Source organism: Acetivibrio mesophilus, assembly GCF_004102745.1.
Classification (GTDB): Bacteria; Bacillota; Clostridia; order Acetivibrionales; family Acetivibrionaceae; genus Hungateiclostridium; species Hungateiclostridium mesophilum.
This window is the reverse complement of record NZ_RLII01000008.1, coordinates 1-115,343: the sequence shown is the minus strand read 5'-3', so window position 1 is coordinate 115,343 and position 115,343 is coordinate 1. Positions and strand designations below refer to the sequence as shown.

77 protein-coding genes, 2 tRNA genes and 1 riboswitch (1 of these 80 running past the window's edge) are annotated in these 115,343 nt (G+C 39.4%); of the genes, 5 read left to right on the top strand and 74 right to left on the bottom strand.

The genetic code is table 11. The annotated features are described in order from the left end of the window. The 9 genes from EFD62_RS08615 to mtaB all read right to left on the bottom strand — a co-directional run. Nucleotides 1–503 carry the 5' end (the start) of an Rne/Rng family ribonuclease gene (locus EFD62_RS08615; protein WP_128705982.1) on the bottom strand. The gene continues 991 nt to the left of window position 1, outside the view, so the window shows 503 of its 1,494 coding nt (coding positions 1–503); its start codon is at nt 501–503; its stop codon lies beyond the left edge, outside the window. 9 nt (nt 504–512) lie between these two features. Next, complete coding sequence (locus tag EFD62_RS08610) at nt 513–1,337, bottom strand: TIGR03936 family radical SAM-associated protein (RefSeq protein ID WP_069194311.1); 825 nt, start codon at nt 1,335–1,337, stop codon at nt 513–515. Beyond that, nucleotides 1,327–3,168: a TIGR03960 family B12-binding radical SAM protein gene (locus EFD62_RS08605; protein WP_069194312.1), complete on the bottom strand. Its 1,842-nt coding sequence runs from the start codon at nt 3,166–3,168 to the stop codon at nt 1,327–1,329. The genes EFD62_RS08610 and EFD62_RS08605 overlap by 11 nt, the downstream gene beginning before the upstream one ends. A gap of 270 nt (nt 3,169–3,438) precedes the next feature. Continuing rightward, entirely contained in the window at nt 3,439–4,509 is a 1,071-nt protein-coding gene (locus EFD62_RS08600) for a DUF3048 domain-containing protein (protein ID WP_069194313.1), read from the bottom strand. Nucleotides 4,510–4,677: 168 nt separating this feature from the next. Beyond that, on the bottom strand, nt 4,678–4,968 hold the full coding sequence (locus tag EFD62_RS08595; protein ID WP_069194314.1) for a DUF1292 domain-containing protein: 291 nt from the start codon (nt 4,966–4,968) through the stop codon (nt 4,678–4,680). Between the two features lie 182 nt (nt 4,969–5,150). Continuing rightward, nucleotides 5,151–5,573: a Holliday junction resolvase RuvX gene (gene ruvX / locus EFD62_RS08590; RefSeq protein ID WP_069194315.1), complete on the bottom strand. Its 423-nt coding sequence runs from the start codon at nt 5,571–5,573 to the stop codon at nt 5,151–5,153. 60 nt (nt 5,574–5,633) lie between these two features. Next, nucleotides 5,634–6,581 (bottom strand): aldo/keto reductase, encoded by a 948-nt coding sequence (locus EFD62_RS08585; RefSeq protein ID WP_069194316.1) that lies wholly within the window; start codon nt 6,579–6,581, stop codon nt 5,634–5,636. A 129-nt stretch (nt 6,582–6,710) separates the two neighbouring features. Next, nucleotides 6,711–6,980 (bottom strand): IreB family regulatory phosphoprotein, encoded by a 270-nt coding sequence (locus EFD62_RS08580; protein WP_069194317.1) that lies wholly within the window; start codon nt 6,978–6,980, stop codon nt 6,711–6,713. Between the two features lie 210 nt (nt 6,981–7,190). After that, a complete protein-coding gene (gene mtaB, locus EFD62_RS08575) occupies nt 7,191–8,495 on the bottom strand; it encodes a tRNA (N(6)-L-threonylcarbamoyladenosine(37)-C(2))-methylthiotransferase MtaB (RefSeq protein ID WP_069194318.1) in 1,305 nt (434 codons plus the stop codon). Nucleotides 8,496–8,654: 159 nt separating this feature from the next. Between mtaB and EFD62_RS08570 the strand changes: the two genes are divergently transcribed. Continuing rightward, a complete protein-coding gene (locus EFD62_RS08570; RefSeq protein WP_069194319.1) occupies nt 8,655–8,882 on the top strand; it encodes an HPr family phosphocarrier protein in 228 nt (75 codons plus the stop codon). 77 nt (nt 8,883–8,959) lie between these two features. On the opposite strand, the gene EFD62_RS08565 is transcribed toward EFD62_RS08570, so the two are convergent. The 52 genes from EFD62_RS08565 to EFD62_RS08310 all read right to left on the bottom strand — a co-directional run bounded on the left by EFD62_RS08565 (nt 8,960) and on the right by EFD62_RS08310 (nt 99,921). Next, nucleotides 8,960–9,403, bottom strand: a complete 444-nt coding sequence (locus EFD62_RS08565; RefSeq protein WP_069194320.1) for a DUF523 domain-containing protein — start codon at nt 9,401–9,403, stop codon at nt 8,960–8,962. A 15-nt stretch (nt 9,404–9,418) separates the two neighbouring features. Then, nucleotides 9,419–11,716: a ribonuclease R gene (gene rnr / locus EFD62_RS08560; RefSeq protein ID WP_407921089.1), complete on the bottom strand. Its 2,298-nt coding sequence runs from the start codon at nt 11,714–11,716 to the stop codon at nt 9,419–9,421. 217 nt (nt 11,717–11,933) lie between these two features. Then, nucleotides 11,934–12,485 carry an HDIG domain-containing metalloprotein gene (locus tag EFD62_RS08555; RefSeq protein ID WP_069194321.1) on the bottom strand — a complete coding sequence of 184 codons (552 nt, stop codon included), beginning with the start codon at nt 12,483–12,485 and terminating at the stop codon, nt 11,934–11,936. Nucleotides 12,486–12,809: 324 nt separating this feature from the next. Continuing rightward, a complete protein-coding gene (gene secG, locus EFD62_RS08550) occupies nt 12,810–13,049 on the bottom strand; it encodes a preprotein translocase subunit SecG (protein WP_069194322.1) in 240 nt (79 codons plus the stop codon). Nucleotides 13,050–13,225: 176 nt separating this feature from the next. Continuing rightward, the gene (gene eno, locus EFD62_RS08545; protein WP_128705981.1) at nt 13,226–14,527 is read right to left on the bottom strand and encodes a phosphopyruvate hydratase; all 1,302 of its coding nucleotides are present in this window, start codon (nt 14,525–14,527) and stop codon (nt 13,226–13,228) included. Between the two features lie 179 nt (nt 14,528–14,706). Next, nucleotides 14,707–16,329, bottom strand: a complete 1,623-nt coding sequence (locus tag EFD62_RS08540) for a bifunctional diguanylate cyclase/phosphohydrolase (RefSeq protein WP_069194324.1) — start codon at nt 16,327–16,329, stop codon at nt 14,707–14,709. Between the two features lie 274 nt (nt 16,330–16,603). Next, complete coding sequence (gene gpmI, locus EFD62_RS08535) at nt 16,604–18,139, bottom strand: 2,3-bisphosphoglycerate-independent phosphoglycerate mutase (RefSeq protein WP_069194325.1); 1,536 nt, start codon at nt 18,137–18,139, stop codon at nt 16,604–16,606. 165 nt (nt 18,140–18,304) lie between these two features. Then, nucleotides 18,305–19,060, bottom strand: a complete 756-nt coding sequence (tpiA, locus tag EFD62_RS08530) for a triose-phosphate isomerase (RefSeq protein ID WP_069194326.1) — start codon at nt 19,058–19,060, stop codon at nt 18,305–18,307. Nucleotides 19,061–19,074: 14 nt separating this feature from the next. After that, nucleotides 19,075–20,268, bottom strand: a complete 1,194-nt coding sequence (locus EFD62_RS08525; protein ID WP_128705980.1) for a phosphoglycerate kinase — start codon at nt 20,266–20,268, stop codon at nt 19,075–19,077. 265 nt (nt 20,269–20,533) lie between these two features. Continuing rightward, complete coding sequence (gene gap, locus EFD62_RS08520) at nt 20,534–21,544, bottom strand: type I glyceraldehyde-3-phosphate dehydrogenase (RefSeq protein WP_069194328.1); 1,011 nt, start codon at nt 21,542–21,544, stop codon at nt 20,534–20,536. A 262-nt stretch (nt 21,545–21,806) separates the two neighbouring features. Then, nucleotides 21,807–22,532 carry a 4'-phosphopantetheinyl transferase family protein gene (locus tag EFD62_RS08515; RefSeq protein WP_128705979.1) on the bottom strand — a complete coding sequence of 242 codons (726 nt, stop codon included), beginning with the start codon at nt 22,530–22,532 and terminating at the stop codon, nt 21,807–21,809. Next, nucleotides 22,529–30,742: a type I polyketide synthase gene (locus EFD62_RS08510; RefSeq protein ID WP_128705978.1), complete on the bottom strand. Its 8,214-nt coding sequence runs from the start codon at nt 30,740–30,742 to the stop codon at nt 22,529–22,531. The genes EFD62_RS08515 and EFD62_RS08510 overlap by 4 nt, the downstream gene beginning before the upstream one ends. A gap of 46 nt (nt 30,743–30,788) precedes the next feature. Beyond that, nucleotides 30,789–31,763 (bottom strand): alpha/beta hydrolase, encoded by a 975-nt coding sequence (locus tag EFD62_RS08505; protein WP_128705977.1) that lies wholly within the window; start codon nt 31,761–31,763, stop codon nt 30,789–30,791. Nucleotides 31,764–31,784: 21 nt separating this feature from the next. After that, the gene (locus EFD62_RS08500; protein WP_069194331.1) at nt 31,785–33,269 is read right to left on the bottom strand and encodes a class I adenylate-forming enzyme family protein; all 1,485 of its coding nucleotides are present in this window, start codon (nt 33,267–33,269) and stop codon (nt 31,785–31,787) included. A gap of 209 nt (nt 33,270–33,478) precedes the next feature. After that, entirely contained in the window at nt 33,479–34,516 is a 1,038-nt protein-coding gene (locus EFD62_RS08495) for a ketoacyl-ACP synthase III (RefSeq protein ID WP_069194332.1), read from the bottom strand. A gap of 93 nt (nt 34,517–34,609) precedes the next feature. Beyond that, nucleotides 34,610–34,855: an acyl carrier protein gene (locus tag EFD62_RS08490; RefSeq protein ID WP_069194333.1), complete on the bottom strand. Its 246-nt coding sequence runs from the start codon at nt 34,853–34,855 to the stop codon at nt 34,610–34,612. Between the two features lie 114 nt (nt 34,856–34,969). Continuing rightward, the gene (locus tag EFD62_RS08485; protein WP_128705976.1) at nt 34,970–36,007 is read right to left on the bottom strand and encodes a 3-oxoacyl-ACP synthase III family protein; all 1,038 of its coding nucleotides are present in this window, start codon (nt 36,005–36,007) and stop codon (nt 34,970–34,972) included. A 253-nt stretch (nt 36,008–36,260) separates the two neighbouring features. Further along, a complete protein-coding gene (locus EFD62_RS08480; RefSeq protein WP_128705975.1) occupies nt 36,261–37,778 on the bottom strand; it encodes a bifunctional diguanylate cyclase/phosphohydrolase in 1,518 nt (505 codons plus the stop codon). Between the two features lie 243 nt (nt 37,779–38,021). Then, nucleotides 38,022–38,516 carry a tRNA (uridine(34)/cytosine(34)/5-carboxymethylaminomethyluridine(34)-2'-O)-methyltransferase TrmL gene (gene trmL, locus EFD62_RS08475; protein WP_069194336.1) on the bottom strand — a complete coding sequence of 165 codons (495 nt, stop codon included), beginning with the start codon at nt 38,514–38,516 and terminating at the stop codon, nt 38,022–38,024. A gap of 225 nt (nt 38,517–38,741) precedes the next feature. Continuing rightward, nucleotides 38,742–39,206 (bottom strand): chemotaxis protein CheX, encoded by a 465-nt coding sequence (locus EFD62_RS08470; protein WP_069194337.1) that lies wholly within the window; start codon nt 39,204–39,206, stop codon nt 38,742–38,744. A gap of 349 nt (nt 39,207–39,555) precedes the next feature. Further along, entirely contained in the window at nt 39,556–40,119 is a 564-nt protein-coding gene (locus tag EFD62_RS08465) for a stage V sporulation protein AE (protein ID WP_128705974.1), read from the bottom strand. A 76-nt stretch (nt 40,120–40,195) separates the two neighbouring features. Further along, nucleotides 40,196–40,552 (bottom strand): stage V sporulation protein AE, encoded by a 357-nt coding sequence (gene spoVAE / locus EFD62_RS08460; protein WP_162302507.1) that lies wholly within the window; start codon nt 40,550–40,552, stop codon nt 40,196–40,198. A 56-nt stretch (nt 40,553–40,608) separates the two neighbouring features. After that, nucleotides 40,609–41,631, bottom strand: a complete 1,023-nt coding sequence (spoVAD, locus tag EFD62_RS08455; protein WP_069194340.1) for a stage V sporulation protein AD — start codon at nt 41,629–41,631, stop codon at nt 40,609–40,611. A 47-nt stretch (nt 41,632–41,678) separates the two neighbouring features. Then, nucleotides 41,679–42,122: a stage V sporulation protein AC gene (gene spoVAC, locus EFD62_RS08450; RefSeq protein WP_069194341.1), complete on the bottom strand. Its 444-nt coding sequence runs from the start codon at nt 42,120–42,122 to the stop codon at nt 41,679–41,681. Between the two features lie 19 nt (nt 42,123–42,141). Beyond that, on the bottom strand, nt 42,142–42,327 hold the full coding sequence (locus EFD62_RS08445; protein ID WP_069194342.1) for a hypothetical protein: 186 nt from the start codon (nt 42,325–42,327) through the stop codon (nt 42,142–42,144). A 155-nt stretch (nt 42,328–42,482) separates the two neighbouring features. Further along, nucleotides 42,483–43,223: an RNA polymerase sporulation sigma factor SigF gene (sigF, locus tag EFD62_RS08440; protein WP_069196299.1), complete on the bottom strand. Its 741-nt coding sequence runs from the start codon at nt 43,221–43,223 to the stop codon at nt 42,483–42,485. Nucleotides 43,224–43,307: 84 nt separating this feature from the next. Further along, on the bottom strand, nt 43,308–43,757 hold the full coding sequence (gene spoIIAB, locus EFD62_RS08435) for an anti-sigma F factor (protein WP_069194343.1): 450 nt from the start codon (nt 43,755–43,757) through the stop codon (nt 43,308–43,310). A 13-nt stretch (nt 43,758–43,770) separates the two neighbouring features. Further along, complete coding sequence (spoIIAA, locus tag EFD62_RS08430; protein WP_069194344.1) at nt 43,771–44,106, bottom strand: anti-sigma F factor antagonist; 336 nt, start codon at nt 44,104–44,106, stop codon at nt 43,771–43,773. Between the two features lie 193 nt (nt 44,107–44,299). After that, the gene (locus EFD62_RS08425) at nt 44,300–44,566 is read right to left on the bottom strand and encodes an HPr family phosphocarrier protein (RefSeq protein WP_069194345.1); all 267 of its coding nucleotides are present in this window, start codon (nt 44,564–44,566) and stop codon (nt 44,300–44,302) included. Nucleotides 44,567–44,568: 2 nt separating this feature from the next. Continuing rightward, on the bottom strand, nt 44,569–45,513 hold the full coding sequence (gene whiA / locus EFD62_RS08420) for a DNA-binding protein WhiA (RefSeq protein ID WP_128705972.1): 945 nt from the start codon (nt 45,511–45,513) through the stop codon (nt 44,569–44,571). A gap of 96 nt (nt 45,514–45,609) precedes the next feature. Next, nucleotides 45,610–47,577, bottom strand: a complete 1,968-nt coding sequence (locus EFD62_RS08415; protein ID WP_128705971.1) for an amylo-alpha-1,6-glucosidase — start codon at nt 47,575–47,577, stop codon at nt 45,610–45,612. Nucleotides 47,578–47,605: 28 nt separating this feature from the next. Next, nucleotides 47,606–48,925 (bottom strand): gluconeogenesis factor YvcK family protein, encoded by a 1,320-nt coding sequence (locus tag EFD62_RS08410; protein WP_069194348.1) that lies wholly within the window; start codon nt 48,923–48,925, stop codon nt 47,606–47,608. Next, a complete protein-coding gene (gene rapZ, locus EFD62_RS08405; protein WP_128705970.1) occupies nt 48,922–49,797 on the bottom strand; it encodes an RNase adapter RapZ in 876 nt (291 codons plus the stop codon). Before rapZ ends, EFD62_RS08410 begins: the two co-directional genes overlap by 4 nt. 40 nt (nt 49,798–49,837) lie before the next feature. Then, entirely contained in the window at nt 49,838–50,734 is an 897-nt protein-coding gene (murB, locus tag EFD62_RS08400) for a UDP-N-acetylmuramate dehydrogenase (RefSeq protein WP_407921088.1), read from the bottom strand. A gap of 132 nt (nt 50,735–50,866) precedes the next feature. Beyond that, nucleotides 50,867–51,592 carry a phosphatase gene (locus tag EFD62_RS08395; protein ID WP_069194351.1) on the bottom strand — a complete coding sequence of 242 codons (726 nt, stop codon included), beginning with the start codon at nt 51,590–51,592 and terminating at the stop codon, nt 50,867–50,869. A gap of 40 nt (nt 51,593–51,632) precedes the next feature. Beyond that, nucleotides 51,633–52,568 (bottom strand): HPr(Ser) kinase/phosphatase, encoded by a 936-nt coding sequence (gene hprK, locus EFD62_RS08390; protein WP_069194352.1) that lies wholly within the window; start codon nt 52,566–52,568, stop codon nt 51,633–51,635. A 209-nt stretch (nt 52,569–52,777) separates the two neighbouring features. Beyond that, entirely contained in the window at nt 52,778–53,422 is a 645-nt protein-coding gene (locus EFD62_RS08385) for a dockerin type I repeat-containing protein (RefSeq protein ID WP_128705969.1), read from the bottom strand. A gap of 445 nt (nt 53,423–53,867) precedes the next feature. Further along, on the bottom strand, nt 53,868–54,212 hold the full coding sequence (locus EFD62_RS08380; protein WP_069194354.1) for a dockerin type I domain-containing protein: 345 nt from the start codon (nt 54,210–54,212) through the stop codon (nt 53,868–53,870). Nucleotides 54,213–54,368: 156 nt separating this feature from the next. Then, on the bottom strand, nt 54,369–55,892 hold the full coding sequence (locus EFD62_RS08375) for a copper amine oxidase N-terminal domain-containing protein (RefSeq protein ID WP_128705968.1): 1,524 nt from the start codon (nt 55,890–55,892) through the stop codon (nt 54,369–54,371). Between the two features lie 36 nt (nt 55,893–55,928). Beyond that, on the bottom strand, nt 55,929–57,074 hold the full coding sequence (locus EFD62_RS08370; protein WP_128705967.1) for a hypothetical protein: 1,146 nt from the start codon (nt 57,072–57,074) through the stop codon (nt 55,929–55,931). 198 nt (nt 57,075–57,272) lie between these two features. Continuing rightward, nucleotides 57,273–60,083, bottom strand: a complete 2,811-nt coding sequence (locus tag EFD62_RS08365) for a copper amine oxidase N-terminal domain-containing protein (RefSeq protein ID WP_128705966.1) — start codon at nt 60,081–60,083, stop codon at nt 57,273–57,275. Between the two features lie 203 nt (nt 60,084–60,286). Continuing rightward, nucleotides 60,287–62,122, bottom strand: a complete 1,836-nt coding sequence (locus EFD62_RS08360; RefSeq protein ID WP_128705965.1) for a B12-binding domain-containing radical SAM protein — start codon at nt 62,120–62,122, stop codon at nt 60,287–60,289. After that, on the bottom strand, nt 62,112–67,958 hold the full coding sequence (locus tag EFD62_RS08355) for a non-ribosomal peptide synthetase (RefSeq protein ID WP_128705964.1): 5,847 nt from the start codon (nt 67,956–67,958) through the stop codon (nt 62,112–62,114). The genes EFD62_RS08360 and EFD62_RS08355 overlap by 11 nt, the downstream gene beginning before the upstream one ends. A gap of 51 nt (nt 67,959–68,009) precedes the next feature. Beyond that, nucleotides 68,010–75,908 carry a non-ribosomal peptide synthetase gene (locus EFD62_RS08350; RefSeq protein WP_069194360.1) on the bottom strand — a complete coding sequence of 2,633 codons (7,899 nt, stop codon included), beginning with the start codon at nt 75,906–75,908 and terminating at the stop codon, nt 68,010–68,012. A gap of 84 nt (nt 75,909–75,992) precedes the next feature. Beyond that, a complete protein-coding gene (locus EFD62_RS08345) occupies nt 75,993–79,661 on the bottom strand; it encodes a condensation domain-containing protein (protein WP_069194361.1) in 3,669 nt (1,222 codons plus the stop codon). Nucleotides 79,662–79,743: 82 nt separating this feature from the next. After that, nucleotides 79,744–80,568 carry a CPBP family intramembrane glutamic endopeptidase gene (locus EFD62_RS08340; RefSeq protein WP_069194362.1) on the bottom strand — a complete coding sequence of 275 codons (825 nt, stop codon included), beginning with the start codon at nt 80,566–80,568 and terminating at the stop codon, nt 79,744–79,746. Between the two features lie 22 nt (nt 80,569–80,590). Further along, on the bottom strand, nt 80,591–81,412 hold the full coding sequence (locus tag EFD62_RS08335; RefSeq protein WP_128705963.1) for a CPBP family intramembrane glutamic endopeptidase: 822 nt from the start codon (nt 81,410–81,412) through the stop codon (nt 80,591–80,593). 57 nt (nt 81,413–81,469) lie between these two features. Beyond that, on the bottom strand, nt 81,470–91,672 hold the full coding sequence (locus EFD62_RS08330; RefSeq protein WP_128705962.1) for a non-ribosomal peptide synthetase: 10,203 nt from the start codon (nt 91,670–91,672) through the stop codon (nt 81,470–81,472). Between the two features lie 19 nt (nt 91,673–91,691). Continuing rightward, nucleotides 91,692–98,252, bottom strand: coding sequence for a non-ribosomal peptide synthetase (locus tag EFD62_RS08325; protein ID WP_128705961.1), 6,561 nt, complete (start codon nt 98,250–98,252; stop codon nt 91,692–91,694). Nucleotides 98,253–98,298: 46 nt separating this feature from the next. Beyond that, entirely contained in the window at nt 98,299–99,432 is a 1,134-nt protein-coding gene (locus EFD62_RS08320) for a 2-deoxy-scyllo-inosose synthase (protein ID WP_069194366.1), read from the bottom strand. Nucleotides 99,433–99,662: 230 nt separating this feature from the next. Continuing rightward, a tRNA-Gly gene (locus tag EFD62_RS08315) sits at nt 99,663–99,736 on the bottom strand. Nucleotides 99,737–99,846: 110 nt separating this feature from the next. Continuing rightward, a tRNA-Gly gene (locus tag EFD62_RS08310) sits at nt 99,847–99,921 on the bottom strand. 370 nt (nt 99,922–100,291) lie between these two features. On the opposite strand from EFD62_RS08310, the gene EFD62_RS08305 reads away from it, so the two are divergent. Next, entirely contained in the window at nt 100,292–100,909 is a 618-nt protein-coding gene (locus tag EFD62_RS08305; RefSeq protein WP_069194367.1) for a PilZ domain-containing protein, read from the top strand. 54 nt (nt 100,910–100,963) lie between these two features. On the opposite strand, the gene ribH is transcribed toward EFD62_RS08305, so the two are convergent. From ribH to EFD62_RS08280, 5 genes are all read right to left on the bottom strand, one after another. Then, complete coding sequence (ribH, locus tag EFD62_RS08300; protein WP_069194368.1) at nt 100,964–101,431, bottom strand: 6,7-dimethyl-8-ribityllumazine synthase; 468 nt, start codon at nt 101,429–101,431, stop codon at nt 100,964–100,966. Then, nucleotides 101,421–102,662, bottom strand: coding sequence for a bifunctional 3,4-dihydroxy-2-butanone-4-phosphate synthase/GTP cyclohydrolase II (locus EFD62_RS08295; RefSeq protein WP_069194369.1), 1,242 nt, complete (start codon nt 102,660–102,662; stop codon nt 101,421–101,423). The genes ribH and EFD62_RS08295 overlap by 11 nt, the downstream gene beginning before the upstream one ends. 39 nt (nt 102,663–102,701) lie before the next feature. Continuing rightward, entirely contained in the window at nt 102,702–103,358 is a 657-nt protein-coding gene (gene ribE / locus EFD62_RS08290; RefSeq protein WP_069194370.1) for a riboflavin synthase, read from the bottom strand. 19 nt (nt 103,359–103,377) lie between these two features. Further along, entirely contained in the window at nt 103,378–104,454 is a 1,077-nt protein-coding gene (ribD, locus tag EFD62_RS08285) for a bifunctional diaminohydroxyphosphoribosylaminopyrimidine deaminase/5-amino-6-(5-phosphoribosylamino)uracil reductase RibD (RefSeq protein ID WP_235832601.1), read from the bottom strand. Nucleotides 104,455–104,625: 171 nt separating this feature from the next. Next, a riboswitch (FMN riboswitch) is annotated at nt 104,626–104,777 on the bottom strand. A 108-nt stretch (nt 104,778–104,885) separates the two neighbouring features. Beyond that, entirely contained in the window at nt 104,886–105,281 is a 396-nt protein-coding gene (locus EFD62_RS08280; protein WP_069194371.1) for a secondary thiamine-phosphate synthase enzyme YjbQ, read from the bottom strand. Nucleotides 105,282–105,512: 231 nt separating this feature from the next. Here EFD62_RS08280 and trmB point away from each other — a divergent pair, with 231 nt between their 5' ends. Further along, on the top strand, nt 105,513–106,169 hold the full coding sequence (gene trmB, locus EFD62_RS08275; protein ID WP_069194372.1) for a tRNA (guanosine(46)-N7)-methyltransferase TrmB: 657 nt from the start codon (nt 105,513–105,515) through the stop codon (nt 106,167–106,169). Nucleotides 106,170–106,227: 58 nt separating this feature from the next. On the opposite strand, the gene EFD62_RS08270 is transcribed toward trmB, so the two are convergent. Genes EFD62_RS08270 through EFD62_RS08260 form a run of 3 tightly spaced genes read right to left on the bottom strand, consistent with a single transcriptional unit; the run spans nt 106,228 to nt 109,860 of the window. Then, the gene (locus tag EFD62_RS08270) at nt 106,228–107,397 is read right to left on the bottom strand and encodes an iron-containing alcohol dehydrogenase (RefSeq protein ID WP_069194373.1); all 1,170 of its coding nucleotides are present in this window, start codon (nt 107,395–107,397) and stop codon (nt 106,228–106,230) included. Nucleotides 107,398–107,415: 18 nt separating this feature from the next. Then, nucleotides 107,416–108,183, bottom strand: a complete 768-nt coding sequence (locus EFD62_RS08265) for a hypothetical protein (protein ID WP_069194374.1) — start codon at nt 108,181–108,183, stop codon at nt 107,416–107,418. 57 nt (nt 108,184–108,240) lie between these two features. Further along, the gene (locus EFD62_RS08260; protein WP_069194375.1) at nt 108,241–109,860 is read right to left on the bottom strand and encodes a phosphate ABC transporter substrate-binding/OmpA family protein; all 1,620 of its coding nucleotides are present in this window, start codon (nt 109,858–109,860) and stop codon (nt 108,241–108,243) included. 232 nt (nt 109,861–110,092) lie between these two features. Between EFD62_RS08260 and metF the strand changes: the two genes are divergently transcribed. Then, entirely contained in the window at nt 110,093–110,962 is an 870-nt protein-coding gene (metF, locus tag EFD62_RS08255) for a methylenetetrahydrofolate reductase [NAD(P)H] (RefSeq protein ID WP_069194376.1), read from the top strand. Nucleotides 110,963–111,015: 53 nt separating this feature from the next. Here metF and EFD62_RS08250 read toward each other — a convergent pair whose 3' ends face one another. After that, nucleotides 111,016–111,825 carry a site-2 protease family protein gene (locus EFD62_RS08250; RefSeq protein ID WP_069194377.1) on the bottom strand — a complete coding sequence of 270 codons (810 nt, stop codon included), beginning with the start codon at nt 111,823–111,825 and terminating at the stop codon, nt 111,016–111,018. A gap of 169 nt (nt 111,826–111,994) precedes the next feature. Beyond that, nucleotides 111,995–112,900, bottom strand: a complete 906-nt coding sequence (locus EFD62_RS08245) for a M23 family metallopeptidase (protein ID WP_069194378.1) — start codon at nt 112,898–112,900, stop codon at nt 111,995–111,997. Between the two features lie 244 nt (nt 112,901–113,144). On the opposite strand from EFD62_RS08245, the gene EFD62_RS08240 reads away from it, so the two are divergent. Then, nucleotides 113,145–113,408 carry a YkuS family protein gene (locus tag EFD62_RS08240; protein WP_128705960.1) on the top strand — a complete coding sequence of 88 codons (264 nt, stop codon included), beginning with the start codon at nt 113,145–113,147 and terminating at the stop codon, nt 113,406–113,408. Between the two features lie 56 nt (nt 113,409–113,464). Here the strand turns inward: EFD62_RS08240 and EFD62_RS08235 are convergent, their stop codons facing one another. The 3 genes from EFD62_RS08235 to minD are packed head-to-tail and all read right to left on the bottom strand — an operon-like array spanning nt 113,465 to nt 114,977. Then, nucleotides 113,465–113,860 (bottom strand): methylglyoxal synthase, encoded by a 396-nt coding sequence (locus tag EFD62_RS08235; protein ID WP_069194380.1) that lies wholly within the window; start codon nt 113,858–113,860, stop codon nt 113,465–113,467. 18 nt (nt 113,861–113,878) lie between these two features. Next, nucleotides 113,879–114,163: a cell division topological specificity factor MinE gene (gene minE, locus EFD62_RS08230; RefSeq protein WP_069194381.1), complete on the bottom strand. Its 285-nt coding sequence runs from the start codon at nt 114,161–114,163 to the stop codon at nt 113,879–113,881. Nucleotides 114,164–114,176: 13 nt separating this feature from the next. Further along, nucleotides 114,177–114,977, bottom strand: a complete 801-nt coding sequence (gene minD, locus EFD62_RS08225) for a septum site-determining protein MinD (RefSeq protein WP_069194382.1) — start codon at nt 114,975–114,977, stop codon at nt 114,177–114,179. Nucleotides 114,978–115,343: the final 366 nt, after the last annotated feature.

Below are 115,343 nucleotides of genomic sequence, written 5' to 3'. Positions count from 1 at the left end.
ATATTCTTGGGCTTAATTTTTTCTGCAATCTTCTTAAGCTTCGAACGTTCCTCCTCCTGCTCTATCCTTCTGGAAATACCGACGTAATCAGCATTAGGAAGAAGCACCATCTGCCTTCCCGGCAGCGTTATGTGGGTAGTAACCCTAGGTCCTTTTGTTCCTATGGGTTCCTTGGTCACCTGTACCGTTATTTCTTGACCGGGTCTTAATATCTCTTCAATACTATGGCTTTTAACCTCGTTATAAACCTCTTCGTCATCTTCAGAAAATTCTTTCTGCGATATGGCATCTCCGACATACAAAAAAGCATTCTTTTCATATCCAATATCTATAAATGCCGCCTGCATGCCAGGTAGAACGCTTTCTACTCGTCCTCTATAAATATTGCCCACAAGACGTTCCGAATCGTTTCTCTCTATAAATATCTCAACCAGCTCTTTGTCTTCTAAAAGAGCCACTCTTCTTTCATTAAGCCCCACATCAACAACAATTTCACTAACCATTCTACCACCTCATATAGATAATAATACATGACCGTCCAGAGGATTCATCAATTTTTCTCTGGTTCCAATGAAAAGACCGGAACGATGTATTTTCAATATGTCAAAATCAATGCCTGCATATCTTCCAAAGGCCATAATAGCAAACTCCGGTTTTAAATTTGCCACACTTCCTGCAGCAAGTAGCATTGTAAAGCACAAAATTGCCGATGGATTATTTTGCTTGAATTGATTATCCTCAGCCTTTAGCATATCAACGTATCTTAGAATCCAGGGGTTTGTATACCCGAAAGCAGCTTCTGTATTTTCGGCAACCTCTGAATTTCCTGCACTGTTTACATCAATACTATAAATCATTGGACGTATATCTATCTTCTTTAACTTCCCCTTAGATGCTTTTTCAATAAATATCTGCTCTTCTTTTAGAAATCCCACAAGTTTGCTTTTCAAATCTTCTACTCCAACTTTGCCCTCAGTCAAAACCAATACTTCGTATGATGCGCCTGCCACTGAAGCCATGATGTTGGAAGTCATCTTATTCTCACAAGCACCGACAATTTCTATACCGACGGGAAGGTTTTGGTTCAGTCTCTGTGTGAACTCACTGGGATTAACATCGCTTTCAAGCTCAAAATCAGCATATTCCGATTCGCTGGTAACTCCCACCGAAAGCGGAAGCCCAAACACCATATCCGGATGAGGGTTAAACCCCTGAGAATATGCTATAGGAATTTTTGAACGCCTTAGAGCTCTTTCAAACATCTTCATCAAATCCAGATGCGAAATGTACTTTACTTCCTCACCCCGGACAAACTTTACCCTGATGCTACTCAACACAAATCCCTCCCTCAAAGACAGTGGCCCCACAGCCAGAACAGTTCACTCTGCAGTTTGAGGTAACTTCTTCTTTTAAAGCCTTTTCATGTTCTCTTTGCAAGAATTTCTTCGAGACTCCGATATCAATATGATCCCAAGGCAAAATTTCATCATATGACCTTTTTCTGCCAGCATAGAATAAAGGATCAATTCCGCATTCACGGAAAGACTCCATCCAACTGTCAAATTTGAAATGCTCACCCCAACTGTCAAATTTACATCCCTTTTCAAAAGCCTTCAATAGTACCTTTCCCAACTTCCGGTCTCCCCGGGCAAAAATTGCTTCAAGAAAGCTAAGCTGTGGGTCATGCCAATTGTACTTAATATTCTTGCTTTTTATTCTGCCTTTTAGGAAGAACTGTTTTTCTCTCAAAACCTCCATGCTGTCCTGAGGCTCCCACTGAAAGGGGGTAAAGGGTTTTGGAACAAAGGATGATGTGCTTATGGTAACATTAAGCCCTTTGCCTCTTTTTTCCTTTGGTGTACTCATATATGCCTCAACAACTTTATGTCCAAGTTCTGCAATACCTGCAATATCATCCAAGGTTTCCGTCGGAAGACCCAGCATAAAGTAAAGCTTTACTCCGTTCCAACCGCCTCCAAAAGCTGTAGAAACCGATTTTATAAGATCTTCTTCCGTTACCCCTTTATTTATAACATTACGAAGCCTCTGAGTTCCCGCTTCAGGTGCAAAAGTAAGGCCGCTTTTTCGAACCTTCTGTGCCTTTTCCATAAGTTCAAGGGAAAAGGAATCCACTCGAAGGGAGGGAAGAGAAAGGTTCACCTTTTTTGGCTCCATCTCACTAATCAACCCATCGGTGAGCTCTTTTAACGACGTATAGTCGCTTGTGCTTAGAGAAGTAAGCGACATTTCCTCATAGCCCGTACTCTCCTGAAGCTTTCTGGATATCTCCAAAAGCCTGTCCGCCGTTCTTTCTCTCACGGGCCTATAAATAAAACCTGCCTGACAGAACCTACACCCCCTGGTGCAGCCTCGGAACAACTCAACCATTATCCTGTCATGGACAATTCCCGTAAAAGGAACAACTATTTTTTCCGGAAAATAAACCTTGTCCAGATCCTTTATAATCCTTTTTCTTATTTTCTTCGGATACTCGTCCTTTTTTGGCGAAAAAGAGCTTATAGTACCATCATCGTTGTATTTTACCTCATAGAATTGAGGAATATATATTCCCTCTATTGATGATATGGAACGCAAAAATTCTTCTCTTGGCAAGTTTTGCTTCTTCCATTGGACATACACATCCATAACTTCATTAATTATTTCCTCGCCTTCGCCCATCATGAAAAAATCCACAAAATCTGCCAAAGGCTCCGGATTATATGCACAAGGACCACCGGCACAAACAAAAGGATGCTCCTTTGTCCTCTCGCTGCTCAACACAGGTATTCCCGCAAGATCAAGCATGTTTATTATATTTGTATAACTCATCTCATACTGAAGAGTAAAACCTACAAAATCAAACTCAGTTAATGGATCTCGGGTCTCAAGGGCAAAAAGAGGTATATTATGCTCCCTCATTTTTGCTTCCATGTCAACCCATGGAGCAAAAACCCTTTCACAGTAAGTATCACTCCTCTCGTTGAGAAGGTGATACAATATTTTCATGCCCAGATGAGACATTCCGACTTCATAGACATCCGGAAAACAGAAAGCAAACCTAATATCAATTTCATTTAAATCCTTTATAACGCTATTCCATTCATTCCCAGTATACCTTGATGGTTTCTCTACATTTTGTAATATTCTATCACTAACTCTAATACCCAACTTAACCTCCATAAAAATCAAATGAATAGGCATATAATATTAATCATATATTTGATATATACTACTGTTAAACTAAAAACAGTTTTTTTGGTCTAACTATTATACCTTATTCAGAATTTTTGAACACTATAATGCTAAAATGCTATTACTTACATATGTTCTATATATAATAATAACCAATATGCTCTTTTTTATCAACATCAACCTATATCGGTAGGATGCCATGTCCGGCACAATTTCTTCTGTTGATGGCTTTTTATGCACCTATGCTTATTCTATTTCAAAATTACCCGATACAGGGAATATCTGGACCCATGTCTGACCGGGATTTAAAACTATTTCTTTTCCTTCACTATCGAGATATTTCGTTTTCTCCGGTCTAGACGATTTTGACCATGTAATATCAATACACTTTCCATTTGTAATATAATAACCTTCTCCGCTTCCTACTGTATTAACCTCTTGCCTTCCAGCCTGGTCGCCCTTTATATCATAATTTTTAACCTTCTGGATAATAATATTTTTTGCAGTAAGCTGTTCTTCAGTCTGCCTTTCAATGTGGGGCTTGCCATTTCTGAACCTTAGGTATAGTTTTTTCTCAGCATCATATTCATAATAGGATTTATACTCAGCAGAATATACAAGGTTGATTTTTTCTGCCTTTTTACCATTTATCAACTCCTGATCTTTTTCATGATACTTAAAGACCATATCTTTTTCTGTATTGGTTCTATAGTTGACTTTTTTCACATACTCTTCCAGTTTCTCCATCGATGTATAGGTATCCTGCCAGTTTGACTTGTCCTGTGTAATATCCCAGAAAACACCGTGGGCACCGTTTATGTTATTTATTCCAAACTTCGGTATGTCCGCCATTGCCATGGGGCTCCATCCAATATGCACATAAATTGCATCATGCTCCATTGCATAGTCAAGGAAATAGTGACGTGAGCTTCTGACAGGCCCAATAAGCTCCGTCTTCAGTCCCCAGAATACAGGCATATATCTCGTTATGCCTCCCTCAACAACTGCTTCATAAATAACCTGCGCCTGGCTCATTCCACCTTGCGGAAGACAAATCGAACCCTGGTTATCAATCATTACAGCATAGGGCCTAACGCCTTTTTCAGGAAAAACAAAATTCACTTTTTCTTCATCATTGTTTGGATCAGGACTTGCCTGCTCCATATAGTCGAAGTTGGTATTGTCTTCTGTAGGCACTGGACTTGCATCCGCGTCATTTCCTGTACTGCTGCTTCGGTTACAAGAAGCCGGAAACACCATAAGGGCTAATATTCCTAATAACATTACTCCCTTTTTAAAAGAAATATTGCTAAACATTTTATTCCCCCATTATCTTTAGTAGATTTGCAACATTAATATTTCTACATAAAAAAGTAAAATCCTCTTTACATTTATCAGAAAAATACAATTTATGTTATCATTTTTGTATAAGGAAAACCCCGAATCTGGGTTTCTCACCACCAGACCCGGGGATGTATTTTTGCATTACTCCTCATCAAACTCGAATTCTTCTTCCATTCTCATCTTAAACTCTTCAAAGACAGCATCCAATTCCTCGTCATCCTCAACAGTCACAAAGCTATCTTCTCCATCAGCGCTCTGATCAATCCTTAGGATAACCACTTCCTCCATGTCTTTTTCCTCTTCGCTCTGTTCAATCGGCAAGAGAACTACGTATTCGTTTCCGTTATAATCAATTGTATCCAGATGTTCAAACTCGTTTTCCTCACCATTCTCATCAACCAGTACCACAAGATCGTCTCTTTCTTCTGTCATAAAATATTCCTCCTATTTTCCATTATTAAGTATAGATTATATCACAACCCTCGATAAATTCCAGTGCATATAACTATTATTTTCACTTTATCAATATTTATATATGTTGCAAAAAAGATTTTGCACAAGTAAATACAGTTAAAGCATCTGCATTTGCAAGCTAGAACCTGTTTTTCAACATATCAAGCCTTACCTTGGCTGTCGAGATATCCCTGCAGAATATATACTGCAGCAATCTGATCCACAACCAGCTTCTTTTTTGACTTCTTTACTCCCATTTCATGCATAGTTCTGTTCGCAGCAACTGTAGTCAGCCTTTCATCCCACTTTATAACTTCAATATCCTTTACTCTTTGGGTCAACAACTCAACAAACTCTATTGTCTTCTCTCCCCTAACACCAACGGTACCATCCATGTTTTTTGGAAAACCTATGATGACCGTTTTTATCTCATAATCTTCAATTAATTCAGATATTCTTTTAATCGGAACTTCAACATCTGTTTTCCAGCTTATGGTCTCAAGTGCTTGAGCTGTCCATCCCAACGGGTCGCTAATGGCAATCCCAATTCTGCTGTCGCCGTAATCAATTCCCATTATCCTCATAGATACCTCCGACACTCTTATGATAATTCTTTTGGTTCAGAGCTTTTATTATCTTCAAAACTATGATACCTTGATAGCAAATACAGGACAAACCGATGCGCAGTAACTGCATAATACACATTTTTCTTCCAAGACCCTTGCTTTTCCGTCAACTAGTCTTAGAGCCTCCTGTTTGCATCTTTCTACGCATTTTCCGCAACCTTCACACCACCAGTCAATATGAAGCTGTCTTTTTCTACTCTCGAGATTTTTCTTGACATCTTGAGGCACCTCTTTGCACTCAAATACGCATACATTCATAATTACTTCTTCTATTGACTGCATACCGAGAGCTATGGAATGTATATACGGAATGTTGAGCACAAAATCCATAGAATCCTCATAGGATTTAATCAGATTGCCTCCTCCCAAAGGCTTCATACCGTATATTCCTTTCCCTGCATCATAGGCCTTTTTGACAGCTTTCAGCATATCTTCTATTGTTCCGTCTCCTATACCAATGCCACTCTTGTTTATTATAGGATGAATTATATCAATCTCCGGCATCTCGGCACAGGCATCCACGACTTCTACATTATGGGTTGATGCTCCAACCGCTTTTATTATTCCCTTTTCTTTCATCGAAATATAATATTCCAGAGCTTCTCTATGACCCCGTAATGTAAGTCTGCTCTCCTGCTCATGAAGCAAGAAAATGTCTATCACATCAATATCCAATTCTTTCCTTGCTTTCTCCAGACTTTCCTTTGCCCCTTCGGCAGAATAAGCATAAGACTTCGTCGCGATTACAATATTCTTATTTGTTTTTTTTAATGCTTGTCTGATATGAGGATAAGTACCATAAAGCTCTGCCGTATCAATAAAATTGACACCAAGCTCAAAAGCCTTTAAAATTATTTCGGCTCCACGCTCTGGAGGAAGATTTGCTTGAAGAGGTCCAATTATAAGTCCGCCAAAACATAGCTTTGAAACTTCCAAATCTGTATTACCCAATTTACAATATTCCAATTATTACACCAGCCTAACAACTTCATTATTTATTAATCGACATATTTCAAATAGAGCATTTTTCAGATAAAGAACAAAGCTTTACAAGTGACTTTAAGTGTCAAAATACTATAAAAAACTCCGTATTTATCATACGGAGCCTTTATTAATAGATTCTTCCAGATAACATCTTAGTATTTCCTCTAAAAGCTCGTCCCTTTCCAATTTTCTGATAGAACTTCTGGCATCCAGATGATTAGTTATGTAGGTCGGATCCCCCGAAAGAATATAACCTACAATCTGGTTAATGGGATTGTAACCCTTCTCTTTTAAAGCCTGATATACAGATAAAAGCAATTCCCTGGCTTCATTAACCTTTTCTTTTTCAACACTAAACATCATAGTTTCATTGTTTGCCATAACTAATCACTCTCCTGTCCAAGTAAGGACTAATGGTAAATGGTACCAAATCACTGTCATAACACCACGCATATATATATATAGTAATACAATAGGATAAATTATGCAATATTTTTGAGGACAATTGACGCCAATTCTGCTTATCTGATTATGTTGTATCTTTTATTCTCGCAGTTTCCTTAAAGTTTTAAAAACTTGTATGCAATAATGTCACCTTACTATCTCCCCGATGATAAAATCATTTTCAGTCTCTTTTAGCTGCACATCAAGAATTTCTCCTTCTATATCCTTATTTCCTCTGCATTCAACCCGTATATAATTTGGTGTCAATCCTTCCATAAAACCTTCTTTTCCCTTTACTTCCTGCTCAAACAACACCGGCAAAGTCTTGCCTATGAAACCTCTGTTGTATTTTAATGTCATATTGGAAGCAAGCTCAATCAACTTGCGGCTTCTTTCTTCTTTTTTTTGCGGCGAAACCTGATTGGGATAAGACGCAGCCGGTGTACCTTTTCTACGGGAATACTTGAATACATGCATATTCGAGAAGAAAACTTCTTCAAGAAATCTGTATGTTTCGTTGAATTCTTCATCGGTTTCTCCAGGAAAACCGACCATAACATCAGTTGTAATAGCGACATCCTTCAAATTATCTCTCAGAAGCCTTACAGACCTAAGATATTCTTTAGTGGTATACTTTCGGTTCATCCGCTTTAAAGTGCTGTCACATCCGCTTTGAAGTGAAATATGGAACTGAGGGCACAACTTCTCCATTCCCTTTATCGCTTCAACAAATTCTTCCGTTACCGTTGTAGGCTCAATTGAACCAAGTCTGATTCTTTCTATCCCTTCAACTTCGTGGACCTTTTTCATAATTTCAACCAAAGAAGTGGTCTTTATATCTTTTCCATAAGAGGCAACATGTATTCCAGTAAGTACTATTTCTTTATATCCGCTTTGGGCAAGCCCTGCCACTTCCTTTAGAATGTTTTCCTCCGAACGGCTTCTTACGGGTCCCCTTGCATAAGGAATTATACAATATGTGCAAAACTGATTGCATCCCTCCTGTATCTTAATAAAAGCCCGGGTACGTTCTTTGTATACATCAACACCCAATTCCTCAAATTCCCTGGTTTTCATTATATCTTCAACATAATTCCGTCGGCCGCCAAAAGACTCCAGCTCCTCAAGATACTCTATAATTCTGCTTCTATCCCGAGTCCCAACAACCATATTTACCCCTTCAATTTCGCTCACTTCCTGTGGAGCGGTCTGAGCATAACATCCAACTACAATCACTATGGAATCCTCATTATTTCTTTTGGCTCTTCTTATCATTTGTCGGGACTTTCGGTCACTCAAATTTGTAACAGTACATGTATTTATCACATAAACATCGGCTTCTTGTTCAAAGTCAACTATCCTATAGCCTGCTTTTTCAAACATCTCGGATATTGCCTCCGTCTCATATTGGTTTACTTTGCAGCCTAATGTGTAGAATGCAACCCTTTTCATTGTTTCTTTAATACTCCTCTACTTTATTTTGATATGAAAAAAATAGTTATAAAATACTAAGTAAATTTTAGCAATATCACGATTGACTTGCAACTGCAAACAGGTTAATATATAAGCAGAAGCAAATAATACCTAAAGAAATATAAAGGGGGAAATTGTATGAAATCATTCAATATTTCACTTAAGTCCATCACTGATGTTAAGGATTTTGTTAATATAGTTAATAAATATGATTTTGATATTGATTTAACATCGGGTCGCTATGTAGTCGATGCAAAATCTATTATGGGTATCTTCAGTCTTGACTTAAGTAAACCTATCAGGGTAGATGTTCACGCTGACGAATGCGAAAGCTTCTGCGATGAAATCAAAAACTTTATTATTTAGCTTGTAATGAGGAGGTAAAAGCATTTTACCTCCTCATAATGTTATTCTACATTTCCTGCTTATCGATTCTTTACTTTTTATATATCTTCCTCCGTCAAAATGGAAACTCCGTTTCTTTTTAGAATCTCTGAAGTCACACCGTTGCCCTTTTTTGTTTTACCTGAAAATGTACCATCGTAAATGCTGCAAACTCCGCAGGACGGACTTCTAGCCTTTAATATTGCTTTCTCAATACCCATGGCTTGAGCAATCTTTAGTACCTCCCGGGCGCCCTTAATAAAATACTCGGTAACGTCTTCCCCATTTTTGGTCATCACTCGTCCCTTGGCATCCAAAACATCCGCACCGTCACCGCCTACTATCTCCGCAGGAATTCTCGGCGTAGGGCATCCACCCAATTGCTCAGGACATATCGGTATCAAGGTGTCTTCTGAAAGGAGATTTAAGACCTTATTATTCAGATTATTTTTTCCGTTATATTTACAATCCACTCCAAGAAGGCATGCACTCACAAGTAGAATATCAAATCTCTCCCTTTATACTTTTATTTTTTTGTCTTTTTTCTTTTTACCCTGTACGTGTAGGAATATTGCCTCATCCATTACTTTCCTCTTCCGTTTTCTCTTCGGTTTATTCTCTTCATCCAAATCCGCCTCTTGAGTCTCTTCATCGCTTTCTGTACTACTATTGTCAACAATTCCAAATTCAATCTTGCGTGTGGATATGTCAGCTTTAATCAGCATAACATTTATGACATCACCAATTCGGTAAACCTTTCTGCTTCTTTCTCCTATCAGGCTATAGTTCTTGTCATTATACACATAATAGTCATCTTCCATGCTACTCATTCTTACCAGGCCTTCGATAGTGTTTTCCAACTCAACAAACATACCAAAGGAGGTTACGTTTGATATTATTCCTTCAAATACCTGTCCTTCATGCTTCTTCATGAATTCAACCTTCTTTAGATCTTCCGTATCTCTCTCCGCCTCTTCAGCAGCCCTTTCCCTGTCAGAACAAAGCTTTGCAACCTCAGGGAGCCTGTTGATTAGCAAATCTTCTCTTGACGGATTCATACTGCCCTTTAAGTATTCCTTCATAATTCGGTGAATAATAAGGTCAGGATACCTTCTAATAGGTGAGGTAAAGTGACAGTAATACTTCGCAGCAAGCCCAAAATGCCCGCTGTTTATATGGCTGTATCTGGCCTTTTGCAAAGATCTCAGCATAACTGTGCTTATTATGGTCTCTTCCCTAGTGCCTCTGGCCTTTTCTAATACGTCCTGTAATGCCCTAGGATGAATTTTATTTATGCCCTTTAGCGTGTATCCCATATTGTGTACAAACTCGCTGAAAGCCTCAATTTTTTCCGTATCCGGGTCTTCATGAATTCTATAAACAAAAGGTGTATTGGTCCAGAAAAAGTGTTCTGCAACCGTCTCATTGCATATCAGCATGAATTCTTCAATAATATTATTTGCAATAGTCATTTCATACTTTTTAACCTCAACCGGCACACCTTTCTCGTCAAGTATTATTTTGGCCTCATCAAAGTCAAAATCAATGGCTCCTCTGTCCATCCTCTTTTTTCTAAGCATAAGCGCCAATTCTTTCATTGTCTGGAAAGTATCACAGAGGTATTTGTAGCGCTCAATAAGTTTTTCGTCATATTCCTCAAGAATCTTGTAAACGTCGGTATAAGTCATTCTCTCATTAACGTTTATTACACTCTCAAATATGTCATGGTCTACAACTCTGCCGTGTCTATCAATTTCCATCATAACAGTGAAAGCAAGCCTATCTACTTTAGGGTTAAGACTGCATATACCGTTCGAAAGCTCTCTCGGAAGCATAGGTATAACCCTGTCTACCAGATAAACACTGGTTCCTCTTTTCAGAGCTTCAACATCCAAAGGAGAGTTTTCGGTGACATAATAGCTTACGTCAGCAATATGAACTCCCAGACGATAATTTCCGTTAGGTAGCTTTTCAATGGAAACAGCATCGTCTAAGTCTTTGGCATCTTCGCCATCAATAGTAACCATGGTTAATTCCCTGAGATCCCGTCTTCCTTTAAGCATATCCTCCGTTACATTCTGGCTAATTGATTTCGCCTGACTCATAACCTCCTCAGGGAAGTCCTCCCTTAAGTTGTAAGCCTTTATAATGGATAAAATATCGGAACCGGGCTCATCCCTGTCTCCAATTATTTCAATTATTTTTCCCTCGGCGTTTCTTCTTTTTCCCGGCCAAACAACAATCTCCGCTACAACCTTCTGCCCTGACTTAGCTCCATTTATCTCATCCTTTGGAATAAAAACGTCTCCCGATATTCTTGTATCATCGGGCACCACAAAGCCAAAATACTTACTGCTTTCAAAGGTTCCAACAACAGTCTTGTTAGCCCTTTTTACAATTTTTATTATTTCTCCTTCAGCCCTTTTGTCTCCGATGACTTTTTTATTGATCCTTGCTATTACCCTGTCTTTATGCATCGCGCCATTTAAGCTTCCGGAAGGAATAAATATATCCTTCATATTCTCATCATCGGGAATCAAAAATCCATACCCATGTTCATTTCCCTGGAGATATCCGCATATCAGATTCATCCTCTCAGGGACTCCATATCTGTCTTTCTGGGTCTTAAATATACTTCCTTCCTCTTCCAGTTCCTTTAATAGGTTTTCAAAATGCCCAATATCACTTTTAGGGACATCCAGTACAGAAACCAATTCACTGAATAAAAGAGGTTTATATGCATCCTCCCTCATAAATGCCAGTATCCTGTCTCTTCTCTCCATAATTTTTTGTAAAGCTGTATTAATATACAGCATTTCCCTCCTTCTCGTATATAGTAATTGGCTTGTTTGTACTATTTTTCCCACAAAGTACACTCTTTAATAATTTTTTTATCAATTCCTAATCAAATGCTTGAAACATCGAGTCCATTCACTTTTCCCTCTTTCATTTCAAGAGGCTAAATAAAAAACCAAGATTATTAAACCCTGGTTTTTATACTGTGTAAACTGTAAGTATCATAAAAAAATTCTATTACAGGCCTAAATCGTCTGAAATTTTCTTCATAGCTTCCAGAGAGATTTCAATAAATTTTTCCAAAGAAATACCCAACTGTTCGCATGACTTTATCTGCTCTCTATTGACACCTTTAGCAAAGCCTTTTTCATTAATCCTTTTTATAACAAACTCAACGGTTACATCCTCCAGTTTTTTGGAAGGAAGAATCAAAGCTGAAGCAGTAATAATACCTGCTGCAGGGTCAGCGCAGAACAAAGCCTTGTCAATCTTTCTCTTTCTTTCAATCCCATGATAATCATTGTGGGCTTTTACCGCATACACAATCGAACTCTCAATATCGAGAGACTCAAGAATCTCCGCACCAACCAAGCTGTGCTTTGAAATGTCGCCCGCTGTTTTTTCACAGTCAATGTCATGGAGCAACCCGGCTAAGCCCCACTTGTCTATATCGTCCTTAAAATAAAAAGCCAGATCCTTCATTATTGCTTCAACTGCAAGAGAATGTTTTATCAAGTTCTCATTTTCAATTCTGCCCCTTAACTCTTCCAGTGCCTGTTCTCTTTCCATCGAAACCAATACCTCCAATTTATTATTGAATAGCTTAAAACAATTATATAAACATCTAACCCCAAAAATATCATCGCAATTGCTATAACATACAGGCAAAATCAAAGCCCAATAATATATTACTAGATTAAAATAATAATTACAAGGAATAAATACACTCTTTGATTTTTATAAAGAAATATTAGCTATATAGTTTATGGCTTATTTACGCAAATTATATTATTGCACATACCAAAGCATAAAAAATATATTAAACAAAAAGAATGGTGTAAAAAGCAGCAAAAAAAGGAAACTGCAATTATACAGTTTCCTCTTGGTATTCTCTTATTTAGAATTAATAATAAGCTGCAATACAACTGAAGTAATCAGGAATCCTATAGCTGCAACTGCTGTATATTTACTTAAAATGGCATCAATAGTTCTCCCTTTGTTCTTCCCAAAAAAAGTCTCTGCGCCGCCGGCAATAGAACCTGATAACCCAGCCTGTTTGCCTGACTGGAGCAATACAATCACAATCAATGACAATGAAAAAATTAAGTGAAAAATAGTTACTACTATTTGCATGCTAAAGGCACCTCCTAAAAAATTAACAAGATACATTTTAACATACTAATACGCAGAATACAAGCATTATTACCAATGTTTTTTCAAAGTTTTTCATATGTTCATAGTATTTTTTTACAAAGTATCTTGTTTTTTTATATAGAAAAATGTCGGCCTTCGAATATATTCTATATATCTTATTTGTTTTTAAGGTTAAACCAAGCATCAAGTCCCGGATAGCGACTGATTGCTCCTATTTCTTCCTCTATTCTTAGCAATTGATTGTATTTTGCCACACGGTCGCTTCTCGATGGAGCTCCAGTCTTTATCTGTCCGGTATTGGTCGCCACAGCTATATCTGCAATTGTCGCATCTTCAGTCTCGCCGGATCTATGAGATACAACAGCAGTATATCCCGCACGGTTTGCCATTTCTATAGCATCGAGGGTCTCAGTAAGCGTTCCTATCTGGTTCACTTTGATAAGTATGGAGTTGGCCACTCCCATATCTATACCTTTTTTAAGCCTAGTAGTGTTTGTAACAAAGAGGTCATCCCCTACAAGCTGAACCTTGCTTCCGATCTTCTTGGTAAGCATTTCCCAGCCCTCCCAGTCTTCTTCTGCAACACCGTCTTCCAGAGAAATAATCGGGTATTTATTAACCAGTTCTTCCCAGTAGTTTATCATCTCTTCCCTTGTCTTTTTTACACCCGACTTCCAGAAAAGATAGGATCCGTCTTCCTGATACATTTCTGTGGCAGCAGCATCTATTGCAATTCTAAAATCATCTCCCGGTTTATAGCCAGCTTTCTCAACAGCTTCCAATATAACCTGGATGGCTTCCTCATCGGTTTTGAGGTTTGGAGCAAAACCTCCCTCGTCTCCGACAGCAGTACTATATCCTTTTTCCTTTAATACTTTCTTCAAATTATGGAAAACTTCCGCACACATTTGAAGCGCATTTCTAAACGAAGAAGCACCTACCGGCATTATCATGAACTCCTGAACATTTACACTGTTGTCAGCATGTTTTCCTCCATTTATTATGTTCATCATGGGAACAGGAAGGACTTTTGCATTTACTCCTCCAATATATTGGTAGAGGCTTATGCCAAGGGCCTCTGAAGCAGCTTTTGCCGTTGCAAGGGAAACACCCAAAATAGCATTGGCACCTAACTTTGACTTATTAGGAGTACCGTCTAAGCTTATCATCAGGTTGTCAATAGCCGCCTGATCAAAGACATTCATACCTTCCACTTCCGGTGCAATAATATTATTTACGTTCTCAACGGCTTTTTGCACACCCTTGCCCAGATATCTGTTTTTATCGTTATCCCTTAGTTCTACAGCTTCAAATGCCCCTGTGGATGCGCCTGACGGAACTGCTGCCCTACCAATAAATCCGCCTTCTGCAATAACCTCCACCTCAACTGTAGGATTACCTCTTGAATCAAGAATCTCTCTTGCATATACGCTTTCAATCTCCAAGTATTGTTTCATTGCTTATTCTCCCTTCATATTGCTATTTTTTTGTATCTTTAGAACCTAAGATTGCATCTTCGGCATAGCCGCAAAACCGAATTAGAAAATCATTTATTGCAAAACTATAGTATATTTTATCCATAATGGTTGATATTAAAACATTTTTTTATTATTTCCATGAAACTAAATGAAGCTATTTAGTTTAGTTCAACGCAACTTACGCTGTCAAAGTCGGTATCAAAAGTATTTAAAAAGGCTTTTACCGTCTCAGGGTCAAACTGTGTGCCGGAATTGCTCCTCAATTCAGACAATACATCATTCATTTTCATTCCCTTTCTATAGGGACGGTCCGACAGCATGGCATCAAAGGCATCTGCAACGCATAGAATCCTAGCTTCCAGCGGTATCTCCTTCCCCTTTCTCCCCGTAGGATATCCTTTGCCGTCAAATCTTTCATGATGGTACTTTATAGAATCAATTAGCATCTCAATACTGGATAGAGGCTCCAATATATCCACACTATACATTGGATGTCTTCGTAGAATCTTTATCTCACTGGAAGTCAATGGCTCTGTTTTGTTCAGAATAGTTTCAGAAATCTCAACCTTCCCTATATCATGAAGCAGAGCCGCAATTTTGAGAAGCCGCAATCTTTCACTTCCAAGTCCCATTGCCTTTCCAATTCTCACTGCATAATCCATTACACGTTCCGAGTGTCCCAAGGTATACTTATCCTTTGCCGATACCGTTCCTAGAAGAGCTCTTAATCCTCCCAACAGCTGTCGTTCATCAGAATTAAAAAATGTCTTTATATCTTCAAAAACATCCCTATAGATCCGCACATTATTTCTTCCCATGTTCTTCGCCTGATAAAGGGCGCTGTCTGCCTGCATAATCAAATCATCTTTATCTCGGGCCAGCTTCGGGTATATTGAATATCCTGCCGATATGCTGATTCCGCACTTATGTAAACAAATCTCTTCTGTATCCAAAAAACCGATAAATTTTTTTCTTATGCGTTCAATCATTGAGAGAATTCCTTTAGAATCGATATCAGGCATCAATATAGCAAATTCATCTCCTCCATATCTACACACAATATCCTGTTCTCTTGCTTCCTCCATAAATATTTCAGCGGTTTTTAAAAGTAGTCTGTCTCCTGCTATATGCCCGTGGGTATCGTTATATTTTTTAAAATTGTCCACATCAATCATTACCATAGCCAAGGAACTGCTTCTATAACGGGCATTATTAATTTCTTCTTCAAGCTTTGTTTGAAAGTATCTGTGATTATAGGCTCCAGTGACTCCATCAACACAAGCCAGCCACTCCAGCTTATTTATATATTTGCGCTCTTGCTCATAGGAATAAGCAACCATTATTGATACTATCATCACAGCTATTCTGGCTGCGGAGAGATTTACAAGAAGTCCCGGTGCGCTATTTGCAATTATTCTTAAATTGCCCGTTAAATGACCGGCCTCACTCGCTAGTACCGCGCGTATCTGATTGGATATAGCATAAAGACGTATTGATGCCAAACCATTGGTGATTAGTGACTGAAACATCCCCATATAGCCAAAATGATAAGATAGTGTAATTGAAAGTCCAATTTCAAATATTCCTGTTACAGCCCGAAACTCTACCGGTAATTTTCCTGAAGCTTGAATTATTACAATGACTATATGAATTGAAGACATGATGTAAAAAAATTTAGAAGACTTTTTGCCACACATTCCCAATCTCGATAATAAACCTATTTTATTGACGCCTTGAAGTTTATTTTTAAAACTATTTGTATTGTCAACTCTTCTATTCATACTGACCATCCTTTTTCATATTGATGTGTACTTCCCTTGCAGGCCTTACAATACATTATTATGCTAAAAGGTGTTATGTCAGATAAGCGCTGTCTCCAAAAATGCAACAAATTCTTCCTACAATAATTTACTACAATATGAAACAATTTGCAAGAAATATTTGTCCTAAGGTTAACAAAATGAAAAATAAAATAATAAAAAAATAAAAAACTCCGGCTTTTAATGCCGAAGTTTTGGATATTACTTGATTTATTAATCTAAACAGGATTAATTCTTACTTTATTATTAATGACTCACCGGTCATTTCCGCAGGCTTTTCTAGCCCTAAAATACTGAGCATTGTCGGCGCAAGATCTGCCAGCCTTCCTTCCTTTAACTTAATGTCTCCCAAGCCTATAGCAATGAGTGGAACAGGATTGGTTGTATGCGCTGTAAAAGGCCCGCTGGTATCATAATCCAGCATTTGCTCGGAGTTTCCGTGATCTGCAGTTATTAGTGCCACGCCACCCTGTTCAAGTATTGCAGGTATAACCTTTCCTAAGCATTCGTCAATGGCTTCAATTGCAGACTTTGCAGCATCAAACACTCCTGTATGGCCCACCATGTCAGGATTTGCATAATTTAGTATTATTACATCGTATTCTTTTTTATTTATGCACTCTAATACATTGTCCGTCACCTCATAAGCGCTCATTTCAGGCTTCATGTCATATGTCGCAACCTTCGGAGAATTTATCAACACCCTGTCCTCTCCTTCATATACAGCTTCAACGCCACCATTAAAAAAGAAAGTAACATGAGCATATTTTTCTGTCTCAGCAATTCTAAGCTGCCTCAATCCATTCCTACTTATATACTCTCCAAAGGTGTTTTCAAGGCTCTGGGGTTTAAATGCAACAACAGCATTTTCTATGGTTTTATCATATTGGGTCATGCAGACAAAGAACACCGGAAAATATCCTTTTCCCCTTTCAAAACCAGCAAAATCAACATCTGTAAAAGTTCTGGTAATTTCTCTGGCTCTGTCGGGCCTAAAGTTGAAGAATATGATTGAATCGTTTTCATCAATGGTAGCGACAGGAGATCCATTTTTCATAATAACCGTAGGTTTGACAAATTCATCAAACTCTTGTTTTGCGTATGATTCCGCAACTGCCTCTTTTGCACTTAAGGCCTCATTTCCTTTTCCAAGCACCATGGCATCATAGGCAAGCTTTACTCTTTCCCATCTATTGTCACGGTCCATAGCATAATATCTTCCCATAACTGAAGCAATTTCACCGACACCAATTTCCTTAAGCTTTTCTTCAAGCTCTTCCACATAGCCCATTGCACTGTCCGGTGGGACATCCCTACCATCAAAGAAGCAATGAACATATACATCTTGTAAATTCTGTTTTTTAGCAAACTCTAGCAATCCATATAAATGGGTATTGTGGCTGTGTACACCACCATCAGAGAGAAGACCGAAAAGATGCAGCTTTGAATTGTTCTTTCGACAGTTTTCAATAGCATCCATAAACTCCTTTTTCTCAAAAAAGTCCCCATCTTCAATGGATTTAGTTATTCTAGTAAGCTCCTGATATACAATTCTTCCGGCCCCAATGTTGGTGTGTCCCACCTCGGAATTACCCATTTGGCCGTTGGGAAGTCCAACATCCATACCACTTGTACGAATTATTGTGTTGGGATACTCTCTCATAAACCTGTCTATATTCGGTTTATTTGCAGCCTCTATGGCATTACCCTCTTTCTTCGGATTAATACCAAAACCATCTAAAATAATCAATGTTACGAGCCTATCTTTCATATTATACACTCCATTTCAATTTATTCATTATGTATTTAAATTGAATACAATCCTATTTATATATACCACATTTTAAGGTTTTTGAATATAGGTAAATAAAACAGTCCCTCAATTATTTTGATGGGACTGTTTTATGTAATCTACACAATTTTTAAACTCACAATATTACTTATTGTGCTTTGCAATTTTTTCAAAGTCATCAAGTTTGAGACTTGCGCCTCCTACAAGGCCTCCATCAATATTCGGCATGCCGAAAAGTTGTGCTGCATTAGCTGCATTAACACTTCCGCCGTATTGAATTCTGACAGTTTCGGCAACATCTTCGCCATAAAGCTCTTTAACGCAGACTCTTATTATGCCGCAAACTTCCTCTGCCTGTTCATTTGTAGCTGTCTTTCCAGTACCGATCGCCCAAATAGGCTCATAAGCTATTACAGTCTCTTTTACCTGTTCGGCAGAAAGACCCAATAAAGCAATCTTAACCTGATATCTTACCAACTCAGCGGTAATTCCCTGTTCTCTTTGTGTCAGGGATTCACCCACACAGATAATTGGTTTTAAACCGTATTTGAATGCCGCATGCGCCTTTTTATTGACTGTCTCATCAGTCTCTCCGAAGTACTGTCTTCTTTCAGAGTGGCCAATGATAACATAGTCAACTCCAAGCTCGGACAACATAGGACCTGACACTTCTCCTGTAAAAGCGCCACTTTCCTCCCAGTGCATGTTTTGTGCAGCAACCTTTATATTTGATCCTTTAGCTGCTTCAACAACCCCCGGCAAACATACAAAAGGCACACCTACTACTACTTCAGCATCGGCGTCTGCAACTCTACCTTTTAAGGCCTCTACAAACTCAACAGCTTCTTTTGCTGTTTTATTCATTTTCCAGTTACCAGCTGCAATAATTTTTCTACTCATGATATCGTCTCCCCTTATTTATCCATTAATACATCAATTCCCGGCAATACCTTTCCTTCCAGGAACTCCAGTGATGCTCCGCCTCCAGTTGAAATGTGAGTAATTTTATCTGCAAAACCAAGCTGTTCAACAGCAGCAGCAGAATCTCCGCCTCCTATTATAGAAATTGCTCCGGATTCGGCAACAGCTTTTGCTACTTCCTTTGTTCCGTTAGCAAAGTTGGAGAACTCAAATACTCCCATAGGACCATTCCATACAACAGTTTTAGCATTTTTAATTGCATCTGAATATAACTTAACAGTTTCAGCACCAATATCCATACCCATCCATCCGTCCGGGATTTGATTTGATGGAACTGTCTTACGTTCTGTATCATTGCTGAACTCTTTTCCCACAACATTATCTACAGGAAGCAGCAACTTAACTCCCTTGCTCTCTGCCTTCTCTATAAGGCTTTTTGCAAGGTCTACTTTATCATCTTCACACAGGGATGTACCTATGCTGTATCCCTTTGCCTTAAAGAAAGTATATGCCATACCTCCGCCAACTATAAGAGTGTCAACCTTGTCAATAAGGTTCTCGATAACACCTATTTTATCTGAAACCTTAGCACCACCCAATATTGCCACAAAAGGTCTTTCTGGGTTTGACAGAGCTTTGCCCATAAAATCTATTTCCTTTTGGATAAGGTATCCGCATACTGCCGGCAGATGATCAGCAAGACCTGCTGTTGAAGCATGAGCCCTGTGAGCTGTTCCGAAGGCATCATTTACATAAATTTCAGCCATGCTTGCCAATTCTTTTGCAAAAGCCGGGTCATTTTTAGTTTCTTCCTTGTGGAATCTAACATTCTCAAGCATTAAAACTTCTCCATCCTTTAATGCAGCTGCTTTTGCTTTTGCATCAGGACCAATAACATCTTTTGCCATTATTACTTCTTTTCCGAGAAGTTCTCCAAGCTTAACGGCAGTTGGAGTCATGCTGTATTTATCCTCAAAGCCTTCTTTAGGTCTTCCGAGGTGTGAAACCAATATAGTTTTTGCACCGTTATCTACCAGATACTTAATGGTTGGAAGTGCACCAACTATTCTTTTATCATCGGTAATATTTCTGTTTTCGTCCAACGGTACGTTAAAATCAACACGGACTATGACCTTTTTACCTTTTACATCAACATCCTCAATGGTTTTCTTGTTCATCATTGCCATAAATATTCACGCTCCTAAACATATTGAACATTATTGTATTATTGATTCTTAAACTGCACTTTATGTATTAACGTCTAAAAATGTCTCCATTAAACCGTTAACATTTTATATCTTTTTTTCATACTTTTCAATAGTACACAATAAAATTTATCTATTTTTTAACAAAATTTTTTTCTGATTTAGAGACTTTTCCTTCGGCAAAGAACCTTAAATTCAAAAAGGCCCGGTTTTAACCGAACCTTTTTAATTGAATTTTCAGCAATAATTATTTCGCATCTACTGAAGCCATATATACTATCAAATCAACAACTTTGTTTGAATAACCCCATTCATTGTCATACCATGAAACGAGTTTTACAAAGTTGCTGTTGAGAGATATACCAGCATCTGCATCGAAAATTGAAGTACGAGCATCTCCGATAAAGTCTGAAGAAACAACTGCATCTTCAGTATATCCTAAGATACCCTTCAATTCATTTTCTGAAGCCTTCTTAATAGCTGCTTTGATTTCATCATAAGTAGCTGCCTTTTCAATACGGCAAGTCAAGTCAACAACAGATACATCGAGAGTTGGTACTCTGAATGCCATACCTGTCAATTTGCCGTTCAATTCAGGGATAACCTTTCCAACAGCTTTTGCAGCTCCTGTTGATGAAGGAATGATATTACCTGCTGCTGCACGTCCGCCTCTCCAGTCTTTCTTTGAAGGACCGTCAACTGTCTTTTGTGTTGCAGTTGTAGCATGTACAGTAGTCATTAAGCCCTCTACCAAACCGAAATTGTCATGTATAACTTTTGCAAGAGGAGCCAGACAGTTTGTTGTACATGAAGCGTTTGATACAACGTTCATATCCTTTGTGTATTTGTCGTTGTTTACACCCATAACAAACATTGGAGCATCTGCTGAAGGAGCACTGATAACTACTTTCTTTGCACCGCCCTTGAAGTGAGCTGAAGCCTTTTCTGTAGTTGTGAATACACCTGTTGATTCAACAACGTAATCTGCACCACATTCGCTCCATGGAATCTCAGCAGGATCCATGCTAGCATAAACGCTTATTTTCTTACCGTTTACAACGAGTTTTCCGTTGTCTTCTGAAATCTCGCCTTTGAATTGACCGTGTATTGTATCATACTTTAACATATATTGCATGTATTCAAGGTCAATAAACGGGTCGTTTATACCTACAACTTCAACATTAGGGTTGTTGAGACTAGCCCTGAATACAAGACGTCCGATACGTCCAAAACCATTAATACCTACTTTTACTGCCATTAATATCGCCTCCTATGTAAATTAAAATTTGACTTAATGCTTATATTAGCTGCCATACAGCATGAATGCAGTAAAAAATTCATCCTCTGGCAAGTATATCTTACACCATGTTTCATTTTATATTATTTTATTTTCATTTTCAATACTTTAGTTAAAAAATAATTAATTTTTTAACAAAGTATTTTTACTTTCATGGCTATGAAACCTAAGCATTATCGTGCATAAATATTATGCTCAGTTTTATTATTTTTAATCTATAATTTCAGTTTTCATCACAATCAAACAATGCCAGAGAAAGGCAATAACTATTGCATACGAAAGAAAACAGGCGAACATTGCTTCTACCCTGAAAGATTATCGCATCCTCCAGGGTATCCAGTTCCCTAAAATCCATCTTCATTCCCAAGCGAAAAAGCTTTGAAACAGCCTCTTTTCTTGTCCATAAAATTGTAGATTTTACCGAGTATTCATCGGTATTTCTAAGACTTTTTAGAAACTTTTCCTCCCTATCGGAAAAGAAGTGCTTTATCAATGAATCTTCCGGAATAAAAACCTTTTCCATATCTATTCCGATTGCCCTCTTTGCCACTATACCAACGCAATATGGGAATGAGTGAGTTATGGATACACATAAGTCGGGATATTGGAGGATGAAAGGGGCGGAATCTGCCCCTTTCACTACATCCAAGCAACATGGATCCATTATGCTCTGCTCTCTTAGCTTTAGTTTAAAAACTGCCGATTTTACCGCATATCTTCCCGAAATCCATTGTAGCCTATTCTTCGGGTTTCTCAATTCTCTCAAATGCAAGAGCTCTCTTACGGACAACACTGTCAAAATACTTTCTTCATCCCTTTTAAGCCTTCGAGCCATTTCCCCCATATCCACCACATGAAAGCAAAACTCATGTTCTGCGGCCTGTCTATCCAAATAGAGCTTTGTCAACCTCACAGTGTCGTCCTCATAAGTATTATTCTGAATAATCATGAGTGAATAACCCTCATCCTAACATTTTTAGCATAATAACAGACCTCATTTTTTTCATTGACCATAATAGCATCGTATACTTTTATTTCGTCGTCCTTATGCTTCAATATAGAATATGCCTTGTAGCGCATCATTTCCTTCGGAACCTTCACAATGCCGAACTCTTCAACCTGCCATGGGAGGTATACTACATCGCTCTCAAACTGGGAGTGTACCCCGCAAACCTGGAAAATCGAATCGGCAAAAGCTGGATTTATCAGTAATTTATCCAGATTATATTTTTTATTGATTAATTCCTCCTCCGGAAGAAGCATTGAGAATATTGCGCCGTTTTTGTTCCGTCTATAAACGTTGTTTTCTTTTTTCTCGTCAACAAACAGCGTTCCCAGATTAATAGAATTACTATTCTTTTGCAGGAAGGCTCTAAGTGATTCGGCCGTAAAGCCTTCTTCCATAGGTTCATTTTCAATTTTCATCATCTCAAGAAGGTGGCTGTATTCTCCTAAATTGCTGCTGACATTCATGCTGTTTAGTCCTATAAACCTTGAGACACCGAATCTGGAATTCAGATAAGTATATGACTTCATATCAAAACTTTCTGTTCCTTCCTTCTGATTCACCAAAACAATTACTTCCTTTGGCTCCTCATGGAAAAGCTTTAAAGGCTTATCGATGCTGACATTCCTAAAGCAACACTGCCCATCTTTGCCTGATATCAGGCTCAAGGTTTCCGCCCCAAGTTCCATGAAGGCCACAGCTGGAGCAAGGGGTACTGTTCCAAGTCTGTGATGATCGAAAATGGCATCCCTTTTGACGGAAACAACTTTAAATACCTTTTCAATCCTTCCGTCTTTTTTAGCTATCCAATCAATCATCGGCCTATCATCTAAGTTTTCATCAGCCGCTCTGTTATTGGCAAGAGCACCAAGTCCCCTGCTTATAACCACTTCTTTTGAGTCTAGACCTCCAGTTAGAATATTGATAAACTCGTCGGTTCCCCTCTCGGGCTCAATTAGATGAAGGCCCATTTCCTCAGAGTTTATTTTAATAAACTCATTTCTCCAAGCCATACCCACGTCTTTCCATCCGGACCATGCCAAGCTCAAGGAGTATATATCCTTGTGAGTGTTCCCTAGCATTGACATAAAGCTATTAATAAAGCTATTGGCGGCACAGTAGTCAATTTGCGCCTCATTGCCAAACCTTCCGGATATGGAAGAGAAAGCTATAGCAATTTTCAGTTCTTTTCTGTCCAATATTCGATAAAGGTTGCAAAGGCCCTTTGCCTTTACAGAAAATATCTCCTTGAACTCTTCTGTTTCCTTTTGGGTTAAAAGTCTGCTTTTTTCCACTCCCGCTCCATGAATAAGAACATGAACAGGACCGTTTTCTTGTACAGCCTTATCAAGAGCCTTTTTAAGTTCCTCATAATTTCTTATATCGCAGGATAGATATACACCACTGTTTCCATCCTTTTTTATGCTCTCTATCAGTCTTTTAATTGAATTAGACTTCACAAGCCTGTCATATTCCTTTTGTACCATTACTGGAGTTACCCTTTCATTGGTCTTCTCCAGTCTTTTTTGAATTTCCAGCTTGATATTATTGACGGAAGCCTCATCACCTTCGGAAATCTCTACAGTATCATCCAAAAGCTCTGTCCTTCCAATTATCGTGTATTTTCCCTTAAATCTTTGGGATAACCCTCTTGTTATCTCCGAGGTAATTCCATTTCCCCCGCCGGTAATAACGAAATGGGCATCTTCCGGAATATTCATCTGCTTAAAACTATTGCGGTCCAGATTTTTTAGCTTGATTACACCTCGCTTACCGTCACAGTATCCAATTTCATACTCATCGCACTTATTCTCCATCTCTTGGGCAAGCGACAATAAATCGTCATTATTCAATGGACTTCCCTTGTTTGAACCTAGATCTACAATCCTGATTACGGATTTACTCCACTCTTTTCTAAGTCCTTTATAAAGACCTGATACAGCACCGTAGAATGGGTCTATTCCAATCTGTTTCTCTTGGGCATAACCATGGCAGCCATCCATTGATACCGCAGATACAATTCTTATTTCGGGGTCGGTAAATTTTTGCGACAGCGCTTTATAGAATATGAACCTCGCCTCACTGCTAAAAAATAGCATCTTCTCCTGTTCACTCTCGGAGATTTTATCAAAATCAACAACAGTACCAAGGTGAGTACAATCTACAATAGCATCTACCTTCTGGTTTTTATTTAGAAAATCGGAGACTTTCTTCTCAAGTTCCGCTCCATCGCAAAAGTCTGCAAACAAGAACTCTTCAACCCCAGCACAAAGCTTCGCAAAATATTGCGACACCTTTTGAACCTGTTCACTATTGTCACCAATTACCCATATCCTTTTGTCCTTTAGTTCAAAATCTGTGCCCATTGCTTTTTCTTCTACAAAAACCGGTATCTGAAGACAGAGATTCCTGTCAATATAAATGTCTTCATCATCTACGCTTTCAACAGCTGCCACCTCACCCTTGACCTCTTCATAAGAAGATTCGGCTTTTTTGAAGCTGCCTTTTACCAGGTCAATAATACCGCCAATGGTTTTATAATCTGAAATATTTATCCTTTCATCTTTGCCAATATCAAATCTATCGCTTAATAAGGAAACTATAGTGGCCTGCTTAACTGTATCTATACCCAGGTCCGCTTCCATTTCCATATCTCTTTCCAGCATTTCCGCAGGATATTTCGTGATTTCAGAAATTACTTCCAACACCTTTGCTTCAATGTCCTTTTCATTATCCGTACCGCCAATCTCTGTCTTATTTCTTTCGACTTTACTGCCTTCTTTGCTGCTTTGGGTCTTATGAGTCATTCTTTTAAAATCATAAGCATCGGAATTGATTATTCCAGTAGCTAGATTGGATGACTCTTCCGATTTTGATTTTTGGCTTTCGTTTACAAGATCGACAATAGAGCCTACAGTCTTGTACTGGGAAATATTACCTCCATTTTCTCCAATGTTGAATTTCTCGCTCAGGATGGAAAATATGGTAGCCTGCTTAACGGTGTCTATGCCTAGGTCAGCTTCCATTTCCATGTTCCTTTCAAGAATCTCCACGGGGTATTTCGTAATTTCCGAAATAACCTTAAACACTTCCTCTTGAACATCCTTAGCCGCAATACTTTCGGTCTTTCTATTATCTAAGGAAACATCATTTTTTACACCAACCGGAGTGCTTTCTTGCTTGAAGCTAGCCTCTTTAGAGTATCTTGCCTGAACCATACTCACAACATGACCAATTGTAGGATAGTTTGAAAGCTTTATGGTATCCTCCTGAGGAATATTAAATTTCTCCGATATTATTGAAAGGATTGTCGCCTGTTTTACCGTATCAATACCCAAATCTGCCTCAACTTCCATATTTAGATCCAGCATATCTTTGGGATACCTGGTTATTTCAGAGTATATCCCCAGTATTTCATCGACGACACTTTTATCCGCCATCTGGGGCTTGTCTATGGAAGAAGAAGCAACGACTCCGGCATTCATATCATACTTTGGCTTGCTATTTAAAACGTCAGCAGCACCATTTCCAAAGGAAAATTCCTCCGCCGGTTGTTCAATTTTTCCTTCCGTTCCCTCTGCCACAAGAATTCTTCCACATTTTCCGAGCTTTGCATCTCTAGAAGCGGTGATTTTATCAAGCCATCTTTGATAAGCTTCCCGGTCAAAAATCCTTTCATCACCGGTTGCAATTTTTTGAAGAAGGTGATAGTTGCCCTGGGCTCCATAGCCTGTCACCATTCTTATTACATAGTCAAAGCTGTACAAGCCCCCTTCTGATAAATTCAGGCCTTCGAGATCCGGATCTGGCTCCCGGAAATTAGCAATCGGTGGAATCTTCTGGTATTGTAAAGCTTTTGCCGCCACAGCTTCTTCGATTGAAGCACCCATGGTATGTCCGGTTAATCCCTTTGTATTGATAACCTTTATATCCCTGAAACTACTGCCAAAAGCCGTCTCTAGCGTTGCTTTTTCTGCGTTCGCGCATCCGCCATTTCTTGGAGAAAAGGTTTCATGAGAATAGTATACAGTTCTTTTTGCAATGTTCTTCCTGTCAAATCCGTACTCCTCTTCCATCTTAGTCATAAATCTATCAAGCTCAACAGAGAATTTGTTGCTGTCAATTTTTGACTGATGCCCCGCAGTATTAAAGACATGGGTACCTAAAATACGGCAAATACCGTTCATACCCCTTTCGGCTACATCCGACTCTTTTTCAATAACAAGTCCCACAGCACCTGCTCCCAAAATCATTCCGTTTCTTCTGTTGTCAAAAGGCACCGCAGCCTCAAAGAGATCTGGAGAAATTGTAAGAGAACCCATACTCAAAAAGCTGGCTGCTGACCAAGGAAGAGTTGTTTTTGACGTAATATTTTCTGCGCCTATTACAATCATTCTTCGTGCATGTCCTGCTCTAATCAGGTCTTCTGCCACAGTAACCGCTGTAATTGTTGAAGAACATGCGGCACTCAAGAAGAAGTTAGGTCCCATTGCTCCGATAAACTGAGCAAGCCTATTGTTGGCCTGTGAGCAAAGAAGCGCCAAGAAGTCATGGTTGAATTCGTATATTTCCTCCTCTCCACTATTGTACATAAGCCTTGAATAATGGAGATTAAACCAATCCGTAAGATATTTTTTCACACTGTAATCACTAACTTTTGAAATAACCGATTCATAAAAATCTAGCAAGTCATTTCTTGTTTTTGATCCAAACCTGCTGGCAACATATTTTGAAACCTCACTTATGCAAGATTCAACCGGGAAGAAACCATTGGCAAATATTATTCCGGTGTCATCCTGCATGTGTTCCGGCAACACCAGTCTACCCGGTAAATAGGAACCGGTGGAAGTCCTTATCTGCTCTCTTACCAACGGAATACCCGCATCTTTTAGGGCCTCGTATCCTGCTGCTACTCCAGCGCACACCGTCATGGTCATCTGCTTCAATGCCTTCTCATCGATCTGATAATCGTTTAGCATATCAATCTTGCCCAGCTTGCCAGCAAGCTGTATAACTTCATTAATAGACGAGAGTCTTTTGAAGGTTGTCTGAGCTTCGGTTTTTAAAAGTCTTGTGATGTTCAAATCCAATATGCTGTTCGCTTCATCGTCGGTCAGCCTTTCAATTAGGTTCTTTCCTTCAAAGAGAAGATCGAAATTATCATCGGAAAACACTTTTTTAAAGGTGCCGGGCAATCCTGCTGAAGCGCCGCTGTATACAATACTTTCCTTTTCCGAGGACTTTGAGGTCTTAACATTTACTTCAATCGGAGCCTTTACCTCAGCTTGGAAATTGCAGGTTTCATCGACTATTCTTGCCATACCTTTTGAATACTTAAGTGCCTTTCCGGATGGCAAGACAGAAACATCCATACCGTATGCAAAAAGCTCTGCTAAAGCCTGCTTATATGCATCCACAGGATTCTTTCTTTTATTGTTTGAAGCCACCACTTTAACATCCTTGCCTTGAAGAATGTTCTTTACAAGGTTCGTAAGTACCGAAGAAGGTCCCGCTTCCACAAAAATTCTAACACCCTTTTCATAGAGTTTTAATACCGATTCTGTAAAGTTAACAGATGAAACTATCTGTTCCTTCAGTATGGACGGAACCTTCTTCATTTTCTCCTTATCCTCAGGATAGAAATCCTTCCTATGACATGCCATGACGTGGGCTTTTGGAACGTCAAAAACCATATCCTTAATTTTTTCATAATAGCTTTCTGCTGCACCTGAAACCAGCTCCGTGTGGAAGGCATGGGAAACATTCAGCTTTGAATACGTAATCTTGTTTCGTTCTAAAGCTTCCGTCATTTTACTTATTTGTTCTTCCCTTCCACCTACAACCGTCTGATCGGGTGAGTTAATATTGGCAACAGATACTTTAAGACCGCTTTCTTTAATTAATTCCTCTACCTTGAGTCTATCTGCCTTTATGCTCATCATTATACCGCGATCCTCTTCGGGAATACCGTCAAAGGCAAAACCTCTTTCACCTATCAAACGAAGGGCGGATTTTAAGTCAAGCATGCCGCTCGCGTGAAGAGCTGTTATTTCACCTAAGCTGTGGCCTATCATGTAATCAGCCTTTATGCCCGACTCCGAAAGGAGCTTATACATTGCAATATTGCTTAAAAACATTGCCGGATGAGTATTTTTTGTGTCTTTGAGCACAGTCTGAAGACGTTCTTCGTCATCTCCAAAAACAAGCGATGTAATCTCATAACCGTATTTTGATTTCCAAACAGCGTCCGCCTGCATATAGAAAGATTCGATCTGAGGATATCTCTCATATATACCCTCTAACATATTGGGATACTGGGAAGCTTGTCCCGGGAACATCCATGCTACTTTGTCCGGTGACACCGCTTCTCCTTTTCCAAAATATATTCCTTTTAAATAAAGTGCCTGGAAGTTTTCACTCTTATTTTCATTTATAAAATCCTCAAAAATATGGTACTTATCCTTTAATTCATCCATTGAGCAAGCGCATATGGCCAAGCGATATTCTTTTTTTGCCGAAACGGAGGAGTTATTATTGAATACCAACTGCTCGAAATCAGAACCTTCTATGTTTTCTTCTACAAACAATCTGTAAGATTCATTAATTTCCTCTATTGATGAACCTGAGAACAATACAATCTCCTGTGTCGGTGCATCACTTGAATTCTTTGCATCCTCGGCTGGTTTCGAAAAAGCATAGGTCTTTTTAAGAAATTCCGGTCGGAATTCTTCCAACGCAATACTATAATCCGCTCCACCAAATCCATAAGCACTAACATTTGCTCTTCTTGGGTGAGAGGTGTTTTCTCTCCACTGTTTTTTGTCGGTCAATATGTAAAATGGAGAGTCCTCAATCCCAAGCTTTGGATTGATGTTCTCAACGTTTGCAGTAGGAGGTAGAATCTTGTTGTGTAAAGCCATAGCTGCTTTAATAAGGCCCGGACTTCCCGCTGCATACCTCAAATGTCCTATATTTGACTTCACAGAGCTTATTCCACAGAAGTTTTTCTTCGTAACTCCCATAGCTTCAAAGGCCTTTTTCAATGCCTTTATTTCAACAACATCTCCTACACTTGTTCCCGTACCGTGAGCTTCTATGTACTCAATGGTATCCGCATTATAATTCGACATTTCCAAAGTACTTTTAATAACCCGGAACTGTCCTTCTTCATTGGGAGCAGCAATATATTTACCCTTGCCATCACTTCCCTGACCGAAGCCGGATATCAGAGCATATATTCTATCATTGTCCCTAAGAGCATCCTCCAGCCTTTTTAAAACCAGTATCCCTCCCCCAAGGCCAATTACAAAACCATTTGCCCGAGAATCAAAGGGATATGAACCGGTTGGCGACAATGCGTTTATTGCCGAAAAAACTACAAAGGGACTTTCGTCCAATGTCACATCCACTCCGCCGGTAATCAATACATCATAATCCTTTCTCAAAAGCCCTGTAATACCGCTTATAACAGCAGCAAGGCTGGATGCACATGCCGCGTCAATGGTATAGGAAGGACCATAAAAGTCAAACAGGTTGGAAATCCTTGCCGCCGTAATACTCTGAAGCATTCCCGGCGCACTGTCCTCGGTAATAGGGATTGTACCGTCAAGAGCTATATTTGATAGTCCTTGAACCAACTCATCCAATTCCTCTTTTTTAAAGTTTGAATTCAATCTGGGGTTATTACGCAGATAATGCTCTATTTTTTCATAATAGGTTCTCCTTATTATATTGTTGTATCGAATTCCCGGAGCACCAGTACACATTATGACAGCTGTACGTTCTCTATTGATATTGCTGTTTGCAAGGGATTGTAAAGCTTGGTCTACGCAGTAAATTGCCACATGCTGGTTCGGATCCATGTGTTCTGCTACCGCAGGGGGAATTTTAAATTTTCTGCTTAGTGAAGTGTAGTCATCAACATCGACAGGAGCTACAATTCTGGTATAAGATTTATCCTTTTTATTGATTTTGCCAAAAGCATCACGATCATAATATATATCTCTACTTAAAATACTGTCAGGCACTTCTCTAATAGATACCTTTTTACTTAAAATATTGCTCCAAAACAAATCAACATTGTTTGCATCGGGAAGCAATGCTCCCATACCTACAATCGCTATTCTTTCTTCGGGATAAAAGTAATTCTTCATAGTAAACCTCCCCACATTAAATTATATCTATCATATCTTCTTGATTTTAGAAACAATCCATAAAAAAATCATAAATATCATTGGAAAGCCTGGGTACTCTCAGAATATTCAAATGCCCTGCATGGTATTCAAATATTTTTTTCAGACCTGCGTTCTTAATCTTTTCAGTAAATATCGCGTTCTTTTCCATCCCGATAATTTGATCATATATAGAATATACAACCGCAATATTATCAACATTAAAACTGGAGGTAATATTCTCACAGGGGTCCAGCTTCTTAAAAACGTTAGAAACCCTTTCTTTTCCAAAGCCACAGTTTTCGAGATCTGTTCTAACCTTAACCAGTAACGGATTCTCCCATATCAGTGTTAACATGTCTGTAACCGGATTAATTAAAAAAGTCCCTATAAAACTATCTCTTAACATGTGATACCTGAAAGATATACACCCTCCCATGCTAAATCCAACAAGCAAACACGGCAAAGCATTCACATGACTAATGATCTGTCGGGATGCTTCAATATCATACAGGCTTTGTCTGAAAGCATTGTGAGATCTCAAAAGATCTGCGCTTACGAAATATTCTCCGCTAAAGGCGCTATCCACCGGTTTCCTGTTAAAATGGTAAGGCAGTTCCATAAAAAAGACATTGAACTTAAGCTCATTTAACATCTTTATTAAGAATGCATAGTTAAACATGTTATCATCATACAACCCATGCAATAATAAAATATTGCATATTGGGTCTTCTGCAGGATGATAATAAAGGTATATCGTATCATTTTCTATATAGTCCTGTGTCTTCATAATGGACGGTATTTCAAAACGCTTTAAATTTTTTTCACCTTCAAAAAATTTAATTGTTGACATATCCAGCTCGCACTTATAGAGACCGTCAAATATTTCTTCATCTTCATCAACAATTAAATTTACAGGTTTGTGAGCCACCTTTAAAAGCTTTTCATTAAGAAGCTTCTCGATGGCCAGATTATCCACGAATTTCGAACTTGCTTCATTCATAATAACAACACCCTTTGTATGCTACATATTTTTTAATGCCTTTTTATCAACTTTTCCAAGATTATTTCGTGGAAATTCATGTACAAACGAGATATACTTAGGTACTTTAAAATTTGCCAACCTCTCGGAAACATATTTTATCAGCTCCCGTTCGGTCAAGCTCGAATTTTGCTTCTTGATGACAAAAGCCTTTACAACTTCTCCATAGACATTATCCTCAACTCCAACAGCCGCAGAGTCAATTACATCAGAGTGAGAATTTAGTGCTGTCTCAACCTCAACAGGAGATATCTTAAGTCCTGCAACGTTGATAAACTCTGTTTTTCTGCCGCAAACAACAAAGGAGCCATCGGGATTTCTGTATCCCAAATCACCGGTATAAAGATATCCATTTCTCAATCGCTCTTTTGTCTCCTCAGGACGATTCAGATAGCCAAGCATTAACCCCTGCCCGGTTACCCGAATTTCTCCTATTGTTCCGTCTTCAACCACCGTGCCATTATCGTCAACAATATCGACAGATATTATTCCCTCAGGAGGGAAACCCACATCTCCCGAAGCTGAAGGAAGCCGTGACATCCTTGTGGCAATAAGAGTGGTTGCCTCACTCATTCCGTAACCTTCGTCCAAATATATTCCTGTTTTTTCATACCACAAATTGGCCACTTCAGAACTGATAGGTGCCGCCGAGCAAAATGCAGCCTTTAGCTTTCCTAGGTTATTTATAAAGGGCTCAAATCTTAATAATTGCCGATAATGGGTGGGCACACCCAACATATGAGTAATATTCTCTTTTAATACTATTTCAGCGACTTTAGCAGGATGAAATGTTTTCTGAAATACAATTCCTGCCTTGTATGCCAATGCCGGAATTAGAACTGAGATTGATCCGAATCCGTGGGAAAAGGGCACAAAACACAGAATTCTGTCATCCGGCTCATACCTGTACATCGACTGATGGTTCTTTTTAAGGAATGTATAAAAACAGCCCGTTGTGAGCATTACACCCTTAGGAGTCGAAGTAGAACCTGAGGTATATAAAAGCAGTGCAAGCTCATCTTCTTTAAAATCATACATTGGAAGGGTCTGCTGATAATCATTTTTTTCACATACTTCTTGGATCTCACTAACGTTTATTACGTCAACTTTTGATGTTAATCCACCTTCTATTTCCTCTTTTTCCAGGTAGGTAACGATGCATTTAGAACCGGAATCTTTAATATAGTACGGTACTTCCTCCGCTTTAAAAAGCGGGTCCACCAAGCATACAACACATCCGATATATTCAATAGCCAAAAAAACAATCGCAGCTTCAGCACCGTTATAAAGATGTGTTGCAATAACTGTTCCAGGCTCATATCCCTTGGACTTTAGAAAATTGGCAACCTTCATTACTTCTGCTTGAAGCTCCTTAAAGGTCAGCCTTTTGCCACTTTCCCCGTCAATGATAATTTCTCTGCCAAGGTCCTGCTCTTGAGTATCAAATAACAAGTCACAATAATTCATTTAAGCTTCCCCCCAAACTTATATTTTATTTTGAAACACTAATTCCATAAATGCTGCAATAATCATTTAATCGTACATATATTTTTCTAACTATTACACCTTAACAAACTAGCCTTTGAGTTTAATAAATACAAACTATTTGGATTTTTGTAGGATTGATTGGCTTGTAGATTAGCTGTGTTTAGAGAGACATCAATTATTTTCTATATTTAGTATCTAAAGATCATTCCCCCACTGCTCGCCCCTGCTCCGTGAGCCTGCATCATTACAAAATCTCCCCTTTTTAACCGCCCCGTTGAGATAAGTTCATCCAGAACCAATGGACTCATAGCTGAAACTGTATTTGCGTATTTATAGAAGAGACTGAGGCTCTTTTCAAAAGGGATCCCCAATTCTTTTACTTGAGCTTCCCATATTTTTGTTGATTGATCTGATGTAATAAAATAATCAATTTCGTCTAAGGTCATCTTTGCTTCCCACAGAAGCTTATCTGCTATGATTCTACAATATTCAACAGAACTTTCAAGAACCACATTTCCGTTTATTACATTCATGTTGAACAACTCGGGTTCGATTTTTACGTCCTCCTTTTTAAGGAGTCTTGTCCCAAATGGAATAAAAGCATTATCATATAGGGCATGGTTGGTCATAAGATAAGAAGCCAGGAACTGTTTGACTTCTGAATAACCTATCAGCATGGCAACTACAGCATCTCCAAATAAAAATATTGTCTTCGGATTTGGCTGTTTCCATGACTGAATACCCTTTGAAGTTATCCCCCCTCCAATTACAAGAACATAGTCATCGCCGGAATCAATATATCTTATTGCAAGATCCATGGCATGCATAAACCCGCTACAAGCACAGGTCATATCAAAAGCCGGTATTCCCGTAGTTGCACCCAGCTTTCTGAGAGCACCTATAGAAGTAGCCGGTATCTGGTAGTCACCCAAAAGTCTTGAATATATGACTCTATCCACCATGTCAATATCCACACCGGCTCTCTCAAGACATTGGGAAATAGCCATTGCCACCAAGTCTTCAAGCTTTTCGTCCTCAACCCATCTTCTTTCAATTATGCCTACTGAATACCGTACTGCTCTATCGGTTGCAATAATACCGTATGTATCAATAATATCCTGATTTGTGACAACTCTATCAGGAAGACCGATACCTGTAGAAATAATCTTTGCATATCTCTCTATTTTCAGTGGCTTTATTTCCGGAAATCTAATATTAGTATTCATAGTCTCCCCCATTCACAATCCCTTGCTAAGGTAAATAAAATAAGTATTTTTATGCACCCCCAAATGCTGTCCAAGGTTGCAAATGCCATTGAATTATTTCTCACTGGTCTTATCTAATATAAATTTTATGATATTGTCCATAATAAACAAATCCGGTTTTGAATCAATCATAGGTACTGAAAAAGTCTCAGAAAACCTGAATCCCAACTCTACCAAAGCAATAGAGTCGGCACAAAGATCGTCGACAAGATTGGTTTCGGGAGTAATTTCACTCTCATCCACTTTTAGATAATCAGCTATCAATTCCTTCGCCTTGCCATAGATATCATCGTAGTTCATATTAATCCCCCTTATAAAAGTAGTTTAAGTTGTAAAAAAAAGCAATCTGCAAAATAAACACATTCTGTCTGTTTTAATATGATTTTTTTGTATAATATGACAACATATTTAAGATTAGACTCTATATATAAGTCCTCCGCCGCTAAATCCTTCTCCATGGGATATCAGCATAATATTCATTCCCTGCTGTATTTTTCCTGAAGTAAATCCGTGATCTATAAGAAGCGGAAGCATTGCTGTCATGGTATTGCCATACTCTCTGATCAAAGAAATGCTTTTTTCGGCATACACCCCCAGAGTCTCCAAAGTCAACTCCCATATTTTTGCATTATTTTCGGTAACCAAGACGAGATCTATATCCTTCATCTCAAGTCCACTCTCTTCAAGAATATTCCTTGATACTTCTCTTACTGCCTCTCTGTAAAAGCTTTCAGCAGCCTTCCAGTTCTCCATTTTGTAGAAATCATCAATTACTGACAGCAATTCAGTACCTGAGAACTTGTCCGAGAGGGTTATAGGACTCAACATTACAGACATATCATAATACTGATAGTTTGAATAAAAATAACTTGCTAACATATGCTTTTCTTCTGAGTAACCTAAAAGTATAGAAGCTGAAGCATCGCCATACAAAAATGCGACCCTTGGGTCCGTCTTGCTTACAAACTTCGAATTTATGCCTCCGGATGAAATAAGAATATATTCGTCACCGGAATTGATAAATCTTGATGCTGCATCCATCGAATGAATAAAAGCCGAAGTACCTCCATCTATATCAAAGGCATGCACAGCTGTCTTGCAACCAAGCTTACCCTGGAGTCTACTTGCAGTCATAGGCAAAAGATTATCGCCCATAAACTTATTGACAAGAATTCTTGAAAGGTTGTCCGGAAGTATTCCATAATTATCAAGGCACCCTTTAGCAGATTTCAAGAGAATATCGCTATCATCCTCGTCTTTTTCTGCAATGTGCCTTCTCTCAACGCCAATGGTTTTAATAATTACTTCATTTTTAAAAAATGGGTGATAGTTATTAATTATTTCTTCGTTTTCAATTACTCTCTCAGGAACAAAAGAGTCAGTGGATAATATCTTGCAAAATCTTCGAATTGTTTTCTTCTTTCTCTTTGGAAAATAAAATAATTCAGTCATAATACCCCTCATAACTTTTGCAAATATTATATTTCTCTTTATGTGAAATCTATATATGTTTCTATCTAAAACCAGTATAAAATCTTTATTTCAAAGTATATAGGTTATCATGAAGCAATTACTTTGAATCAATCTTACAATTAGTTTACCATTAAATCAACATATTTTTCAATATTTTGTCTGCATTATCTGCAAAAACCCAAAAATCGACAAGATAAACAGGGAACTAATATTTTCTGTTGTAGGCCACATCTTACGCAGCATAAGATTTCATTGCTTTTATAAAAACCTTTACAATTTCCGGATCAAATTGAGTCCCGGCATTCTTTTCAAGCTCGCTAAAGGCATGCTCCATTGTCATACTTTTGCTGTATGGACGGTCAGATACCATTGCATCAAAAGAATCAGCCACACACAATATTCTAGCACCAAGGCTTATTTCCTCACCTTTAAGTCCATCCGGATATCCCGTGCCGTCAAATTTTTCATGATGGTGTCTCACATAATCTGTCAATTTATCCATGTCGCCTAAAGGTTCAAGTATATTTTCACTATAAACAGGGTGCTGCCTTAAATAACTCATTTCTTCATCATTCAATTCTTCTTTTTTGTTCAATATGTGCTTAGGCATTTCTACTTTTCCGATGTCATGCAATAGACCAGCATACTGAATTATACTGATTTCTTTGAGGCTTAGCTCCATTGCTTCCGCAATCAATACAGCATAAGCAGATACCCTTTCGCAGTGGCCATGGGTATATTTATCCTTTGCCGATATTGTACTTAACAAGCCCTTGAATATACCGATAAGTTGCTGATGGTCGGAACTGATGTTCTTGCGTATTTGCATTAGTGCATCCTGGTAGAGATGCACCTTGTCCTTTCCCAAATTCTTTGCATGATACAAGGCCGTATCTGCTTGGTAAATGAGTTCATTCTTATTTCGTGACATATTAGGATATTCCGACAATCCAATGGACAATGTAACCTTTTCACAAAGATCATGTCTAAAATACGTCTGTTTTAATCTTTCAAACTCCTTGCGAAGTTCGTTTGCCATTTGCTGCAGATTATCTATCTGGGCATTTGCAAAAACAATCGCAAATTCGTCTCCTCCATATCGGCACAAATAGCATCCTTCATCTAGTATTTCCGAAAGAATTGATGCAGTTGACTTTAATATGCTGTCACCGCAGTCATGCCCATAAATGTCATTGTACATTTTAAAATTATCAATATCTATCATTATTAGGCTGACAGAGCTTTTGCTCTTTTGTGCCTTATCGATCTCACTTTCGAGAATCATATGAAAAAACCTCTGATTATACGCTCCGGTTAATTCATCTGTAATTGCCAACTGCTCAAGCTTTTTTTTCTGAACCTCCTGTCTGGCTGTAAGTACTGCAATAAAACTAGTTACAAGTATTGTGAACAATTTTAATGTCAATCCAAGCAACAGGTAATTGTTGAAGCTCATAAAATACTCTACAACTATAAATACTGTTTCAGCCAAAATCAGCACCAGTGCTATTGATAACCCCAAATAACCAAATCGAAATGCCATTAGAATTACAATTGATGATTGCACATGACTGAGATAACCTCGAATGTTATGTGTGGCATTGTAGTCTATCTGCATGCACTGTATAATACCAAGTATTACTGAGATTAAGATATATAAGAGCAACTCAACCTCTCTGAACTGATTATTCAGATATGTACCCTTCAAATCTTTATATTTTTTTTGCAACAATGCAAGATTCTTACTCATAACATTCAACCACCCGCGTAAATTGTCGTTAGTCACTAATATAATCGCCGTATATCTGTCATTATATCTATATATTATACTTTAGTATTTGAAATATTTCTACATAAACGTCGAATAATGAACCTATTAACACTAAAAAAAATCAAATAAAGTATCTTATGAATACTTATATAGCTATCTCAATCCACTTTTGCCATTATTTTGCTCGCACGATTAAGTAATTATGTCCCCAAAGCATCCAAATCACCAACAATATTTTGTCAGTTCTCCTTGAGCGGCAAGTCCGGCAAAATTATTTTGCCTTAATGCTTCATAGACAATTACAGCAACAGAATTCGAAAGATTCAATGAACGGATATCGTCTTTCATCGGAATTCGAATGCACCATTCCCGGTTCTCCACAAGGAGTTCTTCCGGCAAACCTGCTGTTTCCTTGCCGAACACAATAAAGCAATCCTCCGGATATCTTACATCTGCATATGAATTCTGAGCTTTGGTAGTAGAATAATAAAAAGTGCACTCTTTATATTTATGCCTTAATTCATTGAAATTATCGTAATATTTTATATTCACCTTATCCCAGTAATCCAGACCTGCACGCCTTAGGTATCTGTCTTCAACTGAAAACCCAAGGGGCTTGATTAAATGGAGATTAACTCCTACCGCTGCGCAAGTCCTAACAATATTTCCTGTATTTTGAGGTATCTCCGGCTCTACCAGCACAACATTAATTGCCATTTTATTCTCCCTTCTGATTGATTCCACTGTTATATTATCGCTGGCTTTTTACCCAAAGCCAAAAGCCAATTTAATTTTCAGATATCATATTAACATATATGCCCATAATATTTAAGACCTAATCTAATAAAATGACGCTCATTTTTTGTTATATAGAAAAAGAAGCATGGCTGAACTTGCTTCTTGCAAGCTCTGCTATGCTCCTTTTTAATTCGCATAGAAAAGTTAATCAACTACCGAGATATCCAACTCAATTTTTTTATCCTCTCCCAAGAGAAGAGGTATACATATAGTCTTCATTTTCGAAGGTGATATCTGCATGTTGTCTCCCATTAGAAAAGACGGTGGAGTTATTTCAACACCAACTCCTTTATTATAAAGAATGGTCGCAGTATTCCCAAGAATCATGTTGGTAAGCTCCGACAGAGCGCTTTTTGATATTTCGTCCAACTCCGTCAATTCCATCCCTCCCATCATTCCGGAAGCAATAGTCAAAGCAACAGCTTTACTCATCGCGAAAATTGCCTGGCCTCTAATCTTTCCTGTAAGACCAACCAAGATTACTATATTATCGCTTGTATAGGGAGAGTTTTTTAAAGAAACACTGCCCAACTTCGCATCTATTCCGGCAATTTGCTTTAATACTGTTTGACTTGCTTCTATGAAGGGATTAATGTATTCAACATTCATAAAACAATACCACCTTTTTTGTAAACTGTATAGTAAATCCAAGCAGCATTTTTTATTTTGCACAATCTAAAAGGACACCTATTTAGTTAATTAACCTTGGTACTATATAAAAACATATTGATAACGCAGCGAATTATTATGCAAGATACTTATTAGAACTCAAAATGCAAATATATCTTGCCCTCTCATTTTATATCGACGGCAAAGGAATGTAAGGTAACATAAAAAGTTGGAAATAGGTTTATATTTTTTATTATTCTATAAAGTTCCCCAATATTCCTGCTTTTTTATTTTGTTTTTGAAGGCATTTTTAGTGGATAGAATAGGAAAAAAAACCTACTGCAAGCTCCTAATTCCCTACAGTACTTCTCTTTAACACCTCTTCCAATGCCTTTGTCGTTATAGGGGCACCCTTTTCAACCGCATCATAAAAGTCCATTTTCCCCGGATCTCCCATTCCGACAATAACCAGGTCTTTACGCCCTCGCAAAATACTGAGAGTATCTCCACAAATCTTACCACTGCGAGTCTCAACTCCATTTTTATCCACTGAACCCTCAATTACTTTTCCTTCCCTTGTAATAGAGCATGACAGCTTTATCCCATTGCAATCCTTACCGTCGGAGGATACTGCAACAACACCGATTACTTCGATATTCTCATTGTTCAAAATCGACTCCATCGCAGATTCTCCGGCTCCCCTGCCTTTGCGTCCCCTGTCATCAACCATCACAACCACCGGGTCATTTTTTGCCGCTTTTATAAGCTCAACAATCTCATAGCCGGTCAGAATAGTGGGATTTCCGGCAGAAAAGGAGATACACCTTCCTCCGATATTTGATGCAGCAGTTTCCACCGCCCCTTTAGCTGCAATATCTCCATCAGTAACAAGAATAACTTTTCTTTTATACATTATATTATACCCACATTCCAAATAGTTTAACCAATAGTTTCTAAATACATTCTGTTATTCTATTACATAAAGTAAGTTATCTTTTTGCTTTTGGTGTAAACGCAACAGACATAAGATAGCCAAAGAATATAGCTGCAGCAATTCCTGCGGCTGCGGCCTTTACTCCTCCTGTAAATGCGCCAAGAACACCCAATTTGTCAACTTCCTTGAACGTCCCGGTTACAAGGTTGTAACCGAATCCGGTAAGCGGTATGGTTGCTCCTGCACCTCCGATATCCACTAATTTCTGATACACTCCGAGAGCTGTTAGTATTGCTCCTGCGGATACAAACAGCACTAGTATTCTCGCTGATGTAAGCTTCGTTTTGTCAATTAGTACCTGCCCCACAGCACAAATCACTCCTCCGACAATAAACGCACTTACATATGTCATTATAGTATTATCCATGTAATCACCTCAAAATTGAGTAATATCACATCTATACATCCCTATTGCTGCAGGGATGTTGTAATGCTAACTGCATGAGCTACGGAAGGTATTGATTCACCCTGTTGTGTGCTTACAGGGCTTAGCAGAGCTCCTGTGGCAATAAATAAAACATTTTTCAAGCTTCCATCCATGAGTTTTTTATAAATAAATCCCGCAAATACAGTTGCTGCACAGCCACATCCACTGCCCCCTGCGTGGGTGTCTTGTTTTTCACGATCGTATATCATGACACCGCAATCATTGTATATATTGGCAATATTGAAGCCCTGCTCTCTCACCAACTCAATACATATTTCTTTTCCTATAGCACCAAGATCCCCTGTCACTATAAGGTCATAGCTTTCAGGAGCAAAACCTGTATCTTTAAAATGTGTAACTATTGTATCAACTGCCGCAGGTGCCATAGCAGCTCCCATATTGTTTGCATCCTTAATTCCCATATCAACGATTTTGCCGGTAGTAATATGCGTAATATATGGACCTGCTCCCTTACTCGAAATCAACGCACCTCCAGATCCGGTTACTGTCCATTGTGCAGCAGGAGGCCTCTGCGTTCCCAACTCCAGAGGAAATCGGAACTGTTTTTCTGCAGAGCAGAAATGGCTGGATGTTATACATACAACATCATCGGCAAACCCGCCATCAACCAGCATAGCTCCAATACTCATCGACTCCGCCATAGTGGAACAAGCACCATAAACCCCTAAAAACGGCACATCCGACTCTCTCAGCCCGAAGTTCGCAGCAATACATTGATTAAGCAGGTCTCCTGAAATTACATAATTTATTTCTTGACTTGTCTTATCAGCCTTTTGCAAAACCTTTGAGAATGTTTCTCTAATCAGCTTGCTTTCAGCCTTTTCCCAACTTTTTTCTCCCCACATCTCATCATCAATAATATTGTCAAAAAAGAGCCTCAAAGGTCCCTTTCCCTCTTTTGGTCCCACAATCGAAGCTGTTGAAATAATGCTTGGTGGATTTTGAAGCATTACAGTTTGTTTTCCCAATCTTTTAGATGCCATAATTCACTCCTCTCCGGTTTTGAAGCAGTTCCTAGCTAATTGCTACCTTATCTTAAAAGAAAGTAAATAATTCCTGCAACTATTGATGTTGAAATGCCATATACCAGTACCGGGCCAGCAATAACAAACATCCTTGCTCCAACACCCAAAACATATCCCTCGCTTTTAAACTCCATCGCAGGGGAAACTATTGAATTTGCAAATCCTGTTATTGGCACAATAGAACCAGCACCTGCGAATCTTCCCAAATCATCATAGATGTTAAGACCCGTTAAAAGCGCACCCAGAAAAATCATTATCAGCGTTACTACCGAGGAAACCTGTTCCTGTCCATAGCCCATCATCTTCAAAATATTGGTTATAAACTGACCGACTACGCAAATCAAGCCTCCCACTAGAAAAGCTCTAAGTACATTTCTCCCTGTTTTCGAATTAGGTGTCTTCTTCTCCACATAGGACTGGTACTCTTTATTGGTCATTGTTTTCTGCATCTGAAACCTCCAACTTTTGTTAGACTCTTTGTTCTGACATTACTTTTACCGGGCTTGCCCTATTAGCATCTTCAAAAACGAAAATTCCTTTAGAAGGAACTTTGTCAGGCTTCTGCATAATAATAGCAAACGTCAAAAATGCAATCAGCAATGTCAAAACTAGAATTATTAAAATCATTTTATACCTTCTTAGTGCTTCAGTCATATTCCAACACAATCCCCTTATACTATAAGTTTTTATATACTGAAATAGGATTATTAAGATTTTGTATACAAATTATTATTATTATTAGGAAATAAAAAAACAATATGCAGGAACATATTGCTTTATATAGCTACAAAAAAATTATATATTCTAATTTAATTGAATTTTATTTTCTTCCGGATTTCCTCCAATATTTTCTTTTCAATTCTTGAGACCTGTACTTGCGATATTCCAAGCATTTTTGCAATCTGAACCTGTGTCTTTTCTTTAAAATACCTCAAAACAATAATCTGCTTCTCTCTTGGCTTTAAGGTATCCAATACCTTTCTTAAGTCTATCCTGTCAACAATGTCTACCTCATGGTTATTGCTTTCGTTTGCGATTTTATCAATAAGAAGCGTGGAAGAACTCTCTCCTTCCCCCACCGTACTGTACAACGATTCAGGAGTACAGTTCGCCTCCATAGCCATGACCAGTTCTTCGACAGGAATGCCGAGCTGATCCGAAATTTCACTAACGGAAGGCTCCCGGCCCAATTCCTTGGACATAATTTCCTTGGTGACTCTGATCTTATTTGATAGCTCCTTAAGGGAACGACTTACCTTTATAATTCCATCATCCCGAATAAAGCGTTTTATTTCTCCAATTATCATCGGAACCGCATAGGTAGAAAATTTGACGTCAAAGGAGCAATCAAACTTGTTTATGGCCTTAATAAGTCCTATGCACCCGATCTGGAAAATATCTTCGGTTTCGTACCCTCTGTTTTGAAATCTTCGTACAATACTCCATACAAGACCGACATTTTTTTCTACCAATACGGACTGGGCATTTTTATTTCCTGCTTTAGCATCTGCTATCAAATCAAGAGTTTCTTTTTCATATAATTCGTCCATATTCATCCCCATATCCTCTCAGGTATTAGTTCTATCACGGAATTACCTGTGCTTGTATCCCGCATACCCCAGAAATGATTTCTATTACAAGGCATTGTTTTTACCCCTAACAGAACTAAAAGTCTTGAACATTGTTACGGTAGTACCGCTACCAACCTCAGATACAACCTCAACCTTGTCCATAAAACTCTCCATAACGGTAAATCCCATACCTGACCTTTCCATATCAGGTCTAGAAGTAAACATAGGCTCCCTTGCTTTCTCTATATCTTCTATGCCCTTGCCCTCATCAGTTACACTTATTTCTACAGCATCTTCATAGAGCTTGCAGGTCATCTTCACAAGACCTACTTTATTTTCATAGCCATGAATTATCGCATTTGTCACAGCCTCAGAAACTGCCGTTTTGACATCTGCAAGTTCTTCTATATTCGGGTCTATTTGAGATACAAAAGCCGCCGCAACAACTCTGGCAAATGCTTCATTACTTGATTTACTAACAAACTCTAGCTTGACTTCATTTATTGGATTCATTCTTTATACCCCTTTACATTTTATTAATAGCTTCATCTATGCTATCATAAGCCGACATTAATTTCAGCAGTCCCGACATCTCAAAAATGCGCCTTATCCGCTCATTAACACCGGCTAAAGACATTTTCCCGTTTAACTTCTGTATATTTTTATATCTTCCCATAATAACTCCGATACCTGAGCTATCCATAAAAGTAACCTTCGAAAAGTCCAAAACCACATTTTTTGTGGTGGACTTCAGCATTTCAGCATCCAGTTTCTGCCTTATATAATCAGCGGTGTGGTGATCCAGTTCACCATTTAATGCCGCGACTAAAGTATTTCCTCTGTTCGTTAATCTAATATTCAAGTTTATCCTCCTCCACTGTCCGTTGTACTAATGTCTATTCTTCCAAAACATTATTTCCCCCTTCAAAGAATAATGTAAGGTTTTGTAATATGAATAAAAAAATATCGACAAATCACATCAAAAATCAACATCCGAGTGTAAATTTTGTTGCAATTTGCCGATATTTTTATTTTTAGTAAATTAATACCTTATATCACTCTTCTTCCAAACCTGCCGTAACAAGGTCAATAAGCTCATTTAGGGCCTTATCCTCATCTTCTCCATCTGCTCCAATTACAACCTCTGTCCCTTGTGAAACAGCTAAAGACATAAGTCCCATTATACTCTTTGCATTTACCTTTTTTGATCCCACCTTAATCCAGACATTCGAAGTAAACTTACCTGCAGTTTGTACAAAAAGTGCTGCCGGTCGTGCATGTAGTCCTGCCGGATTAGTTATCTTAATAGTCTTCTCAACCATTTTCATAACTCTCCTTTCATATTTCTTAAGCTCTCAGCAATCTTATCCAGCTTTCGCAATCTATGATTAACTCCAGACTTGCCAAGGGGCGGATTTAACATTTCTCCAAGCTCCTTAAGACTGGCATCGCTGTAATTAAGCCTTATCCTTGCTATTTCTCTGAGATTTTCCGGCAGTTTATCAAAGCCAAGATTATCTCTAATATAGTTGATATTCTCCACCTGCCTTACCGAAGCATCCACTGTCTTTTGCAGGTTTGCCGTCTCACAGTTCACTATTCTGTTGACATTGTTCCGCATTTCCTTTAAAATTCTAATGTTTTCAAGCTCTAAAAGCGCGGAATGTGCTCCGATTATATTCAAAAAGTCAACTATGTTCTCACCTTCTTTAAGATAAACCACATAATTTCCTTTTCGCTTTGTAACCTTCGAGTTTAAATTGAAACTATCCATCAACTCATTCACTTCAGTTGCTAAAATCATATTGTGGCAGATTATTTCCAAATGATATGTCTTTTCCGGGTCACTCATTGACCCCGATGCTAAAAATGCACCCCTCAAGTATGCCTTTCTGCATTCCTTTTTCTTCATACCTTCGGCATAGGGCACATATTCCACCTTTTCAGATACTCTGATATTAATATCCTCGAGCACTTTCATAAGGCCTTTCGATGAAGTGAGTACAAGGATATAGACAATATTTTTTTTTAGTTTGCGGCTTCTTCTTATGCTTATTTCGGCGTTAATCCCATACAAATCCTTGATCTGAGAAAATACCCTGCGGGCAAATGCAGCATTCTCGGTTATTAGCCTAAGATTAATCTCATTGGTGTTAACGACTTTTATAAGCCCGCTTATTCTCGCTGCAGCCGCAAGCTCAAATAAGCTGCCATTATGCTCCGTATCAATTCTGCACAACTCATTCTTAACTGCCGATGAAAACGACAAAGCAGACACCCCATATAATAATTATTGCTTATTTCCCCAAGCATTAAATCGCACACAAATTATACCCTATATCGCAATAAATTTCTAGTGTTTTAATTATATTAATTGCATTACATCTTCAATGTAAGCCCTTAGTATTTCCGCCACACTCCATGCCTGTGCAAAGCAACCCCTAGGTATCAACGGCTCATTGCCGTCAAATATCTCGGAAATCGAACCAAGACAAGCATCTTGAAGATGATCCTTAAAAGGCTCAATGAATCTCAAGGCCATTTTCTTGGCTTGCGGCGAATAATTATTTACCTTAAGGTATGCAGTTATAAACTGACCAAGAGGCCATGTCCAGACTGTACCCTGATGGTATGCTCCGTCTCTTTTGTACTGATCGCCTGCATACACCCCTACATATTCCTTTTCTCTAGGGGATAGACTCCTTAACCCATAGGCAGTATAAAGTTCTTTCAAAACTGTGTCTACAATGCTCTTTGCCTTATCTCCCTCAATTATCGGATTTGATAGACTTATGGCCAATATCTGGTTGGGTCTTATCTTGTCATCCTTATAGCTCTGTGTGAGACAGTCGTAAAGGCAATTTTTTTCTTCATTCCAAAAGCTATCAACAAAGGACTTCTTCACTTTCTCAGCCATCTCATCGTATAGCCCGGCATCTTCTTCAAAATGCTTTGAGAGTGAAGACATAATCTTTAAGGCATTGTACCATAAGGCGTTTATCTCTACAGCCTTCCCATGGCGCGGAGTAACTACCCAATCCCCCACCTTGGCATCCATCCATGTAAGCTGAGTATGTTCATCGCCGGCAGTAATCAGGTAATCTTTATCGGCTTTTATATTAAAATGAGTTCCTTTTGAGTAATAGTCAATTATTTCTTTTAGTCCTTCGTAAATATGTTCCTTAATAAATTTATAGTCATGGGTGTATTTGATATATTTATTGACAGCCTCAAAATACCACAAAGCAGCATCAACGCTGTTGTATGGCGGCTCATGTCCGGCATCGGGGAACATATTCGGTATCAGCCCGTCCTTGACGTATTTTGAAAATGTATAGAGAATTTCCTTTGCATCCTCAAAGCGGCGTGCTGACAAAGTAAGTCCGGTAAGGGCTATCATGGTATCCCTTCCCCAATCGGTAAACCATGGGTACCCTGCAATTATGGTTTTCGCATTTGTCGACTCTCTATGTACTATAAAGTCGTCTGCCGCCAAAACCAGTCTTTTTGCCAGTTCATCCTTGTATCCGGCTTTATCGATCAGCTTATGAAGTCTATTGTTTTCTTTTTCTATTATTTGAAGGCCATCTTTCTGGCTTATGTTTTTCTCTACAGTTGCAATAAAGGTAATATATTTTTCTTCCATGGGCTCTATTTCAATATCATAGTACCCGGGTATATAATGATCCTCAGTCGAAGCCAAGCCCCTTTCCCTTTCCACAGCATAATCCATATTGTAGAACCATGCATCGTTAAGCTCCGTAAACTTTCCATCACTTAAGTACAGGCTAATGTCAATATCGTAGCAGGAAGGCCGCACTATTAAAACATCTTTTTTAGACTTCCTGTCAAAATTCATATATGCTCTACTGGAATTAAAATGATAGTCCCTGAAGTTTACAAGGGGAGTGAGTCTTAAATTTGTCCTACTTGCTCCGTTTATGACGTGATAAACCACTGCAACAGTGTTTTCACCATAAACCATGCATATCTCCTTTTCAATGTAAACATCCTTGACTCTGTAAATGTACTTTGGATGCAAATCATACTCAAATCGCTCCTGATGATGGTATCCATTCATTATAAAACCCGGCACTTCATAGGAAAACAAATTGAATGATTCATTATCAATAGTGACGCATTCATCAATTTTTGACAATATCAAGTGCCTGCTTACAGGAGGTTTTAGAGATGCTACCAGCAAACCATGGTATCTCCTGGTATTTGAACCAATAATTGTGGATGACGAAAATCCTCCTATTCCGTTGGTCAAAAGCCATTCCCTCTGAATCCCCTGTTCGTAAGTTCTCCAACTTGATTTTCCAAAGTCCATGTTCATTCCTCCGCATTTTAGTTATTTTTTATCCAACCATATTTTTATATTGCTTAATTGCATTTACATAACCGGCTGACTTTCTATTATCTTTTCCAAATGCGTTTTCAATAACCAGATTCATGATGGCCTGTGCCAATCTCATTGTATCATGTCTAATATAGCTGTTATTTATGCAGACAAAGTCACCTCCCTCCAATTTTATACCTAGTTTATCCAACTCATCCGGGTCAACTCTTACAATTTGCGCCCCATCCTCAGCATACTTCTTTTTCAGCAATTCAGGTATATCGGCGGTATTAAAAATGCAGTAATCAACAATTCCCTGAAACGAATGCCTTTCAAGAGCCTTTATATGATCCGAAACGGAATATCCCTCAGTTTCCCCAGGCTGGGTCATAACATTGCACACATATACCTTCAAAGCCTTTGAATTCTTTATCGCATTACAAACACCGTCAACCAGCAGGTTGGGAATTATACTTGTAAAGAGACTTCCCGGTCCCAAGACAATCACATCCGCTTCGCCGATTGCTTCTATCACCTCATCCAGGGGCTTTACCTTTCTAGGTTCCAAATATACCCTCTTAATTGCACACCTGTGAAAGCTGTTATGATCGCCGATTTTAGACTCTCCGGCAACAACATACCCATCCTCAAGCTCTGCACACAATTTGATGTCCTCAAGAGTAACAGGAAGCACTCTTCCTTTTACTGCAAGCACATCACTCATTCTTTGAACAGCCTGTTCAAAGCTTGGAGAAATACCATCCATTGCTGCAAGAAACAGATTACCAAAGCTTTGTCCCTTCAGCATTCCATCTTGAAATCTATACTGAAGCAGCTTTTCCATAATCGGCTCGGTATCGGCAAGGGCCATAATACAGTTTCTGATATCTCCAGGAGGAAGTATCCCAAGGTCTTGCCTCAAAACTCCGGATCCGCCTCCATCATCAGCAACTGTAACCACAGCTGTTATATTTGAACTATAAGCCTTAAGGCCTCTAAGCATTGTCGAGAGACCGGTACCTCCTCCAATTGCCACTATTTTCGGTCCCTTATCGAGAATTTCCTTTTCATATACGCAACTGTCTTTGTCTTTGACGCATATTTCTTTTGAACTATTTCTAAGGTATTTATGCAACATGTCAGTTGCAATAAGCCGTACAGAAACAATAATAAACATACAGCCCGATATAATAAAAAGTATCGAACAAACGATGTCCAAAATACTATCATACCTATATGCCAAAAACATACTTGCACTAATAAAGATAATTCCCAAAATGGTCATAAGAAACCATCGGTATCCTGCTATATTTTTTCGTGGCCAATTATTATTTTTCATTTTTTGTTGCTCCTACCATCCTTGTCTATATCTCTGTGGTCAATAACCACCCTGTGTTCCTTGCCGCAAAGATACGAAAATAATGCTTCGGAAATAGCCACAGATCTATGTCTTCCACCGGTACACCCTACTCCTATGACAAGCTGTGACTTACCTTCCTTTATATAGTTCGGTATTAAAAAATCCAGCATATCCTTGAGTTTGGTCAAAAAATCAGTGGTTTCATTAAAACCCATCACATAATCCCTGACCGCTTCATCCTTACCCGTCTTATTTTTCATAGTATCTATATAAAAAGGGTTTGGAATAAATCTGACATCAAAAACCAGATCACATTCAAACGGTATACCATATTTAAAGCCAAAGGAAATAATATTCACTATCATCCCGTCAAACTTCCTGCCTTCAACAAATATGGCTAAAATCTCTTCCTTAAGCTGCCTTGGCGTCAGATTTGATGTATCAATAACATAAGTCGCATTTTTCCTGATCTTAGATAGAATTTCCCTTTCATCCTTTATACCCTTAATCAGTCTTCCTTCAGCCGCAAGCGGGTGGGCGCGCCTACTCTCCTTATACCTTTTAATAAGCACTTGATCCGATGCCTCAAGAAAAAGAACCTCATAGTCAATTCCCGCTTCTTTTAAAGCATTGAGTTCGGGAACAAGGTCATTAAAAAGCTCGCCCCCTCTAATATCTATAACAAGAGCTATTTTATTTATTTTCCCTCTACTTTTAATGCAAATCTCAGCAAATTTGCGTATAAGCAGAGGCGGAAGATTATCAACACAGAAAAAACCTATATCTTCCAGATATTTAACAACAAGACTCTTTCCAGCTCCCGAAATACCAGTAATTATCAGTAATTTCATTTGTACCTCCCAAAATAACTATCTTCCAGTGAGAATCTATTTATGCTTCCCCAACAATTCTCACTTCCGTTTGCATATCAACTCCAAATTTCATCCTAACTGTGCTTTGTATATGTGCAATTAAATCCAAAATATCTTTAGCTATAGCATCTCCTGTATTAATAATAAAACCGCAGTGCTTTGTTGAAACCTCTGCTCCACCAATGCGGTATCCGCGAAGTCCACAATCCTCGATTAGCTTTCCTGCAAAGTATCCTTCCGGTCTTTTAAAGACACTGCCTGCGCTCGGCATTTCCAGAGGCTGTTTATCCTGTCTCTTTTTTGTTAAATCTTCCATCATCGCTTTTATTTCTTCTTTACTTCCCTTTTTTAGCTTCATCGAAGACCTGATAACTATGCCCGAATGTTTCTGAATAAGGCTGGTCCTGTACCCAAACTGGTGCTCATCATCCCGGATAACCCTAAGCTCGCCATCTCTATCAATAAATTCGGTTTCAATTATCACATCCTTCATTTCTCCTCCATATGCTCCTGCATTCATTGCAACTGCCCCGCCCAGCGTCCCGGGTATCCCCGAGGCAAACTCAAGACCTGTTAGACCGTTTTCATAAGCAGCCATTGAAATTTTTGAAAGAAGCACGCCAGCATATGCAGTAATAATATCGTCTTTGACGGTGAATTCATTTAGATTATCATATATTTTTATAACTACTCCTCTTATTCCTTTATCTCTAACGATCAAGTTTGTTCCATTTCCCATAATAAATACCGGAACATTTTCATTTTTGCAAAGTTGAATAGCTTGGCTCAATTGCAAGACAGATACGGGAGTAACTAGAATATCTGCCGGTCCCCCAACTTTAAATGAAGTATGATTCTTCATAGGTTCATCCGGTTTAACATTTTCAGAACCGACAATTTCCTTAATTTTCTCCACAAAAACCTCTTTTTCCAATAACGTCAGCTCCTTACTATAACTATTTTACAGTCCATACTATTATTTTACTTGAGCAGCGAAGCATATAGAATTCAATATGTTATTTTATCCAAAAATTAAGCCGTCTACACTTTATTTCCTTCCTATTCTCGCCTTTTTCTGCTTTATATACTCCTCAAGCTTATCAACGGATGTATTCATAATCAACTCTGAAGGTATGTCGACCTCCTCAAGGAGCTTGTATATCCTGTCAAAACGTCCCACATCAAAGCTAATATGAGAGTCGCTTCCACATACTATCTTAACTCCTTGCCTCTTGCACTCTCTGGCAAATTCTTTACAATTTTCCTCAGAACCTTTTCTTGTCACAAAAGAGTGATTATTTATTTCTATTAGTTTTCCATTCTCCTTTGCCACACCCACAACCCTTTTGATATCCACCGGGAACTGGGGATTTCCGGGATGTGCAATGGCATCCACATAAGGATTTTGCAGCACATTTATCATAGCCTGAGTGTGTTCTTCTTGGGTCTTGGGCTCAATGCAAATGTCATGAAAACTTGCAATGACAAAATCAAGTCTTCTCAGATACTCATCGGGCATATCCAGTCCGCCTGTATAATCAATTATGTTTGCCTCGACTCCCTTTAGTATCTTTACACCATATAGCACCTCCGGTATAACCCTGAGATTACCGAAATGATAAAGACACGGTGCTCCCTTCATAGCAGGTCCATGGTCAGTTACAACAAACATCTCAATGCCGTTTAAAGAAGCCTCTCTGGCCATTTCCTGAACTGTACTGTAAGCATGCCCGCTGGATATGGTGTGTGTATGTGTATCTACTACAAATTTCAAAACTACTCCTCCATTTCATCTGTACATCAAATCTTGTAGATTACTCATCGGACGATTTGCTTATTTCTCCTAATACTCTGTCATTTAAAGCTCTGGCAGCATTATAACCCATATTCTTCTGCCTATTGTTCATAGCTGCCACTTCCACGATTATAGCAAGATTTCGACCAGGTCTTACAGGAATCGTAAGGGACGGAACGTTAATCCCAAGTATGTCGGTATACTCATCGACCAAGCCCAACCTATCGTAGTTTTTCTTTTCATTCCAGAATTCAAGCTGTATAACAAGGTTTATGTTTTCAGTAACCTTTACTGAACCCACACCATAAAGATTCTTAACATCAAGTATTCCAACTCCTCTTATTTCAATGAAGTGTCTTATTATGTCGGGAGCAGTTCCAAATAGGGTCTTGTCGGATACCTTTCTGATTTCCACCACATCATCTGCCACAAGTCTGTGACCTCTCTTCACCAGCTCCAAGGCGGTCTCACTCTTTCCAACACCGCTTTCCCCCAATATCAGGATACCTTCCCCATATACCTCAACAAGCACCCCGTGCTTTGTAACTCTTGGAGCAAGCTCAACGTTAAGGTAGCTGATTAACGCGCTCAATATTCTTGATGTAACATCATTCGTCCTTAAAATCGGGATACCGTATTTTTTAGATACCTCAAGCATTTCAGGAAAAACCTCAAGTCCTCTTGCTACCACCATACAAGGAAAGCCACATCTAAAAAACTCATCAAGGCGGGAATAGCGCTCCATCGATGTCAACCCTGCAAGATAACTGGTCTCAACTTTCCCTATCATTTGTATTCGGTCAGTTCCGAAATACTCTAGATACCCCACCAGCTGTAACCCGGGTCTGTTCACATCTGTAGATGTTATCAGAATATCCTCCAACCTATCTTCATCATTTGTAATTAGTTCCAACGAAAAATTTTCCTTTATTTTTTTTAAAGTAACTGAAAACATAATTATTCCTCCAAGTACAAATATATTTATACCTTCCTAATGCAATATTTCAAAATTACATCGACAGAATCCAATGTCCAGAATCTCTCCGCAATTTATTATATTATATCATAGCAATAAAATAAACATAGCTAAAAAGATATAAAAAAGAGGATGGCAAATTATTCGCCAACCTCTTTAAACTTTACCATTAAGTACCCTTTCGCGAATCAAAAAATGATATATTCACTACTTTTGCGGTATGGAAGAGTGTTTATCATTTTAAGCAAATATCTTTTAAAAACTGTCAAATCGGTCGAATTCACAACCCCATCTACATTTATGTCTGCTCTTTCATCATATCTTCTCTCAAGGATACATCTTCTTATTAAAGTATAATCTGTTGAGTTAATTTTACCGTCATCATTTATATCACCGTAGCATATGTACACATCTGGGAGTACTTCAAACTCATATATCTTGCTAAAGTCAGAGCTTTTGAATGTAAAGGAGTAATCACCCTTGCTGAGCTTACCCAAATGATATGTCAAAGTTTTCTCAGTCATAACTGTCGGAGAACCACCTGTCCATGCCTGAATATCAGCCTCACCTACAAAAGATATTTTCTTTGTGCCTTCCGCAATTGTAACAACATCATCATAGTTAACTCTGTAGCCGGAGCTTCCGAACATAATCTTTACAATAGCGGCAAACTCTCCTGCGCCATCGGATTTTACAGAAATGGACACATCTTCACTTCTAGGTGCAACCTTTATCCATGTCTCTTCTGTTGTCTCAGCCAATACTGCTGTCGGCAAAAAAGCCGTCACAAGCAACAAAACAACGAGTAGAAATGAAATTTTTCCTTTTGACATTTCTAAAACCTCCCCAAAATAATCTAATGGATTAACATTTTGCTGGTGACATAATAATCTTAAGAACTAATAAATTACAAACTATATAATGAAGAGAGCTTGAATAATACGACATGAAATACTCTATTTATCCATAAATAAACTAAAAACAGTTAATCTTACATAATAATTATACTATTCTAATTAATACTTTTCAATATTTACTGACAAAAAAAGTAACTTAAAGCATAATTATTCCTCCCGGTACTAATATATTTATACCTTCCTAACACATCTTTACATAATCACATAGACAGAATCTTAGGCCCAGAATCCATCCGCAATTTATTAATATATTATATCGATAAAATTAACATAGTAAAAAGATGTAAAAAATAGGATGGCAAATTATTCGCCATCCGCTTTTACTTTATCATGAGTTTGCAGTTTGCAATAACAAATACTCTTAATCAACTCTAGGACCACCAGGATCCATTGGAATCCATGGAATCATTCCGAGTACATACCTTTTTAATACTGTAAGATCCGTCGAATTCACAGAACCATCCAAATTCAAGTCTCCTCTGGGGTCATACTTTCTCTCTTTAATACATCTTTCTATCAATTTTTGAAGCTCAAAAATGCTTATCACTCCAACGGCGTCCCCTATACTGTCTGACTCAACGGAAAATGATACCTCATCGCTTGAAATCCATGAATCATCCGTTGTCTCAGCCGATACTGCTGTCGGTAAAAAAGCAGTCACAAGCAGCAAAATGACGAGTAGAAATGAAGCTTTTCCTTTTGCCATTTTTAAAACCCCCTCAAAATAGTTTAACAGATTAACATTTTACTAGAAACATAATAATCTTAAGGATAAGTAAATCTCAAACTAAGTAAGAAGAGAGTTTGAATAAAGAACATGCAATACTCTATTTATCCACAAATAAACTAAAAACAGTTAATCTTATATAATAATTGTATCATTATCAATATAGCAATTCAATATTTTTTGGCAAAAAAGAAAAATGCAATTTAACTTGGCAATTTCTTTAGTCCATTTTCCGCCGCATTCCGGCTGAGCAAGCATAAAATACGTATTTCCAATCTGAATACTTGTTTTGGCATAGTCCACCGGATAGGTTTTCATTGAAAAAAATTTTAAAGCCTCATTATATTCTGCCAAGGCAGATTTTAAATTATCTTCATTTCCGTCCATCTGATACATTTTGCTGTAGACATCACCCATGCATCTGTGAGCTCTGGCATAATTCAACGGATAGATTTCCGGAATCCATACCTTTAATGCCTCTTCATAAGCAGCTTTAGACTTGTTGATATATATATCCTTCTCCTCCGAAAGCAATAGATAAACATTTCCTAGGTTGAACTGAATATGTGCATAGAGATAAGGATTAACTTCCAATGGGTATACATCAAGAGCCTTTATGAATAGGTCGGCAGCTTCCGTCAAGCAAGAATATGCTGAATTCTTCATCCCCAGTTCCCGGTATGCCAAGCCTAGATTATACTGAATCAATCCGCTTTCGGGCATGCTCTCATTGGAAGAACAATAGGCCCAAGCCTCATTATATAGGTTTACAGCCCTCACCAAATAACCTTTGTGACTGCTAATCTCATATAAAACCCTACAGGCATTTCCAAAGTTGAGCAAATAAAAGCCATAATCCTCTGATATGTTCTGGGTTTTCAAAAACTGATAGGCCTTTTCATACATGTCTTTGGCAAGCAGCATGTTCATTTCAACATCTTTTTTCTCAGCAAGCACGCTATATGCATTACCCAAATTGATTAACACATGGACATATATTTCCGGAAAATCATCAGCGGAAACATTCTTAAGTATCTCCTGATACTTTATAACGGCACTCTCAGCTTTATTTTTAGCAAGAAGACCATCTGCATAGCTCACCATATCGTAAATAGTAAAAATGCTATAGGATTCAAATATATTTACAATAATTCCGTTCCCGGCTATAACAATGTTTTCTTTGCCCTCCACTGATATTTTTTTCTCATCATAACCCCTCGTAATTATCAGATTGCTGCTTCCGTCCCAGCCAATTTGCTCCCCAAATTGCCGAGCAATAAAATTGCCGGGTACATAAGTAGCTCCGTCTAAAATCACTAATGGGTTATCCAACATTACATATTCGCCGTCAATAAAAACTGTAACATTGTCAGAATTAAAAACTAACAGCCTTGTTCCGTTTTTGCACAAAATATCTCTTGTAACCGGGTTCCACTCAACCACCCAACCAAGTCCTTCTAGAACAGGTCTTAGTTTAACATAAACAATACCATTTATCATCACTTGCCGAACTTCCGCTATCCTTTCGTTATTACTTTGATTCAAGGATATGCTTTGGTTTTTCTCAACATTTTCTGCGAAAGACTTCACATTAGTTGCTTTCAAAACCGTTACCAGTATTATTGCAGCAGATAATAATACCAGAGTATTTCTCTTCATAAATGAACCCTCCCTGGTTTTGCACAGCCGTATAAATTAATCGCCAATATGTATATAAATATTGCTTCCCTGACCTAATATATTGTTGTCTCCTTCAATAACAACACTGTTACTTATTGTTGAATTTGTTGCTTCATTGGAGGTCGAATTTGTCGTGTTTGATGTGTTAGTCGTATTTGTTGTTGTATTGGTTGTATCGCCGGTGGTCGAATTAGTCGTCGTGTTTGCAGTTGGATAGCTTGCTGCATCAGCTGCAGTATCACTTTTTACGTCAGTTGGCGTTTCTATATTTGCTGTACCTAAAACCCCTTGGCTTTCAGCGTCATCATATTCAACGCCTGTATCTGCTTCAGCTTCGTTGAACACCTCTTCAAGCTCCTGGCTAGATGTGTTTGCCTGAATGGGTATGGTCATTGGGTTTTGAAGGCTGTCAAAATCGGCATTAGACATATCCTGTGAGACCTCGGCAGGCTTTTCTGAAGGCATAGAGATTTTTGAGCTCTGACTGCCGCTTGCCGCTTGGGCAGCCATAAAACCGGTAACAACAATAAGTATAACCGTTCCCAGTATACTCTTGGATTTAAGCTGCTTCTGCAAATTTCCGACTTTGCTTTTAATGTTCCGACTGATATTATTCCTATAGTCCACCACGCCATTTAATGTCCCTTTGCGGGTATCCTCCCCACTTTTTGACAAAGTCAGGTTAAACTCCATCACTCCGGAGTAGTTACCCTCTATGGAATTATGAAATGCTGTAATTGCCTCAGAATCGGGTACCCTATCAAATTCGCCCCCTTCTGAAGACTGTTCAATTAATCTATTCTGTCTGATGATTTTTCCAACGGAAGATAATGACACATTTAAAACTTCCACTAAAAATTCCTTAAAGTCTGCAATACGTAACAACGATTCCTTAATCTCTTCTTTCAACGAGGAGTTGTAAATCAAAATCTCAATCTCGTTTCTAATCATCTTACGCTGCGTTGCTGTAGATTCTTCATACGCAAAATCAACGATTTTCATTAAATCTTCACTCTTTGGCTTTGCCCTGTTATTTTTCCATTTCGAAATGATGGAAGAATCCTTTATAAGGTAGCAGTCAGCGAGAATATTGGCATTCTTGCTTGTGATCTTAAAGATAATATCGAGAATATTTCGTATACTTAGAAAAGCCTTATCCATTTTTACTCCCCCTAAACACTTAACCCTTTGTTGCTTGTACGTCCATAACTCTCTTATCTGTATTACACCGTGTCTATATTACCATTTTTTCCTTACAGTAAAACCGAATAATACTTGCTCTAATCTTTCATACTTCGACATGCTTATTTTTTATGATACATAATGATACAATAATTATAGAGTATTGTGCTTCAAATTTTAGAATCTGTCAAGATGTTTTTTCTTTTCTGTTATCTCTTTATAGAGTTGAGGGTTTTTTTCTATTGTAAATACTTTTAGCGCCTTGCCATAGCTTTCTTCTGCTGATCTTTTGTTTTCAGTTCTGTTACTTATATTTACAAGATTCATGTATATATCACCCATAATATGCCATACTCTTGCATAGCCCAAAGGATAGACATCAATAGCATAAATTTTCAGAGCCTCTTCACAGGACAGCAATGCCTCCCTTATATTTTTTTCCCTGTCTTTTATGCCGGCAAGTCTGTTTAGGGCATCACCCCTGCTACAATAAATGCTTGCATATAGTCCCGGAAAATACTCTCCTTTCTCTTCGAAAATATTCAATGCCTTCTGATAGAGCTCCAGCGACTTTTGAAGATTCTCTTCGCTGTCTTGAAGCTCAGCCAGTTTACAGTAAATATCTCCTTGGGTTTTCAAAAGCTGAACAAGGGTTTTAGCCTCTTTACTTCCAAAAATCTTTAGTGCTTCGTCACTGGAATTCAAAGCCTTCACAATGTTTTCTTCCTTTTCCCTAACATCCGAAAGAACTAAATAAGTCTGTGCCAACACAAATTGTGCATTTCCATAGGTTGAAGTATCCTCTCTCGCCTCATTTATCTCTAAAGCCTTATTGCAAGCTTCCAATGCCTTTAATATGTTTTCCTCCTTGTCCTTTGACCATGCCATATTGACATAATTCTCCGCCATCCTGAGGTATATCCACGCACTTCTTAGTTTTATTTCTTCCTTAGTGGAGCAATCCAGAGCTTTTTCATAATATTCCAACGACTCAAGGCAGTTTTCGATGGTATTTTCTATAGTCGATAGATGCCTATATGCATCCCCCATAAGTATAAGAGTATCCGAATAATAATACGGGAAACTCTCCTCGGTATATACCTTGAAGGCATCTTCATAGGCCCCAATGGCACTATATATGTTTTCCCTTGAATTGTCAACATAGGATAACTGTATGTATGAACTCCCAAGGTTTTGCTTAATTGAGGCATAGTAAACCGGATAACTTTCAATGGTGTAAAAATCCAAGACGTGTTTATATCGCTCTATGGCCTTAAGAGTGTTGCCTTTGATATTATCATATTCAGATAATTTCTTATAGGCTAAAGCCATATGTGTACACGCCTCTGCATAATAAAACGGATACCTGTCAATTGTGAAAACCTTCAATGCTTCCTCAAAATACCCTATGGATTCACGGCAGTTCTCCTCCCCATCTTGAAAATCCGATAAATAAGTATATACTCGTCCCTTGTTTATCTGCACCATACCATAATAGAAAGGATAATCGACTATGTTAAATACTTTTAAGGCATTGTTTAAAGCCTCAAGTCCCTTATTTAGGTTTTTCTCCCGTTCACTGTTACTTGGCGATACCAAATATGTAAAGCCTAGATTGTTTTGATTTACAGCATACTGTATAGGGTATTTGTCTATTGTAAAAACCTTCAATCCCTCTTCTATCGCGCTTACAGTTCTATTCAAATTCTCCTGAGTGGGCTTCACCATAAAGTACTGAAGGTATAAAGTTCCAATATTGCTCTGTATTCTGGCATAACCCACTGGATCCTCTTCTTTTGAAATGTGTTTAAGGCAGTCATTATATGCATTAATTCCTTTCTCCAAATCGCCAACTTCGCCTTTCATCCTAAAATGATAAACATGGGCCAATGCCTGATTCATTTTTACTTTTGCAAATTCCTTCGGATATTCCTCTTCCCGGTATATGCTCAAAGCCTCTTCATAAGCCAAAAAGGATTTATCAATATTTTCTTCCATCTGCGTAGTCTGGGACAGGGTTATAAAAGCCACTCCCCTCAAGTGGTGAATGCCTGCATAATGATAGGGATAATCCTCCTTATTAAAAAACTCTAAGGCTTCATCATATTCCGCTAAAGATTTCAACGAATTGCTTTTCATATCCCGTATCATAGCAAGATTCGCATAGGCATCTCCTAAACCAATATGAGCATAAGCTTCGACGGAAGGGTATTGTTCTAATGAAATATTTTTAAGAACTCCTTCAAATATCAATATTGCTTTATCAATATTCTCTTCATTGTCCAATATTTTCGAAAGCTCAAGATAGGTGCTACCGAGATTAATCATAACATGTCCGTATTCTTCGGGATTTTGCGCACTGGAAATATGTTTTAGTACTTCTTCATATTTATTTACAGCACCGGCAAAATTATTGTCAAGATATAATTTGTCTGCCTCGGCAATAACCTCATTCACCTTCTGTATCTTATATCTTTTAACTATATTTGTAATTATATTCTCACCCACTGCAACAACATTGCCGCTTCCCGAAACAGATATATCCGCTTTGTCCTTATCCCAGAAATAGACTGTAGCTTCTTCTTCATGCCACTGAACCATCATATCCAGAGCCATTTCAAATATTTCGTCGGATGCAAAAATTCTTCCTTCGATTATATGAAAAGAAGATTCTATCGTTTCATTTCCACCACCTAACTGAACTGTGCCCCTATCAACATCAAACAATACCTCTCTTTTGTCTTTGGTGCACAAAGCAGTTCTGTCCATGCTGTTCCAAATAACTTCAAATCCAAAAAACTCAAACAACTCTCTCACTGGAATTAGTAATTCGTCATCTACCATACGGGGATACATGCTAAAGCTGACGTCCACATTGTTTATCTTTACTTTCACACCGTTTGAACTTACAAGACCAACTGAGTGTATTACTGTCAGAATCGTCAGAATCATCAGAATAAGAAACGCCTTTATCTTTTTGGCTGTCATACCAATTACCCCCCTGTATATTTTTTCCGGACATTTTTCTTCTTTTATTTTATCATTTACCTATAATAAAAAAAAGAAAAAACCATGCAATATTCTATATTTAATATAAAATATCCATGGTTTTTATTTCCAATATGTAACTATACTCCTGTAATTAACTATATCTACATTTCATATAAGCCCGTGTATATATATTAATCATCTCACAAAAAATCGAAATCAAAGTCTATATCTTCTTTGGGAGCTTTGTTCTCCTTATTAATAAAATCCATCATTGCCTCAACCGTCTCACTGCCTTCAAGCTTGTCTGGCACCTCCTCAAGCCATATCTGCGGTGCAGGTTTTGCTGCTTTGTATTCCATCTTTTGTCTTTCACATTCAATGCTTATTATTCTAAGGAGCTCCGCATCAAGACAATTGCTTCTATTGCATGCATTCACCAGCAATTCTTTAAATTCTTCGGGCATGAGTTTATTCTTAGTGCTGTCAAGTAGGTTATTGTCCTTTAGTAGGCTCACTATAATATCGGGATTCTCCGTCCTTTTTAGTATAGTTGAAACTGTTCCTCGATATGTACTAAACAGATAATTGAATAGCCTTATTTTTCTATCTATCTCCCCTACAGTTTCAATTGACATATTCCGCGGATTAAACACCCTCAGGTCCGCAGAGCTCTCCTTATTATTGATATAGTTTTCTTTTATATACTCAATGTAGTCTTTAAAGCTGCGAACCCCCATCTCTATGTCATACTTTTCAGGATAGAAAAATATCAATGAACCGGGATCAGTAGAAAAATTGAAATATTCCTGCTCCACAAAGTCAGAAAACCTTATAGCCAGCTTCATTATATACTTAAGGGTGTTTTCTATGGTTTGCTCCGTATCCTTTACAAGAAAATATCCGTAATATAGCTGTATCTTAATGTTCTTTTTTGCTCTTATATACTCTAAGCATTCCTCCAGCTCCTCATTAGAATAGTAAAGACGGATATCCTTGTTTATTCTTCTAAGCTCTTCGTCCCCAGTCTCCGGCGATATTTCCATCATAACCTGTGTGCAGCACTCAGAAAAGGCATCGATAAGCTCCTTTGATGGAAGTCTCCATGAACCGTAAATAAAGTTTATATCAATACCCTCCTGTTTTATCCTATTCAAAAGCTCAATATACCATTCTTCACTTCCTTCAAACTCAAAGCATGTATACATTGTTGTAAAGCCCATGGATACAGCATCTTTTATGGTACTGAGCACTGAATCTATAGACCTTATCGCAACAGAATTCCTGTTGTTCATCCTCCTTTGTGCTTCACAGTTGCCTCCGCAAAACAGACAAGCATACTGGCAACCTCTTCCTATACAAAGGAAAAACAACGGGCCGGAGTTTATCTCATCAAATCTTGTCCAGAATTTACTGAGCATTCGGTACTGCTCCCAATCCTTCAAAAGGTCCAGTGCAGCAAAATTCAAATTGTCAATTTTCTCCTGAGTACCAATATAAGAAAACTCGTTTGATATTACATTGCCCTCCGAGTCTCTCCAAACCAGGTTCTGAACCTCCTTAAGGAGCTTGTAATTGGGATTTGGAGAAATTTTGTTCTCATACAGTGCACGACACAACTCCACTATCGGCACCTCTCCATCCCCTCTTATAACCGCATTCACCTGTGGATATTCCCGAACTATTTCCTCAGAAAAGAGGCTGGCAGTGTATCCTCCAAGAAACACAAATATTTCGGGATTTACTTTTTTTATATACTCAGCGGTTTCTATCACTCCAAGACTCTGATTGGCCCAATGGCAATCAAAGCCTATAGCATCCACATTATTAAAATCAATTGTGTCAAGTATCCTTTCCCTATCAATAAGGTCAGAATGTATTACCTCCACATCAAATCCGTTTGCTTTTAGCTCATATCCTAAGGCACAGAAGCCTATAGGCATGAAAAACACATTTTTCTGGGCATCATCCACAGAGTTTGCGATATTCTTATTGCCGCAATGAATAAGTTTTACACACAATTTATTATTAGAACTCATTATATACCTCCCGCAGTTTATCACATATTTCTGTGAGTACCTGCTTTTCCATCACTTTTACTTGACTTAAGGTATCGGATATTTGGTCTATGACCTCTTTATCCGGTGTCAGGTTATATCCTTCACCATTACCGATAGTATGCTTCAACATAAGACGCCTTGCGGAATCAACCGTATCCATTACCTTACGATATTCTTCTTTAAGCTCCTTAAGTCTCAAAGGCACATCAAATCTGGACACAATAAACTCCAATCTCTTGTGTATGGACTTCTTATGCTCATACAAAAGGTGAATCGCTCTATAGTCGATAGTTATCACACCGTTTTTTAGGTCATCAAGGCGGCGAATCACTTCGTCATAAACCTCCATACCGAATTTCAGCTGTTCCTTGCCCAGATAATACTGGTCAAACCTCTGGGCATAAACCACCTGAAGGTCCTCTTTGGAGTTCACATAATCCGCTAATCTATTGGTAAACTTTTCAAGGTTAAAAGGATATTCCTGTATAAAGTCCCTTAGCCTCAAAAGCTCAATGGCATTGGTTTCGGCCCAAGGTGCCGATCCTTTATAATACAACTTGCCGCTCTCAAAAGCCTCTCGGTACATATCATAGTCAAACGTCATTTTTGCAAACATTTGCTCTGCATTAAAGCCGATTGCCTTAAGCTCCCTCTTCGAATTGTCATACCCGTAGATAAGGGAGTGATGAACATAGTGCTGGTTTTTATATGCCTTTTTCGCTGGAAGATAGTACTCGTCAACATTTACTATAGCATAGTATCCCAGGTTTATTTTATCTACTATATAGTCAATAATGTCCGGTACATCCTTTAGCAGTTCATAACCCATGTATACCTCCTGGATAACCTCGTTGTAGGGAGCTCGAAGCTCAAGGAAATCCATAATCAGCATACCGTTGGCCTGAGTCTCGGTATAAAGCTTGACATAATGCTCATAGTACCAAGGATGGATTCTTTCATCCGCCAGTATAATACATATCGCCAGCGAGTGGCACAAAAAGGTAACTATATCGTTGTGAAGTACTACTTTCAGCTCTTTTGCATCGGGTCGGTTAATCTGGTAAAGTGCCGGATTTTTCACTTCAATGGCATTTGCAAGCTTCTTGTCGGTGCCCTCCACCAATCCGATAAGAGTCTTTTCAAAGCATTGTGCCGTTTTTTGTACTGCCGCTTCATCTACATACTTTTCGTTGTATCCAATAAGGAACTGAAGCCTTCCATCCACAGTCATGCCGTTTACATCCATAAGGTAACAATGCTTGTTGTTTTCATGGATGCTCCTTCCAAAATCCTCATCTGAGGCATTTAGCAGGCTACCCTTTTCTCCGGGATTATCGAATTGTCCCAAATAGTTAAAGGAGATTTCAGGCCTTAGAGATTTCAATTTCTCATTTTTGTTAATATATTTTGCAATACCGAAATTGATACTCTTCGATGAAATCTTACGAAGATTCTGCTTAACTTGTGCAATGGTATCCTCTACGCCATCCTTTCTTTCAAAGCATACCGGGTACATGGCCGTAAACCAGCCCACAGTTCTTGATAGATTCACACCTTCAATTATTTCCTCTCTACCATAGCTCTCCAACATAAGCAGCACAGTGTCAAGACCAAAACCTTCTCCTAAGGAAAGGGTCAGGGCTGAAAGCAAAATGTCATTTATCTCTGTGCCGTACGCTTTATTGCTTTCAGTTAAAAGCTTTTTGGTATTCTCTTTAGACAATGTAAAGGAAATCTTTTTGTGGTCTTTTAAATAATTATCCTCTACCTCTTTTTTGGCAATCGATTTTATTTTACTACTATCTATACTCTCCCAATACTCTATATCTATAGGTCCATTAGTAGCATAATCGTAAAGCTTTTCACTCCACTCTTTATAGGAGGTGGTCTTTAAAGGCAGAGCCTCCTCCATTTTGGACTTGTACAGTCTTTCTATGTCTTCGATGAGGATTCTCCATGAGACCCCGTCTATCACAAGATGGTGTACAGGGATTAAAAGCCTCTTGCCGTTTTCGCCCAAATCGAATACATAGGCCCGGATAAGAAGATCCTTCTCCAGGTCAAGACTGTCCTGTATTTTTATGCTTAATTCCTTTATCTTCTGCTTTTGAACCTCATAATCATATGCCGCAAGATCAATAACCTCAAGGCTGAAATCTGTCTCACTCACCTTTTTGTTGTACTGCACCACCTCTTCTTCCTTAAAGCTGTATCCCATCCTCAGGGCATCGTGGTGTTCAATTACCTTTTTAAATACGTCTTCTAAAAGCTTTAAATCGGCATTTCTTTCCAATTTAAAGAGATTTGTCTGATTCCAGTAGTGGGCATAGCCCCGCTCTTCGTGGAAAAACCATTTCTGTATAGGAGTAAGCAACACTTCACCCTCAACCTCTGTCTGAGATGCTGTCTCCTTTTTCTTTGTATAATCCACATTTTCTACAATTTCAATTATGGTTTTATATTTTAATACATCCGATACTGAAATGTTAATTCCCTGCTGCTCAGCCGTGGATGTTACCTGTATGGCTTTTATTGAATCGCCCCCAAGGTCAAAGAAATCATCCCTTATTCCTATCTTTTCAACACCGAGTACATCCCTATATATTTCCACCAGCTTCTTTTCAATGTCATTTCTGGGTGCCTCATACTCCGCTCCAGTGTTTACATTTTCCTGAGGCTTGGGCAATGCCTTTCTGTCAAGCTTTCCGTTATCCGTAACAGGCATCTGGGAAAGCCTTACAAAAAATGAAGGTATCATATAGGATGGTAGCTCCATAAGGAGGTACTCCCTAAGCTCCGACACAGTAAGTTCCCTATCTGAAATATAATAGGCACATATATAGTTGTCGCCATCATCCTTCCTTACTACAACTGTGGCCTCTTTAATGGCTTCGTGCTTTATAAGCTGACTTTCTATTTCCCCCAACTCTATCCTGTAGCCACGAATCTTTACCTGGAAGTCCTTTCTTCCCATGAACTCCATATTTCCATCCTCAAACCATCTTGCAGTATCCCCGGTTTTATACATACGTCCATCCAAACTCTTATTGAACGGATCGGGAATGAATTTTTCCCCAGTCAGCTTTTCATCATTGATATATCCTGATGCAAGGCATTCCCCTCCGATGTACAAATCCCCAATAACCCCTATAGGGCACGGATTTAGATTGGAATCTAAAATATAATAAAATGCATTCTGAATGGGCTTCCCGTAAGGTATGCTTGCCCACAACGGATCTACTTCCCCTATGGGGTAATAATTTGACCATACCGTCGCCTCCGTTGCCCCACCAAGGCTTATAACCTCTGCCCTAGGGAATGCTCCCCTTATCCTATCCGGCAATGTCACCGGGATCCAATCACCGCTTAAGAACACCAGCCTCAAGGAAGCAAATTGGCCTTTTTCTGCATCAAAATACGGAACAAGCTGATTGAGCGCCGCAGGAGCAGAATCCCAGAAGGTTATCGGCTCATTATGTAGAATATCCAAAAGGGCTTCGGGATTTCTCAATTCACTTCTCGATGCCACACGTATTGAGCCTCCCGATGCCAAAATTCCAAAAATATCATATACCGACAGGTCAAAGCACAAAGATGTTACAAACAGCAGTCTGTCTTTAGAATCAATTCTAAAGGTACGATTAACCCATTCCACAAGGTTTATAACCGGCCTATGGGAAACAGCAACTCCCTTCGGCACCCCTGTAGAACCGGAAGTGTATATAACATAGGCAAGCTCTCTTGGATTTATATCTATGTCAAGATTATCCCCAGAGTACTTTGAAAGGTGCCAAAGGGTCCAATCATTTCTTCTTTTCATTGCTCGGGATGAATACTCCTCTTTGGCAGCATGTCCCTTTTCAATTAAAACATCATAGCGGTACATGAGTTCGTTATTGAATTCTTCCTCTCTAAACTGCACCCTTACTTGGTTAATCTCCCATATCTTATCTTCCAACTCGTAAAAGAACTGTTTATCAACATAGAGCTCCCCGTCTAAGTCGGTTTTTGTTCTTATCTCGCTGTTATCCTTGTTTTTGCTCCGAAACTCCTCCAGTGATCTTCTGAAGTCCTCTTTTCTTCCGGCGTCCATAACATCCGCCACCAAAAGAGTTCCACCGGGCTTTAATAATTTTAACGCCTTTTCTATTGTTCTTTCGAGGTATACATATCCCGGAAAGAACTGAACGGTACTGGCAATAATTATAACATCATAGGAATCCTCGCATAGGGTGTCCACTTCATGGGCAAATCCCTTTAAAAGTCTAATGTTATCGATATCCTTTAAAGATATGTACTCTTTGTTTTTCTCCAAGGTTACGGAGGAAGGATCAATACCGGTATACTGTTTTACTAAAGGAGCAACGGAAAACATTATGGTTCCTGAGCCACAGCCAATCTCCAGAACCTTTTTCTCCTTGTCAAGATAAGGACTTATGAGGGAAATTATCCGGTTTTGGTATTGGTCAACTTCCTCTTTTGAAAATGGTTTTCCTGTATAACTGCTTATAAATCCTCCCGCAGTCACGTCATCTACAGATTTATCGGAAATATGATCCCAGAATTCCCCAATTGCTCTTTGGTCAATTTGCTCCATTGGTATCCCTTCATCCTCCACATCCATACACACAACATCAGTAAGGCAAGGGAGAGACCATTGCATTTCCCTTACGGTCTTTAGGAATGAACTCTGGGTAATAATGCAGTGGATGTTGAGATCCTCAAGAATCTTCTGAATACGCATCTTGGGAAACGATGGTTCAAAGGGTACATAAGCTCCTCCGGCCTTAATTATTCCCATTACTGCCGGTATCATTTCCATAGAACGCTCCATTAGGACCGCTGTAAATACCCCCGGCTTTACTCCTCTATCCCTGAGCAATGCTGCAAGCTTATTGGATCTTTGGTTCAATTCTCTGTATGTAATTTCTCTGTCTCCGAATATTACAGCTACGTTGTCCGGAGTTTTCTCCACCTGCTCCTCGAACATCTTATGAATCGTCTTGCTGTCACTATATACTTTTCGCGTATTGTTGAAGTCATATAGAATCCGCTTCCTTTCGTCATCGGAAAGAACCTCCATCTGTGAAAGCATAATATCCGGATTGGAAGCAACCGAAGCAGCAATATTCACAAGATGTGCCATTGCCTGTCCTGCAAACTGCTCCTTTAACAAATCTTCCCTAAAACTTAGATCAAGCTTTATCAATTCTTGCTCCACCGAAAAGCAAAACAATGTATCCGATTCTGTTTCTTCCATGCAAGCTTTATCCTGTATACCCTCTAGCATTACGACGGTTTTAAACAGGGGCGAAATATCCTCCGGGTCATAATTCAAAAGCTCCTCTATGATTTCCATCGGAAGGTTTTTATTCTCATCTGCATATCTTACGGCATCCCTGACATCCATTAACAATTCCTTAAAAGTCTCTTGATTTTTTATATTAATCCTCAAAGGAAGAATGTTCCGGGAGTGTATATCTTCCTTGCCCTCCTGCTTAAATTCCGGCATTCCAACCGTAATATCCTCAATTCCCGTATATCTATAAATAAGGCAGTTTACGCAAGATAACAGTATCATATACAGTGCATAAGGCGAGCTGTTGCTCATGGAAATAAACTTTTTGGAAACCTCATCGGGAAATACAATGCTCTTTGAAACTTTTTTGTACTGTTCACTTTTGGTACGGCCAAAACTCAGCGGCAAACCTGCTGATACCACTTCCCCCTGAAGTCTGTCAGTCCAATATTTTCTTTCTGCTTCGAACTCTCCTGCGGACATTAAAATATTTTTAGAGTATCTGTCAATTTTCATCACCATAACCCCCCAAATCTCTACTTATCGAAAACAAGCCAAAATATATAGTTAGAAATTGAACTGTATGTCCTTCACCAAGACCTTATCTCTTTTAACGAACCTATCCTCCAGTTCAATATCTTTAATTCTTATGTTTTCATCCGTTACTATGCTTTTAAGAATCTTCAAATAGTCCTCTGCAAGCCTCAGAGCTGTACTTCTTTCAAAAAGGCTGGTGCAGTATTCCAGGACAAACTCAATATCGCCGTTTCCTTCGGCACACCACAGTGTCAAATCAAATTTTGCCACCGTGTTTTCAATTTCATAGCGCTTAAATTTAAGCTCCTCTGTCTCTATCTCCTCTATATCCAGGTTTTGCAGAGTAAAGGATGCATCAAACAATGGATTTCTGCTCATATCCCTTCTTGCTCCCAACGCCTCCACCAACTCTTCATATTGGTAGTCCTGGTTTTCATATGCCATAAGGCAGTCTTCTTTTACCTCATTCAGGTACTGGCCAAAGGTCTTGCTACCGATAGGAAAGCTCCTTATTGCGATCATGTTTACAAACATACCCATAATATTCTCCAAATCTGCATGAGGTCTTCCGGCTATGGGCGATCCCACTACCAGTTCCTCCTGCCCCGAATATCTGGAAAGAAGGATTTTATATGCGGTAAGAAGTACCATATAAAGGGTTGTGCCGGTCCTTCCTGCAAGTTCTTTTAACTGTGATGTCAATTCATTCCCTGCCTTAAAGCTTGTATTGCTTCCGCTAAAGCTCTTTATGGCAGGTCTTTCAAAATCGGTAGGCATATTGAGTACCGGGATATCCCCTTCAAACTTTTTCATCCAGTAGTTTTCCTGCTTTTTAATCTCTTCGGATTCAAACAATCTATTCTGCCAAGCTGCAAAATCCTTATATTGCAATCTTAACGGCTTGAGCTGTTTTGCTTCGTACAGGCTGATAAATTCATCCACCATGATTTTCCTCGATACCCCATCGGATATGATGTGATGCATATCATACATTAAAATATGCCTATCCTCATTGCCTTTATCATCCTTGGGCAGCTTTACGAGCTTGACTCTCAGAAGAGGGGCAATCCTAAGGTCAAAGGGTCGAACAAATTCCTTAATCATTGATTCGATGCTTCTCTCGTCTGCTTCCTCGTACTCTACATGAAGTTCTGCTTCCTCATGGACTATCTGAACCGGTTCTTCATTCACGAGCTCAAAGGATGTGCGCAGCGATTCATGCCTTCTTACCAATTCGTTAAAAGCCTCTTCCAAACGCTCTTTAGAGAGATTTCCACATATCTCAACTACCCCCGGCAGGTTATAGGCAATACCGGTTCCCTCAATCCTACTTAATACAAACATCCTCCTCTGGGCAGAGGATATTTCATAATAACTGCTCTTTTTTACAGGTTCTATCGAAGAATAAATACTATTTCTTGAATTCTTTATATAGCTTGCAATATTCTTTATTGTAGAAGATGTAAATATTTCACTAAGAGGCATCTTTACATTGAATTCCTTATAAATTCTGTTTGCCAGAACCGTAGCTTTTAGTGAATGGCCTCCCAGTTCGAAGAAATTATCATTCATACCTACATCTTCAATCTTCAGAATATCCTTCCAAATTTCAGCAAGCTTTTCTTCCGTTGAGTCTGAAGGAGCTTCATAATCGCGGCCTTTTATCCGGTTTGGCTCCGGAAGCGATCTTATGTCTACTTTGCCGTTGGAGTTAAGAGGCATTTTTTCTATTCTCACAAAGTAGGATGGTATCATGTAATGGGGAATGCGTCCTATCAAAAATTCCCTAAGTTCCTTTTCCTCCACCATTTCATCGCACACTATATAAGCCAGGATATATTTATCCCTATTCTCGTCCTCCCTTGCCATAACAAAAGCTTCTTTCACCTTCCCACAGCTCAATAGCTGTGCTTCTATTTCTCCGGCTTCAATCCTGTAGCCCCGGATTTTTATCTGATTATCAGCTCTTCCATAAAACGCTATGCTTCCATCGGGCAAATACCTTGCCATATCTCCTGTCCTATACATACGGGACGGGATTTTACCATCATCCTTTGCAAAAGGATTGGAAATGAATTTTTCACCGGTCAGTGAAGGATTGTTCAAGTATCCTCTTGATAGCCCTTCCCCGGATATATATATTTCACCTCTTACCCCTGCAGGTACAGGATTTAAATTTCTGTCCAAAATATACACTGACGTATTGTCAATAGGCCTTCCAATTACAGGACTTCGCCTGTAAAGCTCCAGCCGATTAAAATCAATACCCTCGGCTATTGCACCTATAGTTGTTTCCGTAGGCCCATAGTGATTGACAAAATCAGTTTCGGGATAAACAGCATTAAAATGCTCTATATCCTTAATATTTATCTCCTCTCCTCCCAATACCACCAGTCTCAGCTTTTTAAGAGTGTCCGGCTTTAGAAAAGCGTGGGAGTTGACCATCATATTAAACAGTGACGGTGTTGACTTTATATAGGTTATTCCATTCTCCTCCATGTAAGGAAGCAGTATCTCCGGATCGGAATAATCCTGTTTTGAAATCAAATGCAGCTCACTTCCGCAAATCAACGCAGAATAGAAGGCGGTGTAGGAAAGGTCAAAGCACAGGGAAGATACAATTACGGTCTTATCCTCTCTCGCTATGCCAAACCTTCCAACAAACCAATTGCAGTAATTTGCAAGACTGTGATTTTCAATCATTACACCCTTGGGCTTTCCTGTGGTACCCGATGTGTAGATGATGTAGGCAAGATCACCGGGCTTGCTTCCTTGCTGCAAGTTTGAGGAATCTTCTTCGTAAGCCTCTCCACTTTCAAGGTTTATAACCTCGCCCTCAAAGGAAACACTGCTCTCCCCGCAACAAAGCAACATACGTGCTCCGCTGTCTGAAAGCATGTATTTTATTCTTTCTTCCGGAAATTCCGGATCTATAGGAAGGTATGCAGCACCTGCTTTTAGCACCGCTAAAATACCTATTATCATATGGTGATTCTGTCCAGTCAAAATTCCGACCACATCATCAGCCTTTATTCCACTATTTTTAAGTCTTCTTGCAACACTATTGGCTTTTTCATTTAACTGACCATAGCTAAGCCTTGTATCTCCTGACACAAGAGCTATATTATCCGGTGTAGCTGCAGCCTGCTGTTCAAACAACTGCGAAACTGTCCTTCTTTCGTCAAAGGCATTCATTTCTTGATTTAACCCATATACCATCCGGTTTTTCTCTTCATCATCCATCAGGCTTATCTGTGAAAGGACTATTTGGGGGCAATCTGCAATGGTACGAAGTATGTTGGTATAATGGCGGGCAAACCTCTCAATTGTCTGCCTTTCAAAGAGCCGGGTTTTGTATTCTACTCCCATGCGTATTCTATCTTTCCATTCCATAGCCTCCATTTTTATGTCAAACTTTGATGTCTTATAATCAATGTCCAAGGATTTAAACCTCAAATCAGGGATTCTCAATTCACTGCTGCTTATATTCTGCATTACAAACATGGTGTCAAACAAAGGATTTCTGCTCAAATCCCTAGATACTGCTATGCTGTCTACCAGTTGTTCAAACTGGTAATCCTGATTTTCAAAAGCCAAAAGAGTGCTCTGTCTAACTTCCGAGAGGAATTCCATAAAAGTCTTATGGTCCTTCGGATAGTTCCTCAAGGCAAGGGTGTTTACAAAAAATCCAATTATTTTTTCCATATCCGGGTGATGTCTTCCGGCTATAGGAGAACCAACCACTATATCCTCCTGCCCAGTATACTTTGAGAGCAGAACGTTATATGCTGCCAGCATAACCATATACAATGTGGTTCCGGTCTGTGCCGCAAGAGCATTAAGTCCTGCTGTAAGCTCTCGGTCAAGCTCAAAATCAATTCTATCGCCCTCAAAGCTCTGTATTGACGGCCTAACATAATCAGAAGGCATGTCCAACACCGGTATGTTGCCGGCAAACACACTTTTCCAGTATTCACCCTGTTTTTTTATTTCCTCTGTTTCGAAAAGCTCATTTTGCCAAACGGCAAAATCCTTATACTGTATTCTTAATTCAGGCAGTGTCTTGCCTTCATAAAGATGTGCAAATTCCTCAATCAGTATATTCATTGACATACCATCGGAAATTATATGATGCATGTCAACCATCAAAACATGTCTTCTTTCTTCGGTGTGAGCCAGACCTACCCTCATAAGAGGTGCTTTTTCCAAGTCAAAGGGGCGGACAAACTCTTTTATAACTCTTCCTATTCCACCATCCTTAATTTTCTCAATATATTCGGTTCTGCTAATATAATCTATATTAAGCTCCGCTGAAGGATGAACTATCTGCGCCACTTCCCCTTCAAAGACGCCAAAGGATGTTCTTAAGGATTCATGTCTTTCTATAAGCTTGTTAAAGGTTTCCTTCAAGCGTTCATAATTCAACTCTCCTTCTATTTCAATGGCTGCAGGCATGTTGTATCCCGTGCCTATTCCCTCGTACTGATTTATAATATAAAGCCTCTTTTGTGCGGAAGATGCGGCATAGTAGCCATGAGGCCAGTTTTCCTGCGCCTCGGCCGGTTTTATCGAGGAATAGATACTCTGTCCGGCAGTTTTTATCCGCGCCGCAAGTCCTCTAATAGTTCGGATTTCAAAGACATCTTTCAGTTGAATCTCTGTGTTAAATGTCCTGTGTATCTCGGTTACAAGAGCTGTAGCTTTTAAAGAGTGACCCCCAAGCTCAAAGAAGTCATCATCAATTCCTATCTTCTCAACTCCCAAAATCTCCTTCCATATAGCTGCCAGTTTTTCTTCAATCTCGTTTTGGGGCTCTACATAAAGAGTTTTAAGACTCTTCCTACCCTCCGGATCCGGCAAAGCCTTCACATCAATCTTGCTATTTGATGTAAGGGGCATAGCGTCAAGCTGCACAAAATATGACGGAATCATATAGTCCGGCAGTCTCCTGCCCAAGAAATCCTTGAGCCTGGAAGTTGACAATTCCTCATAGGCAGTATAATATGCACAAAGGTATTTGTCTTCATCTCCCCTTGCAACAACCACTGCCTCCTTTATCAATCCATGCTTTAGCAACTGAAACTCTATTTCCCCGGTCTCTATACGAAATCCTCTAATCTTAACCTGATGGTCTTTCCTTCCTAAAAATTCCAAATTCCCATCCGGTAGCCATCTTGCCAGATCTCCCGATTTATACATCCTTTCTCCCGGCAAAAAGGGACTCTCGATAAACTTTTCTGCTGTGAGTTCAGGCATGTTCATGTAACCCCTTGCCAGAGACACTCCGGCAATGCATAGCTCGCCCTCAACCCCTACAGGCTGGAGATTATTGTTTTTATCAACCACATAAACTCTTATATTGTTTGCCGGTCTTCCAATAGGAACGGAGCTGGAAACTTCATATTCCCCGTCATACTTCCACATTGTTGCGCACACCGTTGATTCTGTGGGCCCATATCCGTTTCTATACTCTACCCTGTCCTTCCATTTGCTAAAAAGCTCCATGCTCGACACTGACCCGGCTGTTATCAGTTTCTTTAGAGTAATTATCCTGTCCGGATCCAGGTTGACGAGGTAGGTAGGCGGTAGGGTTGCAAAGGTTATTCTGTTCTTATTTAAAAATTCCTCAAATTTGCTATAACTCCCAATTACATCATCGGGCATGATATACAATGTTGCACCCGTCAAAAGGCCGGTGAATATATCCCATACCGAAGCATCAAAGGAAATACTGGCAAAGTGTATTACCCGGTCCTCTTCACTTAGCTTTAGCACATTTTCAAAAAATGCCTTGAGATTTGCCACTCCCTTATGTTCCAACATTACCCCCTTGGGCTTACCTGTCGTTCCCGAGGTATAGATAATGTAAGCAAGATTATTTGGCTTCACACAGGATGAAGGACAGGTACTGTCGAAGCCCTTCAGCACGCGGATGTCATACTGGTATTTATGTTTGGGTGCCAACACTTTCTCTTTGTTGTTTTTGTCAATTTGCATGACAGCATCATAACGATACCTTGTAAGCTCATTTTCTATAGTATGGATTTTTGTTGAGAAATCCACTTTTGCAACTTCTCTCATCTCAACTGCCACATCTTCAAAAAATCTCCTTGATACAAAGAGTTCTTCACTTACATCGGTCTTTGTATCGTATTGGGGGTTATTTCTCTTGAATTCAAGCAAAGAATCAAGAAGCTCATATTTTTTATCCTGATCCATTATATCTCCGATAAACAATATGCCCTTTTCACTCATAAGGTTTACCGATTTTTTAATGACCTGGCGCAAATAGTTATGACCGCTGAAAGCCTGAATAACACTGTTGATGATTACAATGTCAAAGTCCTTTTCTTCAATCTTATCTATCTCATGAGCGGGAAGACATTCTAAGCGTATATTCTTAAGATTCTCCTTCTCGGCCCTTTCTCTATCTTTCTCGATAATGACACCGGATAGGTCGGTGCCATAGTACATTCCCACATAGGGAGCTATACGGAACATGCTTATACCTGAAGCACAACCTATTTCCAGCACCCTTGTCTTCGAATTCAAATATGGTTTAAGCTTCAAAAAGATGTTTTCTGCATATTCGTCCATCTCTTTCTTTGAAAGTGCTTCACCGGTATAACTGCTTGCCCATCCTCCTCCGGTTATTTCATCCACTGAGTTTTGGCCTATATATTCCCAAAGTTTTTTATCCATAAGTCCGCTTTCTTCTGCCTCATTCTCAGAGTAGATGTCTTCGGTATCAAGGCATAGGAAAGCTTCAAAGCTCTCACATTCCCACTGTAGTTTATTCAGCATTTTGATATTCTTTGCAGTGGAAAGCACAAGACGGATTTTGGAATCATCAATCATTGTCTTAATGCGTTCCTCCGGAAGGGTTGTGGATATCGGCACGTAAGCACCCCCGGCCTTCAATATCCCAAGGATAGCCACAATCTGCTCAATACTGTTCTCAATAAAGATTCCCACCAAGGTATCCGGCTCTATATTGTGGGCTGCAATAAGATAGTTCGCCAGCCTGTTTGACTTATGTTCCAGCTCTCTATAGGTAAGTTCTTGTTCATTAAACACCACCGCAATATTATCCGGAGTTTTGGCCGCCTGTTCACTAAAAAGCTCATGTATCGTTTTATCTTCAGGATAATAGGCTTTGGTGTTGTTAAAATCAAACAATATTCTTTTCTTTTCTTCTTCCGTCGTTATCGAAAAGTCCCCAAGCTTTGTATTAATATCCGATACTGCCTGCGTAAATATGTAAACATAGCGCTCCAATAAAGCCCTTATTGATTCCTCTTTGAAAAGAGCGGCATTGTATTCGGCACGAACTGTAATCCTTCCGTCCCTTGCCACAATTGTAAAGTCAAAATATGAATCCGGAGAGCTTACAACCTCTTCATAGGCTTCTCTTTTATGAATACCCTCCATCATTAAACCGACTCGGGCTGCAAGCTTCCCTCCCCTGTTATCCTCAATCTGCTCTATCAGCTTTTCTAAGGGAAAATACTGATTCTTAATCCCTTCGGATACTGTTTTCTTTACATCCATAAGGAGCTCTTTAAAGGTCATATTCTCTTTAAGCAAATCCCTAAGGACTATATACCTGTTGGTCTTTTGCACATCTTCATCCTTATAGAGCGGAGAGGCAACAACAATGTCCTCCTGCCCCGTATATCTGTAAAGCAAAATTTTAAGTCCTGTCATCATAATTATGTATAATAGAAGATCCTGATTTTTTGCAAGGGCTGTCAACTTTCCGCAAAGGCCTTCATCTAAGGCAATTTCACAGCTACCCCTTTTATTTCTATATGTTCTTGTAAAATCGGCAGGAATTTTAAGTTCGTTAATCTCTCCCCCAAGTTTATTCTCCCAGTATTTTCTCGACTCCTCATACTCCCTGTATAGATTTAATACATCATTACTCATATCCCGTTTCCCCCCTTGAACTTATGTCCTTTCTCCAAGGCTATAAACTTATCACCGTTTACGCACATTATATTTTCCTACAATCTAAATATCTCCAAAGTCTTCATCTATAAGCTTGCTTGAAATATCCTCTGCATTCTGAATCTTGGATATCATTCTATTTTTCTCTTCACTGTCCAATAGCTCAATATCCTGAATTTGAACCTTTCTGTCCAATGTTACAACCTTAAGTATTTTTATATAATCCCTCGCCAAACGCTCTATTGTTTGTGGCGTGAACAGCTTTGTGCAATATTCAAAAACAAGGGTTATTTTCTCTTCATCTTCTGTCGCAAGTACTGTCAAATCCGATTTCGATATTTTTGCTTCATCCCTTAGTGGTATAAACTTAAGTCCGTCAATCTCCATCTTAGGCATATTCATGTTTTGAAGGACAAAGGCCACATCAAATATCGGACTGCGCCCGGGTTTTACCTCAACATTGAGTTTTTCTACAAGCATTTCAAACTGATAGTCCTGATTTTCGTAAGCCTCCAGTGCACATTGCTTGACGGTGTTTAGAAAATCCGAAAAGGATTGATCCGCCTTTACACAATTTCTCATGGGCAGAGCATTTACGAACATACCTATTATGTTTTCAAGATCGGCATGGGGCCTGCCGGCAATCGGAGAACCCACAATAATATCCTCTTGGTTTGAGTATTTTGAAAGAAGTATATTGTAAGCTGCCAGCAATACCATGTAAAGGGTGGTTCCCGTTTCCCTTGCCAGTCGGTTTGCTTCAGAGGTAAGTTCCTTATCAATAACAAAATCCAGCTTGTCCCCGGCAAAGCTTTTTACTGCAGGTCTCGGATAATCGCAGGGCATGTCCAGCAACGGTATCTCTCCTGCGAACCTTTTTAGCCAGTACTCCTCTTGCTTTTTAATGGTTTCCGAGTGAAGCATCCTATTCTGCCACTCGGAGAAATCCCTGTACTGTATTCTAAGCGTAGGAAGTGTTTTTCCGTTGTATAACTCAATTATTTCCCTAACGAGAATGGCCATAGAAGTACCGTCGGAAATTATGTGATGCATATCAAACATCATGATATGCCTATCCTTTCCTAATTCTGCAAGTCCAACCTTAAGAAGGGGAGCTGTCCCTAGATCAAAGGGTCTTACAAAGTCTTCCATCAGATCTCTTATCGTTTCTTCTTCGCTTTGGTTTATAAGCTCCGGCCTTAAGTATTCCACCTCAAAATCTATGCTATCCTTTACTACCTGAACTATTTCTCCATTTATGGTCATAAAGGATGTTCTTAATGTTTCATGCCTTTTTACAAGGGTTTTAAAGGCTTCTTCAAACCGATTCCTATCCAAATTGCCTTCTATTATCATTGCCCCGGGCATGTTGTAGCAGGTATCTATTTCTTTTAGCTGTCCTAATACAAACAGCCGTTTTTGTGCCGAGGATGCAGGGTAATATTCCCTTTTCTCCACCGGCTCTATGTATGTAAAGCTTCTTTTATCTGAAGCCTCTTTTCCATATTCTTGATCAAGATAATCCGCCAGCTCTTCAATGGTAGTATATTCTAGAATATCAGCCGAACTTATAACGGCTCCTATTTCCTTGCTCAGCATGTTTGCTATGGTAGATGCTATTATGGAATCTCCACCAAGCTCATAGAAATCTTCGCAAATATCTATTTCACTGTATCCCAAAGCTTCAGCCCATACCTTTGCCGTAATCATTTCCGTATTGGTATATATTCCATTTTCTCTTCCCTTGAGCAAAATATTTATTACTTCGTCATCCTTTTCATCACAATCGGTCTTTATGTCAGTGTTACTATTTGCCTTATCCTCCAAAGGCTCTGCCTGTTTTTGAGTCTTAACCGGATTCTCGGGGATTTCCAGCCAGCACCTTGTTCTTTCAAAGGGATATACAGGAACACCTGCCTTTTTCCTGTTTTCACCCCTGTACATCTCTTCCCAGTCAAGGGAGGCACCATCTACATAAAGCTTCAATATTTCCGACAGCAAGACTTCATTTTTCTTTCCTTCCTCAGTAAACTGACGGAGCATTTTTTCGGCAATTCGGCTATTATCATTGCTTTCTGTCCCCTTACATTCTCCGTAAAAGACCCAGTTCTCGGAAGAACTTGTTATGTCCGAATCAGCTATCTTGTTGATTTTGACCTTAAAATCTTCTTTATCCTTCAGCATTAATGCAAGTCTGTATTCATAATGTCCTCGACCTGTCGTAGCCGTATAGCAAATATCTTCCAACAACTGTCCATCATCTTCTTTGGCCATTTTTTTGTATCCAGCAATCAACTTACGCAAAGCTTCCGGACTTCTCGCCGAAAGAGTCAATACTTTTATACCCTCATCGTACCTATCTACCATTTCGGTATTTGTCGGAGGTTCTTCCAAAATTACATGGCAGTTTGTACCGCTAAGTCCGAAGGCACTGACACCGCACCTTCTTGGAAATCCTGCCGTATTCCATGGTGACAGCACCTTATTTATATATAAGGGGGATTCCGCAAAATTTATCTTTCTGTTGGGTCTTTCAAAATGAAGAATAGGAGGTATCTCTTTTTTACCCAGAGCCAGTACAGCCCTTACCATACCCGCTATTCCTGAAGCATTGTCCAAGTGACCTATGTTTGTCTTTAGAGCTCCCACGGCACAAAACTGTTTTTTATCGGTGTATCTTCTAAATGCCTTTGTTATACCTTCTATCTCAATGGGGTCTCCAAGCTTGGTGCCGGTACCGTGAGTTTCTATATAGGTTATGGTCTCGGGATCAATTCCCGCATCTTTCCACGCCTTCAGTATTACTCTCTCCTGAGCTGCTGCGTTAGGAGCGGTAAGTCCTATGGATCTTCCATCCTGATTTGCCGCACTGCCCTTAATCACAGCATAAATCCTGTCTCCGTCTCTTACAGCCTTGCTTAAAGGCTTTAGCAGGACAGCCACCACACCTTCTCCCATTCCGGTGCCGTCAGAACTGTCATCAAAAGCTCTCGTCCTGCCGTCTTCGGACTCTATACCAAATTTTTCACCGGTATGAAGGGGCAATAGGCTAAGTTTTACGCTCCCGGCTATAGCCATTTCGCAATCACCGTTTCTTAGGCCCATACATGCCATGTGTACCGCAACAAGGGATGATGAACATGCCGTATCCACAATGATGCTCGGCCCTCTCAAATCCAGCATGTAGGAAACTCTTCCCGCTATTATAGCGGCTATATTTCCCGGTATGGAAGCCATTGCCGACGATGGTTCCACCTCAGACACAAACTGTTTGTATTCAAGGCCTGAGACATAACCAAGATATACTCCCGTTTCACTTCCTTCAATGCCCTTGCTGCCATATCCCGAGTCCTCTATTGCCTCCCACGCTGTTTCGAGAAACATCCTCTGGTTAGGATCCATCAGGCTGGCCTCTTTTGGAGAAATATTAAAGAATCTGCAATCGAATTTGTCGATTTCGTCCAAGTAAGCTCCAGCCCTGTATTTTACCCCATTAATTCCGCCGTACTTAAAGTTTATATACCTGTCGGCATCCTGTTTTCTACTGTCGGGAAACTCTTTTACACAATCCAAACCGTTTCTCATATTTTCCCAGAACTCATCGATGCTGTTAGCCTCGGGAAGCTTTGCAGCCATCCCTATTATTGCTATATCCTTTGAAGATATTTCTTCTATTTCACCGATACTTTGTCCCTCTGTTTTACCTAACTCAATCATATTAATATCCAACATAAAAACCACCCTAAATCTCTAATTTATTTGACTGTATTATCATCCAATTTACGTTTCCAGGCTATATAGGCTATAAATCCTTTTAATTCAAAGCTTCAACCGTTTTCATGGTACTTTGCTTCTTTGTCGAGTCCTTCCAAACAAAATATGCAAACACAAACATCCCTACTACTCCTATCAGGGAGAGCAGTATTAATACAGCATCGCCAGTACCTGCCAAAACTTCCTTTATGCCCGTCCTTCTAAGTATGAGAAGGCTTAATATGCATGTATCCTGAACCAATATGGAACCAAAAAGGGAACGGGTCCAGATGTATGGAAGTACATATATCATTGAGCCTATTGCTGCATAGGTTCCCAAGACAGGACTAAACTGCAGAATTCCATATATTACAGCCTGAACTATAATTGCAGCAATAAGGGGTATATTCTCCCTCAACTCATTGAAAATAATGCCTCTAAAAATTATTTCCTCAAACATCGGCAAGACGATAAGCATGGCTACAAGAATGAGAAAACTTCCTTTTGATTCAAAAAAGCCTTTCATGTATTCTTCAAATTGAGGAAATGCACTGCCAATAAAACTTATGGAGGTAAAGGAAGTGGTAAATATACTCATTGAGATTCCCATCATAGTTATTCCAAGTACATCTTTTACCTCCATCTTTTGAAAACTACACACTTTAAACAGGTTTTTGCCTCTCAGTTTAAAAATAACATAATATATACAAACTGTTATAATCGAAATTGTAAAGCTGAAAAGTGTACGGTTGCTCCAAAGGAAATCATTAAGCGTCTTATTTAAGGAGCAAACATTAAAGACAAACCATTTCACGCCACTCATTACGGCATATAAAATTACCAAGTACGCAACTATTAAACCTGACATCTTAAGATATTTTTTCATATCCATACCCTCCTTTTTGACCCTATGCCGCAATAGCATTTTCACTCACTGATTTTTCAGCTTTGCAGCTTCTCATTAAATAAACCGATGCCGCAAGCACAATGATGGAACTTATTATTAATGTAGGTACCGCCGAACCGGCATTCAGTATTGAGTCCTCTGTCAACATCAGAATATACATGCATCCTTGGCATGTCGCCTGTGCAATTATTGAAGCCCACAGGGATTTAACCCACAGATACAACAGTACAAACAAAACAGCACCAAAGAATCCGTAGGACAGTAAAGGCAGATTTGTACCAAAGAACATCAGACCGTACATAAGTCCCTGAAGTACTATGGCCAATGCAGCGGGTAGACTTTCTTTAAACTCGTTGAAAATCAACCCCCTGAATAATATTTCCTTAAACACCGAGCCTACTATCAGGAATAAGAGGAAAATCACAAAACTTCCGCCGTCCACAAACATATATCTCATTATTCCTACCAGGTCCGAATACCTCTCCGTAACAAAGGGAAGTTTAATTACCGATGAGGTGAAAAATCCAGATGCTATTCCAATGATAGAAATAGTTATTATGTTCTTTATGCTGATGCTTTGTGTCAGCTTAACATGTTCCAAGAGGCTTTTACCTTTAAACTTCTTAAAAATGAAATAGAAGATGGTAAACTGAATCAAATCGCTAGTAACAGTTACTATAAGCGAGTTATCGTTAAGCCATGGTCCTATGTAGGGCTTGTTAAGTATATACCCTTTTCCGAAGGCAACCAGAGATTTGATGACTACAAAATACGTGCCCACATACAATAATAAATTACATATCATTTTTAAATACTTTTTCATTTTTTTACCCCCTATATTTTTTATCCAGCCTTTATTAAGGCTAAAACTTTTTATATGTTATTTGCTCGTTATAATGAATTCAACTACTTTCATATAGTTGTTAACCAATTCCTTGATCTTTTCACTCTTTAGCCTTGATGCATCGAACTCACATACAACTGAGATATTGGCCTTTTGATTGTCTATCTCAAAAGCAATGTCGAAGATTCTTGTTAAATTCCGCGACTTTTTGAAGCTACTCTTGCTATAGAAGAAAGGCAGTATTGAGAAAGCACCCTTTCTGATTACCGATTCTTCACTTATATCCTCCAATGTGTATCCTATTTCCATGTCGCAAATCCGCTTACTTTTTATCAGTCTTCCAAGTTGACCGAAATCATCAACTTCCTTCAAATCCACACTTATTGCAGTTATCCTACCGCTGTCATCAAGCATTGTGGGCACTGTAACATCCTGCTTTTTTGCAGTCCCTGCAAGAAGATATATATACGCGGAAAGCAAAATATCTATCTCATCCACATCTTCTTTTTCTGCCATTGCTCTCAATTTTTTCACTATTTCGTTCCTTATCGCAAACTTAAAAGCAGAACCAAAATCTCTGTTGCCATCCCGGTTAAAGTACTCAGCCGGAAGCTCAAAGGATACCAATTTCGGCCTTTCTCCCCGTAGACTCTCTTTTCTTTCAATAAACTCCGCCAGTTTTGAGACTGTGGGGTGGGAAAAAATATCCGTAATGCTAACCTTACCCGGATATAATGCCTCCAGCTTTGAATGCATTCTTATCAATAACAGCGAGTTACCGCCCAGATCAAAGAAATTATCTTTTACACCAACAATTTCTGCTCCCAGAACCTCCTTCCAAATTTCTGCCAACTTCTTTTCAATTATACTCGTCGGTTCTACATACTCCACTCCAGTGTTTATGTTTCCCGTAGGTATGGGAAGTGCTTTTCTGTCAACCTTTCCGTTGGGTGACAACGGCATTTTGTCAAGCCTCACGAAGTAGGACGGAACCATGTATTCCGGAAGGTTTCTCGTCAAATGCTCCCTAAGCTCTGCAGGAGTAATCTCCCTGTCCGCTGTGATGTATGCGGAAAGGTAATTGCCGCCATCCTTATCTTCCCTTGCCATTACCACCGCTTCCTTTATATCCTCATGCTTTATAAGCTCTTCTTCTATCTCTCCCAGTTCTATTCTAAAGCCCCTTACCTTTACCTGGTGGTCTATTCTTCCCAAGTATTCTATATTGCCGTCGGGAAGCCACCTTGCCAAATCCCCGGTTCTATACATGACCTCTTTCGATGTAGTCCCGTTCTCTCTACTGCCCAAACCGGTAAAGGGATCTGTTACAAACTTCTCCTTGGTAAGCTCGGGTCGATTCAAATATCCTCTTCCTACTCCATCCCCTGCTATACAGAGTTCTCCCGGTATTCCCACCGGTTGGAGGTTGTTGTACCGATCCACTATGTACAGCCTAATATTGTCTATGGGCTTTCCTATGGGTACAAGATCAATCTCTTCGCACAAAGGACAATCAAAGTAAGACACATCCACTGTTGCCTCCGTAGGTCCATATAGATTTATGAGCCTTGTACCATGTCTCTTTCCTGCCAGCCGATTAAACCTTATCACCTGCTTTGTCCCTAAGGCCTCTCCGCTTGCAAACACCTGTCTTAGGCTCGCAATCCTTTCCAATCCGCTTCCTTCCTCCAGATACTCCAAAAACATATTCAGCATGGAAGGTACAAAGTGCATGGTGGTTATACCGTTCTTTTCCACTTCATCAATTATCGCTCCCGGGTCCTTTTCCCCTCCCGGCTCAAGGAAGCATACCTTTGACCCTACAAAAAACCACCAGAACAGCTCCCACACCGATACGTCAAAGGTATAAGGAGTTTTTTGAAGGATGGTATCCTCTTTTCCTATGGGGTACTTATTCTGCATCCAGCTTAGGCGGTTTATTACAGAATAATGTTCTATCATAGCTCCCTTGGGTTTCCCGGTTGATCCCGAGGTGTATATCACATAGGCAAGGCTTCCGGAGTCATTCACCGGATCTAAGTTTGATCCATCTCCCATGTACAACGACCGATCATCCAGGTCCAGTATCGTAAGGTCCAAAGAAAATTCAAATTTCTTCCCATAGCCCCCCTCTTTCGTCAATAGAAGGGATGTGCCGCTATCCTCCAACATATACCGGATTCTTTCCTCCGGATACGACGGGCTTATCGGAAGGTAGGCACCTCCTGCCTTCAATACTGCCAGTATCCCCACCATCATCTCTGTGGAACGCTCCAGCATTATTGCTACGATACTTTCCTTGCCTACACCCTTTTGCCTCAGCACCCTTGCCAAAGAATTGGCCCTTTGGTTAAGCTCCAGGTATGTGAGCTTTTCTTCCCCAAAAATTACCGCCACCGCATTAGGTGTCCTTTCCACCTGCTCCTCAAATACCAGGCTCAGGGTCTTGTCCTTGGGGTATTCTTTCTTCGTGTCGTTAAAGTCCACGAGAATCTGCTCTTTTTCCCCTTTTGTCAGCATCTCTATCTGGGAAATTTCTTTATAGGGGTTTTTTGCAATCTCCTCCAGTATTTTATTAAAGTGACGGGCAAGTCTTTCTATCGTCTCCCTCTTGAAAATACTGGTATTGTACTCTAAATTAAACCTTATATCATCCTTGTTCTCAATAGCTTCCAATGTAATGTCAAATTTGGAAACCCTATTTTCAAATTCAAAGGGAATAAATTTCAAGCCCCCGACATCCATCTCCGGTATTCCCATGTTTTGAAGCACAAACAGGGTGTCAAACAACGGATTTCTACTCAAATCCCTTTTTAAATCCAGCACCTCTATAAGCTTCTCAAACTGGAATTCCTGATTTTCCAAAGCGTTCAACACATTGCTTTTAACCTCTTCAAGAAAACCGCTGAAGACTTTTTCGTTCTTCGGATAATTTCTCAAAGCAAGGGTATTTACAAACATTCCGGCTAGGTTTTCCAAGTCCGCATGGGGTCTTCCCGCGGTGGGCGAACCGACTATTATATCCTCCTGCCCGGTATACTTGTAAAGGAGAACATTATAGGCTGCTATAAGCACCATATAAAGGGTTGTGCCGGTATTTGCCGCAACAGTTTTCAGACCTTTTACCAGTTCCTTTGACAAAGTAAATCTTACCCGGTCTCCTTCATAGCTTTGTATTGAAGGCCTTGGATAATCCAGAGGCAAGTTGAGAACAGGTATATCGCCGGAAAAAGCATTTTGCCAGTACTCTTGCTGTTTTTTGATAATCTCCGATTCAAGAAGACTGTTTTGCCATACGGCATAGTCCCTATATTGTATCCTCAATGGACTCAAATTCTTTTGGCTATATAGCTCAATGAATTCCTTCACCAGTATAACAGCAGTAACTCCATCGGATATAATGTGATGCATATCGAACATCAGCAAGTGTTTCTTCTCGCCTATTTTCACTAGCTCTGCTCTAAAAAGGGGAGCAGTTCCAATATCGAATTTCCTTATAAAGCCTTTGATTATATCTTCTGCCTTATCGGCATCTGCCTTTTTATACCCAAGTTTAAAGTCCACACGCCTATGAACCCTCTGAACGGGCTCGCCATCAGATAATTCAAAGGAGGTCCTCAATGTCTCATGTCTATCAATCAATTTTTGAAACGCCTTCTCAAAAGCTTCTAGGTCTATATCCCCCTCAACGGTCAATACCCCGGGCAAATTATAGGTGGTACCAATATTGGCCATCCTCTCTAAGATGAATAGACGTTTTTGAGCCGAAGACACCGGGTACACCGCCGAATCTTCTCCCGAAGTCCGGTAATTCTTTTCATCAAGATGGACAATTGAAGAATATATATTTCTCCCCGCCCCCTCTATCTTTTCTGCAATTTGCTTGATAGTGGAAGCCTTAAATATCTCTCCCAAGGATATCTGGACATTAAACTCTTTATGTATCCTTGATACAAGAATAGCAGCCTTTAACGAATGTCCTCCCAGTTCAAAGAAGTTGTCGTTTACTCCTACTTTCTTGCATTCAAGCACTTCCTGCCAAATTTCTGCCAGCTTCTTTTCAATTATACTTGTCGGTTCTACATACTCCACTCCAGTGTTTATGTTTCCCGTAGGTATGGGAAGTGCTTTTCTGTCAACCTTTCCGTTGGGTGACAACGGCATTTTGTCAAGCCTCATGAAGTAGGACGGAACCATGTATTCCGGAAGGTTTCTCGTCAAATGCTCCCTAAGCTCTGCATGAGTAATCTCCCTATCCGCTGTGATGTATGCGCAAAGGTAATTTCCGCCATCCTTATCTTTCCTTGCCATCACCACTGCTTCTTTTATATCTCCATGCTTTAAAAGCTCTTCTTCTATCTCTCCCGGTTCTATTCTAAAGCCCCTTACCTTTACCTGGTGGTCTATTCTTCCCAAGTATTCTATATTGCCGTCAGGAAGCCACCTTGCCAAATCCCCGGTTCTATACATGACCTCTTTCGATGTAGTCCCGTTCTCTCTACTGCCCAAACCGGTAAAGGGATCTGTTACAAACTTCTCCTTGGTAAGCTCGGGCCGATTCAAATAGCCTCTTCCTACTCCATCCCCTGCTATACAGAGTTCTCCCGGTATTCCCACCGGTTGGAGGTTATTGTAACGATCCACTATGTACAGCCTTATATTGTCTATGGGCTTTCCTATGGGCACAAGATCAATCTCTTCGCCCAAAGGACAATCAAAGTAAGACACATCCACTGTTGCCTCCGTAGGTCCATATAGATTTATGAGCCTTGTACCATGTCTCTTTCCTGCCAGCCGATTAAACCTTATCACCTGCTTTGTCCCTAAGGCCTCTCCGCTTGCAAACACCTGTCTTAGGCTCGCAATCCTTTCCAATCCGCTTCCTTCCTCCAGATACTCCAAAAACATATTCAGCATGGAAGGTACAAAGTGCATGGTGGTTATACCGTTCTTTTCCACTTCATCAATTATCGCTCCTGGGTCCTTTTCCCCGCCCGGCTCAAGGAAGCATACCTTTGACCCTACAAAAAACCACCAGAACAGCTCCCACACCGATACGTCAAAGGTATAAGGAGTTTTTTGAAGGATGGTATCCTCTTTTCCTATGGGGTACTTATTCTGCATCCAGCTTAGGCGGTTTATTACAGAATAATGCTCTATCATAGCTCCCTTGGGTTTCCCGGTTGATCCCGAGGTGTATATCACATAGGCAAGGCTTCCGGAGTCATTTACCGGATCTAAGTTTGATCCATCTCCCATGTACAACGAACGGTCATCCAGGTCCAGTATCGTAAGGTCCAAAGAAAATTCAAATTTCTTCCCATAGCCCCCCTCTTTCGTCAATAGAAGGGATGTGCCGCTATCCTCCAACATATACCGGATTCTTTCCTCCGGATACGACGGGCTTATCGGAAGGTAGGCACCTCCTGCCTTCAATGCTGCCAGTATCCCCACCATCATCTCTGTGGAACGCTCCAGCATTATTGCTACGATACTTTCCTTGCCTACACCCTTTTGCCTCAGCACCCTTGCCAAAGAATTGGCCCTTTGGTTAAGCTCCAGGTATGTGAGCTTTTCCTCCCCAAAAATTACCGCCACATCATTAGGTGTCCTTTCCACCTGCTCCTCAAATACCAGGCTCAGGGTCTTGTCCTTGGGGTATTCTTTCTTCGTGTCGTTAAAGTCCACGAGAATCTTCTCTTTTTCCTCTTTTTCCAGCATCTCTATCTGGGAAATCTGCTTAGCCGGGTTTTGCAGGATTTCTTTTATAATATTTACAAAATGTTTTGCCAGTCTATTTACGGTTTCTTTTTTGAAAAGTGACGTATTGTACTCGATAATGCACTCCAAACTACCGGCCCTACCTAAATATACGTCAAGCTTAAAGTCCAGTTTGGACGTATGGTTATTCAATTTATACATATCAAAGGATAATCCGTCTATTCCCAAGCTGATATCCCTCTCGATTTCATTATGGAAAATAAGCATGGTATCAAAAAAGGGATTTCTGGAAACCTCTGGCCTGCAACCTAGCTTTTCCACCATCATGTCATAGGGATAATCTTGATTTTCATACGCTTTCACCAATGCGCTGTTTACACTGCCCATCAGTTCCTCAAAGGTAGCGGTTGCATTTATTTTGCTCCTTATTGGAAGGAAGTTGTTGAACATCCCCACCATGTTTTCCAAGTCAGGATGATTTCTGCCGGCAGATAAAGAACCGATAATTATATCCTCCTGACCGGTGTACCTATGCAAAAGAGCTGTGTAGACAGAAAAAAGCAAGCTATTTAAAGTAATTCCATGTTTTTGCGCCAAAGCATTCAATAAAGCCGAGGTCTCAACTCCCAAATTAAATTCCACTGTATCCCCGACAAAAGTTCTGCTGTCGGATCGGTTAAAATCCGACGGCATATCAAGGACAGGAATATCCCCTTCTAAAGTCTTAACCCAGAATTCCTCCTGTTTTTTCATTGCCGCATCTTGAAGACGTTTGTTGTTCCAATAAGTAAAATCCTTATACTGTATCCTCAAATCCGTCAGCTTCCCACCGTTGTACAACTCTCCAAATTCTTTCACCAATATGGCAACCGAAACTCCGTCCGATATTATGTGATGCATATCCATGAGGAGAATGTGTTTATTATCCCTAATTTTTACCAACACAACCCGAAACAGCGGCGCCTGTTCCAGAACAAAGGGCTTTACCTGTTCCATTAATAAACTGTAAACCTTTTCCTCATCACATTCCAGAAAGGCCACCTCAAAATCCGCTTCACTCTGAATTATCTGAACTATTTCCCCATTATGGATTCCAAAAGAGGTCCGTAAGGGCTCATGCCTCATAACAAGACCCTTAAAAGCCCTTCTTAACCTATCAGGATCAATTGGCCCTTCCACCAATAAAGCCAGAGGCATATTGTAGCTTATTCCTATTCCTTCGAACTGCTGCTGCACAAACATTCTTTTCTGAGAAGAAGATGCCGGATAAATCCCCTTTGGATAACCTTCATTTTCCTCTACCGGATTTATCTTCAAGTATACACTTTCCCCTAAGGCGTCAATGCAGCCGGCAAGCTCCCTTAAGTTTGGGGTTGTCAGTATTTTTGACAAGGGTATTGACTTATTGAACTCACGATGTATGCGCGCTGCCAGAACCGTAGCCTTCAGGGAATGTCCTCCCAGTTCAAAGAAATTGTCCTTCGCTCCGACCCTGTCGACTCCCAGCACTTCTTCCCACAATCGAGCCAACTTTTCTTCCGTTTCCCCCTCTAAAGGAGTATATTCACTTCCTGATGCTTTGTCCGTTTCTGGCTCCGGCAGTCTCCTTTTGTCGATCTTACCGTTGGAGTTAAGGGGCATTTCCTCAAGTCTGATAAAGCTAGCGGGAACCATGTACGCAGGAAGCTTTGCCAGCAAATACTCCCGAAGGCAGGACAAAGAGATTTCCTCTTTTGACGTAAAGTAAGCACACAGGTATTTACTTCCCTTCTTGTCTTCCCGGGCAATCACAACTCCTTCTCTGATTCCTTCATATTCAAGAATCCTCGCCTCTATCTCTCCAAGTTCTACCCTAAATCCCCTAAGCTTCACTTGGGTATCTATTCTGTCAATAAATTCGATACTGCCATCTGAGCGCCATCGGACAAGGTCTCCGGTCCTGTACATCAATTTACATTCCTTGTCTTTACCACCTTCATTGCACCTTTCATTGTCATATGCCTCAAAGGGATTCGGGACAAATTTTTCTTTAGTTAATTCCGGCCGATTAAGATAACCCTTTGCCAATCCGTCCCCAGCTATGCACAATTCCCCTTGAGCTCCAAAAGGCTGGAGGTTGTTATTTTTATCTACAACATATATCTTTGTGTTGGATAAAGGCTTTCCAATCGGTATGGTTGCATCCTCGTCTCCTACGGCATCAATAAAGTGGTATGAGGCAAAAACAGTACTTTCCGTAGGTCCGTAAACATGTATCAACCGCCCCGGACCCACACAGTCCAATACCTTCCTGACATGAGGTACCGAGACTCTTTCCCCTCCGAAGAGTACTTTTCTGACATTTTTAAAGCATTGGGGGTTTAGGTCCGCAAGAGTATTGAACAAAGCTGTAGTTATGAAAAATACCGTTATCTTTTCGTTCTCTATAAGTCTTGACAACTCAAGAATATCCAGTAAAGTCTGACTTTTGACCAAGACAAGCTTTGCTCCGTTCAGAAGCGCCCCGAAAATATCAAAGGTAGAGCCGTCAAAAGCATAATTGGACAGCTGCAGTAATGTATCCCTGTCGGTAATATCAATATAATTGGTATTTTTAACCACTCTGCTTATATTATAGTGAGTGGTAAGGTTTCCTTTGGGCATACCGGTAGAACCGGAAGTGTACATAACATAAGCTAGGCTTTCGGAAGAGTTTATACACTCGATATTTTCCCCATCTTCATGCTGAAAATCATCGTTATTTCCACCCATTACAATAAGTTCCGGCGAAGGATCCTCTGATGAAAGCTTCGCTTCGAGCCCTGCACCCAAAACCAGTAATCTAGTACCCGAGTCACGAATGATTGAAGCAATCCTTTCTGCGGGATACTCCGGGTCTATAGGAAGATAAGCCCCTCCCGCTTTCAAAATTCCCAAAATAGCAACAATCATATCCGGTGAGCGTTCCAAAAGTACACCTACTATGCTTTCCGCTGCCACTCCTTTTTTCCTTAGGAAATTTGCGAAGCGATTGGCCTTTTCATTAAGCTCTCTATATGTCATTTCCATACCCTCAAAAACAAGGGCTATATTTTCCGGAACCCTTTGGGCCTGTTCTTCAAACAACTGGCTCAAAGTTCTATTCTTTGGATATAGAGTAGCTGTATTGTTATATCTATATAAAATTTCATCTCTTTCATTTTTTGATAAAATATCTATTTTTGAAACCTCAATACAAGGGTTTGAAACCATGCAATCGATAATATTTATTAGCTGCCCGGACATCCTTTCTATAGTACTTAAGCAAAACACATCACTATTGTAAATAAATTCCAACTCCATGCCGTCAAACACCGATACCGCAACAGCAATATCAAAATTAGTCATTTCAAACATGGAAAAGGACTCTATCGCAAGACAGCTGTCTTTGCTCATCATCTGCTTATCCAGAGGATAGTTTTCAATTACCATTATAGAATCAAACAAAGTCTCTTTACTATCCATACTGCTGCAAGCTTTGATTTCTGTCAGGGGAGTGTCTTCATAAGGTCCCCTATCCCTGAGGGATTTTTCCACTTCATCCAGCAGGCCGGATACCTGCTCACCAGCTTTTGACCTGATCCGAAGTGGGGGTGTGTTTATAAAGAGGCCCACCATATTCTCAATCCCATTTATTTTTGCCGTTCTGCCCGATACCGTAGTACCGAAGATAACATCCTCCGAATTATTATACCTCTGAAGTAGTATTCCCCAAGCTGCGTATAAAACCGATGCCAAAGCCACCTTTTGCTCCCGGGCAAAATTCTTTATTCTATGGGCTTTTTCCTTTTCAATCTCAAGGGTATACACCTGGGCCTTTTTTATCTCCCCCTGCTTTTTTGAATCCCAGGGCAGCAGCGTCCTGCTTTCCATCCCTTCAAGATACTTTGTCCAATAGCTTTTCTGTGTATTGATATCCCGGCCTTGATGCCATTTCACAAATTCTCTATACCGATTCTTTGCAGTCCTTAGCGGCTGTTGGCCTTTTTCAAAAGCATCGTACGCTTCTAAAAACTCCTTAAGAATTACGGAGTTGCTCCAGCCATCGTAGAGTATGTGGTGATTGGATAAAATAACCTCATACCTGTCCTTCTTGAGCTTGCAAAGAGTTATTCTGAAGGGCTCCGTGCTTATGTCTATGCCTTCTTTCCTGTCCTTTTCCTTTATTGCCTCGAGCTGTCTTTGTATTTCTTCCTCTTCATATTCGGAAATATCATAGACCCTCACCGGAATCTCATAGTTTCTTAAAACCACCTGAACCGGCTTTTCGAGCTTTTCCCATCTAAATACCGTTCTTAAGACCTCATTGTTCTGTGCTGTAAAATTCCATGCTTTTTTAAATATATCAGCATCTAGATTTCCCGCAATCCTCATGCTCAGCTGTTCAAAATACTGCCTGCTTTCGGGATTGCTTCTGTAATGAAACAGTATCCCCTCCTGCATTGCAGTCAACGACAATATATCCTCTATATTTTTTTTATCAAGCTTGTTCGCTGTCATACGTCAACCCCCCTGATTTCTAACCAAGCAACATATCCAAATCTTCCTGATTTATATCTAGTGTCTCAAAGTCTGATGGAGTAAAAAATACTTCCTGGGTTGCAGTTGTATATTCTACTATATCCTTAAGGTTTTTCATGTATCTGTCTCTAAAACCTTCCATGGTTTCTTTCCTGTACATCTTTTCGCTAAAAAGAATATCTATTTTAAACACATTGTTTACTACCATGCAATTTATCTCTATTTTTGCCGCCATAGAGTTGTTGATGCTAATATCCCTTCCGGTACTCATGATAGAATAAGCAAAAATATCATTGTCTCCCTCTTGGTCAAATCGTCCGAGGTAGTTGAACCTTATTTCCGCAATGTCTCTCTTTTCCGGTATAGCATGGCTTAAATATTTAAGTATTCCGTACCCTATGCCTTTTTGAGGAACCGATCTTATCTGCTCCTTTATTTCCTTTATCTGCTCCCCGACATCCTCCCGGGTAATCTCAAGTTTTAAAGGGTATATGGCGGTAAACCATCCCACCGTCCTGGAAACATCAATATCATCGATGTTCCTTCCGTGGCTTTCTGTCTCTATTACCATTTCACTTTGACCTGTCCACTCCCTTATTGTCTTTGCCAAAGCAATCAAAAGGATATCTTCCACATTGGTGTTATAGGCCTTGTGAGCATCCTTTAGGAGCTTTTCCGTCTCCTCTATGTCAAGTCTTCCTTCAATCACCGCACCGGTATTGAGGCTCGAATCCGAAGTCTCAAAATCTTCCGGAAGCCTAAATTCAACGCTGTCACTGGAAAGCCAGAACTCTTTTTCTTCGTGAAATTTTGAACTATCCTTTAATGAATCCAGCTTTTCATACCACTCTTTGAGGGAAGCCGTCTTTGGAGGAAGGATTATCTCACTGCCCCTTTCTATTGCTTTAGATACAGTGTACAGATCCTCTAGTATAATCCTCCAAGAAACCCCGTCAACCACCAGATGATGCATTGTGATAAGAAGTCTTGTGTCATTCTCGTTAAAATTGATTAGAGCTACCCTAATCAAAAGTCCATTCTCTATATCAAAACCCGCCTTAAGGGATTCCCCTATATTTATCATTGCTTCTTTTTGTTCATTTTCCGCAAGACCCGAAATATCAAAGGTCTCAATTTTAAAATCCTCCTCAAGATGGCGGGTATTATAATACAGTCTTTTATCTTCCGCCGAATAATTTATTCTCAAGGCATCATGGTGTTCTATTATCTTTTTAAACACCCTTTCGAGATTTGTAATATCTATTTTCCTCTTCATCTTAAGTAAAACCGATTGATTATAATAACCGGGGTCGTCGAATTCTCTGCTAAAGAACCAGCCAACCACAGGCGTTTTGCCAAAGCTTCCTTCAATAGTTCCCTGTCCGTAGTTCTTTAAATTCTTCGGTTTCACATTAAGGAGGATTCCTGCAATCGTACGATATACAAGAATATCCTTTACCTCAATATCTATTCCTTCCCGTGCCAGCAAGGAAACTACCTGTATTGCCTTTATCGAGTCTCCTCCCAATTCAAAAAAGTCATTATTGATTCCAACCTTCGGAAGTCGAAGTACTTTCTCCCACACCATTGCCATCTTGTGCTCAATTTCGTTGCCTGGAGGGGTATACTCAACTTCAGTATCTATATTGATTGAAGGCATAGGAAGTGCCTTTCTGTCAACCTTTCCGTTGGGTGACAACGGCATTTTGTCAAGCATCATGAAGTAGGACGGAACCATGTATTCCGGAAGGTTTCTCGTCAAATGCTCCCTAAGCTCTGCAGGAGTAATTTCCCTGTCCGCTGTGATGTATGCGCAAAGGTAATTGCCGCCATCCTTATCTTCCCTTGCCATTACCACCGCTTCCTTTATATCCTCATGCTTTATAAGCTCTTCTTCTATCTCTCCCAGTTCTATTCTAAAGCCCCTTACCTTTACCTGGTGGTCTATTCTTCCCAAGTATTCTATATTGCCGTCGGGAAGCCACCTTGCCAAATCCCCGGTTCTATACATGACCTCTTTCGATGTAGTCCCGTTCTCTCTACTGCCCAAACCGGTAAAGGGATCTGTTACAAACTTCTCCTTGGTAAGCTCGGGCCGATTCAAATAGCCTCTTCCTACTCCATCCCCTGCTATACAGAGCTCTCCCGGTATTCCCACCGGTTGGAGGTTGTTGTACCGATCCACTATGTACAGCCGTATATTGTCTATGGGCTTTCCTATGGGCACAAGATCAATCTCTTCGCCCAAAGGACAATCAAAGTAAGACACATCGACTGTTGCCTCTGTAGGTCCGTATAGATTTATGAGCCTTGTACCATGTCTCTTTCCTGCCAGCCGGTTAAACCTTATCACCTGCTTTGTCCCTAAGGCCTCTCCGCTTGCAAACACCTGTCTTAAGCTCGCAATCCTTTCCAATCCGCTTTCTTCCTCCAGATACTCCAAAAACATATTCAGCATGGAAGGAACAAAGTGCATGGTGGTTATATCATTCTTTTCCACTTCATCAATTATCGCTCCCGGGTCCTTTTCCCCGCCCGGCTCAAGGAAGCATACCTTTGACCCTACAAAAAACCACCAGAACAGCTCCCACACCGATACGTCAAAGGTATAAGGAGTTTTTTGAAGGATGGTATCCTCTTTTCCTATGGGGTACTTATTCTGCATCCAGCTTAGGCGGTTTATTACAGAATAATGCTCTATCATAGCTCCCTTGGGTTTCCCGGTTGATCCCGAGGTGTATATCACATAGGCAAGGCTTCCGGAGTCATTTACCGGACCTAAGTTTGATCCATCTCCCATGTACAACGAACGGTCATCCAGGTCCAGTATCGTAAGGTCCAAAGAAAATTCAAATTTCTTCCCATAGCCCCCCTCTTTCGTCAATAGAAGGGATGTGCCGCTATCCTCCAGCATATACCGGGTTCTTTCCTCCGGATACGACGGGCTTATCGGAAGGTAGGCACCTCCTGCCTTCAATACTGCCAGTATCCCCACCATCATCTCTGTGGAACGCTCCAGCATTATTGCTACGATACTTTCCTTGCCTACACCCTTTTGCCTCAGCACCCTTGCCAAAGAATTGGCCCTTTGGTTAAGCTCCAGGTATGTGAGCTTTTCTTCCCCAAAGATTACCGCCACCGCATTAGGTGTCCTTTCCACCTGCTCCTCAAATACCAGGCTCAGGGTCTTGTCCTTGGGGTATTCTTTCTTCGTGTCGTTAAAGTCCACAAGAATCTGCTCTTTTTCCTCTTTATCCAGCATGTCAATCTTATAAATTTCTTTATGGGGGTTTTTTGCAATCTCCTCCAGTATTTTATTAAAGTGACGGGCAAGTCTTTCTATTGTCCCCCTCTTGAAAATACCGGTATTGTACTCCAGACTGAAGCTTATCCCATTCCTATTTTCTTCCGCCTCCAGAGTAATATCAAACTTCGCTGCTTTATTCCTAAGGTTATGCCTTACGAACCTTGCTTCCTCTATTTCTATTTCAGGTATTTCCATGTTCTGAAGAACAAACATTGTATCAAAAATTGGGTTTCGGCTCATATCTCTTTTTACACCCAGCTTTTCCACCAGCTGTTCAAACTGATAGTCCTGATTCTGATAAGCCCTTAATGTATCTCTTCTCACCTCGTCAAGGAAATTGGAGAAGGTCTTGTTGCCTTCCGGGAAATTCCTTAGCGGCAAGGTGTTTACAAACATTCCCACAATATTCTCCGTATCAGGATGATTCCTCCCGGCTATTGGTGAACCAACAACTATATCCTCCTGACCGGAATATTTGGACAGCAATATGTTGTATGCAGCCAATAAAACCATATAAAGGCTTGCTCCCTTTTTGGTCCCCAATTCCTTGAGCCTTTGCTTTAAGCTACTGTCAATTTCAAACCATATTCTATCTCCTTCAAAACTCCTAACTGCAGGCCTTGGAAAATCCAGAGGCAGAGTAAGAACCGGAATCTCCCCATGAAACCTACTTAACCAGTAGCCCTCTTGCTTTAATAAAGCATCCCCTTCTTCCATACTCTTCTTCCATCCGGCATAGTCCTTATACTGCACACTTAAATCTTTTAGTTTCTCTCCCTTGTAAAGGCTTACAAACTCCTTAACCAAAATACCCATGGATGTTCCATCCGATATTATATGGTGCATGTCCAAAAGCAGAATATGTCTTTGCTCTGACAGCCTTACTATTTGTACCCTAATAAGAGGAGCTTTTGCTAAGTCAAAGGGTTTAATAAAATTATCTGCCAACCTATCTATTTGATCTTTGATGTCCTCGCTATCATTATCAAGTCCGGCATCTATTCCCTCCACAACTTTTACACTGAATTCAACATTTTTATGTATCTTCTGAACGGGCTCGCTATCAACAATTTCAAAGGAAGTACGGAGAGTATCATGCCTTCTTATTAGCTCTTCAAATGCCCGCTGAAGCTTTGGTATGTCAATATTTCCTTCAATCATCAAAGCAGCCGGAATGTTGTAGCTTGTCCCTGCTCCTTCAATTCTATCCAGTGCAAAAAGCCTCTTTTGCGCTGGAGTTACCTCATAACAACTGTTTTCTGCAATACTCTCAATTGAGGTGTAAGCCCTTTCCTCTGCGGCTTCAATATATCCAGCCAGGCCTCTTATTGTAGGGAATCCAAAAAACTCCTCTAGTGAAATCTCCACATTAAAAAGCTTATGAATTCTAGCAACTAAAAGGGATGCCTTTAGTGAATCTACTCCCTTTTCAAAAAGGTTATCCTCCATTCCAATACTATCAGCGTCCAATACTCTCCGGCAGATTTCCAGAAGCCCTTCTTCCATCTCGCTCTGAGGAGCATCAAAAACCTTTTCGTCACCGAATTCGCCAAGAAGCTTTTCAAGACTTGCAATAACAGAATCTAATTCTCCTTTTTGGTACATTTCCTTAAGCCTGTATCTTTGAATCTTTCCGCTGGTGGTTTTGGGAAGATCCCAAACTGGTATCACATTGGCTATTTCCAATCCCATTTTTAAATATATCTGTTTTTTAATATTTACTGCCAATTCAGCAAAATCCTCAAGCTTCTTCTTATATAAAACCATAATTATTATGTCATCTTTTTGCGTATGGGTATTAAATACACCGATAGCTGCAACCCTACCCATTTTTATCCCGTCTACTTCCTCTGAAACTCTTTCAATATCATGGGCATAATAGTTCTGTCCGTTAACAAATATTACATCCTTTGCTCTACCGGTAACTATCAATCTGCCTTTTCTAATAAAACCAAGGTCCCCTGTATTCAGCCATCCGTCAATCCCTATTGCCTTCGCTGAAGCACTGCTGTTGTTGTAATAACCTGAAGTCACATTCTCGCCCTTTATTTCTATATTCCCTATAGTATTTTCATTAAGGACCTTTCCAAAGTCATCACAAATTCGTACAGAACAACCCTTTACCGGAAATCCCAGGTCGGCAAACTCAATAACATCTGTATCTTGCCCTTCAATGTTCTCCTTGATTGTGTCTCCTATAGACAAAGACTTACGATCTAGTCTTATGGATTCGAGTTCCTCTCCCGGATGCGGAAAAGTCACCGCAAGGCTAGCTTCTGCCATTCCATATACATTAAACATTACATTTGATTTCAGCCCATGCTTGTGCATCTCCCCCAAGAACTTTTGGCACAAATCCACTGAAATAGGCTCAGCTCCGTTAAATATCAGCCTAATATGGGACAGATCCCAGTCTTTTGCAGATTCAGGCCTGTAAAACTCAAGAAAATATTTATATCCAAAATTAGGAGATGAGAGCAAAGTAATCCTGTGTTCATTCGCCTTTCTTAGCCAAAGCACAGGATTGCGGATAAACAGGGATGTAGGCATAATGTATTGATTTATTCCTGCGGCAACAGGAGATATGTGAAATCCAATGAGACCCATGTCGTGAGTCAGAGGCATCCAACTGAGGGTTGAATCTGCCTCGGTGGTGCTAGAGCCTGTAATAATTGCATCTATATTAGTCAACAAGTTTCGGTGGCTCAGAACTACCCCTTTGGGTTGTCCCGTCGAGCCTGAAGAAAACTGTATAAAAGCTGTGTCCTCTAAAGAGGGTTGGTATATGTCCCCGATACCCCTTGTTGAATTACCTATGTCGTCAATTTGGATGGTTCTTTTCTTTATACTTTCAATTTTTTCGATGCTTAAACCGTCATCGATGGCTTTTTCAAGAACTCTAATTCCCTTTATATCCGTTATAAGATACGGATTGTTAAGCATATCCCATATCCCGAATAACTTAAGCCTGTGTTCCTGATTATTGCCGACCGCTACAGGAACGGGAATAATTCCCCCAAGTATGCATGCCCAGAAGCATAAAACAAAGTCCCTGCAATTATCCAGCTGGAACACCAACTCACAGCCCCTCTTAATGCCTCTATCCTGCAAATCGTACAGAATTCCGAGGGCTCTTTGGCATAAATCTTTGTATGAAATATACTCTTCATCAAATTCCCGGGAAATAAAAGTGATACCCTTGTCGTCGCTTTTATTTAAAAGCAAATCTCCTAGACTGCTGTATAATTCCATTGTTATACATCCCCCAAATATAATCTTAAAGACAACAAAATATTCTCTATGTAAAATCACTTATTCTATTGAATACTCTATTTACACTGATCTTAAAGATATCTTCCTGTACTAGCTTTACATAACTTCCGTTCTCTACGTAGCACTCTCCCAGGGATTTTAACAGAACCATGGGAACAGTCCCTTCGTTTTCTTCACAATAACCCCTTTTATTGTCATATTTCATAACATTCCAGATTTCTTCTTCCGAATAGGTATTTATACGGGTCAACTGATCAATGATTCCGATTTTATTTATTAGCTTATAATGTATATCTACTTCTTCTTCTTTCAGATAACCCAATTCCCGGCTTATCTCACTTTCAACCATCAGTCCGAAGGCAACTCCCTCGCCATGCCTTATCTCTCCTCTTGAAAGGAATTCAACAGCATGTCCAACTGTATGTCCGTATTCAAATACAAGCCCATCTTTTTTTTCATACATATCGTTTATAAGAAGACCGCATTTTGCCCGAATGGATAAATCTAAAAAGAGATTGAATTCTTCAAAGGTGTATTCCACCCGGTCATTTAAAATACCATATACCTCATCAATATGCTCTGGAATCACAGAGACGAGGTTCTTTATCAATTCCACCAGTCCTGCATTGTAATCCCGCTTTGAAAGACTCTTAAAGCAGGAGTAGTCCGTAAAAACCATCTCCGGTTTATAAAACATTCCCAGAAGATTTTTACCGAATTTGGTATTCACCGCCTGTTTTAATGACAAAACCGAGTCTGTGGCAGCCATTACAGTGGTAGGAATATGGACCAGCCTGATTCCCCTAAACAGCAATCCTGCTACAAGTCCAACAATATTTCCGAGCACTCCACCACCTAGTGCAACAATGCATGATTTTCTGTCTATACCACATTCAAGCAAATACTCGGATATTTCCCTTACTTTATCAATATTCTTATTATGTTCACCAACGCTTATACCGACACTCTCGCATTTAATTTCACCCATAAGCAAATTCTTTAAACTTGTTATGTAATCTTTATTTATAGAGTTGTCATACACAATGAACACAGAGCAAACTCCCAAGGCTCTTAATTTCCCAATAAGAATTTCAGTATTATAAGAAAGGTAGTACGGGTATTCATACCCTCCTATCCGTATTTTATATTCGTGAAACATAATATTTCCTTCCTTTCAACATAGCAATTGAACTCGGACAATTAAGCTTATGATACAGGTTCACAGTTTAATTATACCGTTATCATTTTCTTTCATGAGGAACAAAAGTTGAATAAAAATTGAACGAAAATTGAACGAAAGTTGAATGAGAGTTGAAAGTTTGATTCTTTTGTAGGAATTATAAGACAAAATAAAAAAGCTATGTACAACTTAAAGTACATAACTTTTACTGGAGCGGGTGAAGGGAATCGAACCCTCGCAATCAGCTTGGAAGGCTGATGTTCTACCATTGAACTACACCCGCAAATAACAATTCTAAAACCTAAATTCTTTCATTTTTACCTTTTTCAATTCACTAAAAAAGGTTTAATTCATTGTCAGGATAACTTTTTCAAGCTATCCTGACATAAATTCTGGAGCGGGTTACGAGATTTGAACTCGCGACTTTCACCTTGGCAAGGTGACACTCTACCGCTGAGTTAAACCCGCATAACTAATTCGCAAGAGTAATTATAACTGCAATAAAGATCTTTGTCAAGGATTTTAAAAAAAATTTTTTTAACTTCTTTTTTCTTGCAGAATTTATAGAGAAAAATTAAAAAAAATAAAATATATATGTTAATCATTGATAATTAATGTTATAATGTAATTAATATTAGGTCTTTTAATCAAATATTCATGCAATATGCACTTGGATTAATAAAATGTTTTTAATTTGCTCTTTTTGTTTTATCAGGTTTTATGGTATATTATAAGTGTTACAGGCTTTCTGAGTATATAATTTAATAGCTATTCGTTCAATAAACTTGCAAATTTATAAATAAATCAATAAACTTCTTTAAATAATGGAGTGATAAACATGGAAATTAGAGTTGGCGATCTCGTATCTATACGTCATTTTTCCGGTACAAAGCTTTTTAAAAGTCTGGTACTTCAATCAAACAACAATGTGATACAGTTAAAGCTTATAGAAGATATCGCTCTCCTCAATTGTTCAAAAGGAGACCCTATAGTTCTCGGCTCTGAATCGGAAAATGATGTTTATATCTCGAGCTGTACAACCCTCAGTATGGACAAACAGCAAAACACTCTGGAGCTTAAGGTGGACAATTATGAGACTACGTCAAACAAAAGAGTCTTTGTAAGGTTTCCCGTATCGTTGTACGCAGAAGCTAGAATCGGTCAGTCCCAGAAAAAGTACCTGGCCATCGTAAAAAATATCAGCTTCAACGGAATGATGATTCACTCAAAAGAGGATTTTCCATTGTATCAGGAGCTTAAGTTCGACATTCGCGCCGATATCCCCATACATCTGAAGGCGATGATCATCAGAAAAGTAAAAGATGAGTATAATTATGAGTATGGTTTAAAAATCAATTATACCGATGTACATACCCCAAATCTTTTAAAAAAATACCTGATTCTTCTTAAGAAGGAACAGGAGGATTTTATTAAAAAGTTCAAAGAAGATCAATAACACATAAAATATAAAAAGAAGGGTCTTATTTTAAAGGCCCTTCTGGTGTTATTTCTATATCATCTTTAACAGATTTGCCATCTCAATTGCTGTAATTGCGGCATCATAACCTTTGTTTCCAACCTTCGTGCCTGCTCTTTCAATGGCCTGCTCAATGGTATCTGTCGTAAGAACGCCAAAAGCTATCGGAATTCCCGTATCGAGTGATACCTTTGCAATTCCTTTGGACATTTCACTGGACACATAGTCAAAATGCGGTGTTGAGCCTCTTATAACAGCGCCGATGCAAATTATAGCATCAAATTTTTTTGAATTTGCCATTTTCTGCGCCGCCAAAGGTATTTCAAAAGCTCCGGGTACCCATGAAATTTCAATATCCTCTTCCACTGCGCCATGCCTTATTAGTCCATCAACCACTCCTCCTAAAAGCTTGCTGCTGATAAACTCGTTAAAACGTCCTACAACCACACCAAATTTCAAACCTGAAGCTATAAGTTTTCCTTCGTTTGTCTTAATTCCCATTTTTCTCTTCCTCCTGATGTTCTATTGTGTTTATACTGTTTAACATATGACCCATTTTTTCCTTTTTTGTTTTTAAGTAGAAACTGTTAACTTCATTTTCCTTAATCTCAATGGGTACCCTTTCAACAATCTCCAATCCGTAACCATCAAGTCCAATCAGCTTTTTGGGATTATTGGTAAGCAGCTTTATTTTCTTTATGCCAAGATCACATAATATTTGAGCCCCAATACCATATTCCCTAAGATCAGGAGGGAATCCCAAAAGCACATTGGCTTCAACAGTATCTTTGCCTTCGTCCTGAAGCTCATAAGCCCTAATCTTGTTTACAAGCCCAATTCCCCGGCCTTCCTGTCTCATATATAAAAGTACACCCTTATCCTCTTTTCCTATCATTTCCATAGCCCTATTGAGCTGTTCGCCACAGTCGCACCTTAATGAATGAAATGCATCTCCGGTAAGGCACTCCGAATGTACTCTCACCATCACAGGCTCATCAGAGTTTGCCACATCCCCCTTTACCAATACCACATGATGCTCTCCATTTATAACGTTTTCATAGGCTAATATCTTAAAATCTCCGTACTCGGTGGGAAGCTCTGCCTCCGCCGCCCTTTCTATCAGCTTTTCGTTATTTCTTCTGTATCTTATAAGATCTGCTATTGTAATTATCTTGAGTCCGTGTTTTTTCACAAACTCCATAAGTTGCGGCGCTCTAGCCATGGTTCCGTCATCGTTCATGATTTCACATATTACACCAACAGGATGAAGTCCTGCCAATTTTGCAAGATCCACAGCAGCTTCTGTGTGGCCTGCACGCTTAAGTACCCCGCCTGCCTTTGCTATCAATGGGAAAACATGTCCCGGTCTGACAAAATCCTCAAGATTGGCATCAGGATTGGAAAGCTCCTTTATTGTTTTGGCTCTCTCAAAAGCCGATATACCGGTAGTTGAGCTTTTATGGTCCACTGTCACAGTAAAGGCTGTTCTCATATGCTCACTATTTTTCCTTACCATTAATTCCAGTCCCAATTCCCTGGCTCTTGCCTCACTCATCGGTGCACATATCATACCTCTTCCATAAGTCGCCATAAAATTAATTCCGTCCGGTGTAGCCATCTGCGCCGCCATTACCAGGTCGCCTTCGTTCTCTCTATCCTCATCATCAATTACCACAACCATTTTCCCTTGTCGAATGTCTTCTATTGCGGATTCAATAGTATCAAATTTCATAAAAACTCCTCCTAGAATAATCATTTTCGTATATTGGATTTATGCAAATCCGTTCTCTCTTAGAAAGTCCATGGTCAAAGACTTTTTTTCATCCTTTTTGCCTTGAGAATTAAAGCCCATCAATTTCTCAACATACTTTCCCAGCATATCACATTCAATATTTATTCTATCACCGGGTTTTTTCGATCCCAGTATTGTAACGGATGCCGTATGGGGAATAAGGGAAACCTTAAAGCTGTTTTCATCCACGTATGCAACAGTAAGGCTGGTACCATCCAGTGCAACCGAACCCCTGACCACAATATATTTCAATATGTCAGAAGATGCAGATATCTCAAGCCAAATGGCATTATCCTCCTCTTCTTTGGACGATACCACTCCAGTACCGTCAATATGACCGGTGACAATGTGGCCCCCTAGCCTGTCAACAAGCCTTAGGGCCCTCTCAACATTCACTTTTTCTCCTGCCCTTAGCCTTCCCAAGTTTGTCTTTCTCATGGTCTGGGGCATAACATCGGCAGTAAAGGCACCTGGATCAAAGGATGTAACTGTAAGGCAAATACCGTTCACCGCTATACTGTCCCCAATCTTCACATCCTCCATAATTTTCTCACACTTTACAGTCAATTTTATGGACCTGCTGCCGGGAATTACTTCCTTTATCATGCCAATTTCTTCTACTATACCTGTAAACACAATTTCCTCCTGATTCAAATCAGTTTATATACCCTTCCACAAGTATATCTTCTCCAAATTTTATGACACTAATATTTTTTACACCTATGGCTTCACACATCCTTAAAGCTCCAATGCCTTCAACAGATGTTGGCGCCTTTTCCCCTCCCACTATCTTTGGGGAAATAAAGCACATTACCTTGTCTACAATTCCGCAAGAAATAGCCGAACTGTTCAACGTACCTCCGCCTTCTAACAATATGCTGTCAATTTCAAGCTTGTAAATCTCCTCCATAAGATGTTTAAGATCTACTCTTCCGTCACCGCCATCCGCCTTAATAATTCTTACCCCTTTTTCGACTAGTATCTCTTCCTTTTCCTTTTCAATACGTGAAGTCGTAGCAAGGATAACTCCAGCTTTTGAACCGGAATTAATAACATTACAGTCAAGGGGAATTGAACCTTTGCTGTCTACAACTATCCTTATAGGATCGCTTCCTTCCTTATCACTAAGCCTTGTTGTAAGAGACGGATTATCCTTTAGCACAGTATTAATCCCTACCATAATTGCTGCAACCCTATCCCTTATCACATGGACATGATTTCTTGCCTTCTCGCCCGTCACCCATTTGGAATCTCCAGAAGCTGTTGCTATCTTACCATCCAATGTCATTGCCGTTTTTAAAATTACAAAGGGCTTTTTTCTTACAATGTAGTTGATAAATATTTCGTTGAGCCTTATGGCTTCTTCCTCAAGGACCCCAACTTCTACCTCAACTCCTGCATCGCGAAGCATTTTAAAGCCTTTTCCCGACACCTTCGGGTTTGGATCCTCCATGGCTGCAACTACCTTTTTTATCCCGACATCAATAATTTTTTGAGCGCAGGGCGGAGTCCGTCCATAATGGGAACACGGCTCCAGATTTACATATAAAGTGCCACCGGAGACATCCTCCTTTGCATTATTAAATGCCTCCACCTCAGCATGGGGACATCCCAGCTCCCTGTGGTAGCCTTCTGCAATTATCCTTCCGTCCTTAACAACAACTGCTCCCACCAGAGGATTTGGATTGGTTTTTCCCCATCCGAACTTTGCCAGTTTAATGGCCCTTCCCATAAAAAACTCATTTTCACCCAATTTAATCACCATCATCTTATTTAAACTATATATATTTTGCAAAATCTAAAATCAATATAGAATGTTTGTTGCAAAATATATAAGAACGTAAAATCAAAGCCCCCTTGAGATATCTTCCCAGGGAGCGTCACTTGTAAACAAAAATAACTACCTTATCTTCTCCCATCCAGACTTAATGTATTAACAAACACATCACACTGTCGGCTCCGGGCTTTGACCGGATCTGCCTCAAAAGGCTCGCGGGCTCACAGCAAATACTGTCTACCGCCGGTAAGGATTCTCACCTATCCCTGAAGATAAATCAATCTATAGGATATTCAAATTTCAACTAAAATATATCACAACAGTTCCTCATAGTCAAGAAATATATAGCCAAAGGTCAAAAGTAAATATTAGGTCCTATCGCCATATCATGAGGTTATTTTTACATATACTTCTCTGTTTCTCGGCCCATCAAACTCACAAAAATATATGCCCTGCCATGTTCCCAACAACAGCCTTGAGTTTTCAATAATTATCTGCTGTGAGAAGCCAAACATACTTGCTTTTATATGAGCAGCGGAATTTCCTTCCCCGTGGGAGTAACCATCCTCAAAGGGAATAATTTTATTTACCTCCATCAAGATGTCCGATACCACATCCGGATCTGCATTTTCATTTATCGTGATTCCAGCTGTGGTATGGGGGACAAAAACAGTACAAATTCCTGATTTCACCCCAGACCTTTCCACAACTTCACGAATCTTTGAAGTTATATCAATCATTGCAGTTCTTGCGGAAGTTCTAACACTAAGTCTTTCAAACATTATCCCACTCCTTATCTATTTTAGTATTTCTCCTTTAGCTATTCTTGAGATTCTTTAGGCAAGATTCTCATCTAACTGAGATTTTACCACATTTTTTCTCGATGCAAAATATAGCAAAATATATAGGTTGCATTTTTAAATAAACCGTCTTAAAATAATTTGGAGCGATAATTTTCATAAATAGAGCTTACTAAAATCCAGTATATTTTAAGAGTAATGTGAGGTAATAATATGCGGCTGAGAAAGAAACCATGGGCAAGGCCTGCACTGGAAGCATGCAGTTTTTTTGTTATCAACCCGACAGAAAATATAGGAAAATGGCGCGAAGTATTCGGCAATTCCAACGAGATATGGCTAGAGCTCGGATGCGGCAAAGGGGGTTTTATATCAAAGCTTGCTTCTTCCAATCCGGATATAAACTTTATTGCCGTTGATATTAAAGATGAGGTACTGATTCTGGCAAAAGAAAAAATTGAGAAGGAATATAGTTTAATTAACGCCGATACACGAAATATCCGGCTTATGGCCCACGAAATAATGCTCATTCGCAAAATGCTGAATGAGGATGACGTAATCAACAGAATTTATATAAATTTCTGCAACCCTTGGCACAAAAATTCCCATAGAGCGAGGCGTCTCACGCACCCCAACCAGTTGAACCAGTACAGAGCATTTTTATCTGCCAATGGTCAAATCTGGTTTAAAACCGATGATACTATTTTATTTCAGGATTCTATACGGTATTTTGATCAATGCGGTTTTCATATCGCTTATCTGACTGAGGACCTTCATGCAAGCGGCTTTGATAAGAATATCGAAACCGAGCATGAAAGAATGTATATTGAGCAGGGCTGCAAAATAAAGTTCCTCATCGCAGAAAAACGTTAAAGAGGACTTAAATGTCCTCTTTATATATTTGGCCTCGTATTAATTTAATTCGTTTAGTTTATCTTGCCAACTTCAATATATTATATACATCTTCACGATTGAGCTTCACAAAGCTGCCAATGGTAGACTTTCCACCATTTGTACATTTTGATGCCATTTCCTCTAATCTGTCATCAGATATATCCATTTCTGTCAAGGAAACAGGAAGACCTATCTGCTTGAAGAATTTCTTTAAGCGCTCTATACCTTCTAAGGCTGTTCTTTCCGGTTCCTCAAAATTCATTTCAACATTCCATACCCTTACGGCAAATTGTACAAACCGGTTTAGGTTGTTTTTGTAAACATATTTCATCCATGCCGGAAACACCACTGCAAGACCGGCTCCATGCGCCACATCATAAATAGCGCTGATTTCATGCTCAATATTATGGGATGCCCAATCCTCAATCCTTCCGGTCCCCAAAAGCCCATTGTGCGCAACTGTACCTGCCCACATAACCTCTGCTCTTGCATTATAGTTCTCCGGCTCGTCCAAAACAATAGGCACATTCTTAATCATCGTTTTGAGCGTAGCCTCACAGAGTCTGTCCGTCAAATCCGCATGGGTAATATTTGTAAAATATCTTTCCATTATATGGGCCATAATATCTGCAGTACCGCATGCTGTCTGGTATTCGGGAAGTGTGTAGGTTAATTCCGGATTCATAATGGAGAATACCGGCATTATAAGCTCAGAGTACATTCCTCGTTTGTACAGCCCATCCTCATTGGTTATTACAGAGTTGGGGCTTGCTTCACTTCCTGCTGCCGGTATGGTCAGAATTACCCCTATTGGGAGGGCTTCTTTGGGATAGGCCTTACCGCAGAAGAAGTCCCACACATCACCATTATATGGTACGCCCACTGCTATGGCCTTGGCCGAATCGATGGCACTTCCCCCACCCACTGCCAAAACAAAATCAATTCCTTTTTCGCGACAAACTCTTATCCCTTCGTTTACCAGGCTCAGTCTTGGATTAGGCATGACACCTCCAAGCTCAACTACTTCAATCCCAGCCTGTTTGAGAGAATTAATCACTTTATCGTATAGCCCAGTCTTTTTTATGCTTCCTCCACCATAATGGAGCAATACTTTAGTGCTATACCGCTTAACTTCTTCCCCTACTTTTAGTTCAGTACCTTTGCCGAAAATTATCTTGGTGGTATTTTTGTAGGTAAAGTTCACCATAAACTTTCCTCCTTCTGACTATAGTCTGAGTTTATCGTTTCTGTGAGATGTCAATACACTCTCCAAAGCTATTGCCTCGTTTACCACATTATCAATATCTTCAATAATAGGGTCAGAGTTTGTATTGGATACGATTTGGTGTTTAAACATAAGTATGGCACTCTCAATATAGTCCAGCTTGGAGCTTATCATTTGCAGTTCACTTTTTTCATTATTTATTCTCTCCAGTATCTTTTCATCCAGCTCCACAGCCCTTTGCAAATCTGCTATAGCCTTTTGATTCGTAAGAAACTCCTGTTTTTTCTTGTTGGCATTAATGCGATCTATGAATCTTTTGGCATTGACAGTATTTACCTCCCTAATTCTGATATTATAGTTATGCATAAGCTTCAAATAAACAATAACAAGATTTAATGCCTGTTCTACTATTCTTTCTTTTATAGGATCGCTGTTGGTCTGTACATAATAAGCCACAAGAGCTTGCTTCTCTTTATAGACATTCCTAATCCTGTCCCTCAATCCTCCAGGCAGTCTTCTAAAGACATTTTGATAAAGCCTATCGCATTCCTGATTAAGGTCCTGTATACCCTCAAATTGCATCGCCTTATTAAATTCTTTCATAAACTCCGGATCCTTGAGGGTCTGCATTATAAAGTATATATAACCCGCAGCTCCTACCAAAAGGAAAGGTAAACTATCAGTCACAAGGAATACCCCAAGTACTATAGCAAGCAAGAGAATATTTTTAAATTTAGTAACTGCCTTAATAAGCATTTTAGATTTCATAAGCCATACTTTACCTCCAAATCTTTAATCGATATATTAAATTACTCCCAAATAATGTTAATTTCCAATTTCTCTTGTCAGAATAAATTCTGTTCTTCTATTCTTGGCCTTATCTTCTTCAGTAACCTCATTTGCAACTATAGGCCTGTATTCTCCCCAACCTCTTGCTACTATTCTATTCTCTTCTACACCCTTTTGCACCAAATATTTTTTTACTTCCTCTGCCCTGTCCTTTGATAACTTAAGATTGGCTTCATCACTTCCCACAGAGTCTGTATGAGCATCAACAATAAGATAGTATTCGGGGAATTGAGAAAGAATATCCAGTACCTCATCAAGTACAGGAATGGATTCTGCCTTAACCGTAGCCTTTCCCGAATCATAATATACAGGCGGTATGTCCACTTTTGCTACTCTTTCGGTGTTCTGCTCTATACTTTGCTCGGTCTGCTCCTTAAATTCCTTCTTTTTATCATCGGTCTGAGAACTGTTTCCGGAAACTTCGGCATCAACAACTCCCACCAGAAGTTCATCGTCATTTCTCAGTTTCCCCAGATAGTCCTCACTAAATACATCATTTGAAGGAACAAATTCTCTATTCATATCTCCATATCTTTTCCATGTTTCAACTGTGTCATCTATTATTGATTTTATCCTACTTTTGCTGCCATCAATACCGAAATATTCTAAATTTTCATTTAGGGACATAAGTCTAATATCTCTAAAAGATGCTTCAACTTCTTCTTTGCTCACCTGTCCGTATTCTTCATTTTGGCTCATCAATTCTGCAAGCTTCTCATAGGCTTTGTCAGGCTTTTCTATCGTATATTTCGAGGCAGCAAACCAAGTCCTTAAGAAGCTTACTACCTTATCGGGATTCCTCTCAGCATAGTCTTTATTAACAACCAGCATGGTAGGCACCAAGTTAGGAACCTCTTCGGTAGTTATAAGAAGTTTGACTGAGTTAGGATTTCTAGCATTTATTTCATTTACAGCAACATTCATGTCAGGGCTCCATGATACGATAAGATCCGAATATCCTGTTCTTAAATCCTGGATTACTTCTGACATATCTTCCCGCTCAACCGGTTCAATATCCTGATATCTTAAACCAACCAGCCTTAAGAATTTGTTTAATATAAATTTACCGGTACCATTTGCAACATAGGATACTTTTCTGCCTTCCATATCATTTAGGTCTTTTACTTCGGATTTTGCAACAATACCGTCTGCACCGCGAGAAAAATCCGTAATACCCACTATTACTGCCGAATCCGGATATTGCTCCTGAAATCTCATGAAGGACGGTAGCGACATCTCGGTGGCATGAATTTTTCCCTCGCTTAACGCCCGTATTCTGTCACTATCGGCCGATATGTATTTTATGCTCAAATCCAAATCATAGTCGTCGTTGTATCCCCTGTTTAATCCGATTAGAATTGGGGTTCCTCCAATCCAACTGTCCAGTCCTATAGTGAATTCATCATCTGCAGGCATAGTATAGTCACCGAATATATCATCATTTGTAGGTTCAGGAACTTGCCAATCTTCATTATCCACTATGTCAATAGGAACACCATTTCTTGGTAAGTCCTTAAAATAAAAGGCGGCAATTGCTGCAGCAATTACAAGCAAAAATATTATTACATTACCCCACTTTATTCTCATCCCCTGCATTATAGTCCTCCTGTTACAAAAAATACTTGTAAGACCATTATTAATTATTATAGATTATTATAAACTATTATACATCAATACTGCAACCATAAGCTTCCTTCGAATCGATATCTTTTTTTTGCCAAACTTGACAGCTCAAGGCTCTGTGCTATAATAATTCTAATGATATATAATCATATATATAATACATATCAAATGTAATAAAATAAATTCTTTGTTACGGGAGGTCATTATGAATTTATTAGATTTATTCCAAAAAAAGAAGCCGATTATATCTTTTGAAATCTTTCCTCCAAAGCTTGATACTCCCATAGAGTCCATATTCAGCACTTTAGAGCAGTTCAAAGAATTAAAGCCTGACTTCATTAGCGTTACATACGGAGCAGGAGGAAGTGCAAAGGACAGAACCATTGAGATAGCATCCAAAATCAAAAATGAGTATGGCATTGAAAGCATGGCACATTTGACCTGTGTAGGACATTCTAAAGATGAAATAGATACTCTGTTAAAGGCTATTGCCGAGCATAATCTTGAAAATGTACTTGCTCTAAGGGGCGATCCGCCGGCAAATCAACCGGATTTTGATTTTAGTAAAAATGCTTTTCAATATGCAAATGAACTCATTGCCCATATTAGAAGTAAGAATGATTTTTGCATTGCCGCGGCAGCCTATGTGGAAGGCCATGCGGATAGCAAACGTCTTAAGGATGACCTGTTCCACCTAAAGCAAAAAGTTGACACCGGAGTTGATTTCCTTGTGACCCAGCTATTCTTTGACAACCGGATATATTACGATTTTCTGGACAAAACATCTTCGATAGGTATAACCTGTCCAATCACTCCGGGAATAATGCCTATATTCAAGGCAGACCAAATTAAACGCATCACATCTCTGTGCGGTGCATCCCTTCCGGCAAAGCTGGTAATTATGATGGATAAATACGGAGATAATGATGATGATATGCGCAAAGCCGGTATTGAGTATGCAAGCAATCAAATACGGGACTTAATTGATAATGGTGTGGACGGAATACATCTTCTCACAATGAACAGGCCCAAATCCACCAAGGAAATCCTTATAAACACCGGATTAATTAGATAACTCCCAAAGGGTATATGCACATGGTATTATTGTATATACCCTTTTCATATCCGTTAATCCATAGTCTCCATCAAATCCTTAAAGCTTATATCCGAATTATATTTCATTATGTTATCCATGATTTCCTGTTCGGTAAACACCCTGACTACACGCATATTTTCATTAACGACATATACTATATGAAATCTGTCAAAGTCCATGCTTTTTATCAAGTCACCTAGATGCATAGATTCCAGCACCACCAATTCCCTCCCTGGATAGACTCCTTTCTTTAAAAATCTTGAACGTTTAAACAATAGGTTCTTGATATTCATTAATGTCTCCTCCGCCCTATTACTTTTTTGGAAATATAATATATATCCAGCGATTAAAATCAAGCTGAAATTATATTTACTGACCAAATATTGAAAAAACCCCAAAACTAACAGTACTGCCGCGAATCCTACAGACATCCTTCTTGCGTATTTGCTTCCCCTGAGTAAACCCATTTTTGAAACGAGAATATCCCTAAATATCCTCCCACCATCCAGTGGTAGTATCGGGAGCATATTAAATACAGCCAGACAAATATTGGCATAGATAAAAAAACGCATATTATCCCAAATACTAAAATAATATGTGTCAATAATAATACAACTAAAAAACATTAAAATATTTGCAATAGGTCCGCTAATGTTTATTAAAAAACGATTTGCTTCCATATCCGGATTTTCTTCAATAACAGCGTTCAATCCGATAGCTGTAATTCCCACTGAGACAAGTATCCTTTTTTGTATCACTGCTGCTGCAATGTGAGCTGCTTCGTGAATTACCATAGAAAAAAAAATCAATAAATACTCTATTAGATGATCATTATAATACATTGCTGCAACCAGCACCAAAAAAACAGGGTCAATCTTGATTTCAAACGGTTTTTTTAAAATTCTGATAAAAATATGATTATCCCCATTTCATATCAATAATAATTTAATCGATTAAATCCCTCATTTCTCCAACCCCACACGGAACATCACTATTTATTTTTACATAATTCTAATTTGATGATGGTTGTATGAAATCAAGGGGATTAACCGGTTCTCCCTTCTCCCATACTTCAAAATGAAGATGAGGTCCTTGAGAAGTACCTGTACTTCCCACTTTTCCAATTGCCTCGCCCTTATTAACGCTCTGTCCTTTGCTTACCAATATGGCCGAGCAATGGGCATAAAGCGATACTATATCGTTCCCATGCTTAATTTTAATATAGTTTCCGTATGTTTGGCTTTCTCCGACTTCTATTACTTCTCCCTTCGCAGCAGCTTTTATAGGAGTACCTTTTAATGCCTGAATATCAATTCCCTGATGAAACTCTTTCGTCCCTTCGGTTGCATCCACTCTATCACCGTATAATGCTCGTATTATGCCTCCCACAGGAATAATAAAGGAATTGTCGAAATTTAGGCTCTCAGAATCAGTTGCATCTAAAGAATCTGTTTTGTTGTCTTCTTCATCATTTGACAAGATACTTTCAGCAGATTTGACATACATACCGTTGTCCTCTCTATCCATCTGGCTTTCATCCTCTAAAGCACCAGAATCACGCAGATTTGACTTGTTGCTGTCCAATTCGATAATGCCGCCTTCATTATCATCGGTGCCAGTGTTCTTGGCATTTGCCAAAAAATCGTCAATCTGGCTAAATACATTATTAATATCAACATTATAGGACAGCATTCCGTGCAGCTTATCTTTGCAATAGTTGGTAATAGGTGAATCAATATTCTTTATGATCGCTGCCACCAAAACGATAAAGACGCATATAACAGTCTGTAGTGCAATCTTTTGAGCGAGGTTAATACGCTCTCCGTTTTCTCTTCTCCTCTTGCTCCTTCTTGATTTTCTCATGTTCTGCTGTACACTCTGCCTTGGATACCTTTGTCTAAAAACAATATCATCCATATCAAGCACATCCTCATAAAGTTTATTTTACGCATTGCAGCAATGCATACATATCCTTCATTCATCGCCTCGTTATATTTTGATTATATTTGATTTGGTCTGAGAATATTACAATAAATCGAATCTGAATTTATTTCCGATTATATTTAACAATTTCAAAACAGATAATATTAAATGGTGTTGCTTTCTAATATTATGAAAGTTACGGAATAAGCTATTTTAGCAAACACTGGGAGGTGAAATTGTGAAGCATAGAATCGCAATAGAAGATAATCTTAGACCCATAGAGGAGTTTTTGTCAGAAAAAGGATATGAAGTTGAGAATATCGACTTTGCAGATGCAGAAGAAATAACAAGTCTTATAGATGAATTTGATGCCTTTGTGGTAACTGGCCTAGATTCAAACATGCTTGGAATAGACGATGTCGAAACGGATGCAATTATTATAGATGCTGCCGGAATGTCACCGGAACAGGTATATGATGAACTGGAATCAAGACTCGAATAGATATCGCAATGATAAAGACCCGGCCTTACATGGCCGGAGTCCTTTTTAATTCCGCTTTACTTGTTAATTAGTTCTCTCCAGTCAAGGTCTCCTCTTTCAAGACCTCTTATAAGAATTTCAGCAGTGCCCAGGTTTGTGGCAAAGGGTATATTATTAATATCACATTCTCTTAACAATGAGTGTATATCCGGCTCATCGGATTTGGCTGTAATGGGATCTCTGAAGAAAATAACCAGATCCATTTCATTATAGGCTGCTCTGGCACTAATCTGCTGTTCACCCATCAACCCAGGTAAAAACTTATGGATATTCAGTCCAGTGGCTTCAACTATAATTGCCCCTGTCGTACCCGTTGCAAAAAGAGTATGATTTTTCAATATACTCCTATATGCAATACAAAATGAAGCCATCAATTCTTTTTTTTTGTCGTGAGCAATTAACGCAATATTCATAAGAACCCATCCAATGTTTTATTTACCGCTGTTTTTGACACTTCTTATAGGAATGTTGGCAACCAGTGCAGGTACAACCGAATCTCCATCATCACTCTTTGTCCGTGTCATCTGAATATCCAATGAATCCTCGTCCACGTCCATATAATTAGAAATGACTTTAATGATTTCCCCTTTAACCATCTCTAAAAACTGAGGAGAAACATTTGCTCTGTCGTGAATCAGCACCAGCTTAAGCCTTTCCTTGGCAAGTTCCTTCGAGTTTTTGGATCTGCCAAACAACTTTGATAAATCTAGCAACATAGGTCTCATCCTCTCAATTTACTTTTAACCCAAACAACTTTTTGATTTTAAACATAAAACCATCTTCCGACCCAAGATTAATCATAGGAACATCCTCGCCCATTATTCTTCTTGTGATAGCTCTGTAAGCCTCTCCGGCCATAGATTTATTATCTGTAACTGCAGGCTCACCCTTGTTTGTGGAAACAATTATTTTTTCATCATCCGGCACAACTCCAATTAGGTCTATAGCAAGAATATCTATTATGTCATCTATCGACATCATATCGCCACGCTTTACCATGTCATGCCTTACTCTGTTTATTAGGAGCTTTGGATTTTTAAGCTCATTTGCTTCCAAAAGCCCAATTATTCTGTCCGCATCCCTAACAGCAGAAACTTCAGGAGTTGTCACAACTATTGCCCTGTCGGCTCCCGCTATTGCATTTTTAAATCCCTGCTCTATTCCGGCAGGACAATCCACCAGAATATAATCAAAATCCTTTCTCAATTCTTCGCATAATTTTATCATGCCCTCGGGGTTTACAGCAGACTTATCCCTAGTCTGTGCTGCCGGGAGAAGATGCAATCCATCAAAACGCTTGTCCTTTATCAAAGCCTGCTTAATTCTACAGCTACCTTCAATAACATCCACCAAATCATACACTATTCTATTCTCTAAGCCCATAACGACGTCCAGATTTCTAAGTCCTATATCGGTATCAATTAAAACTACCTTCTTACCCTGAAGTGCCAACCCGGTTCCGATATTTGCAGTAGTTGTGGTTTTTCCTACTCCACCCTTACCGGAAGTTATTACAATGACCTCACTCATATATATTCCTCCTACGCGTAATCAATTTAGAACGATTAATAAACTAAGAGCTTAAGTTCCTCCTTGTATATATTTATAATCAGAAACCGTTTTCTTGTAGTAGCCAAGTAATAATTAATAATCTATATCATGATAAAGTCTCTTTCATATAGAAACCCTTTTAGACTCTTAATTAAACTATATATTTCTTTTTTTCATTTGTCAATTCTTCATTTTTACATATAAGTATATTATGCTTTTGGTTCATTGTAAAATTAAATGCAACAGGGCAAAAAAAGTAGAACCACAGCGAGAAACCTAGTATGATATTTGTGTCCACAAAACACATACGGAGGTTATCGCTATGGCTCTTACTAAAGAGAATAC

Bases quoted from the DNA above. Each gene is read 5' to 3' on its own strand.
- EFD62_RS08245 (WP_069194378.1), bottom strand. From the start codon at position 112,900: ATGGATGATATTGTTTTTAGACAAAGGTATCCAAGGCAGAGTGTACAG.
- spoVAE (WP_162302507.1), bottom strand. From the start codon at position 40,552: ATGACATATGTAAGTGCGTTTATTGTCGGAGGAGTGATTTGTGCTGTG.
- EFD62_RS08345 (WP_069194361.1), bottom strand. From the start codon at position 79,661: ATGTTGGATATTAATATGATTGAGTTAGGTAAAACAGAGGGACAAAGT.
- EFD62_RS08355 (WP_128705964.1), bottom strand. From the start codon at position 67,958: ATGAAAATTGACAGATACTCTAAAAATATTTTAATGTCCGCAGGAGAG.
- EFD62_RS08360 (WP_128705965.1), bottom strand. From the start codon at position 62,122: ATGAGTTCTAATAATAAATTGTGTGTAAAACTTATTCATTGCGGCAAT.
- spoIIAB (WP_069194343.1), bottom strand. From the start codon at position 43,757: ATGAATCCAATAAATGAAGTCAAGCTAGAGTTTGTTAGTAAATCAAGT.
- EFD62_RS08555 (WP_069194321.1), bottom strand. From the start codon at position 12,485: ATGGAAAGAGAACAGGCACTGGAAGAGTTAAGGGGCAGAATTGAAAAT.
- EFD62_RS08480 (WP_128705975.1), bottom strand. From the start codon at position 37,778: ATGAGTAAGAATCTTGCATTGTTGCAAAAAAAATATAAAGATTTGAAG.
- EFD62_RS08485 (WP_128705976.1), bottom strand. From the start codon at position 36,007: ATGACTGAATTATTTTATTTTCCAAAGAGAAAGAAGAAAACAATTCGA.
- EFD62_RS08335 (WP_128705963.1), bottom strand. From the start codon at position 81,412: ATGAAAAAGTATTTAAAAATGATATGTAATTTATTATTGTATGTGGGC.
- ruvX (WP_069194315.1), bottom strand. From the start codon at position 5,573: ATGAGGATAATGGGAATTGATTACGGCGACAGCAGAATTGGGATTGCC.
- EFD62_RS08595 (WP_069194314.1), bottom strand. From the start codon at position 4,968: ATGACAGAAGAAAGAGACGATCTTGTGGTACTGGTTGATGAGAATGGT.
- EFD62_RS08525 (WP_128705980.1), bottom strand. From the start codon at position 20,268: ATGGCAATGATGAACAAGAAAACCATTGAGGATGTTGATGTAAAAGGT.
- EFD62_RS08410 (WP_069194348.1), bottom strand. From the start codon at position 48,925: ATGAAAAATAATAATTGGCCACGAAAAAATATAGCAGGATACCGATGG.
- EFD62_RS08570 (WP_069194319.1), top strand. From the start codon at position 8,655: ATGAAATCATTCAATATTTCACTTAAGTCCATCACTGATGTTAAGGAT.
- EFD62_RS08365 (WP_128705966.1), bottom strand. From the start codon at position 60,083: ATGACAGCCAAAAAGATAAAGGCGTTTCTTATTCTGATGATTCTGACG.
- EFD62_RS08325 (WP_128705961.1), bottom strand. From the start codon at position 98,252: ATGGAATTATACAGCAGTCTAGGAGATTTGCTTTTAAATAAAAGCGAC.
- EFD62_RS08340 (WP_069194362.1), bottom strand. From the start codon at position 80,568: ATGAAAAAATATCTTAAGATGTCAGGTTTAATAGTTGCGTACTTGGTA.
- EFD62_RS08280 (WP_069194371.1), bottom strand. From the start codon at position 105,281: ATGTTTGAAAGACTTAGTGTTAGAACTTCCGCAAGAACTGCAATGATT.
- rapZ (WP_128705970.1), bottom strand. From the start codon at position 49,797: ATGAAATTACTGATAATTACTGGTATTTCGGGAGCTGGAAAGAGTCTT.
- EFD62_RS08415 (WP_128705971.1), bottom strand. From the start codon at position 47,577: ATGGACTTTGGAAAATCAAGTTGGAGAACTTACGAACAGGGGATTCAG.
- trmL (WP_069194336.1), bottom strand. From the start codon at position 38,516: ATGGCAATTAATGTTGTGCTGGTAGAGCCGGAGATACCTCAAAATACA.
- spoVAC (WP_069194341.1), bottom strand. From the start codon at position 42,122: ATGCAGAAAACAATGACCAATAAAGAGTACCAGTCCTATGTGGAGAAG.
- EFD62_RS08295 (WP_069194369.1), bottom strand. From the start codon at position 102,662: ATGAAATTTGATACTATTGAATCCGCAATAGAAGACATTCGACAAGGG.
- trmB (WP_069194372.1), top strand. From the start codon at position 105,513: ATGCGGCTGAGAAAGAAACCATGGGCAAGGCCTGCACTGGAAGCATGC.
- spoVAD (WP_069194340.1), bottom strand. From the start codon at position 41,631: ATGGCATCTAAAAGATTGGGAAAACAAACTGTAATGCTTCAAAATCCA.
- EFD62_RS08370 (WP_128705967.1), bottom strand. From the start codon at position 57,074: ATGGATAAGGCTTTTCTAAGTATACGAAATATTCTCGATATTATCTTT.
- EFD62_RS08350 (WP_069194360.1), bottom strand. From the start codon at position 75,908: ATGAGTAATGATGTATTAAATCTATACAGGGAGTATGAGGAGTCGAGA.
- EFD62_RS08600 (WP_069194313.1), bottom strand. From the start codon at position 4,509: ATGTTTAGCAATATTTCTTTTAAAAAGGGAGTAATGTTATTAGGAATA.
- EFD62_RS08540 (WP_069194324.1), bottom strand. From the start codon at position 16,329: ATGAATAGAAGAGTTGACAATACAAATAGTTTTAAAAATAAACTTCAA.
- EFD62_RS08270 (WP_069194373.1), bottom strand. From the start codon at position 107,397: ATGGTGAACTTTACCTACAAAAATACCACCAAGATAATTTTCGGCAAA.
- EFD62_RS08330 (WP_128705962.1), bottom strand. From the start codon at position 91,672: ATGACAGCGAACAAGCTTGATAAAAAAAATATAGAGGATATATTGTCG.
- EFD62_RS08515 (WP_128705979.1), bottom strand. From the start codon at position 22,532: ATGATTATTCAGAATAATACTTATGAGGACGACACTGTGAGGTTGACA.
- EFD62_RS08500 (WP_069194331.1), bottom strand. From the start codon at position 33,269: ATGAATTATTGTGACTTGTTATTTGATACTCAAGAGCAGGACCTTGGC.
- gpmI (WP_069194325.1), bottom strand. From the start codon at position 18,139: ATGAAAGATAGGCTCGTAACATTGATTATTTTAGATGGTTTTGGTATT.
- EFD62_RS08250 (WP_069194377.1), bottom strand. From the start codon at position 111,825: ATGTATTATAATGATCATCTAATAGAGTATTTATTGATTTTTTTTTCT.
- EFD62_RS08260 (WP_069194375.1), bottom strand. From the start codon at position 109,860: ATGCAGGGGATGAGAATAAAGTGGGGTAATGTAATAATATTTTTGCTT.
- mtaB (WP_069194318.1), bottom strand. From the start codon at position 8,495: ATGAAAAGGGTTGCATTCTACACATTAGGCTGCAAAGTAAACCAATAT.
- ribD (WP_235832601.1), bottom strand. From the start codon at position 104,454: ATGGGAAGGGCCATTAAACTGGCAAAGTTCGGATGGGGAAAAACCAAT.
- EFD62_RS08465 (WP_128705974.1), bottom strand. From the start codon at position 40,119: ATGTATAAAAGAAAAGTTATTCTTGTTACTGATGGAGATATTGCAGCT.
- EFD62_RS08495 (WP_069194332.1), bottom strand. From the start codon at position 34,516: ATGAATACTAATATTAGATTTCCGGAAATAAAGCCACTGAAAATAGAG.
- EFD62_RS08470 (WP_069194337.1), bottom strand. From the start codon at position 39,206: ATGAATGTTGAATACATTAATCCCTTCATAGAAGCAAGTCAAACAGTA.
- secG (WP_069194322.1), bottom strand. From the start codon at position 13,049: ATGCAAATAGTAGTAACTATTTTTCACTTAATTTTTTCATTGTCATTG.
- EFD62_RS08510 (WP_128705978.1), bottom strand. From the start codon at position 30,742: ATGAAGAATTACTTTTATCCCGAAGAAAGAATAGCGATTGTAGGTATG.
- EFD62_RS08375 (WP_128705968.1), bottom strand. From the start codon at position 55,892: ATGAAGAGAAATACTCTGGTATTATTATCTGCTGCAATAATACTGGTA.
- tpiA (WP_069194326.1), bottom strand. From the start codon at position 19,060: ATGAGTAGAAAAATTATTGCAGCTGGTAACTGGAAAATGAATAAAACA.
- eno (WP_128705981.1), bottom strand. From the start codon at position 14,527: ATGAAACAATACTTGGAGATTGAAAGCGTATATGCAAGAGAGATTCTT.
- EFD62_RS08490 (WP_069194333.1), bottom strand. From the start codon at position 34,855: ATGAACTACGATGATATCTATGGCAAGGCGAAGGAATTGATAGCTGAT.
- rnr (WP_407921089.1), bottom strand. From the start codon at position 11,716: ATGCTGTATATTAATACAGCTTTACAAAAAATTATGGAGAGAAGAGAC.
- sigF (WP_069196299.1), bottom strand. From the start codon at position 43,223: ATGGACGAATTATATGAAAAAGAAACTCTTGATTTGATAGCAGATGCT.
- EFD62_RS08265 (WP_069194374.1), bottom strand. From the start codon at position 108,183: ATGAAATCTAAAATGCTTATTAAGGCAGTTACTAAATTTAAAAATATT.
- EFD62_RS08235 (WP_069194380.1), bottom strand. From the start codon at position 113,860: ATGAATATTGCGTTAATTGCTCACGACAAAAAAAAAGAATTGATGGCT.
- minE (WP_069194381.1), bottom strand. From the start codon at position 114,163: ATGTTGCTAGATTTATCAAAGTTGTTTGGCAGATCCAAAAACTCGAAG.
- EFD62_RS08445 (WP_069194342.1), bottom strand. From the start codon at position 42,327: ATGACTGAAGCACTAAGAAGGTATAAAATGATTTTAATAATTCTAGTT.
- EFD62_RS08425 (WP_069194345.1), bottom strand. From the start codon at position 44,566: ATGGTTGAGAAGACTATTAAGATAACTAATCCGGCAGGACTACATGCA.
- EFD62_RS08385 (WP_128705969.1), bottom strand. From the start codon at position 53,422: ATGTCAAAAGGAAAAATTTCATTTCTACTCGTTGTTTTGTTGCTTGTG.
- EFD62_RS08505 (WP_128705977.1), bottom strand. From the start codon at position 31,763: ATGAATGAAGCAAGTTCGAAATTCGTGGATAATCTGGCCATCGAGAAG.
- minD (WP_069194382.1), bottom strand. From the start codon at position 114,977: ATGAGTGAGGTCATTGTAATAACTTCCGGTAAGGGTGGAGTAGGAAAA.
- EFD62_RS08580 (WP_069194317.1), bottom strand. From the start codon at position 6,980: ATGGCAAACAATGAAACTATGATGTTTAGTGTTGAAAAAGAAAAGGTT.
- gap (WP_069194328.1), bottom strand. From the start codon at position 21,544: ATGGCAGTAAAAGTAGGTATTAATGGTTTTGGACGTATCGGACGTCTT.
- EFD62_RS08380 (WP_069194354.1), bottom strand. From the start codon at position 54,212: ATGGCAAAAGGAAAAGCTTCATTTCTACTCGTCATTTTGCTGCTTGTG.
- EFD62_RS08320 (WP_069194366.1), bottom strand. From the start codon at position 99,432: ATGTTTCACGAATATAAAATACGGATAGGAGGGTATGAATACCCGTAC.
- metF (WP_069194376.1), top strand. From the start codon at position 110,093: ATGAATTTATTAGATTTATTCCAAAAAAAGAAGCCGATTATATCTTTT.
- EFD62_RS08305 (WP_069194367.1), top strand. From the start codon at position 100,292: ATGGAAATTAGAGTTGGCGATCTCGTATCTATACGTCATTTTTCCGGT.
- hprK (WP_069194352.1), bottom strand. From the start codon at position 52,568: ATGTTTTCAGTTACTTTAAAAAAAATAAAGGAAAATTTTTCGTTGGAA.
- ribH (WP_069194368.1), bottom strand. From the start codon at position 101,431: ATGGGAATTAAGACAAACGAAGGAAAACTTATAGCTTCAGGTTTGAAA.